Origin of the sequence: Clostridium sp. D33t1_170424_F3 (assembly GCF_015667585.1) — a bacterium.
Classification (GTDB): domain Bacteria; phylum Bacillota; class Clostridia; order Oscillospirales; family Acutalibacteraceae; genus Anaeromassilibacillus.
Genome location: NZ_JADPEG010000004.1, coordinates 112,675 through 204,216, shown reverse-complemented (window position 1 = coordinate 204,216; position 91,542 = coordinate 112,675). Strand labels below are relative to the sequence as shown.

The window sequence follows — 91,542 nt, the reverse complement described above, 5'->3', positions numbered from 1 at the left end:
AGTTGACCGACCGCGACTTTATTCTACCAGAAGGTTTTTTCACTATTTAATCTTTTTTACTCTCCCCGGCTTAGCCGGGGGTTCTCCTTTCGCTAAAGCTGATTAATGGAAGGCCTGTGCAAATTGATTTGCACAGGCCTTTGTTGTCTTACGGGTACGCCCTGATCGGACGGCATAAAAACGTCTCCGGATATAACGGCAATAAATTACGCCTGCATTGCTCAGCCGCATCCTCACCGGCAAACAGGCCGTACACGGCGGAACCGCTGCCCGTCATGCAGGAGCCGGCGGCTCCATCGCGTAGCATTTGCCGCCTGATTGCGTCCACCTCCGGCAAAGGCAAAAGATCAGAAAAGGCATTCCCCAGCGCATTTCCAATTTCAAAAAGCGCTCCCTGCTCTAAACTTTGCAAAACCCTCTTGGTATACAACGCTTTTCCTGTTCCACCCTGCTCGTCCGCTTTTGCATAGGCCTCCGCCGTATTGACGCCCAGCGGCGGTTTGCAGATGACGATCCGGCAATCCGGCAGCGGCGCAACGGGCTGCCATTTTTCCCCGATCCCCTGCACGCGCGCCGCGCCGCCAACCACGCAGAACGGCACATCTGCCCCTACGGTCAGAGCTATTTCGCAGAGCGTTTCCAAAGGCAGATCAGTTTGATACATTCGATTCAATGCGCGCAGCACCGCGGCGGCGTCGGCACTGCCGCCAGCCAGTCCCGCCTGTGACGGAATCTGTTTATCAATGGCAATCCGGATACCGGGCGTCAGTTTCGTATACTGATAAAAAGCCTCTGCCGCCCGGTAAACGGTATTTTCCGGTCCACAGGGGATTTCCTCCCTATCACAGGATACGGTGACGCCCTCCTTTTTTTCTGTCAGCGTCAGCGTATCGCACAGGGATACGCTGTGCATCACCATATCCAGCAGATGGTATCCATCCGCGCGCTTTCCCAGGATATCCAAAGACAAATTAATTTTTGCGTATGCTTTTACAATCATAATCTTCCACCTGCAACAAAGGAATGCCCTTGGGCATTCCTTTTCTTTATATTCCTATTACCATTTAAAAAGCCGAAACCGTTTAATATCGATCACATGCTGCGGGCACATTTCATGACAGCAATAACAGCGGATACAATCCTGATACTGGATTTCCGCTTTGCCGTCCGCCATTTGAATGGTATGCTGCGGGCAGCTCTCCGCACATTTGCCACACCCAACACACTCTGCCCTGCGGATTTTCGGCAAAGGCGTTGTCAGCTTTGCCGCCAAAGGCCGCAAAAACAATGGGATCTTCATCAGAAAATCCACATTTTTTGCATCCGGCTGGACAAAATCGGCCACCGCCAGCGTTTGCGGGTCCACGCCCCATAAGTCAATTTCTTCCAGGCTCTTCGGGCAGACGCCCCGGTCCATGCCCAGCTTTAAAATCAGATTGTGTGCGGGCGTCTGATGGATCAGTGTTGCACAGACGACGTCCGCCGCAAACGGGTTGCGGGAAGCAAGCAGCGCGCCGACAAAACGCGGCGTCCCGCCGCTCGGTCCGTTGCCCTCCATCGCCATGACGCCGTCTACCAGGTTGAGCTGCGGCTTCAGGATACAGCAGAGGTCCACCAGCATTTCCGCAAACGCAGTGCGCTCCGGAAAGCGGCAGTGCAGCTCCGGCTTCATCAGTCCGGGAACCGTGCCGAACATATTCTTGACCGCAGCGCTCAACCCCATCATGCCGTGCGTTTTCAGCTTTGCGATGTTGACCACCAGGTCGGCTTCCAGAATGGGGGCAATGCCTGTAAACAGCCGGGAACGCCGGCCTTCCGGCGCAGAAAACTCCGTATAGGAGCAATCCAGATTCAGCGCAAAACCGTATTGTTGCGCCAGTTCCGTATAGCCGCCCGCCTGATAAATGCCGCGCAGCAATGCTGGGGTATACGGCCCGCCGGGGCTTTCCGCCACAGTGACGCTCCCCGCACCGCGCGCTTTTAACTCCACTGCCGCCGCGGCAACCACTACGGGATGCGTGATCACCGCTTCCTCCGGCTTCGACTTGATGACCAGATTGGGTTTGATCACCACACGGCAGCCCGGGAAGAGCAGCCCATCCACTTTCAGGGCGTCAAACTGGCGGCACAGAATCGAGCGGACCTCTTCAAAGTCATACGTACGGCAGGCCGACAGGCATACCCGTTCTTTTTGTTCTTTGTTTTCTATCTTCATAGATTAAAACTGGCTGATAAAGTGGCCGATGCGGGAAAGCGCTTCCGTAATGTGTTTGATCGAATACGAATAGGAAACGCGGACAAACCCCTCCCCGCTCGGGCCGAACGCCGTCCCCGGCACCACGGCGACGTGCTCGTCATACAACAGCTTTTCGCAGAATTCCTCCGACGTCAGGCCTGTCTTCTTGATACAGGGGAACACATAAAAAGCGCCCTCCGGTTCAAAGCAGGTCAGCCCCATCGCATTAAAGCCGTCCACAATCAGACGGCGGCGCATATCGTACTGTTCCCGCATATAAACGATGTCCTCATCGCCGTTGCGCATTGCCTCAATCGCCGCATACTGGGCCGTGGTCGGCGCGCTCATAATAGCATACTGGTGCAGCTTGGTCATCGCGCCGATGATCTCCTTTGGCCCAACTGCGTAACCCAGCCGCCATCCGGTCATGGCAAACGCCTTGGAAAAACCGTTGCACACAATGGTGCGTTCCCGCATCCCATCGATGGCGCTGAAGGTGACGTGGCTGGTATCGCCGTAGGTCAGCGCGCCGTATATTTCATCGGAAAGGACGGTCAGGTTATATTCCTTCACCACCTCCGCGATTTCAACCAGATGTTTCCGTCGCATGACCGCACCGGTCGGATTGTTCGGAAAGGGCAGGATCAGCAGCTTGCTCTTCGGGGTGATCTTTGCACGCAGCGCCTCGGCGGTCAAACGAAATTTATCCTCCGCCTTGGTTTCTATGGTAACCGGCACGCCGCCCGCCATCTCCGTCAACGGGACATAGCAGACAAAACTGGGTTCCGGGATCAGCACCTCGTCCCCAGGGCGAATCAGAGAGCGCAGGCAAAGGTCCAGCGCTTCCGAGCCGCCCACCGTCACCAGCACTTCCTCCTTGGGGTTGTATTCCACATGATAATGACGCTTGAACCAGCGGGAAATTTCCTCACGCAGCTCTATAAAGCCGCGGTTCGGAGAATACCAGGTTTTCCCGTCCTCCAGAGAGTGGATGCCCTCCTGCCGCACATGCCAGGGAGTCGTGAAATCCGGCTCCCCGATCGACAGGGAAATCACATTGTCCATCTCGTTGGCAATGTCAAAGAAGCGCCGGATTCCGGAGGGTTTGATCGCCTGCACCTTATCATTGAGCACCGCTCTATAATCAATCACAGAGCACACTCCTTCTCTCGTCCTTCTCGTCTTCGGAATTGAGAATGACGCCGCCGTCCTTATAGCGGGTCAGAATAAAATGCGTGGCGGTGGAAAGTACGGAACCAAGAGGCGCCAACCGCCGGGCGACAAACATGGCGATGGCCTGCATGGTATCCCCATGCACCATCACCGCCAGATCGAAACCGCCCGACATCAGGTATACGCTGTCCACCTCGTCAAACTGCATGATGCGATGGGCAATCTCATCAAAACCGCGGTCGCGCTGCGGCGTCACACGCAGCTCAATCAAAGCAAACGCCTTATTGGCGTCGGCCTTTTCCCAGTTGACCAGCGCCTGATAGCCGCGGATGATTCCCGCCTTTTCATACGCTGTAATCTGGTTTTGTATCTCGTCCTCTGTTTTGTTCAGCATAACGGCAAGCTGCTGGTTGGACAGACGGGCATTTTGACTCAGTAACTCCAATAAACGGTCCATAACTTCCATTCCTCCGGTCCTGATTTCAAATTGTTTTGCCGTCAAAGACGGCGCTTTTTGAATAATAAGATATAGTATACATCAAATTCCAGCGTATGGAAAGCCATTACCTGCATAAAAACGCAAAAAAGAGAGCTCCCCCCTGCAAAAAGGGAGGAGCTGAAAAACGCACTATTCAATTGGAAGAAATTTAGGCGTATGATGGGCATACACTGTAAAATGGCTGAAGCCCGCCTTCTTAAGCAGGGCAAGACCCTCTTCCACGCCGCCGCCCACATCGGCCCAGCGGTGCGCGTCGGACCCAACCGTCACCAGCCTTCCTCCCAGCTCGCGATACCGTTCCAGAATCTTCCGGTTCGGCATGGTTTCCCCCAGCTTCTGCCGCAGGCCGCTGGTGTTGATCTCCAGCGCCTTGTCAGAAGCAATCAGCGCTTTTAAAGCCTGGTCTACTCGATCGTCAAATAAACGGTCGTCGATGATCAGGCCGTGCTCTCCCACAATGTAACGCCAGGGATACGTCAGATGCGCCAGGGAGTCAAAGCGGCCCCATTCGATCGTTTCCATGATCTCGTCGAAATACCGCATCAATACGTCGTTGAGCTGTATTTCCTTATAATCCAGCTCGTAAAAGTCGGCCATTCCCTTTACATTATGTACAGACGCCAAAACAAAGTCAAAATCACAGGCGTCCAGCACCTCATTTGCCGCTTCCAGATTCTGTATCGGCTGCCCGATCTCCACGCCCGCGCGCACATGCAGGCGGCCATGGAAAACCGCCGAAGCCTTGCGGGCTTCAAAGTACGACTGGCGGACAGAGCGGTCATACGCTTCTTCCTTATATACATTGCATTCACAGTGATCTGTAATCGTCAGCGTATACAATCCCAGCCGGCAGGCACTCTCGCACATCATGGACGTCGGATCCGCCGCATCGCGGGAACAGTCGGTATGCACATGGCTGTCCGACAAATACCGGTATTTCACTTTCAGTCACATCCTCTATCCTTTAAAACTGCTGTATAAAAATTCATTTTCCTTATAATGGTTTCAGTTTATCATACTTTACAAACGATTGATAGATGAATCCTCCCTATTTCAACTGCATAAATAACGTATAATTTTAAACAACTTTCCGAAGGTTACAAATTGCCAGTCAGATTTACACTGTCCTTTGTTTACTGCGCCCCTTTTTACTCCTTTATAAAACAAAGTACGCTTGACACAGCCATTCTTTCCGTTCATAATGGTTGAATAGAGTCGTATGTCCTCTTAAATTAAACTTTCATGGAGGTATTCGCATATGCGAGCAGTTGTCACAGTGATCGGCAAAGATATGGTCGGAATTCTTGCACAGGTTTCCGCGATCTGCGCCAAAAACGGCGTCAATGTTGTGGAGGTCACACAGTCCATTCTACAGGACCTTTTCGCAATGATTATGATGGTAGACATTTCCAAATGTGAAATTCCGTTCCAGAATCTGGTGGATGAACTTACCCAGGTGGGAGAAAACATGGGGCTGACCATTCATGTCATGCACGAGGATATCTTTAACTCCATGCATCGCATTTAGGGCAATTTCAGCAAATAAGAGCAGAAGATCAGCGGTTTGAGAAGGCCGCGGCATCGTTGTCCACCCTGCCGGGCGCCACGCCCGCGTTTTTCGTCCTGCCGCAGTTTTCCCATGTTTGCTTCCTTTCCTGTCCTTATTTACAAAAATTGTTCCAACATAGAAAGGGCGGATCTTTCTGCAAGTTGTCCGCTTCTCAGCTTCATTCTCCTGTCAGCATAACAAAATAAAGGAGTGGTTCTCAAACATGCTGAATTCCCACGATATTTTGGAAACAATTAATATGATCGACAATGAAAACCTGGATGTGCGCACCATCACCATGGGCATTTCCCTGCTGGACTGCGCGGACAGCGACGTCCAGTCTGCATGCCAGAAAATTTACGATAAAATCTGCCGGTATGCGGGCAACCTTGTCAAGACCGGCGAGGCCATCAGCAAGGAGTACGGCATCCCGATCATTCACAAACGTATTTCCGTGACGCCCATCGCCATGCTGGCGGCGGCCTGCCCGGGCAGCAGCCCGGTACATTTTGCAAAAGCGCTGGACCGCGCCGCCAAGGCGACCGGCGTCAATTTTATCGGCGGTTACTCCGCGCTGGTCCACAAGGGCTTTGGCCCCGGGGATTACGCGCTGATGGCAAGCATCCCGGAGGCTTTGTCCGAAACTGAGTTTGTCTGCTCGTCCGTGAACATCGGCACCACCAAGGCTGGTATCAACATGGACGCTGTGGCAAAAATGGGCGGCATTGTCCGCGATGTGGCGGAACGCACGGCGGACCGCGACTGCATTGGCGCGGCAAAGCTGGTCGTCTTCTGCAATGCGCCGGAGGACAATCCGTTTATGGCAGGCGCTTTCCACGGCCCCGGCGAACCGGACTGCGTAATCAATGTGGGCGTATCCGGCCCCGGCGTGGTGCGCGCCGCGCTGGCCAAAGCGGAGGACTGTGATCTCTCCGGCGTAGCGGACATCGTCAAAAAGACGGCCTTTAAAATTACCCGTATGGGTCAGCTGGTTGCACAGGAGGCGTCCCGCCGCCTGTTCGTTCCCTTCGGCATTGTGGACCTGTCCCTCGCCCCCACCCCCGCGGTCGGCGATTCCGTCGCCCATATTCTGGAGGAAATGGGCCTGGAAAGCTGCGGCGCGCACGGCACAACCGCCGCACTGGCGCTGCTGAACGACGCCGTCAAAAAGGGCGGCATCATGGCTTCCTCCCATGTTGGCGGCCTTTCCGGCGCGTTTATCCCCGTTACGGAAGACGCCGGTATGATCAACGCCGCTCGCTGCGGCGCGCTTTCTCTGACCAAGCTGGAGGCGATGACGGCGGTCTGCTCCGTCGGCCTTGATATGATTGCCGTTCCCGGCGATACACCGGCAGAGGTAATTTCTGCCATCATTGCGGATGAAGCGGCCATCGGTATGGTAAACTCCAAGACTACAGCGGTCCGCCTGATTCCGGCGATCGGAAAAACGGCGGGTGAGGAACTGAACTTTGGCGGCCTGCTGGGCGGCGGCCCTGTGATGGAGGTCAACCGTTACTCCCCCGCAAAGTTTATCCAGCGGGGTGGAAGAATCCCCGCGCCCATGCAAAGCTTAAAAAATTAAAAGCAATTCCGGCAGTTTACCAAAAAAACCTTGTGAATGTTCACCCATATTCTTGCAGAAAAATCGTTACATTTCGCAAATACACGCTTGAAAAAGCGGAAACCGAAGACTATAATGGGTACACAGTCATGCAGGAGATTTTCCTGCAACCTGCAAAAAGAATGAGGTTTCCCCCTTGGCCGCCAACATGGCTCCAAGGACGTGTGCCGCCCTGCTTTTCCCGGAGCTATCCGAGAACCTGTTTTCTCTGAAGTTCTGGAAGCGGGGCTGTCTGTTTGTTAAGGCACGGCCTCCGGACGAAGGCCATCCGATAGATTACGTTTAAGGAGGTACGGTCATGCAAAACCTGATTAAAGAAATTGTGGATATGGACCGTAAAGCCAGAGAGATCACCGACGCGGCGCAGCTGGAAAAGGTGAATTCCGAAAAGGAAGTCACAGAGAAGCGTGAACAGATCCGGGCGGAATACCTGGAACGCGCCAGGAAGCGCATCGCCATGAACGAGCCGCAGGAGCGTGCCATCGCGGAAGAAGGCTGGAAAAAAATCCAGGCGAAGAACGAAGAGCGCGCCGGGTATTTGGACGATCTTTACCGGAAAAAAGGCGACGAATGGGTGAATACCCTTGTTGCTAGAGTGATTGGAGAGTGATACGATGCTTTCCAATTTTTCCTCCAACGCCATTCTTTCCAAAGCGCGCGCCATGTATGGCAAGCGATTAAAAAAAGAGGACTACCGGGAACTCCTGAACTGCAAATCGGTCAGCGAGGTTGCCGGCTACCTGAAGAGCCATACGGCATACGGCAAAATTTTGGCCGGCGTCAATGAGAACGAGGTGCACCGCGGGCAGCTGGAGAGCAAGCTGCGGCAAAAGCTCTTTGAGGATTACGCCTCTCTCTGCCGCTACGAGATTTCCGTGGGCGAACATTTTGCCCAGTACCTGTTGGAGCGCAGCGAAATTGAGCAGATTCTGCACAGCCTGATGTATCTGGGCGCCGGAATGCCGGAAGAATATCTGTTTTCGCTTCCCTCCTATCTCAACCGGCACACACGCATCGACCTTTATGCGCTGAGTCATGTGCAGAGCTACGACGACCTGCTGGACGCCCTGAGCCACACGCCGTATCGCAAGCTGATGGAGCCGTTCCGCCCCGTGGCGGGCGTGCCGCTGAACTACACCGGAATTGAAAACGCGCTCTATACCTACCTTTATGACAGCGCCTTTACGGTCATTCGCAAGTACACTCACGGCGAGACTTCCCGGCAGCTCCGGGAAATTTTTGAGACGTACATCGACCTGATCAATGTGACGCGCATCATCCGGCTGAAAACCGCTTATCACGAAAGCCCGGACTTTGTGCGCAGCACACTGCTTCCCTTTGGAACCATCAAGCCCCGTTTGCTGGAAGAAATGCTGGAGGCGGACGCCGGAGACGTCCTCGACGTCATGGCAAAGTCCTCCATTGGCAAGCGGTGCCAAAAAATAGAGCACACCTACATCGACCAGATTCCAGACCGGGTAAAATACAGTACCTGCCGGCATGATATCCGCTTCTCCACGCATCCCTCCGTGGTCATGATCTCCTACATCTTTCTGACACAGATCGAGCTGCAGGACATCATCAACATTGTGGAGGGAATCCGTTACCAGCTGGCGCCCGATGAGATTAAAAAGCTGCTCACCGTCGCCGATTATCTATGAAAGGAGGCGTGATGATTGGCTGTACTAAAGATCAAGGTAACGAGCATTATCGGCCGTATGGGAGACCTGGACAAAGTCACCGCCGTGTGCGGTAAGTCCGGCGTTTTCCACCCGGACAACTCCCTTTCCTTTTATTCCGATACCTCTGATTTTACCCCGCTGAGTGAAGAGAATCCCTATTCCGCTCCGCTGCAGCGACTGACCGACGCGGTAAACGCGTCCCGCAAAAAGCTGGAGCTGCTGAGTGAAAAAGAAATGGAACATGTGCAATTCACCCGCGAGGAAACGGAATCCTATGTTCGTTCCATAGCCTCCTCCCTGGACAGCCTGCAAAAAGAGCGCGCGCAGGCGCAGCAGCAGGTGGAACAGTACACCAGGGAGATTGAGCAGGTCAGCCACTTCGTCGGTATGGATTTAAACCTCGACGAAATTCACGACTGCAAATATATTAAAGTGCGCTTTGGCTCCCTTCCAAAGGAGAGCTTTGAAAAACTGAATTCCTATAAGCAGAATCCTTATATTATCTTCTTCCCCTGCACGCATGACGATCTCAAATACTGGGGCGTCTATTTTGCGCCGATTGACGCGGTCAGCGAGGTGGACCGCATCTTCTCCAGCCTTTATTTTGAACGGACGCGTCTGGCTGAGCTGCGCGGGACTCCGGAAGGCGGCGTGGAAGAGCTGCGGACACTGCGCGATCAGGAGATTGAAAAGATCCAGCGGGTGGACGCCAAGATCGACGCGCTCTGGAAAAAGGAGCAGACCGCCTGTGCGCAGATTTATTCGTATCTGACGGAACAGTCCGTCTTTTTTGGCATCCGCCGCTATGCCGCGCGCTACAACGACAACTTCATCCTCACCGGCTGGATTCCCGCAAGCAGCGAGAAAGCATTCCAGAAGGAACTGGACCAGCTGGATTCCGTGGAATATACCTTTGAAGGCGCGGAGGAGGAATTGAGTCATTCCCCGCCGGTCGCTTTGAAAAACAAAGCGGTTTTCCGGCCTTTTGAATTCTTTGTGGATATGTACGGCCTGCCCTCCTACGACGAGGTCGACCCCACCCCCTTTGTCGCAATCACCTATATCCTGTTGTTCGGCATCATGTTCGGCGATTTGGGACAGGGCGTCTGCGTTTCCATCGTCGGCTGGTTGATGTGGAAATGGAAGAAAATGAAGCTGGGCAAGATTTTGATCCCCTGCGGCATTTCCGCCGCGGTGTTTGGCGCCCTGTTCGGCTCTGTCTTCGGCTTTGAGCATGCGCTCGACCCGCTTTACAAAAATGTATTCGGGCTGAGCGGCAAGCCCATCGAGGTCATGGAACCGGCAACCACCAACATGATTATCTATTCCGCCGTGGGAATCGGCATTCTGCTTGTCATTGTCGCTATCCTGATCAACATATACTCCTGTATCCGCAGAAAACACTGGGAAAACGCATTGTTTGGGCCGAACGGTCTGGCAGGACTGGTTTTCTACACCGCTTTGGTGGCGGGTTTCGGCGGACAGTTGATCTTTGGATGGCAGATTGTCAATACCGCTTATATCATCGGCCTGATTGTACTGCCCATTCTGGTGATGTTTTTCCGGGAGGTCCTCGGCGGCCTGGTGGAGCGCCGCTCCGACTGGAAGCCGGAGAGCTGGGGCAATTTTATCATGCAGAACTTTTTTGAAGTGTTTGAATTCCTTCTGAGCTATGCGACAAACACCATGTCCTTCCTTCGTGTGGGCGCGTTCGTGCTGGTACACGCGGGTATGATGCTGGTGGTCTTTACACTGGCGGAAATGTCAAGCGGCGTTGCATACGTGCTGATCGCCGTCATCGGCAACGTCTTCGTCATGGCGCTGGAAGGTCTGCTGGTCGGCATCCAGGTACTGAGGCTGGAATTCTATGAGATGTTCAGCCGCTTCTTCGATGGCGACGGCCGTCCGTTCAATCCTGTTGTGGTTCGCAGAGAACAGTAGTCCCGCCTGCCGCTTCGCCGGCGCCGCGCAGACCGAACGCTGTTTCCTGTTATCCAGTGCACCGGGTATCCCCCGATGTCATATTATTATGAACTCAATATTGGAGGTATTTATTATGACTGCTGTATTTCTTTGTGTTCCGATCGTATTCCTGGTCGTCTCCGTTGCGCTTTCCATCCGTGCGGTCAAGCGCGGCAAAAAAACCAGCAGAGCCGTTGCCACACAGCTCATTGCATTCCTCGCCGTCTGCGTTATCAGCTTTGCGGCCCCGATGATTGCGTCCGCAGCGCCGGAGGGCGACGTCCCGGCAGATGCTCCCGTAAGCACCAGCGCGGAAGCTTCCCCAATTGATAACTCCAAGGGCATGGGCCTTTTGGCCGCCGCTCTCGTCACCGGTCTGGCAGGCATCGGCGGCGGTATTGCCGTCGCCGCCTCCGCTCCCGCCGCAATCGGCGCAACCAGCGAGGATCCGAAGGCGTTTGGTAAATCCCTGATCTTCGTCGCACTGGGCGAAGGTATCGCCCTGTACGGCCTGTTGATTTCCATCCTGATCCTGAACAAGGTTTAAGGAACCGAGTACTGAACTAAAGAAGGGGATTTTTATGCGCTTTCATTTGATCAGCGACAATGTGGACACCCAGGTCGGCATGCGCCTCGCCGGGATCGACGGCGTTGTGGTTCACGAGCCGGAGGAGGTCCAAAAGGCCCTGAGCGACGCAATGGCGATGGACGACGTGGCGGTCATCCTGATGACGGAACAGTTGATCCAGCTTTGCCCGGATCTCGTTTACGACCTCAAGCTGAAAGCCAAACGCCCGCTGATTGTAGAGATTCCGGACCGGCATGGCAATGGGCGCACCAAGGATTCCATCACCCGCTATGTCCGTGAGGCCATCGGGATCAAAATTTAGGCCGCTTCTGGCGGAACGGGGGGATCGATATGGCGATCAATCAAAACGACGAAAAAATAGGAAAGTTTTATCAGGCAATCAACCATTACGCCGAAGAGCAGCGCAAAAAAATAGAAGAAGAGGTTTCCGCCTTCAAGCAGAAAGAACTCGATGAGGCGGAGGTAGAGGTCCTCGCGGAAGCGTATCACCTGATCCAGAAGGAAATGATGCAGATGCGCAACAACATTTCCCGTGAGATGGCCCAGCGCGAAATGGAAGGCCGCCGCTCTCTTTTGGAACAGCGCCGCAGGATCATGGAGGACGTGTTCCAACGCGCCGCCGACTGCCTGCGCACCTATACGGAAAAGCCGGATTACGCCGCGCTGCTGGAGAAATACGCGCGCAGTCTCTCCGCCGCTTTTCAAAAGCCGGGCACCGTCATCCGCCTGCGCAAAGAGGATGCAAAATACCAGCCGCAGATTGCGGCGGCCTTTGGCGCGGCCTGCAGCTTTGAAACCGACGATTCCATCCGGATCGGCGGTCTGCGCGCTTACAATACCGAGCTTGGTATCATGGCAGATGAAACGCTGGACTCCATGCTGGATGAACAGCGCGGCTGGTTTGAAGAAAACTCCGGACTGACCATCGCAGGCTGATACCGCCGGGCAATGACAGCCGCAGGCTCGGGAAAGGAATGATCCGAATTGACAATGAACAACGAAAATGTAATATATGGCATCAACGGCCCGGTCGTGACCGTACAAAACGCCCGCAGCTTCTCTATGATGGAGATGGTCTATGTGGGAAACGAGCGCCTGGTCGGTGAGATTATCGGCATCACCAGCGCGTTGACCACCATCCAGGTATATGAAGAAACCACCGGCCTCCGTCCGGGAGAACCTGTGGTAGGTACCGGAAGCCCCATGAACGTCACACTGGGCCCCGGTATTCTGGACAACATATTTGACGGCATCGAACGCCCGCTGAAGGCCATCGAGGAACAAAGCGGCGCGTTTATCTCCCGCGGCAGCGCCGTCTCCTCTCTGGACACGGAACGATTCTGGGATGTGACCGTGACCGTCAAAGAGGGTGATTCACTCAACGGCGGCGATGTTTACGCCGAGTGCCCGGAAACGCCCATCATCCGGCACAAATGCATGGTGCCGCCGCGCTTGTCCGGCACGGTGGTCAAGGTTGCCGAGAACGGCAAATATCGTGTAGAGGACATGGTCGTGACCCTGCGGGATTCCGCCGGCCATCTGCATGAACTTTCTCTCTGTCAGAAATGGCCGATCCGTATGCCGCGTCCTGTTGCTGAACGTCTGCAGACTACCGTGCCGCTCATCACCGGCCAGAGAGTCATCGATACGCTGTTCCCCATTGCAAAAGGCGGTACAGCGGCAATCCCCGGCGGATTCGGCACAGGGAAAACCATGACGCAGCACCAGCTTGCCAAATGGTGCGACGCCGACATCATCATTTATGTTGGCTGCGGCGAACGCGGCAATGAGATGAGCCAGGTTCTGGACGAATTCTCCGAGCTGGTCGACCCAAAGTCCGGCCGGCCGATGACGGACCGGACCGTGCTGATCGCAAATACCAGCAACATGCCGGTCGCGGCGCGCGAGGCGTCTATTTACACCGGCATCACATTGGCGGAATACTACCGCGACATGGGTTACCATGTGGCGATCATGGCGGATTCCACCTCCCGTTGGGCGGAAGCCCTGCGTGAGATCAGCGGACGATTGGAAGAAATGCCCGCTGAGGAGGGCTTCCCCGCCTATCTGCCGAGCCGCCTCTCCGAATTTTACGAGCGCGCGGGTATGGTACAGAATCTCAATCAGACGGACGGTTCCGTCACCATCATCGGGGCCGTTTCTCCGCAGGGCTCCGACTTCTCCGAGCCTGTCACACAGAATACCAAACGCTTTACGCGCTGCTTCTGGGCGCTGGACAAATCGCTGGCCTACGCCCGCCATTATCCCGCCATCAACTGGACGCAAAGCTACAGCGAATACTTCGGCGATCTCGACCCGTGGTACGCGGAACACGTCGACGAAGATTTTATCAAATATCGCCGGAGAATCTCCAATATCCTCCAGGAGGAAAACCAGCTGATGGAGATTGTCAAGCTGATTGGTTCCGACGTACTGCCGGACGATCAGAAGCTCATTATTGAGACCGCGCGCGTCATCCGCGTCGGCTTCCTGCAGCAGAACGCCTTCCACGCAGACGATACCTTTGTCCCGCTGGAAAAGCAGAAGCTGATGATGAAAGTGATCTTGCATCTCTATAAAAAAGCCAAACAGCTTGTCGCCGCCAGCATCCCGATCTCCGGGATTATGGAAAGCGGCCTGTTTGAAAAGCTGATTAAGATCAAATACGATATTCCCAACAATAAATTGGAACTGTTTGACGATTACATCAAAGAGATCGATGAGACGCTCTCCCATATCGTGAACGCGTAACCCGCGTTCTTTCGCAAGCCGCGGTTTTCCGTATGTAACGCAACCCCCGCCGCTTGCCGTATCATTACAAAAGCAGGTGAGAAAAATGATTCTTGACTATATAGGCGTGAAGGAGATCAACGGCTCTTTGATCGTACTGGACGACGTGGAAAATGCCTCTTTTGAGGAAGTCGTCGACATCCGGATGGACGACGGGACCATGCGGCAGGGCAGAATTGTGCAGATGGAAGGCAAACGCGTCGTCGTTCAGGTATTTGAAGGGACCCGCGGCATCTCTCTGAACAACACCCGCACCCGACTGCTGGGACATCCGATGGAAATGCCCCTCTCTCCGGAAATCCTGGGCCGCGTCTTCGACGGCGCGGGACGCCCAATCGACGGCCTGGGCGACATTTTCCCCATCAAACGCGCCAACATTAACGGCACGCCGATCAATCCGGTTTCCCGCGTTTACCCGAAAAACTACATCAACACCGGCATTTCCACCATCGACGTGCTGATGACCCTGATACGCGGGCAAAAGCTTCCCATCTTTTCCGGTTCCGGCATGAAGCACAACGAGCTTGCCGTGCAGATTGCCCGCCAGGCAAAAATTAAAGACGCAACCGAAGATAATTTCGCCATCGTCTTTGCCGCCATGGGCGCAAAGAACGATGTGGCGGAGTATTTCCGCCGCTCCTTTGACGAATCCGGCGTGCTGCAAAAGGTCGTCATGTTCCTGAACCTGTCCAACGATCCCATCATTGAACGCATCCTGACGCCGCGCTGTGCGCTGACCGTTGCAGAATACCTCGCTTTTGAGCTTGGGATGCACATTCTCGTCATCATGACGGATATGACCTCTTACGCGGAGGCGCTGCGCGAATTCAGCTCCAGTAAGGGGGAAATCCCGGGCCGTAAAGGCTTTCCGGGCTATCTGTATTCGGACCTCGCTTCCCTGTATGAGCGCGCCGGCATGGTGCGTGGAAAAGAGGGCTCCGTTACACAGATTCCCATCCTGACTATGCCAAACGACGACGTGACGCACCCTGTCCCCGACCTGACCGGTTACATTACGGAGGGGCAGATTGTCCTGGACCGCGCGCTGGACAACAGCGGCGTCTATCCGCCGGTCTCCGTACTTCCTTCCCTTTCCCGTCTGATGAAGGACGGCATCGGCGCAGGCTATACCCGCGAGGATCACTCCGCCCTTTCCAACCAGCTGTTCGCCTCCTACGCAAAGGTAATGGACGCACGTTCGCTGGCCTCCGTTATCGGCGAAGAAGAGCTTTCTCCCAACGATAAGAAATATCTGGAATTTGGCAAACTATTTGAAAAGCACTATGTCAACCAGGGCTTCAACGAAAACCGCAGCATCGAGCAGAGCCTCGACCTCGGCTGGCGGTTACTGGCCACCCTCCCGCGTGAAGAGCTGGATCGTGTGGACGACGCCAGTCTGGACCAGTATTATGAGAAAGCCAAACAGCAGACAGAAGCGGAAAACGAGCGGAAAGCCAAGCAGGCGGAAGAGGCAAAAAAATAATGCCGCACCGGCAAACGAAAGGGGTGAGCTGCCATGGCCAACCAAGTTGTGCCAACAAAGGGAAATCTGCTGGCCACAAAAAAATCATTGGAGCTTTCCCGCACCGGCTTTGAGCTTCTGGATCGAAAACGCAATATTTTGATCCGGGAAATGATGGCGCTGATCGAACGCGCCAATTCCATACAGGGAAAAATCGACCAAACCTATGAAGACGCGTATGCAGCGTTGCAGCGCGCCAATATCACGTTGGGCGTCTGCGACGAGCTTTCCCAGACGGTCCCATTGGACGACGGCCTGAACGTGGCTTACCGGAGCGTGATGGGCGTGGAAATCCCGATGGTTTCCCTCACGCCGCGCGACATCCCCATCCCGTTCGGCCTGAACGCCACCAACATTATGCTGGACGACGCATACAACAAGTTCAACGAGGTTAAGCGGCTGACCGCCGAGCTGGCAGAGGTAGAAAACAGCGTCTACCGCCTGGCGGACGCCATTAAAAAGACGCAGAAGCGCGCCAACGCCCTGAAAAACATCATGATCCCCCGTTTTGAGGAAACCGTCAAATTTATCACGGATGCTCTGGAGGAAAAGGACCGCGAGGAATTTTCGCGCTTAAAAGTGATCAAAAAGCAGAAGGAAGAGAAATCTGTCACTGCATAAAGAGAACCCGGCGTTTGCACGCCGGGTTCTCTTTATGCAGTTTTATTCCATCAGATATCTTCCAAGTCCACATAGGTTTTATCCTCTGTGGAAGCATAATTCAGCTTCTCCACAATAATCTTTGTATCGCGCGCGATGACCAGCTCCTCATTGGTCGGAATCACATACACCGCTACCTGCGAATCAAATGTGGAAACCTTGCCTTCTTTGCCGCCGACCATCTCTTCATTTGTCTCGGCGTCGATCTTCAGGCCCAGATACCGCAGGCCGCGGCAGATCGCATAGCGGTGGTGCGGCTGGTTCTCTCCCAAGCCGGCGGTAAAGACCAGCGCGTCCAGGCCGTTCATTGCGGCGGCATATGCGCCGATCTGCTTGATGATCTGGTAAGCCAGCATTTCATGCGCCAGAATTGCGCGGGGATTTCCTTCAATCGCCGCCTTCGTAACATCGCGGTCGTCGCTGGAAATACCGGAAACGCCCAGCAAACCGGACTTTTTATTTAAAATGTCGTCCATCTGACCGGGGGTCAGGTTTTCCTTCTCCATAATGAAAGTCACAATGGACGGATCCAGAGAGCCACAGCGCGTGCCCATCATAAAACCGTCCAGCGGGGTCAGGCCCATACTGGTATCAATGACGCGCCCATCCTGAATTGCCGCGATGGAAGAGCCGTTGCCAATATGGCAGGTCACCATCTTAATATCTTCCAGCGGCTGATGCATCAGATGCGCGCAGTGCTTGCTCACATAACGATGGGAGGTTCCGTGGAAACCATAGCGGCGGATGCCGTATTTTTTATAATATTCGTACGGGATGGCATACATATACGCCTTCGGCGGCATCGTGGAATGGAAGGAGGTATCAAATACCACAACTTCCGGCACCTCTTCGCCAAAGACCTTCTGGCAGGCCAGGATGCCTTCCAGCTCCGGGCCGTTATGCAACGGAGCCAGCGGGATCAGGCTTCTGATGCCCTCGACGACTTCCTCGTTGACCAAAACCGATTTGCGGAAAATAGAGCCGCCCTGCGCGACGCGGTGGCCGATCGCGCTGACCTCGTCCAGGTTTTTGATAACGCCCACCTTTTTATCCGTCAGCGCCTGTGTGACATGCATAAACGCATCCGTGTGATCCGCCATAGCGACCTGTACCCGCTTGTCGCGTCCGTCGGACGTTTTGTGAATAAAAACGCTGCCGTCCATGCCGATTCTTTCGCAGTTTCCTTTTGCCAGCATCCGCTCACTGTCCATGTCAATCAGCTGATATTTCAGGGAAGAACTGCCGGCATTGATGACCAAAACTTTCATTATGGAAATCCTCCTACTCAATTTTGTGACGCACCTGCTCACTTTCTATTATGCCCTGCTACAGAATGCATCAGCCCTCTGCCTGTATCTTGTTGGGCAAAACAGAGAAATCGTCCGCCTGTCCAATTTCAATATGCAAATAACAGACAATATGGTAATATATATATAATAGTACAGGAAACGATTGAATTCAAGGAGTTTTTCTACAAAATGCTAATTGCTGGAATAATTTGTGAATATAACCCATTTCATCTGGGACATATGGCGTTGATCGAAGAGACCCGCTGGCAGGGCGCGACGCACATCGCCGCCGTTATGAGCGGCAATTTTGTGCAGCGCGGAGAACCCGCGATTCTGAGCAAAAACGCGCGTACCCGGCAGGCTTTGCTCTGCGGCGCTGATTTGGTGGTGGAGCTTCCGCTTCCCTGGGCCATGGCAGGGGCGGAAAAATTTGCGCTGGGCGGCGTCTCTCTGCTGGACGCTCTGGGCTGTGAGCAAATCAGCTTTGGCAGCGAATGCGGCGATGCGCATCGTATATTCCAGCTTGCCGGGCTTTTACATTCCCCGGCGTTCCCTCCCGTACTGCGGGAAGAACTTGCAACAGGCGCGACGTTCGCACGCGCCAGAGAACGCGCCGTCGCCCGGATTGTCGGGCCGGAAACCGCCGCTTTGCTCTCCGGAGCCAACAATACGCTGGGGATCGAATATGCCAAGGCAATCCGCACGCTTCATTCTTCCATGCAGCTTTTCACCATGAAACGGGTCGGCGCAGCGCACGATTCCCATGAGAACGTTTCGATTTCCAGCGCCAGCCGCATCCGTGCAATGATCCATGACGGTGTAAACTTCTCCAGCCATATGCCGCACGATGCGGCAAAAATATTGCTGGCAGAGATACAGGACGGCAGAGCGCCGGCCTTCCTGCCGCGTATGGAGCGGGCAATCCTGGCTAAACTAAGATCGATGCCGCAGGAGGATTTTGCCGCGTTGCCGGACGTCAGCGAGGGATTGGAAAACCGCATCTATCAGTCGGTTCACCGCGCCGGCTCCCTGGATGAGCTGTATGACCTCATTAAAACCAAACGGTATCCATTGGCCCGTATCCGCCGGATCGTTCTCTCCGCCTTTTTAGGACTGACGGCGGCGCACGCGGAAGGCCTTCCGCCGTACATTCGCGTGCTCGGCATGAACCGGCGCGGCGCGGAAATTTTGCATGTATCAAAAATGACCACAAAACGACCAATTGTTGCCAATACATCGGATATTTTATCTCTTGACAATTTAGCAAAAAATATGATTGAATTAGAGTGCAAATCGACGGATATTTACGCTCTTTTTTTACCCGATCCGCCGCCCTGCGGGTGGGACCGGACCGCCGGAATCATCAAAGTATAGACCGGTTCCGGACCTTTCCACTGCCCTGCGCACAGGAATCCCTGTTTGGGACAACAATATTTTCATAAAAAGGACGTGTCATTTTCTTGGAACTAAAGGAAATTACGTATGAAAACTATGGAAAATGCGTACAGCTCAGCAACGGCGTTGTCGATGTGGTCGTAACCATCGACTGCGGGCCGCGGATTGTGCGTTTCGGGTTTGTCGATGGCGATAACATTCTTTACAACGATTTGGATCGGGTTTATTGTACACAAAACGAAGATATGGATTACTACTATGGCAAAGGCGCCGCTTGCCATCTCTACGGCGGCCACCGCCTCTGGCTGGCGCCGGAGCGGATGCCGCAGTCCTACTTTCCGGACAACGATCCTGTCATTTACGCGCTTCTGTCTGACGGCGTGACCTTTTCCTCTGCCAAGCAGGCGCACAACGAGGTGCAGACGCGTCTGGAAGTCGTCATGGGCCGGGATTCCGCAGATATTATGCTCGTACACAGCGTGATGAACTTCGCCAAAGAACGCCAGACGCTGGCGTTATGGCCAATCACCATGCTGAACGGCGGCGGCCTTGAGGTAATCCCGCAGAACCGCCCGGACGAAAACGAGCTTCTTCCCAACCGGGTACTGACGCTCTGGCCTTATACTGATCCGCAGGACCCGCGCCTGTTTATCGGCAACCGGTTTATTACGCTCCGCCACGATTCCAGTATTCAGAAACCCTTGAAAATCGGGTTGAACAATGTCCTGGGCTGGTCCGCGTATATCACACCGCAAACGACGCTGGTCAAACGCTTTGTCCACTCCTCCGCCGCGTATCCCGACTACGGCAGTTCCTTTGAAACGTATCTGAACGGCGATTATCTGGCAATGGAAACAATGAGCCCTTTGTACACCATGGAACCCGGCGGCGCCATCCGCCATGTGGAAAACCTTTCCCTTTTTCATACCAACAATTGCGTCCATCCGCAGGATGAAGACGGCATTGCCAAATATATGGATCATCTTGGGCAGTAATCCTGCTCCCAACGCACAAAAGGAATCGATGCAACAAAAATCCCTTTCGGATATTGCATAAAAAGTGCCCGTGAAATCTATTTTTGCATGGATTTCACGGGCGTTTTTATATCCTTTTGAATCTGTTTTTATCTTTCATTTGTTTGCCTTTGCACGCAATCAGCCCTCTGCAAGAGCCCTTCTATTTTTCACTTCCCTTTTCCGGTTCCATTTGCCAAAGCGGGAACGGCGGCGCCGCCAGGGGTTTCATCGCGATGGACATCAGCAGAGTCGGATTGTCGTCCGCTGCGATGCGGTTGGAACTGAATGTTCCGCAGGAACGGCAGCGGTGGATGATTGCCCATTCTCCATTTTTCCTCACCCAAACGCCAACCGGGTCCATCACACCCTTGCAGAGCGACGCCCGATCCCCGGGCCGGTTGTCCACATGGACGCTGGACAGGCAGCGCGGGCAGTGGTTGCGGTGCTGGCTTCCCGCGTCCTCCGGGACCACCAACGCGCCGCAAACCTTGCAGGTAAAGCTCTCCGTACACGGCGCATGGCGGTAGTCGGCTTTTTGAAGCTGCTTCTGCAGCTTGGCAATACTTTTACCCCACTGCTGCTTTTTACGCAGATATTCCGTCTTGTCATCGGCATAACACGCTTCCTGGTGAAGGCGCTGATAGCTTTCCCAGCGCTCCATAGAAAGCGCTCCCTGCTGAATGGCGGCTGCAATTGCGCAGCCCGGTTCTCCCTGATGGCGGCAGTCGCTGAACTTACACTGTCCCAGGTATTGCTCCACATCGGTAAAGCTTTGCTCCAGCCCGTCGCTGACATCCCACATTCCCAGTTCTCTCATGCCGGGCGTATCAATAATCATGACGCCGCTGTCCAATAAAAGCAGCTGGCGGCAGGTGGTCGTGTGCCTTCCCCGTCCGTCCTTCTTGCGGATGTTCCCGGTTTCCATTCTTTCCTGTCCCGCGAGTGCGTTCACCATGCTGGATTTACCGACCCCCGAGGATCCCAAAAAGACGATCGTTTTTCCCGGCTTCATGTACGCCGATAGCTGGTCAAGCCCAAATCCCGTTTTGGAGCTGACCGCAAAAACCCCCACGCCCACGGCCAGCCGCTCCGCGGTACGGAGCTGGGGCATATAGTCCTCCACGCAGTCCGCCTTTGTCAGAATTACCGCCGGTACGGCGCCCGACTGCCAGGCAAGCGTCAGATAACGTTCCAGCCTGCGTGGATTAAAGTTCTGATCGAGCGACTGCATGATAAACACATAATCAAAATTGGCGGCAACCGCCTGCTCTTTGTGTCCGGACGCGGACGGATCGCGGCGCGAAAAGTACGTTTTGCGCGGCAGCGTTTTCAAAATTCGGCTGTCGCCGTCTTCCTGCCAATCCAGCAGGACGAAATCTCCCGTGGTCGGAACCTCCTCCTTCCCCGTATGATACGTCCCTGTCTTCAGGCATGCGAATCCGCTTCCGTTATCGCAGACGATTTTAAAACGGTCGCGATGGACCGCGGTAATGCGTGCAGGTATCCCGTTTGTATATTCGATACTTGTCATTGGGCGGAACCCATATTTTTCGATATTCAATGTCTTTTGCCTCCAAATAATTTTTTACATATAATTGATTTGTTTTCACTTTCTTTTCTCCTTTTCAGTGAGGCCCGCTTCCCTCAAAACAACGCAAAAATCCCGCGGAGACAGAGCCTTTCCGTCCTGTCTCCGCGGGATCATCCAGTGCATCCTTTCTGCAAAATGGGCGCAAAAAAGGACACGCCAAACGTGCCCTGCAATGCGTATCAACGCGACAGTATTCACGAAAGGTCGCAGGAACATAACAAACCACACGGAGTTTTCCTCCGCGTTCTGCTCTGTTCCACGGTATTCGGTTTTAGAGGAAAGCCACCTCAAAAACGACCGACATCAACATGCAACTTCCTTTCGTTATCCGAATGATTCGGACTTTATTTGTCCTTATCATAAATGATTTGCCGTAAAAAAGCAATAGGCTATTTAAAAAATCCTGATTAGAAACTCTTTCCACGCCTTTATAAAAACATCGGACGGCCGCCCTGAAAGAGCCGCCGTCCGATCTATTTTAATCACAGGGTGCCAAAAATACGGTCGCCCGCATCGCCCAGACCGGGAACGATGTATCCGATTTCATTCAGGTGGTCGTCCACCGCTGCACAGTAGATATGCACGTCCGGGTGCGCCTCCGCCAACGCCTTTACCCCTTCCGGCGCGGCGATGATGCACATAAACCGGATGCTCTTCGGATTGCTTCGTTTGATGATGGTAATCGCATCGATCGCGGAACCTCCGGTCGCCAGCATCGGGTCCAGCACAATGACGTCGCGCTCGGTGATATCCTGCGGCAGCTTGCTGTAATACTCCACCGGCTTGAGCGTTTTGTGATCGCGATACAAACCGATATGTCCCACCTTAGCCGCTGGAACCATCTGCAAAACACCGTCTACCATGCCCAGGCCGGCGCGCAGGATCGGCACAAAGGCCAGCTTCCGGCCTGCGATCACCTTTGTTGTCGCCTCGCCCATCGGCGTTTCAATGTGCGCCTCCATCAGCGGGAGGTCGCGGGTCGCCTCATAGCACATCAGCATGGCGATCTCCCCCACCAGCTCACGGAACTCCTTGGAGCCTGTGTTCTTATCGCGCAGATACGTAAGCTTGTGCTGAATCAGCGGATGATCCATAACAAATACCTGATTATCCATAATGATATCCCCCATTCTCTTATTCCCTGTTTTTAGAGTTCCCCACATTCAATGGCTGTAATCTCATCCAGACGGCGCTGATGGCGTCCTCCTTCAAATTCTGTTTCCAGGAAGATTTTTGTCAACTCCACGGCCTTTGCCTCATCGATTACCCGGCCTCCCAGGCACAGAACATTGGCGTTGTTATGGCGGCGGGTCATCTCCGTACTGTATGATTCGGAGCAGACCGAAGCGCGGACGCCCTTCACTTTATTGGCGGCAATGCTCATGCCGATTCCCGTACCGCAGCACAGGATGCCCTTTTCAGCTTGTCCATCCGCCACACCGTGCGCTACCTGCGCGGCAATCGGCGCGTAGTCGACGGAGTCCGTATCGTTCGTTCCAAAATCCCGGTACGGAATCTCATTTTCCTCCAGATACCGTTTGATTGCGGCTTTCAACGCAACGCCGCCGTGGTCTGCTCCCAGTAAAATCATGTTTTTCCTTCTTTCTGTATGTTCCATTCATTTTACGATGCAACTTTGACGGAGAACTGCGGCGCAGGCGCGCCGCCGCCGTAAGTCGCATAAACATATGTCTGCTGTCCAGCGGCGTTTGCCGCCGCTGTCACTGCATAAATTGCGTAATTCCCCTGCGTTTTTGCCAGCTTTACCGAGATCGCCCCGTTGCCTGTCGTCACAGAAGGCAGTATTAAAGCGCCCGGATTGGTATAGGTCATTTTAAAATAGTAGGTCTGGCCCGGCTGCAGCGTCAGGCGGCCGGATGTATCGCACTCATAGAGAGCTCCCTGCACAGTCAGCGGGAATTTAACGGTTTTACCGCTCTCTGCAATCACCTCAATATTGGTGGAACCGGCCTTCAGCCCTTCCAAACGGAAGTAATAGGTTCCGCCAGCTTCCGCGGAAACCAGCTCCACCCTCGCTACCGTCCGGTCTGTGGGGCGGGCCACCACAATCTGGCCCGGAGACACCTGCACCTTAAACACATAAGTCGCACCCTTTTTGCAGGTGTAAGACGCCGTATCCACCAGCAATGACGTATTGGAACGGTATTTTGTCTCCATCTGAGAGATAAACTGCTTCCAATCGCGGTTATCCAGTATTGTGCTGTATGCGGGCTCCGGCAGGTTGGTCCAGTCCTTGTGCTGGTTTTCACTGTTGCTCGCCTTTGCATCACTGGTCAACAGCATATCGACTGAATACTGGCCGGGCTGATCCGGCGCGGCGTCGTCCCAGGTGACGTCCACGTGGTACCAGCTCCCGTCCAGCTGCACTGCGTTCCACGCATGGTTCATGGAATCGCTTTCCACAATCGCGCAGGGAATTCCCAGCTGCTGCATCAGGAGTTCAAATGCCAGCGAGTATCCCTGGCACACGGCGACACGCTTCACCAACGCCCCGTACGCTGTATAGGAATCCTTGGGAATCGAATTTGTCTGATAATTATCATAGTCGTAAGCACAGGTGAGCGCAAGATAATTGTGAACTTGGACCACCTTTTCAGTAGCGGTCATATTGGGCTCGATGCAGGAAAGCGCCGCCTGCATCGACTTTTTCAGCTCTTCCGTCATTTTTTGGACGGTCTCCTTGTCATAGGTATTGCGTGGAATCATATCCACGACAATACCGGCTTTACTGGCATGATAGGTACAGCCCTCCACGTAAAAAAGCCACGGGTCCTCACGCAGGACTTCATCGTACAAATCGGAAAACTGCTGCTCTGTCAGGTTGTACTGGCTCAATGAAACGGACGCATCCATATTGGCGAGGGTCTGGTGAATGGCATTCTTTGCGGTCGTTAAATCATTAACAGGAGCTGTTTGTGTGGCCGCTAACGCTATACCGGACAGATTTTCCGCCGCGAGGGACACCGTTGCGCCCCACGACGACAGTGCAATTGCAGCGGATAAAAGGACACTGAAAAACCTTCTTGCTCTCATTTAACTCTCACTTTCCGGCCGCTCAGAGGCAGCCTGCCGTTTTTTCAGTTCCCGCTCCGCCTGCGGAAGACGCAGGTAGACCGGGGCCAAAGCCGCAGCCGTTAAAGTCTCCTTCCGTTGATACAAATCCCTTGCAGCCTCCGCAACCCCCCAAGCGCGTTGGTACAAAAGCGGTTCCGGCGGCAAAATTGCGCCAAGAGCCTTTATTTTTTCCTCATTATAACACAGTTTCGCACCATCACCAACCAGAAAAATCGGTTTTTGACCATACTCCTGCAATTCCTCCGCCAGCGCGGCAATGGCAAGCGCGCGGTCCCCCGTCAAACGGTTCAGTTTTCCGTCTCTTGCCTCAAAAAGCGCATTGTACACCTGGCTGCACCGGGCGTCCATCACCGCGCAGACGATTCCGTCCAAATGCGCCAGATTCCGCGCCATGGCTTCCAGCGTAGAAACCCCCGCGCACATCTTATCCTGCGCCATGGCAAGGCCTTTGATACTGGCCACGCCGATCCGCACGCCGGTAAAAGAGCCCGGCCCGGCGGAAACCGCGAAGAGATCGATGCTCTCCAGCGGCACGCGGGCGCATTCCAACACGCCCTGCACCATCGGCATCAGCGTCTGGCTGTGCGTCAGACGCGTATTGGTATAGAATTCGCCCAGTATTTTTCCATCCTCCACAATCGCGGCAGAAGCCGCGCTGGCAGAGGAGTCAATTGCCAAAATTTTCAATCGATCACCCTTCTGCTGTTACAACGTTAAACCTTCTATTTGAAAGACGCGCGTATCGTCCCCGCCGCCCTTCTCTATTGCAATACGGACAACGCCCTCCGGCAGTGCATTCTCAATGTTTTCGCTCCATTCAATCACCAGCACGCCGCCGCTCTCCAGATAGTCGAAAAAGCCGGTGGAATACAGATCGTCCCAGCCGTCCACGCGGAACATATCAAAATGATAGATGGGAACGCGCCCGCTGTACTCATGTACCAGCGCAAACGTCGGGCTGGAAACGCCGTCCTCCACGCCAAGGCCGCGTGCCAGACCACGTGTCAGGGCGGTTTTTCCCATCCCCATACCGCCGAACAGCGCGATTACCTCCCCGCCGGACAGCTTTTGCGCGATTGCTTCCCCCAGCGCCTCTGTTTCCTGCGGAGAATGGGTCGTATACGTCAAAGCTTCCACCTCTTTTATCCAATCAGAATAATCCGGAGATCTTACCCGCTTCGTCCACATCAATGCGCTCCGCCGCGGGAACTTTGGGCAGGCCGGGCATGGTCATAATGTCGCCCGCATAGGCGACCACAAACCCCGCGCCGTTGGAAAGGCGCAGGTCCCGGACCGTGATGCGGAACCCGGAGGGGCGGCCCAGCAGTGCCGCGTTATCCGAGAGCGAATACTGCGTCTTTGCGATACAAACCGGCAACGCGTCCCCACCCAGAGCGGCGATTTCCTTTGCTGCCCTGACCGCCTGCGGCGCAAAATCCACGCCGTCCGCGCCATAGATTTCCCTGGCAATCGTCTCGATCTTTTCCTGTACGGAGCCGTCCAGCGAATAAATCGGTTGGAAATCAGAGGGCTGTTCCACCGCTGCGCAGACCTTGCGGGCCAGGTCCATACCGCCCTCCCCGCCTTTGGCAAAGACTTCGCTGAGTGCGAAATCCGCGCCGTTTTCCTTGCAGTATTTTTCAATGAACGCGAGCTCCGCATCTGTATCCGTTCCAAAGCGGTTGATCGCCACCACAACCGGGACGCCGTATTTGCGCATGTTTTGGATATGCGCGCCCAGGTTGACAATTCCCGTTTCCAGCGCTTCCAGGTTTTCCTTGCCGGTTTCCGCTTTGGGAACGCCGCCGTTGTATTTTAATGCGCGGGCCGTGGCCACCAGCACAACGGCGCTCGGCTTTAAACCCGCCAAACGGCATTTTATATCGAAGAATTTCTCTGCCCCGAGGTCGGAGCCGAAGCCCGCCTCTGTAATGCAGTAATCCGCCAGCTTCAATGCAAGCCGCGTCGCACGCACGGAATTGCAGCCGTGGGCGATATTGGCAAACGGCCCGCCGTGCATGATGGCAGGCGTTCCCTCCAGCGTCTGGACCAAATTGGGATTGATCGCATCGTGCAGCAGGGCCGCCATCGCCCCCTCCGCTTTCAAGTCCCTTGCATAAACCGGTTCGCCGTCCATTGTATAGGCAACCAGAATCCGGCCCAGCCGCTCCTTTAAGTCGCTGCTGTCCTGCGCCAGGCAAAGAATCGCCATGACCTCACTGGCAACGGTGATAATAAATCCGTCCTCGCGCGGCACGCCGTTGACCTTGCCGCCCAAGCCCACAATGATATTGCGAAGCGCACGGTCGTTCATATCCATGCAGCGTTTGAGCAAAATACGGCGCTGGTCAATGTGCAGGGCGTTTCCCTGCTGCAAATGGTTATCCAGCATCGCGCAAAGCAGGTTGTTCGCAGAGGTAATCGCGTGCATATCCCCTGTAAAGTGCAGATTGATGTCCTCCATCGGAACCACCTGTGCGTATCCGCCGCCCGCGGCGCCGCCCTTTACGCCAAAGACCGGGCCGAGAGAGGGCTCCCGCAGGGCAATGATTGCGTTCTTTCCGATCTTCGCCATTGCCTCGCCCAAGCCTGCGGTCGTGGTGGTTTTGCCCTCCCCGGCGGGCGTCGGATTGATCGCCGTAACCAGGATCAATTTGCCGTCCTTCCGATCTGCCAAACGGCTGTAAAGCGCATCGTTCAGCTTCGCCTTATATCGCCCATACGGCTCCAATTCCTCCTCTGCGATGCCAAGTGCAGAGGCAATCTCCGTAATGGGCTTCATCTTCGTGCTTTGGGCAATCTCAATATCCGTCAGCATTCCCATTCTCCTTTATTCTGCGCAGTGCTCTGTCCGTCTCCCCTGCGCGCATTATTAAAATGATTATATCACATCTCTGGAAAAGAGAAAAGGGTAAAACTGCAACTGGATTCCACGATCTGGTGGGCTTCGTTGACTTCTCCCGTTAGATATGGTATAACGCAACTATACGTGTAAGCGAAAAGAATCATTCTTAAAATTAAAGGGGACTACAACTATGACAATCTGGAATCGGTTGAAACAGGAATACAAAGACACGGCGCTCTTTTTCCGGGAGCGGCTGCTCCGCATCTTTCTGATTTTATCGTTGATCTTCATCGGCGTGGGTACAGCATCCTACTTTTTGTTTCTGTCCAGTCCGGATACCGTCAATCAGATGATGCAGGAGCTGGCTAAAAGCTTTCAGGATAAGGGACTGATCGACGAAGGCGGCATTTCCTTCTGGTTTCTGTTGGGCAATAATCTGTGGGCGTCCGCAATTTGCATTCTGATGGGATTCCTGCCCTTTCTGTTTCTGCCCGTCCTTCCTTTGGCGTCAAATGCCGCCATACTGGGTCTGTCAGCCGCCTACAGCAGCATTTCCGGCATGGGACTGGCTGTATTTGCCGTAGGTATCCTGCCGCATGGAATTCTGGAACTGCCCGCGTTGATTCTCGCAATTTCCCTGGGATTTTATCTCTGTAAAGAAATGGTCAAACAGATTCTCGGCCGGGCCGATTCCTTTTTGAAAACGCTGTGCAATGTCGCACGAACCTTTACTTTGCTGGTTATCCCCATGATGTTTGCCGCGGCGCTGATTGAGACTTACATTACGCCGGTTCTGATCAACGCTTGCGCCGGTGCGTTGGGTTAAACCGTAAGATTTCTGTAAGGAATCAGTCCGGTTTTTCGTAAGGACTCTTTTGTAAGATACAGACACGGACATAAACTTTTGGGTAGAAAGGGGTTGAACCATGAGCGAAGAAAGTATTTTAGTGGTGGACGACGACCGCGAAATTGTGCGTGCTATTTCCCTGCATTTACAGCGGGAAGGATACTCGGTTTTATGCGCATACGACGGTTTACAGGCCTTGGACCTGGTGATGAACCAATCCGTACGCCTGTTGATTATCGACGTCATGATGCCGAAGCTGGACGGTTTATCCGCCATGATGAAGATCCGGGAAAAGAAAAACCTGCCGATTATCGTGCTCTCCGCCAAGAGCGAGGACACCGACAAAATTCTTGGGCTCTCCATGGGCGCGGACGACTATGTGACAAAGCCGTTTAATCCAATGGAACTGGTAGCGCGGGTTCGCTCGCAGCTGCGCCGTTATACCAGCCTGGGAGACATCCACGCCGTGCAGAACAGCAGCGTCATTGTCAACGGGCGTCTGAGCTATCATACCGAGGAGCACGCGCTGCTGGCAGACGGAGAACCGGTCAAGCTGACCGCAACAGAAAGCAAAATTGTAGACTTATTTATGCGGAATCTGGGGCGCATCTTCCCTGCCGAGGAAATTTACCGGCGCGTGTGGAACGAGCCTGCCTTCTCCGCTGAAAACACCGTCATGGTTCATATCCGCCGCATCCGTGAAAAGATCGAACTCAACCCAAAAGAGCCCGAATATTTAAAGGTGGTGTGGGGGATTGGATATAAAATTGAAAAGAAGTAAGGCCGTTCTCAGCCTGGTCTGCTGTTACCTGAGTGTCACCGTATTCCTTGCTACGGGAATCTTTGGCCTTTCTTTTTTGGCAAATTATCAAAGAGGGGTGCAGTATATCGAGGATTTGCGGCAAACCGATTATCAGAATACCCATGCGTTTCGAAAAGAGATCAGCACAACGCTGAACTGGATGCTGCGCGACCTGTCGTGGGAAAACAGCGGTATTTCCAGCGGAACCGCCTACGGCACAACATCGATCGAGGATGGAACGGAATACAGCGACGTAGTCTGGTCAAACAGCCTTCAGTCTTATCGAATCGTTACCGATTCATATTCCTATACCGTCTTCGACCGGTTAAACGAGGATAGTGCACGGAACCTGCTCTATCAGTCGGGTACGCAGGACAACAATCGCAGCCACACCAATTATTTAACCGATACCAACCTTTACGAAGGCGCGCTGCCGGATGGATATAATTTCCGTCTGGTCTTTGACGGCAAAAAAGTCACCATTACCAAGGACGGTCAAACGATCGATCTCTATGGGGATGGTTTCTTTAAAAGCGATTCAGGTATGTGGGATGTTCCTGGCTATGAAAACACAACGGAAGACCCCACGCACGCCAATCTGCGCATCTGCCTGGTTGCACGCGCCATTCCCGCGGAAGCGGTCGACGGCTACAGCTCTTTATACGATATTGCACAGAGCCGGCCGGATACGCTTCTGTTCCTGCGGATATGGACCGTTTTACTGGGTGTCGCGGCAATTTTCCTGTTCATTGCCATTCTGTGGCGCAAAGAGCGCAAAGAGCTAAACAAAACCATTGCCGCCGGAACAAAGAATATCTATTTTGATTTTAAGGCTCTCGTCTTTGCGCTCCTGGTCATTTTTGACCTGACGCTTGTCAGCACGTCCATTGTGCCCAATCTGATTCTGCTTTTGGTTTCCCTGTTCGGCTACTATCTGCTGATCAACGATATCCGCTACAACCATTTAAACTATAAGCACAATTGGATCAACCACATGCTGCACCGCAGGGAAGAAAAGCGAAGGCTGCTGGAATCCAAAATGCCGCTGGAACGCCGCCTGCTGGACCGCTGGTCCGATTTTCTCAAATGTGAAGCGATTACTTTTGCGGTCGGTCTCTTCGTAAGTGTTTTGTCCCTGGGCTTTTTGCTGCCGTTCACCATCCTGTTGATGATCTATTTTGCGCATCGCTATAACAAACAGCAAAAACAGCTGGCCGAAGACCTGGGGCGTTTGACCACACAGATTTCCGCCGTGCATGATGGAAAAGACACGGCGCCGCTGTTGTTCCCACAGGATTCCGACCTGCACGCCGCCGCGCGCCAGCTGAACGAGATCGAGCGGGGCATCAGCAAGGCAGTGGAAGAACAGGTTAAAAGCGAGCGGATGAAGGTAGCGCTGATCACCAACGTATCCCACGACATCAAAACTCCGCTTACCTCCATCATCAGCTACATCGATCTTTTGAAGCAGGAGGAAACTCTGCCGGATTACGTCCAGGATTACATCAAGATTCTGGATGAAAAGTCCCTCCGCCTGAAAAATATGATTCAGGATATCTTTGAGGTGAGCAAAGCGACCAGCGGCAATATTGAGCTGCAGCCGGAACCGCTCGATCTGGGTAAGCTGCTGCGGCAAACGCTGGCGGATATGAACGAAGATATTTCCGCTTCCCCCCTGATCTTTCGGGTCGATATTCCCGAACGCTCTGTCATGATCACCGCAGACGGACGGCGGCTGTACCGGGTTTTCCAGAATTTGATCTCCAACGCATTGCGCTACTCTCTGGAAGGAACACGCGTCTTTATTTCTTTATCTGACCACGGCGGCCAGGCGACCGCCGTCCTGAAAAACATCTCCAAATATGAGCTGGACAGCAACATTGACATTACGGAACGCTTTGTGCGTGGCGACGCGGCACGTTCCACGTCCGGCAGCGGACTGGGACTTTCCATCGCCAAGAGCTTCACGGAAGCCTGCGGCGGTACGTTTACCATCAGCGCAGACGCCGACCTGTTTTCCGCGCAGGTTACCTTTGCTTTAAATCCATAAACAAGCGCATCTGCAAAGCGGTTTCTTTGCAGATGCGCTTTTCTTTTACTCCCGTTGTGTCAATAAACCATGTCTTTTCCACCGGCCGCCGGCAAAGTAAACCAGGCCTGCAAAAAAGGAAAAAATGGGAGAAAGCATTTCTCCCCAATAAATGCCGATAAAACCGTACCCCAATACACTTCCCAAAAGCCAGCTGAGCAGCAGACGCATCACCACAGAATGCAGCAGCGCATTGCACATGGCAAACAGAGAATCGCCCACGCCGGTTGCAAACGAGTCGAACGTATACATTGCCGCATAGAGCAGGGAATTTAAAGAACAGCAGATCCGCAGATATTGTATCCCCTCCCGAATGACCTCCGGATCCGAATTGAACAGTCCAATGATAGGACCGACAAAAGCCTGAACCAACAGCATGGTAATGAAGGAAGCTCCCAGACTGATCCACAACCCGGTTTTTGCGGTCTTTGCCGCGCGCAGGGGTTGGCGCGCACCCATATTCTGCCCCGCCATGGTGGTGACCGCCTGCCCTACCGCCCAACACGGCATCGCGGCAAACGTATTGACCTTCAGTCCGATACCGGACGCCGCGGCTACCGCTACGCCGTACTCGTTGAGCATCCCCGTCACCAACAGATAGGAAAGATTGAGTACCGCGGTCTGTACTGCGGACGGAAGGCCTATTTTTAAAAGCATGCGGCAGACCGGCCCCCTGATCCACAGATCCTGTACGGTAAAATCAGATAAAACGGCACGCCGTTTCAGATAAAAGAGCGATATGACAAAGGACGCGCCCTGCGAAACGATGGTAGCCAATGCCGCTCCTCTCGTTCCCATCTTCAGAGGACCAACCAGCAGCAAATCCAGTGCAATATTGATCACTGTGGCGATTGCCACAAAGAGTAAGGGGCTTTGGGAGTCTCCCAGTCCGCGCATGATCGAACAGACCGCATTATAGCCAAATACAAAAAGAGTTCCCCAGCAGATCACCTGCATGTAATCCTCCGCCAGCTGTATTGCTCCTGCCGGAACACGCATCAATTGAAACACCGCGCGGTAGGTAAGCAGGCTTGCCAGAGTAACCAGCGCCGCGGCAACCGCCGATACGCTGAACAAGGTGCCAATTGCGTGCCTCTGTCCCTGCGCATCGTGCGCGCCTTTATACTGCGCGATCAGTACCGTTCCGCCCATTGTAACGCCGGTACACACCGACTGGATGATAAAACCGATCATTGCGGCGTTGCTGACCGCCGCCAGTCCGGCTTTGCCGACAAACCGCCCTACCACCACCATATCCACAATGCTGTAGCAGGACTGTAACAGATTCGCAATGAATATCGGAAACGCAAATTTTAGGAGCTGCTTGGGTACGCTTCCATTTGTTAAATCGTATTGTTTCATTAAAAACACACTCCAGACTTCAAAAATACAAAACAGGAGGCCCGCTCTCGTGCGGCCTCCTGTTTTGTTTGTAACAGAAAATAAAACAGCCGCGGACAAAGCGCCTGTCCGCGGCAACACTTTTCAAACCTTTCAACGGGCAACAGCAAAGCTGAGGATTCAAAAACCCCCTTCTCATTTGCTATTTGCCGATGAAATTCATATGCTCCGGACAACGCTTCATCGTTTTCATTTGTGCGGAGCAGCCTCTGATACAAAGTCTGGAATTGGCTTTCATAATCCCCATCTTTTCATTGGATTTGTTTCTATTATAGTGATACGTTCACGATTTGTCAATTTTATTGGTTTAGAATAGAATTCACTGTTTTGCGGCCTCATCAAACGCATTTTTCTGTAACGTTTTGTTTATTGTGGATGCGTTTTCCCTATGCTATAATAAATCTACACGAAAAATGCCACACTTTGCCTGCTTTATCCCCCCGATTCCGCAAAGTCTGACGGATTAAAATACGCAGAGGTACTGATATGGAAAGAATGGGAAAATCCTTTATTGACTACTTTAAACGGGCTGACAAGCTCCTGTGGCTGATCATGCTGGCAATCTCCGCATACAGCCTGCTGCTTTTAAGAACCGTTCCCTCCCCCGCGGGAAAGCGTTCCTGGTTTGCCACGCATCTGCTGGCAATGCTCATCGGATACATCGGCGCATGGTTCATCACCCTGATCGATTATCGCGACATCAGCAATCTATGGTATTTGATCGCCGGGTTCTGTATTTTCTTAATTATCTACACGCACTTTTTTGGAATTGCAGTTGAAAACTCCGGAGGCATCAGTGCCAAGGCCTGGATCAAAATACCGGCTTTGGGCACGTTTCAACCCTCCGAACTGATCAAGATCGGATTTATCATCACGTTTTCCAAGCATCTATCGGTTTTAAAGGAACGCGGCCTTTTAGAACGACTGCCGCATGTTGTCCTTTTGGCGCTGCACGCGCTGATCCCTGTTGCAGTTGTCTTTCAGCTGCAGGGCGACGCCGGTTCCGCCGCTATTTTCTTTTGCATGTTCCTTGCTATGAGCTTTGGCGCGGGCGTTCAGCTTCGGTACTTCGTTGCATTATTTGCCGCGATGGTCGCCGCTTTTCCACTGGTTTGGGAGCATGTGCTGGACGATTACCAACGCGACCGGTTTACCATCTTCCTGCATCCGGAAACCGACCCGACCGGCAAAGGCCTGCAGCAGCTGCAGGGGAAAATTTCCATTGGTAGCGGACAGCTTTGGGGGCGCGGTTTATTTTCTCCCGATTCCCGCGTGCAAAAGGGAAGCGTTCCCGTGCAGCAGAGCGACTACATTTTTTCTGTTGCGGGCGAGCAACTGGGTTTTATCGGCTGTGCGCTGATTATCGTCCTGCTGTTCCTGCTCCTCCTGCGGACCATCCACGTCGCACGGCACGCGACCGAACCGCTCGGCAGCTGCATCTGTTTTGGGTTCTTCGGCATGATCGCCTCCCAGATGGCTTTTAATCTGGGAATGTGCCTGAACCTGTTCCCTGTCATGGGCGTTACACTTCCGTTTTTCAGCGCGGGCGGTTCTTCCGCCGCGTGTCTGTACTTTGGATTCGGTCTGGTGCAATGTGTTGCGATGCACAAAATCAATATGGACATCGTTAAAATTCATTCATAGGCAGAAACCGCAGGCAACCTGTATCACAAATTTACGGGCGATACAAAAAGCAGGCTCATCCCTCCGCCTTTGACGGAGAGATGAGCCTTAAATTTTGTGCGGAGCATGTACTTACATACATGCTTTCTTTTATGCTTTTACGCGCTTAGCCAATCGTAATGACACAGTGCTTTTGCGGCGCTTCATTTACCATCGTGGTATACACGCCGGTGCTCTGGCCCGGTGCGCCGACCGCCCAGACTCTGTAATAGCAGTCGTTGCCGATCTTTGCCACAAACTGGGTCTTCAGCACATTGCCGTTGCCTACGGTAAAGCTGGGCGCCGCGGTGCTGCCGTTCAGCACTGTCATCTTGAAGCAATATGCGCTGCCCTTCTTCAAGACAAACGGAAGCGTGGTGTCAGAACGTACGGAAGGCTGTGCAATCACATTTTGCGCCGCCGTTACTACCGGAACCGCGCCCACAACTGCCGTTCCTTCTCCTCCGGTCTGGCCGCCGGAAGGACGGTTGCCGCCGGATGATCCGCCGCCAGAGGGCTTGTCATGCAGTTTTGTCATAATGGTATAGGTGGTTTCCACGCCGTCGCATGCCGCTGCAATCTGCTTGGGCGTTGCATATGGATCGCTGTAAACCTCATCCGCCACCTGCATTGCCGCCTGGAACGCCGCGTAAAGCGACGCATTGTAACCGTCCGGTTTCATATCCGCATACTTGTCAAGCAGCGCTTTCAGCGCGTTTTTATCCGGGACTTTGCGCAGGTCTGCCATCGCCTCAAACAGAGCCGCAGCCGCATCGTCTACCTGCTTCTGTGTTGCATTCTCATCTGCCAAAACCACAGCGGCCGCCGCATAAGCCTTTTTAAAAGCGTCCTTTTCAGCGCCGTCGAGGTACCCTTCCAGATCCATGTCGGCCGCCTGATCTATCAGCGTTTGCAGAGACGCTGTATCCGCCTTAAACTTCAGGTTAACAATCGCCTCGTACAGGGTATCGTACGCCTTTTTCACATCTTCTTCCAAGGCTTCCTCCGAATCACAAAGCTCCTGCGCGGCGGCGAGCGCCTCCGCAAAGCCTTCCTGACTCTTCGGTGTGAATTTCTCCAGATCGATCAGCTCTGCAATTTGGACAAGCGACTCCAGTACAGCCTTGTCGCCTTCTTTAAAGCTCAGGAGATGCAGCGCATCAATCAAATCCTTCCAGGCTTTGTCGATCTGCTCTTCCGTGGCTGCCGGGTCCTTGTAAACCTTCTGTGCCTGCTCGCGCGCATCGATGAACTGTTCACGGACCGAGGCAATCAATTCGTCCAGTTCCTCATCCGTCACTTCATTTGCCACTTCCAGCACAGCCTCCAGAATGGATTTGTCAACCCTGCTGAAGGTGAAGCGCAGAATGGCTGATTCGTCAGGCATCACATACTCATAGGTAAAGCCGTCCGGAGCAAAGTCAATCGCTTCGCCGTTCAGTTCCGCGCTGGAGAACCGGCCGTTAACTGGATCAAACGTAAAGCGAAGCGTTTCGCCCGCCATAACTTTTGCGCCATAGAGGCCGTCGCGTTCAATAATAACCTTTGTATCGCCTTCCACTGTCAATTTCGCATTGACGCCGTATTGCAGGTTCAGGACATGCGCTGTTTGCTCACCTTTCGGACGAACGGTAATGGAGGCTTCCGCCTTCACATTCTCCGGATTTGTAATCGCTTCGTCTGCAAATTGCAGATCGCCGGCAATGCGTTGCGTTCCGACCGTCTCCGGATCATACACGCTGCTGTCCCATGTAACAGCCGCCGTTGCGCTGCTTTCGTCGCTGAGTGCAACCTCTACCGTCGCCGGGAGACGAAGCACCTCAAAAGCAGTGCCATAATCCACCGTCTGTGCTTCCGGATTGACAACCGAAACGACGGTAAGCGGCTCCTCCACCTGCACCCTGGTGAGGGTAAAGGAATCGATATTCGCGGTGGATTTCAGGTCGTTGAAGAATTTAATGCGGTCAACACCCTTCTTCAAGGCCACGCGAATGGTCTTTGTGCCAAAGTTTGGCTGCGTCAGCTCGCAGGCAATGCTGCTGCTGATGGATTGATCCAGGTTCTCATAATACAAGTCGTCGTTTGCGCCGGAGAAATACCGGAAGGAAATATCATATTCCGCATCCTGCGGCACATCCAGCCACAGGTTCAGCCACGCGTTGCCGTGCGCGCCGCAGTTGCCAAGCCAGCCGACCAGCTTGCCGCCGCTGGCGCCAGCTTTTTCTTCCACCAAAGCGCCGTCGCCAAACTCAAGCGCCTCCGCCTCTACATTGACAGGCGTCGTATCGCTGTTTAAAACGACCGGATTGTTTTCGCCATAATAGTTCATGGCGCGGAAGGTTGCTTCAATCGTATGATTTGCATCGACCGCCTCGAATGTATAGGTCTTAACCGCACCGGCGGAGACGCCGTCCACCAATACATCAGCCACTTCGTACCCACGATCCGGCGTGATGGCAAACGTCTGGTTTTCTCCCTCTTCCACTTCCACTGCACCGGAGGGCGCAATAGCGCCGTTTTCACCGGCAGCCGCCGTGATGGTGTAACGGTTGGAGACCAATTCCTTTGCGGTGATTTCAAATTTATCCAGGTTTGGGGCAGCGTTGGAATCCGCCGTGATGACCAGTTCTCCCGGTCCCGGCTGGGTAATTTCCAGCTCAAACGTAACGTTTTTGTACGGCGCGCTGGCAGCGCCAAACACGCGGACCGAACCGCTCGTAATATGATCACCGCTCCAGTTGATCGTGTTTGCCGTGTTTTCGTTCAATCTGCCGCTCTGATACCGGCAGTCGACGCTATACGTTCCTGCTTTGGGTGCGTTGTAAGCCAGCTTAATTACATTGCCCGGCTCCATCCAGCCGACTTTTTTGCCGTTGCTGGCGCTCGCGTCCGACTCAATTCGCACATATTTGTCGCCGGAAATAGGAACCAATGTAAAGAATTCCGCCTCTGCCAGCTTGGTACCGTCGTTTTCCTTCGGGAATACAAACGGGTCGTCCGCCGTATAGCTGGTGCGGGTTATAAGCGCTTCCTGTGCGGATTGCAGATTGGTGAGCGCCGTCCGGAGCTGTTCTTCCGTTGCTTCCGCATTGTCCAAAGCTTCCTGCGCCGCCTGTTTCGCCGCAGCGAAGCCCGCCCAGCTCGCCGCTGTATAGAGGCCTTCGTTCTTTCCGCTTGCCGCTTCCAGCGTCTCTCTCAGTTCCTTTATGATGTCTGAATCATTATCTTTAATTGTGATTTCCGCTCTGGTATTGAAACCGAGAATCGCGCCATCCGCCGGATTGACGATATCGCCGAAGAAGCGGAGGTCTCCTGTAATCTCGTTGTTCTCAATCGCTTCCACGGTTACGGCAGCAGTCTCCTGCCCGTCCGCAAAGGTCACGGTTTTGGAAATATCATTGTAGTGCCTGCCGTGAACCGCCGTATCCGGTGAAGTCTCAAAATCAACCGAAACGCTTCCGTTCGTACCGCCTACGCGTTTAATGGTGATTTCCGTTGTCGCACCCTCGTTGACCGTATAGGTCTTCGGATCGATCTCAAACATGCCCGCGCCGTTGTTGGCCAATACCAGCGCGGCGTCCAAACCGGTTGCCTTATTGACGCACACCATGCGGATGGTATGCTCTCCATAGGGCAGGATATCGGTTTCATACAAAACCTGCTTGAGCTGACGGTTCGCCTGATAGGCGTTCGGCGACGCCACCTTTGTACCGTCGATGTACACATCCATCACACCGTGGTTTGGATCCTTTGTGCCGACAATCCATGCTTTTGTACCGGTAAAGGTAAAGCTGGCTTCTGCACCGGGGTCCGCCCAAATGCCCGTATCGTTCAGGCCGTCAATGGTTTCCTCGTGCCAGTTTCCGCTTCTGGAGAAGTCGCGGTCGTCTATCAGATCCAGCCCCTCCGGGAACGGATTTTCCTGTTCAAACGCGCCTTCTGCTTTAAACACGCCGACGTTTTCAATCAGCGGAACCGCATAGGAACCTGTGATATTAATACGGATTTGGTCTGCACGCACGGGATTTCCCCGCACCAGACGTTTTGCGCCAATGGTATATCCGCTGCCAAAGTCCTTCCAGCCCGTGGAGGTATGCGCTTCTACGGTAAAGCTGGAGATACGCTGTCCCAACTTGATGTATTCCTCGATGGAGACAATGTCAAATAACTGCGTACCGCCAAGATCAATGGTAATGCTGCCGGTTGTCTGGCCGTCGTCCATGGTCCAATAGGTATCCGGATCATCGTCCAGCACGTTGGCGGCTGCAAATTTGGCGTTATCGCCTCTGACCGCGGTTGCAGACGCTGAAACGCCGTCCTTTTTGGTCAGGTCATTGCGGAACGTAGAGCGGATCGTCTCGCCGAATTCGGAGATGCGGTCCACAAAGTTCTGAGGCAGAACACCTGTTGTATCCGGCGGCACATTCAGCAGCAGCGGCTGGCCGCGGCCTACCGATTTAAAATAGATATCGGTCAATTCTTCCATACTCTTCGGCTGCTTGCCGGCTTTCCAGAACCAGCCGGAGGTAAGGGAAACGTCGCATTCACCGATGCTCCAGATGTCGCCATTGGGATCGCCGACATTCAGATAGGCAGCCTCATCGCCGCCGTGCGCGTCGTACCAGTTTCTCTGGCGCATCTGATCCAGCTTGGACCAGCAGGGATCGCCCGCCTTGCCGGACTCGTTGCCAATCCAGCGGACGGTGGAACCGTAGGGGCTGAATACCACCGCGCCGGGCTGCAATTCCTCAATCAGGTCGAACCATTCCTGGAATTTGTAATTCTGTGCGGCGGCGCCGCTTCCTTTGGCGCCATCCATCCACACTTCTACAAATTTTCCGTTGTTTCCATACTTCGGGTTGCCGAGTACCTCTCTCAGCTGATTCATGTAATATTCGTTGTAGTCGCCGTTGGTATCGGTCGCGTCGTCCGATCCCCCGCCATACCCATAGCTGGGATTGTTGGCATCCCACGGAGACAGGTACAGACCCATATCCATGTCGTACTTTGTGCAGGACTTGGAAAGCTCCAGGAATACGTCTCCGGACTGCCCTCTTGCGGCCTGTGTCTGCTGGAAATTCGTGCTGCTGCCCACATCGTGCGTAGTGGCGTCGCTTTCCCACAGGCAGAAACCGTCGTGATGGCGGCCGATCATGATAATGCGCTCAAAACCCGCGTCCTTCAAAGCCTTGACCCATTGGTCGGTATCCAGCCCTGTAGGATTGAACACATTGGGATCTTCTCTTCCGTCGCCCCATTCGCGGCCCGTATAGGTATTCGGGCCGTAGTGGATAAATGCGGAAAGCTCCTCCTCATGATACTGCAGCTGCGTTGCCGTTGGAACCGGACCGTACACTTCAGGTGCGTCGGCATCCGCCGCCGCTCCATACGCCTGCATGGCCAGAGGCTGCAGAAGCATCATAGCGGCAATCAGCGCAGCGAGGCATTTTTTCAATGTCTTCACTTTTTTCATCCTTCCTTCTTCATACTATATACGGACTGGTTCCTTCTCCCATTCCAGTCCCTATGGTTATGATTGTAGCATTTTGCACATTATTTATCAAATTACTTTTCGTTTCATGGGTATATGATTGTATATGTTTTTTGTACATTTGCGGAATTTTCTGGATAACCAATTTCCATGTCTGAATTTATTAGATTTTCAACTAAAGTTTCGTCAATTTAAGACGATTTGCTTGTATACTTTTTTGATTCTAATGAACCATTTCAGCAAACAAAAGGCGTTCTTGGAACCAATGTGGTTCCAAGAACGCCAGCTGTTTATTTGTTTCTATTCGTCCAGCGCACTTGCATCCGGAATGTGTTTCTCGCATCTGCGGAGAATGACGCAGACGATGCGTGGGTATTTAATCAATCGTTACCGTACAGTGTTTAACCGGCGTCTGCCCATTCAGCGCCGTATACACGCCGGTGCTCTGGCCCGGTGCGCCAACGGCGTAGACTCTGTAATAGCAGTCGTTGCCGATCTTCGCCACAAACTGGGTCTTGAGCACGCCGCCGTCGCCCACGGTGAAGCTCGGAACCTGTCCGTTGCCGTTGACAACCGTCATCTTGAAGCAGTACGCACCGCCTCTCCTGAGCGTGAAGTCCAGAGTGGTATCGGAACGAACGAACGCCTGCTGTACCACGCCCTGAGCCGCGTTTACCACCGCGATACCCTGCGCGCCGTAGAGGTTGCCGTAGGATGGCGTGCGGCTGCCGGAGCCCCTGGAGGGTTTGTTTTCCGGTTTCAGCTGCAGGCCGTTGTACGCGTTGGTGACGAGGTCGATCGCCTGCGCGATTTCTTCGCCGGTCGCGTCCGGATCGTCCAGCACGCCGTTTGCCAGATTGACGGACGCCTTGAGGGCCGCAACGCTGGTATCCGTGTACTTGCTGAGATCCAGTGTGTTGTACATATTGAGCACGTCTTTCAGCGCGTCCTTGGTCGGAATCTTGCGGAGCGCCTGCATCGCGTTGTTCAGCGCGGACAATGCCGCATTGACTTCCGCCGCAGTTGCGTCCTGGTCTTCCAGCACAGCCTGCGCGTGGGTGAGCGCCTCGGAGAAGGCTTCCTTGCCCTCGTCCAGATACTCGTTCAGATCGATCGCCAGCGCCGTGTTGACCACCTCTTGCAGAAGGTTCTTATCCGCCGCGCGGACCAGGGCGTTCCACGCCTTTTTCAGCGCGTCGTATGCTTTTTCCACGTCCGCCTGGAGCGGTTCGCCGTCCGCGATCAGCTCTTTCGCGGTATCGACGGCGGTCTGGAGCGCCGCCCAGCTGTCGGAGGTGTAATCCGCCGGGTCAAGCATCTCGATCACAGCCAGCAGATGTTCCAATTCGGTGGTGTCGCCCTCGGCAAAGCTCAGGAAATGGATGGCTTTCAGCATCTTCGACCATGCGTTGTCGATGGCTTCCTGATTGGCCTTCCGGTCGGCTTCCACGGACTGCGCGTTTTCCAGCGCCTTGTCAAATGCCTTCCGCACGGTCGGAATTGCCGCGCCGTACTCGTCGCCGCTGCGGAGGTCTTCCGCGATAGAGATGACCGTGCGCAAAACCTGCTTGTTCACAGTGGTGAACGCAAAGTTCAGTTCCTTGTCCGCCTTTGCCATTTCGCCCTCGTAAGTGAACGCGGACTCGTTAGTTTCCTCATTGAATCCAATCGCGTCGGAAACATCCTTGCCGTTGAGCTGGGCGGAGAGGAACTCTCTGCCTTCCACTCTGGGGGTGAAGACCAGTGTGAACGCTTCGCCCGCTTTCAGCGCCGCCTTGTAGACGCCGGTCAGGTTGGCAAGATCGGTGTTTTCCCCATCTACCGCAATCCGTGCATTGGTATCAAAACGAGTTGTCAGAGCATATTCACGGCCCGGCTCTTCAGACGGCGTCACGGTAACGACGCATTCCGCCTTGGTTCCAAAACCTTCCACAAACCCGAATACAGAGAAGCTTCCCTCTTCCTGATACGCTTCCTGCGGAACCGTGTTCCAGACAATCTCACAATTCGTTGTGGATCCATCGAAATAGGTAACTTCTGCTGTTCTCGGCAGAACCGGCGCGGTACCCGCAGGCGTATTCGCAGCAGAAGCAGCGATCTTTTCAATCAAATTGATTTCACTGTATACATAAAGCTCGCAGACTGCTTTGACGTCGCTTCCCGCTACCGTTCCTTCAACGATGTGGAACCCCAAAGAGGCTGCCGCGTCGTCCGTACGGTCCCAGGCAACCGCTTTCTTCTGCTCTGAACCATCCGCCATGATGACGGAAATCTGCTCAGGAAGCTGCGCGGTTCCATGCAGCGGTACAGACGCTGTGATTGTTTCCACAGCAGATACTGTGTTGGTCTTACTGACTGTTACGGTGCAGGTTGGCTTCATTCCAGTGCCTTCCACTGTGCCCTCCACTGTGAAGGCACCTTCTTTTGCATACTGGTCGGCACTGATGTCCGCCCACTTGATACCGATTTTCCCGGTTGTCCCATCGGAATACTTTAGTCCGATCTCTTCCGGCAGCGCCGGCGCCTTTCCGGTCAAGGTAGCGCGGGTAATATGCTCGACATCAACAATGGTCGGTTCTTCTTCATAGACGCTTACCGGAACGGAGATGTAGCGGGTTTCATACCCTTCCTTGGAAATACGGACCAGGACTTCCGCTTTTCCGGCATTCGCCGCCGTGACTCGATTTTCCTGGATGGAGAGGACGCCCGCCGCAGGCGCAACCGCAAAACTGCAAACCGCGTCTATTGGATCGGTTTCCAGCGAAAGCGTTGTAAAATCGCCTTTCTTCAGACGGATCTGTTCCGGAATGCCCTGCACGGCAATCTGTTCCCGGTCGCTGTCGCTTCTCGGCAGGAACCGGGCGTTCGCCCAGTCGCTGTGGTCGTGCGCGTTTGTACCCAGCGGATCAACCACCAGCCTCAGTTCTTTTGCACCGATGATATTCAGACGGACGTATTCTGCCTCCGTCTCCTGTGTCATCCGGGGAGATTCGTATGCCAGCTCGCCATCCACCCAGATTTCAAATTTCGCTTCACCAAGTGCGGGCGAACCGTCGCTGGCGGTTCCGCCCAGCCAGTCGAGGCCGAGATAGGTTTCAAAAATGTCATAACCGAGGCCCTCAATATCATAGACAATTTCAGACGCCGCGTGGACGCCCAAACCGCTGTTAAATTGTTTTCTCTCCCCATTGACGGTCAGTTCCATCGGACCGCCGTTCAGGTTGGTACCCTTTGCGATCTCTTTCCAGCCGGTGGAGGCGGACTTCCATACCACATCTTCCAAAGGCACCTCATCCATTTTGACGAAATGAATGGTGTAAACCTGCGGGTTGCCCTCAATATCGTCGATGCGGATGACAGCCGTTTCGTCAAAGGACGCCGCCTGTTCTACCTCCGCCTGGATGGACGAATGCGCAGTGGCCGCTTCTACATGCGGAACCTCTGTCCGGCTGCTCAGATATGGGATGGTATACTCGTGCTGATCCAGCGCAAAGTCGGGCAGCAGCCGGCCGTCCACTTTAATCCCGGTCAGCGTCTGGGAGATGATGGCCTTCTGGGCTTCGTTCATCATCTGCTCCACGGAATTGTTCTGGCCTGTAACCGGGCGCATCCGGTAGGTAAACGTGTATTTCCTGTTGGACTGCACCTTGTATTTTTCCAACATGGTGGGCCCGCAGCTCCCGTTGCCCAGCCCGGTCTGCATGTAGTCGAGCGTCAGGTAAACCTGGTCGGATTTCTTCAGTTCGTACGGATGCGCTTTGCTGTTCAGCTCCGAGGCGGAATAGTGCTGTGCGCCGAATTCCATCTGCGTATCCGTGGAAACCAGCAATCCGTCGCCCGCTTCGTCGGTCAGGGAAACCCAACGGACGTCGGTGCGGTTTCCGTTTTCCTGCGGCTTCATGTACGGTACAAACATATCGTCCACAGTGGTCTCATAAACGCCGACCAGAGAGCCGGTTTTGCGATCCACATAGTTTTCGTCCGGACCCCTGCCATAGTAGGTGACGTTTTCGTATCCCTGCGGCAACTCCATCTTCATACCGACGCGGCCCAGCATTTCGGACGCCTTGGAGTCAAAATTGCTGGTTACCACAATGTCTCCCGTCGGATAAATAACGTATTCTACTACGTTGGTGGAATTATTCAAAGAGGAATAGGACAGCGGCACGCGGATCACAATTTTGGAATCCGTCTGTTCCACCGCGACCTGTCCCACGGATGCGGCCGGATCGCGGTATTTTGCGTTAATGGTTCCATTGTCAATCCTGGCGCGCCAGTAATTGGGCTTCGGCGCACTCTGAATCATTTCCTTGCCGTTGTTTTGATAGGAAGTGAGCTCTCCTTTTGCCGTGTTGAACCGTACCTCGAACCCATCTCCCTTTGCGGTAAGAATGTCTCCGTCCTGCTTTACCTCTGTAAATTTTTTGGAGGTATCCAATGTCAGACCGGGCTGATTCGCGGTAAAGTCCGTCTTGAACTGCTCAAACGCAACGACCTGGCCTTTTTTCGCCCAGAGGGTATCTTCCTTCAATTTAAATTCAATATTGAGCAGGAACTCGCTGCCCTCGCGGACCGTATCCGGCGTTTGGTATCCAACGGTGATGATCTTGGAACTGTTGCCGGGAAGGTCGATCTGCTCATCTGTCAAAACACCGGCCTGTACTTCCACATTGTTGTTGTACAGTGTCCAGACGCAGTCATATTCATTCAGGTTGGTAAACTCCAGCAGGTTATCCACTTTTATTTCGCCTTTGGAGAGGTCGGATGCTGTGAGCCTCACGCCCTGATAGGCTTTTTTTACTTCCGCGTAAGCCGGATGCAGAGTCCGATCCGGGAAAATGACGCCGTTGCTGCAAAAGTTACTGTCATTGGTCTTATCGCCCCAGTCCCCGCCGTAACCGAAGTAGGATTGCTCATTGACACCGGTGTCGACTTCCTCCACTGAATCAAAATCCATCCAGAGCGCCACGCCATTGTCGGACGGCTTGCGGTTATCCGCACGGATTTCCTCCGGAGACAACGCGCGGTTGTAGACGCGGACATTGTCGATCTTGCCGCTGAACTCCCTGCCGCTGCGTTCCGTGTCTGTGCCGACCGCCACCTGGTATTCATTGCTGGAGAAGGTCTTGACGCTGACCTTTTTGCTCGCAGAGAGCTGACCGTCAATGTAGATATTGATGGTTCCCGCTTCCGCGTCAAAAGTGGAAACCACCTGATGCCAGTTCTCAAACCAGTCGTCCGGAACTGACGCCTCCAGGCTGACCCATTTGGCGCTGGAGGAACCGGTCGCATTTGCGTCATAGATAAAGAACTCCACAACGCTCTTATTCTGCGCGGTGTTTCCAATATACTTCATGGCATACTGACTGTTGCCCTTTGTAATCAGCGCACCGTTGGTACTCCCGGTTACCCGGTTGGGATAAACCAGCGCTTCCAGCGTCAGGCTGCCTGTGATATTCAGCGCCTCGCTCGCGGGCAGTGTCGCCGTGCCCTCCAACGCGGTGCCGTAGCCCAGATCGTCCCTTGCTTCCAATGTCCCGGTATATGTCGCGTTCAGTCCTTTGGGGCCCCGGTCTACAAGAAGGTTTGCAGAATCCAACGCGTTGAAATCGCACCAGAATAAAACGGAGTCGTCCTGCGGCGCTATACTGGCGTCTGCCACCTCCTGTGCGGTCAGCGCACGGTTATAGACGCGGACATCGTCAATTTTACCGGTAAACGTCCGGCCCGCGCGCTCCAGATTCTCGCCGACTGTGACCGCATAGGTATTGGTGTTGCGCACATTCTTACCGCCGGTGGAAATCGACTTAACCTCTTTGCCATCCAGATAAATCTTCAATGTGCTGTCTTCTGCGCTGAACACACCTGTTACCTTGTGCCAGTTGTTCATCCAGTCGGACGGGACGGGTGTTGTAGCGGACACCCAGGCATTGCCGCTCTTAAAGCAGAACTCCAGATTGTTGTTGGTGCACTGCAACGTGAACTGCTCATTGCCCTTTGCAATAATTGTATCGTATCCGCTGCTGTTTTTTCCGGTCTGCTTTACCAGCGCTTCCACTGTAAAACTGCCTGTTGTATCGAACACCGGGTCCGCCGGCAGTTTTGCTGTGCCGGCCAGCGCGTTATCCGCATTTTTGCCGGTGACCAAAGAGCCTGTAAAATCGGCGTGCAGCTTGTTGGGGCCGCTGTCTGGCAAAACGTTCTTTTTCTCGCCGCCCAGATTCACGCGGATGGACTGATCCACCCAGTCCCAGATACATCCACCGATCAGCTTGTCGTATTTTTCAAACACATCGACATATTCCTGCAGGTTGCCGGTACTGTTACCCATGGAGTGCGCGTATTCATGCGCAAAGTAGGGCTTGGGATTGTTGTCTGTCGCCACGCCGGGCAGGCTGATTCTGCCGGAGAAGGAGCCGTCCGCAGAGGGATAGGTAGAGGAGCGGGTATCGGAATAATCTGCGCTTCCATCTCCTCTGGAATTAAAATAATGCACCGGACGGGTCGTATCCCGCGCCTTTGTCCAGTCGTAAATCTGCTGGAATACGGAGCCTGCGCCGGATTCGTTTCCCATCGACCACATAATGACGCTGGGATGGTTCTTATCACGTTCCACCATACTGGTCATACGGTCCAGATGCACGGCGAACCATTTATTGGAATTGTTGCCCGGGACATTGTGCATCGCGCCGTGTGCTTCGATATTTGCCTCGTCGACCACATACATCCCATATTCATCGCAGAGCTCATACCAATAGCTGTCATTGGGGTAGTGCGAAGTCCGGACGGTATTGACGTTCGCCTGTTTCATCAAAATAATATCCTGCTCCATCAGCTCGCGGCTCACGGTGCGTCCGGTATCCGGCGAAGTCTCATGCCGGTTAAAGCCCTTCATAATCACGTTTTGACCGTTGACAAACAGGCCTTCATTGTCCCGCAGCTCCACTTCCCGGAATCCGATGCGGGAGCTGGCAAATTCCACGCTTTTTCCCGACGGGTCGCACAGCTCCAGAACCAGCGTATAGAGGTTCGGTTTTTCCGCGCTCCACAGCTTGGGCGACGCGATTTCCTGCTCCACTCTCATGGTGGCAATATCATAGCCCATCGCGTCTGTTTCGCCGGTAAACTCCGGCTCAAAATCCTTTTCAAAAACGGGGTTCTGCGTGTCGTCCAGCAGCTTGGCATGGACGGTATAGCCGGGAGACGCATTCTCCGCCAAACGCCGCGCCTGAACGGAGAGTTTGAACGTTGCGTTTTGATAATCGCCGTCCAAATCCGTGACGGTCTCATAGTCAAAAATCTCCACTTGATCTTTAGAGTACAGGAAAACGTCGCGGAAAATACCACTCAGCCGGATAAAATCCTGATCCTCCATGTAACTGCCGTCGGACCAACGGTACACCTGTACCGAAACGGAGTTTTCTCCTTCTTTCAAGTAAGGGGTAATATTAAAGTCCGCGGGGGTATAACTGTCTTCACTGTAGCCGACCTGTTCCCCGTTGATCCAAAGGTAAAACGCCGACTCCACGCCCTGGAAGGACATAAAAATCTGCCGCCCGCCATCCAGCATCCCGGGATTGACCGTAAAGCTGCGGCGGTAAGAACCGACCGGGTTATAGCCGGTTGGCGCTGTCGCATTGTTGTAATCATTTTTTCCGCCGCCGTTCAATGTCCACGGATATGTTGAATTGGTGTAAATCGGCTTATCGTATCCCTGTGTCTGCCAGTTTCCGGGCACCTGAATGGTATCCCAGGAACTGACGTCGTAATTTTCTTTGTAAAATTCGGTATTGCGATCCGCGGGTTTCTCCGCGTACTGGAAGCTCCATTCCCCGTTCAGCAGCTGATAATATTGGGAATCTTCCTCTGTTCTGGCAACGGCCTTTTCCTCCGTGTCATACGGCACAAACGCCGTGTGGGCAGGCTGCCGGTTTACTTGAAACTGTTGGGGATTCCCCGTCCATTCATTGCCGGTCCATTGAATCCCTGGATCATTCTGCGCTGCAAAAGTCAGCGTGCTGCCGAGTCCGGTCCCATTGAACAGCATGGCAACCGCCAAAATCCAGGCAATTTTTCTGTTTTTCACTTTTCTTCTCCTTTTCCATCTCTCATATGACGAACAACTCCTCCAAGATAAATCAAACTTCACCACCCCTCCTTAATCAAAAGCACTAATATTTTTAACAATATCATAAACATTCTATTTTTTTGTTTCAAATAATAACTTTAGAAAAATCTATTCAAATCCTGAAATTGCACAGGAAGCGCTTGATTTCCGGTTCCCTCAAAATAGCGGTATTTGACAGATCCACCACATCCATATATGATAAATACATACACCATTTTTACCGCAGCTTTTCCAGACAACGATGTATGGAGCAGAGAGGAACCATCATGAAACCCTATACGATAAAGGAAATTTCCAATTTATTTCAGCTTCCCACCTCCACCCTGCGCTATTATGAAGAAGTCGGTATTTTGACGGACATCGCCCGGACGGATTCCGGACAGCGCATCTATGAAGAAAAGCATGTGAACCGGTTAAAGACGATCTGTTGTTTTAAACAGACCGGCATGACGATCTCGCAGCTGCAGGCCTTCTTTTCTTATGAAGAAAAGGAGCAGGAGCGCATCGACGACATCCTGTCTCTCCTTGAACAGCAAAGAGAAAACGTGGAAAACCAACTTGCGCAGCTGCAAAACGCGTATGAGCATGTAAAACGAAAGCTAAATTATTACGGCGACATCAAACAGGCGATCACAGCCGGATTTCCAATACCCAATTGGGACGCCTATCGGGAAAAAACCTACAATTCTCATGACGGATAAAAAATGCCTGCGGTGAAAACCGCAGGCATTTTTTATCCGTCATGTATTCTTTTACTCTTCTTTACTGTACCTTTTACGAGCCACAAAAAAGCCAAATCCGTATGCGATCACGCCAACGCCGAGACCCGTCTGCACACAGAATAGAAGGCTCTCAATTTCCCCTGGAAGCTCCCCGCCAATCGCCTGTTCCAGTACCGGTGTGAACCACGGCTCATAGGCTTCTCCGCGAATCTGTTCCACCATCTGGCTTCCCGCGTCATCACTCCCGCCGAATGCCGCACCTTTCAAAACAAACAACGGCACAACAGCAAGCAACACCACCAAAATGAGGGATAGCACTACGATTTTCGTCTTTTTACTCATAGTCAAGCTTCCTCCTCCAGAAAACCGATCTCACGCAGTTCCGGCTTTGCATAACTTTCCAATCCAAGAATAATGAGCATTGTCAGAATTCCCTCAATCACCGCAAGCGGAAGCTGTGTGGGCGCAAATACGCCCAGGAACTTCACGATACTTGCGGCAATCCCGCCCTCTGCACTCGGATTTGCCAGAGCCAGTTGCAGGCTGGTCACACAATAGGTAAACAAGTCGCCCAAAGTCGCCGCGATAAAAATATTGGCCAGACGGGGAATCCTGCATTTTTTGCCCAGTTTATACAGGCCCCAGCTGAGCAGAGGGCCGGCGATTGCCATGCTGAACGTATTGGCCCCCAGGGAAGTCAACCCACCGTGCGCCAAAAGAACGGCCTGAAAAACCAGCACAATAATCCCCAAAACGCTTGCGGCAACCGGGCCAAAAAGGATGGCCGCCAAGCCGGTGCCGGTCATATGGCTGCAGCTGCCCGTAACAGAGGGGATTTTAAGCGAAGAGATTACAAAGATAAACGCTCCGGCCATCGCAAGCAGCAGCAACGCCTTCCTCTGCCGCTGGATCGTATGCCGGATGGAAATTACTCCCCCCGCCAGAAACGGGATACAAACGGCGCCCCAAAAAACACAATACAGCGGGGGCAAATATCCTTCCATAATGTGCATGGCAAATGCATTCTGGGGTACACAGAGCACAGCGCCCAACACAATGGAAAGGACAAATACTTTCTTTTCATTTCGAGTCATGTTTTTCCTCCTTACAAATTATGCCGCAAAAAATGCCTTTCTCTGAAAAGAGAAAGGCATAGGATAACAAACAGTTACCGATGCGGCAAGCTGAATGCAGCCTGCGCAAACGTTTTGTCCGTCCGCCGCGCAGTTCCCGCCTCTTGAGGTCTCTCCCAGGCAGAATATCAACTACAAGGCAGGTCTTCCGGCTCAGGCGTTTGCGCCCCGGCTCTGCCTTCCCATGTGTACCCACAGTGGCATAAAAAAGCCGGAACTTGCCCTTTACGGCGGCGGTCCCGCACGGGATTTACACCCGTTTCCCTATTCTCCCGACCGGCTGAAAGCCTCGGGCACCTTGTAATGTCTGTAAAAATAATATACCATAGATTTCCTGATCTGTACAGGAATTTTTAATTGTCTTTGCCTGGCCGTGCACTCGGATAAATTGTATATCCGTTTTTTCCACGTTTTTTGGTCTGATAAAGAGCTGTATCCGCACATTTGTACAACAACTCAAATGTCGTTCCATTCTCAGGCGATATTGCCACACCGATACTGGCGGATATGCTCCAGCTCATCTGTCCAACCACATGCTGCATATGCAGCGCAGCGGAAAGCTTTCTACCTATTTCATCCGCCTGCTGCCTGTCGGCAATCAGAGTAAAAGCGACAAATTCATCGCCGCCGATCCTGCCAATGACCGCTTCCTCATGAAAATACCTCTTAATAGTATCTACAAATGTAACAATCACAGAGTCGCCAAAGGCATGTCCATGGGAATCGTTCGCCTGTTTAAAATTATCGATATCAAAAATGAAAAAAGCGTACCGGCCGGTTGAACTCTGCTCCAGCAGCCGATTGATCCGACGTGCCGTGGCCATTTTGGTATAAAGCCCCGTCATTTCATCCTTCTGGGCCAGTTCGGTCATCTCAAACGCCTGCTTCTTCTCTTTATCAATATTTTTGCGGTATGTAAACATGTGGATGCAGCCATCCTCCGGCCAAAAATATGTATGGGCGTCAATCCGCAGCCAGAAATAGTCCTCGCCGTCCAAACGGATCATGAAATCATACCGCAGATGCGTATTCCCCTTTTCATATTCCCTTAGTACGTTTTCCGGCGCAAAGGTGGAAATGTAGCCTTCTCGAAACTCTTCTTTAATTTGCTTTTTTGCAATTCCCAGAAGCGCCTGGTCGTAGGGGATATCTCCCGGCATCCCCAGGCTCTCAAAATACCGCTTTGTACTTTTGCCTGCCGCCTGGTTCTGCGTTATATTCAGCTCATAGATGTTATCATACATCTGCTCCGTTGTCTGCCGGAAAATTTCCTTTTGCTTTTCATTCATCTCCATGATTTTTTTATTAAAACCCCGGATTACATATGTGATTACCACAAGGATAATTCCGATGATCGCAATAATAATCAGGACAGTCTGAAAAAGCTGCCGGTAAAGCTCTTCCATCAAGGGACCGATATTTCTTTCCACCACCAGATGCCAGGACAGCTCCGGCAGATAGCGCGCAACCATATAACTGGACAAACCGGCCGTATCGCCTTCGGAGGTCCAAAAGCTGCACGCGGATTCCCCCACCGTCCAATCCAGGATTCTATGTTTTACGTCGCTGCTGAAAGCATTCAGCTCGAATAGATTTTCCTGTTCATAGCCTGAATACTGCGTGGAAATTTCAATTTTTCCTGTATCGTCTATCAAATAGGTTTGAACGCCAAACTCTCTTTCGTACTCATGCAGCAAGCTTTGCAAATAGTCGATGCGCAGTCCTACTCCTACAATTCCCAGCGTAGTCCCCGCGTCCGATTTGATTTTACAGTTCACAAAGACTGTAATTTCATTATTTGCCGCTTCGTCATTGTCCACATTCATCGCATAATCCGCGTCGCTGTCCAGCAGCTCGTAATACCAGACATTTTCCGGATTATCACGTGTTAAAACCCGGTCCAGTCCACGGAAGTTGTAGTATCTGCCGGTTGCCGTGGAAACCAGAAAAACCGAATCATAACTGTATTTCTCCTGATAGTTTCCTAAATATTTCCGGAGTCTTCCGATATAGTCTTCATCCTCCAGATATGTTGCCTCACTGCTGAGCAGATCCCGCAACAGGCTGTCGTTTGCCATTGTAAGCGAGATATTTACCGGTTTTGTAAAGGTGGTTGTCAGTTGATAATAAATCCCCTCTGAGGTCAGAGAGGAAACCTGCTCAACGCTTTGCAAAGACGTGTCAAAATTTGCCTGATAGCTGAGGACAGCCGTCAGGCAAAAACCGATTACGATAATGACACAAACCATCAGATTGGTCCGCAGCAATATATTCTTTTTCATGCCCTATCCCTCTTTAAATGTAAGAAACGCCTGATGCGTCTCTTGCGTGCTTTGCGTCGCAAAGTCTATATATGATTTTACATTATAGCATTTAATGTACCCTATATAGTTTCAATCCATAAATTTAAGTCATATTTATTTCTTCTATTTGTATATTCCATAATATTCCTTTTAATTTAACAAACTCGCATTCTCTCTTTTATATCTACTTTTCAAAGACAAAAGACAGAACTGCTTCCCGCTGATGCAGAAAGCAGTTCTGTCCTTTAAAAAATCGTTTCATTCTATTCAGGAATCCTTTTGATTATATGATACAAATAAACACCTGCAGGTCCGATTTACACATCGGATCTGCAGGTTTATTTACGCAAATGTATTTTATACGACAGGATCTCATGGTTTGCATAAGGCCTATCGTCATTTTCATCCCACGCTTTCCCGGAAACCAGACACAGATGCGGCCGGCTTCGTTCCATCACCGACTGTAATGCGGTAAAGGTGCGATAAATTTTTCCACGTAAGCCGCGTGATATCCCCGCTGGGCTCGACACCGGCACGCGCCTGCAGCCACCGAACGGCCGCGACAGAGGCCGTATCATGGATATTATTACAGGAAACAAGGGGCAGGGAATCATAATGGGCATGGAGAGCGATCAGCATACCATGAATCATGTACAGGTGCTCGTTGACCTCATTGGCGTGAATGACCTGGCCTCTTTGAAAAATCGGATTTACCGACGCCGCCGGGCTGATTTCCACTAAAGCGCGTCGGTACTCGTCGGCTACTGTGTACCAGGTGTCCATATCTGTCACGCCGGTGATGGGCAGCCCGTGCCGCCTTTGGAACGAAGAAACAGAGGCAATGGTATCGTTGGCATAAATTCCGTCTGGCACGACGGGAAGAACCTCGTTATCATATTGCGCGATGGCCCGCAGCATTGTCTGCAGGCTCCGGACCGGCTGGCCAATCGGTTCGTTTGTAACCGCCATTTTATCACCTCCTAATGAGAATCGGCCATGCCATAGCGCAGGCTGTAGCCTGGATACTGCGCGAAACGGGGCGTTCTGGCAAAACGAAGTTCCCCAATATCGTCAGCCAGGGCTTTAATGGTAGCAGAATCAATCTGTCCATTTGTCGGAAGTTTGCAAAGCTTTTGGAATTGCAGGATCGCCCGCTGGGTCATTGCGTCGGGCTGCCCGGTAATTGGCGGGCGGGGCATGCCGGGTGTCGCGTTGGCCACCGTGTTAAGCTGCGTCTGCAAAGCCTGAACCGTAGTGGCTGGAGCTGGGTTCCCCTGATAGGGAAAGAGTTCGCCCCGGCTGAGGACCGTCTCAGCAGTACCCGCATAAGCGTCGTATATGGCATCCCATGTGGGTGCGCCGACCTCCCCGGTTTCCGGCATCCCGGCACGCCTCTGAAACGCCAGCACAGCGCTCTTTGTTTCTGCATCGAAGACGCCTGTGACCTGCACCGGTGGGATCTGCGGGGTAAATTCAGAGAGAACCGCCAGCATATACTGTAAATGAGACACCTTTTGGCCGCTGTCCCCCTCTATAATGGCGTCCGGATATGCCCAAGATATTCCCGTAAAGGTCTGTCCCAGTGAATTCAGCTCCGCCAAACGTTTGACGCCCACATACAGCTTGACAAGCTGATACCATGTACCTTTGCCCACAACGCCGTCTACAGCAAGGCCAAAAATGCTTTGAAATTTGCGCACCGCCGCCGCCGTCATCGGACCGAAGATACCGTCCACCGGATAAATTTTAGGTATTGCCGGATAATTCTGGGAGATACGGTTCAGGGACGTTTGGATAACGGTCACATTAGGGCCTGTGTCCCCTTCGCGCAGTGCTGTGCCCGGATAAGAATTTGTTATGTTCTGAATGGGTGCGTCTATTACAAGCTCGATATCGTCGCCATAATAGTTTTGGAGAATCCGCATAGAATCGTACCCCTGCTGCGCCAGTTCCTCGGACCCCCACTGGCTCAGGCCCTCACAGGTTGAGGTTGTGCCATTGCAGAAGGAGGCAAACAAAGGCTCTACAAAGCCCTGGCGGCGTATGTAGTCGTTAAACAATTCATCGACAAGACGGTTAATATCCTCAAAGATATTGCGTCCCTTAACAAACGCCTGATCATAAGCGGTTGTGTTGGTAATGTCAAAGTTGTAACCCCGGCTGCGATAGAATTCCGTGTAGACGCGGTTTAATGCGTAGGAAACCTGAGCCAGAATGTTTGCCCGCATGGCGCTTTCACTCCATGTGGGATAAATTTCGCTGGAGGCAACATTCTTGATATAGTCTGAAAAGGATACCGTTACATTGGAAGCGTTGCTGGACGGCGCCCCCAAATGCACGGTAATGTTTTCCGGTATGTATGGAATAACGGTTGGCAAAACGTACCTCCTTACAAGTTCTGCGGCGGAACGCTGAAGGTTTCTGTCTGGTTCCAGACCTCCGGCGCCTCATCCAGGGGAATGAACTGTAAATTTTGTTCCGATACGGTATCTGGAAAGATTTGCACATCCTCCACGATAATTCGTTCATATTGCGGGTGCTCCGCCGTCACATCAACCAGGGAAAACGGGCGTTCCTCAGACGGCGCCTGACTTGCCGCCAGATCGGGTGTTGGAATGCTGATCGATCTGGTTGCGCCGCTTTCATCGGTCAACCAGACGGCAAGAAGCTCTGTCAGTCCGTCCGGCGACTTCTGCGTAACCGTAACCGTCGCGTCCTCCACGGGAATCATTGCGTCTGAAGTGAAAACACGGGCCATAAGGTATCCCTGCGAGGGCATACTGATCCCTCCTTTCTCTGTTCTTATACCCTAAATATATGTGTCGGAAGGAAAATTCAGACGAAAATTTACGCTCTTTTGCAACCATCGGAACATAGAAAAGGACCTGTCTCCTGTAAAAGCAGAAAACAGGTCCCTATTCATACATGTGAAAAACCACAGACGCACGCGTCTGTTCAAAAAAGTGCATCTTACAGGGCGTAAACAGTTAGCCAATAAATAACTGCGTCCAATAATTTACGCCGGATGCATTGCGGTGATACCCCACGCCGATCGACGTAAATTTCGCATTCATAATATTCTTCCTGTGGCCTTCGCTGTTCATCCAGCCCTGCATCACCTGTTCCGGAGTCTTCTGTCCCCATGCGATATTTTCGCCGGAGCTCCTATAGCTCACATTTTGTTCGGTCAGTGCGGTAGAAAAGCTTCTTCCATCCGGCCGGGTATGCGAAAAGGATTGTGTAATCTCTTTGGCCCTTACCTGCGCGGCTGAGGCAACCGGCTGGCTGAGCGTAAGCGGAGCAAGCCCCGCCTTGGCCCTCTCCTGATTGACCAGTTTTACCACCTGCTCGGCATAAGACAGCATATCCGTGTCTGTGTCAGGCGTCTCCGGCTCCGAAGAAGGCGGCACGGGAGACTCTGGTTCCGAAGGCGTGTCGGGCTTTGAAGGTGTATCGGGCTGCGAAGGCGTGTCAGGCAGCGAAGGCACATCAGGCTGTGAAGGCGCTTCGGGGCACCAAGGCAGTATCGGACGCAAAGGTATCTCCGGGCACCAGGGAATACTGGGGCGCGAAGGCGTCTCAGGCCGTGAGGACGTTTCAGGCGGGGAAGATGTTCCCGGGTTTGAAGACGTTTCGGAATCCTCAGACGCATCAGGATGCAACGATTCTTCGGGCTGCGAAACTTCCGTCTGGGGTTCGTCTTCAGACGGCTCAGGACGTGAATCTGTATCCGGGACAGAAATCACACCGGAACCCATGGAACCGTCGTCCTCTATGTAGGGCGCTTCCACATCCGGTTCTGCCATCTCCGGTTTTTCCGGTTCCCCGGGGACCGTATTTTCCTCATTCACCTCTAAATCCACACTGTCCCCCACCGGCTGATACACGCCGTTTGGGTGCGAATTTCCCGGATCAACCGGTAACTGAACGGATGCCGTCAGCAGTGCCAGAACGATCATCAGCAGTCTTAATTGCTTCATAATTTTTACCTCCTATCGATTCAACGTATTGGTTACAAGTTTGTAACAATTTAATCTTAATATAAATCCATTGAAAATGATAGCGGTAAATTCTAGCAGACGGTTTGGAACCGCCATGGGTTCTTCCCTTATCCTTTCAGAAACTTCCCCATTGCTTGCATTGTTTGGACCGCACAATTATAATGTAGCTGGCGGAAGCACAAAAGCTCTGGCAGGTAAAACACAGAAAGCGGGTGACGTTTATGGATCATAAAATTCTGCTGGTAGATGATGAAAGAGACATCGTGGACTTGATGGAAGAAATTTTGCGCCAGGAAGGATTTCAAAATATTCAAAAAGCAACTACCGGGGCGGCGGCAATCAAAGCCTGCCGGGAATGTTCCCCCGACGTTGTAGTGCTGGATATCATGCTTCCCGACCTTGACGGGCTTGAGGTTTGTAAAAAAATACGCGAATTTTCCTTCTGCTCGATCCTGTTTCTATCCTCGAAAAACGATGATATCGATAAAATCCTCGGACTTTCCTGCGGCGGAGACGACTACATTACTAAGCCGTTCAGCCCGCGTGAAGTCGTGTTCCGTGTGAAGGCCCAGCTTCGCCGTCAGCAATATCAGGCGACTTCATCCTTAGATGAGAATCCCCGCCTGACCGTCGGCCCGCTTTCGATTGACAAAGAAAGCTGCCGTGCCTACAAATCGGGAAAAGAAATCAGCCTCACCGGTCGCGAATTTTTCCTGCTCACCTATCTGATGGAAAACGCAGAAAAAATCATCAGCAAAGAGCGGCTCTATGAGCAGGTGTGGGGTGAGTACAGCAGCATCTGTGACAACACCATCATGGTGCATATCCGGCATTTACGGGAAAAGATAGAAGAGTTCCCCTCCCATCCGCAGCAGCTGATTACGGTGAAAGGCCTTGGCTATAAGCTCAAGAGAAGGACTGACTAAATGAAAAAATCCGGTTACCGTACAGTATTACATATTTATCTGCTTTTCTTTTTGTCTCTGTTCGGCACAATTCTGGCAGTGGCCTGTCTCAGCTTCCTGTTGATTACCGTTCAGCAGCCGGACGGCTCCATGAAAAGAAGCGACTGGCCGAAGACCTTTACAGAGGATTTCAGGGAACAAATACTTTTTATTGACAACGCACCACAGATTAAGCAGGCAGGTATTGCGCTGCTGCATGACAATCATATAGGACTGCAGATACTGGATTCGTCTGGCAAGGACGTATATCATTACCAAAAGCCTCAGCAGGCGATGGATGCCTATTCCACCGCAGATCTGCTGCACCTTTATCAAACGGGGCAGGCAAAAGACAGACCGGTTACCGCCTTCGTTGGAACAGTCTCCAACGAAGAAAAGGACTATGCGTATATCCTGTACTTCCCTGTAAAAATTTTGAAAGTCACCATGTACTTGAATGGAGAAAGATTTACAGGCGGAAAAACCATTGTGCTTTTTGTTTTAGGCGTCCTTTTTCTGGTTGCTATGATTTCCGGCGTTTTATATGGACTTTGGACCACAAAAGCCATGAAACAGCTGACAACGTCCATTCGGGACCTCTCTTCCAGAAGCTATCTTCCTGTCCATGACCACAGCGCCTTCCGCGACCTGTACGACAGTTTGAACGCGTTGGACGCGGAAATCAGGGCCAGCGACCAGCTGCAAACGCAGACAGAAAAAATGCGGGAGGAATGGATCGCCAACATTACCCACGACTTAAAAACACCGCTTTCCCCCATCAAGGGCTACGCGGAACTGTTGCTGGAAGACATCAGTAACAATGAAACGCAATGCAAACGCTATGCCGGTATCCTGCTGAAAAATGCGGCATACATGGAAACGCTGATTGACGATTTAAAATTAACCTATCAATTGGAAAACGGCATGCTTCCCATGAAGGAAAAAGAGCAAAATATCGTCCGCTTCTTAAGAGAACTGGTCATTGACCTTTTGAACACCCCGGATTATGAAAATCGGATCATTCATTTTGAGAGCAACGCAGAACGCATTGACCTTACATTTGACCAAACGCTTTTCACGCGGGCCTTCCGCAATCTGGTCATCAACTCTTTTGTACATGGCAGGGCGGACACGGAGGTCACCCTGCGGGTTTCAGGTTCTGGCGAAACGGTCCGAATCGATCTGGCAGACAACGGGAACGGCATGACGGCGGAAGAAACGGCACATCTCTTTGACCGATATTATCGCGGTACCAGCACCGAAAAAAAGCCGGAAGGGTCCGGTCTGGGGCTGGCGATCGCCAAAAGCATTATTGAACGCCACGGCGGTACCATTTCGGGTTCCAGTATTCCCGGCGTCGGCACCTCCTTCCAAATTTTATTTCCTGGCGTTAAGGTTAATTAAGGTTCTCTGAAGATGACATTAAGGTTGGTAAACTATCCTGATTACAGTGATTGTTTACCAACCTTTTTATTTGCAAAGGGGGTGGATTCGTGAAAGGGAAATGGAAACAGATGCGGTTGTATCTGCTAACCGCGACCGTCGCCTTGTGCGCGGGGTTCGCTATTACGGCGCTCCTGCTGCGCCCGCAGAGATTGGAAATCGGTGCGATCGATCTCTCTGCGATTCAGGACGGGGATTATATCGGCGTCTGTCAAAACAAGGTTCTTTTTGCCGTTGTCAAGGTGCGGGTACAAGACCATAAAATGGCCGATATTGAGATTGTGGAGCACAAAGCCTCTTATATGGAGCAGGCGGAACGGACCGCAAGGGCTGTGTGCTCCGAACAGTCATTGGAGGTTGACGCCATAACCGGGGCAACGCTCACCAGCGACACCGTTTTAAAAGCAATTGAAAACGCATTGGTTCACGCAGAAACGCCGTCTACGTCTAAATAGAAAGCAGGTAGCATTATGAAAATTATCCTGAAGTACATTTTAACAAATGTAAAAGAACGCAAAACACGCACAGCCGTTATGCTGCTGTCCATTTTGCTTTCCACCACACTGCTATTCGTATCTTTTTCCATCAGCGCGTCTTATGAAAGCGCCCAGCGGAAAATGGCCCGCGGTATGGCTGGAAGCGCAACGCTTTCTGTAACGGCGGCAAAAGGCGGCATCCATATGGATATACTCCCTAACCTGTCTTCCATCAAAACAAGCGTTGGTATTTTGGAGGGGACCGCTCTTTACCACGAAAACGGTTACTACGAGAGCCTTGACCTGATTGCGGCAGATTTCGCACAGCTCCAACAGATCAATCCACCCAGGCTGATTGACGGCGGAATGCTGGACAATTTTTCCGGAGATCAAGTCATTTTACCGGACCGATTCACTGCAAAATACGATATAAACGCAGGCGACACCATTACCCTGCAAATCGGTGGAAATCCCATCCGTCTGCAGGTAGCGGCGATTGCCGCCTATGATACGGTTTTCTTACGGCATACAAGAGGCGCAAACGCCCTGCTGCCCCCTTCCACGCTGGCCGGGCTGCTCCGTCAGACGGACGGATACAGTAAAATCCTGATTGAACCTGCCGATGGCATTACTACAAGTGAATTAAAAGAAGAATTATCGGCTGCATTGCCTGATGGAATTTACAGGGTATCTGAAGTGGTAAACGAAGCGCAGATTGCAGCGGATGCAAGGCAAAAATCCATGCCCTTCTTTCTGATCAGCTTCTTCGCCCTGACTATGAGTATCTTCATCATTTACAGCAGCTACAAAGTAATCACCTTAGACCGTCTTCCGATAATCGGTACATTTCGCAGTGTAGGCGCGACGCAAACAGCCGTAACCCGCATTCTCCTTCTTGAAAGCGCCCTGTACGGCTGCATGGGCGGGCTGATTGGAATCCCTGCGGGCATTTTGGCCTTAAAACTAATCTTACAGGGGATGGGACAATCCCTGACACAGGGAATTGAAATTCCAGTTGTGATTTCTCCATACAGCATTCTTTTTTCTTTTGCCGTCGCGGTTACCGTATCGCTGTTTTCCGCGTGGTTCCCGGTACACCGGGCAAGTTGTCTGCCAATCAAGGACGTGGTATTCGGAACGGTAGAAGAAACGCATGATTCCCGGTGGTTCATCGTGGTTTTGGGCACAGCGTTGTTTGCTGCCTCCGTTGTGCTTCCCAAATTGGTTACCGGGAATATGCTGTACCTGGCAGGAGGGTTCTCTCTGCTGGGATTGATCGCTGCAACCATTTTGATAATTCCCCTGTTGACCAATCTGCTTTCCATGGGGCTGGAACGCCTTTACGGGATATTTTGGGGAAACGAGGGACGGCTTGCCGCCCGGAATATGCGGGACAACAAAAACGTGCAGCAGAATATCACCCTGCTTTTTATCAGCATCTCTGCCGTCATTGCAATTACCACTGTGGGCAGCTTTGTGACAACCTATGTGAGCGACGTATTCAAAGGCGCAGAGCTGCAGGGATTTGCAGATGGAAAAATGGAACCGAACTTTGTAGAACAGGTAAAAAATATGGAGGGCGTCGAAAAGGTGCTGCCTCTCCATGTATTTAAAAACCGGATACAGGCAAACGGCACGACATTGAGCCGTTTGGAGGGAACCGATCATCTGGACTGGTACCGTTCCATGTTTGCGCTGCATGAAACGGAAAAAGGAATGATCGAACAAGCGGTTCCTGCCTTTGCCACAGAGAGGACTGTCCTGTTAAGTGAAGACTGTATGAAACGGATTGGCTCTTCCGTTGGAGATACCCTGTCCCTTTCCAACGGCGTTACGCAAAACGACTATCTGATAGTCGGCTGCTTTAAGTCACGCGCCACAGACGTTGAGGCTGTCATTTCTTCCTCTTTTACAGCGTCTGACTTTGGCGCTTCCGCCTATGAGTTCCTTGCTTATACCGCGGCGGACCCGGACGCCGTCATGGTGCAGATCCGCGATCTTTTTGGTGAAACACCGAACTGGAGCCGGACTGTAGAGGAGTTTAACAACGACGCACTTGTTACCGTGGGCGCCTTTTTGCAGCCGATGCACAGCCTGACCTATCTGATCCTTCTATTGGCAGCCGTGGGCGTAATCAACAACCTGCTGATTAACTGCATACAAAAAAGACGCAGCACTGCCATGTATAAATCTGTGGGACTCAGCAACCGCCAAAACACAAAAATGACGCTGGTTGAGGGCTTTTCCTCCGGACTCATCGGCGCCATTACGGCAATCTTTGTCTCTTACATGGAGATTCAAACGATTTTTCTTGTAGCAGGCCCCAAGATTTCAATGGTCCCGGAATTAGACGCCATGGCCTTCCTGACCGCCGGCGGTATGGGCATCGCAGTAACCCTGCTCGGTTCCATTGTCCCAGTTGTCAAAGGCCGGAACATGAAGCTGGTAGAGGAGATCAAATTTGAGTAAACAACAGGATTGGAGATTTCAAATGAAACAGAGCGTTGGCAAAATAGCCGTTGAGGGAAAACATATTGTGAAGAACTTTCGGATTGGCGACACTACGACAAAGGTATTGAAAGACCTGTCGCTGCAAGTGGCGCAGGGCGAATTTGTATCTATCATGGGACCGTCCGGCTCCGGGAAAAGCACGCTGCTTTACATCCTTGGAGGATTGGACATACCAACCAGCGGGCAAGTCCTGCTGAACGGTACAGATATTTCCCGTTTGGGGGATGAAAAAATGAGCCGGCTCAGGAGGCAGAAAATCGGGTTTGTATTTCAGTTTTATAACCTGATTCCCAACCTGAATGTGGAAGAAAATGTGATGCTTCCGCTGCTTCTGGACGGTAAAAACATGGGAAGCTGCAAAAAACAGCTTCATCACATTTTGGAAATAGTTGGTTTGTCCAACCGGCGAACCCATACGCCCCGCGAATTATCGGGCGGGCAGCAGCAACGCGTGGCCATCGCCCGTGCTTTAATCGGAAACCCTGAAATTTTATTTGCAGACGAACCGACCGGCAACCTGGACAGCAAAACCGGGGCGGAAATTATGAGCCTGCTGCAGGAGATCAACCAGAACAGCGGACAGACCATTATCATGGTGACGCACTCCCCGGAAGCTGCTGCATGCAGCAGCCGAACGATCACCGTACAAGACGGCTGCATCATTTAAGAAGCAATGCTTCGTCATGTTTTACCGGTGCCGTCTGCCTTTGTCAGGTGACAGCAGACATTGTTTTATAAAAAAGCGGCGGCGAGATAAAACCCAAAAGGTCTTACCTCACCGCCGCAAACTCGTATCAGCGTTTCCTATATTATTTATGTTGCAGTTATTATGGAAGGTTCCATAGGCTTTTATCTGCTGAGATTGCTCATTCAGTCAACCTCTCTGGACCTTTTATACACTTCTCAGGCCGATGCTTTTGCCTCATTCAATAACAGGGCTTTTATAAAAGGTTTGCTTTCTTTGCTGACTAAAAACATAAATGCACCATTGCGGCACTTTTGCATACGCTCGCCCTTTAAGATGAAATCATAGCCCATAGAGCACCTCTGGTTGCAGGTGGACGGGTCAATCAACCGCTTGCAGACGGGCGCTTCTCGAATGGCCCGCACCATCTCTTCGGGCAGCGTATCTAACACCTCCATATACTGTACAATATGGTTTGCATAGATACGGGCGATCAGTCCCTTCTTGCGGAACACATAGTTGGCAATGGTCTTTTTATTCAAGCTATAGGATACGACATAGCCGCTCTTGGCGAGCTTTACCTCTATTTTACAGCCGAGTTCCGTCAATTCATCATGCAGAGCACGCACAAACTCCTGATTTTCAACATCGACGGCATCTAAAAAATCATGAAACGTATATTTCTCACTCATTGATACTCCTCCTGATATTTTCAATTTATCGTTTTTCCTTGTGGGCCGTAATAACGGTATAACTGTACGCATTGATTGTTATGATACATCCATCCGCATATACATACCAGTTTTTCCCTCTTCTTTCCACAACGGCACCGGCAGAACCGGTTTTCGCTTTGCACCATCCGATCACGTCCTCTGTATCCAAAGAGAGATTCCGTTTGATTCGCACGGCGCCTAATTCTGTCGTGTGTAATCGATCCACATTTTTCAGCAATTCATCATGTTTACTCATTTTATAAGAACACCTGCTGTCTGCATAGTATCCGTCAAAAACGACTGGAAATTACTGCTTTTCATTTATCTCAAACGTTTCCGAATGAAAGTTTGCATAATAGCGTCCGCTGTGTGCAACAAATTTCAGCACACAATAATCCGGGTCGGTTACTCCTTCTGGATAGTACAGGGTGTCGCCTTCCTGCCAAATCATTTCCTTGCTGGCAGGATCCTCTAATACCTCCATATGTCCGATCAGCATAACGCCTCTGAAGAAACGTTTATCGCAAAAGTAAATACTTGCATTGGGATTTTTGCGATATTGCACCACCCGCATGGACGATGTATTGGTCGTAAAATAAAATTCCCTGATGCCAACTCGCTTACGGGGCGGAAGCATTGCTTTCATATTGGGAAAGCCATCCTCTGAAATGGAAGCGATAAAGGAAACGCCTTGTTTGTCAATCAAATTGCCTATGGTTTTATCCGCGTCACGCATCATTTACCTGTTCCTCCTTTTAATTTTTAATCTGTCCGCCAAAGGCTCCGATCCTGCATGTAAATCTCTTCCGCCATCCTGAACGCTCAGTCATTCCAGCTGGTTGCATCCTTTGGCATCGCCGCTTCATAACAGCCAAGCTTATGGAAGCGATACCATTCTGTTATTTTATTTTCCGGCGCCGCCTGCAAAGTCAGCAGCACTTCTCTTGCAAATTCCAGAGAAGCTGTTCCGTTTGCCGTAACAATGTAACGGTCGCTCACGGCCTGTTTCATCACATAGTTCGCTTCACCGGTATATGCTGCGCCCGCCCACCGCTTTAAGTCGTTCAAATCGTTACTCGTATGACGCACATTGTTCAGGACGCCTATTGTACCCAGAAACGCCGCGGCATCGCAAATACCGCCTAAAACTTTCCCGGCTTCCAGGCATTTTTCCACGATTGGTTTGACTTTCCGGGCGGCCTCATTTCTCCACGACATGCCGCCGATCAAAATCAACGCTTCATAATCGGCGGGAACCGAATCGATTGCAAAATCAGGCAACAGATGAAAACCGCCGATCGAACAGATTTGCTCTTTCGTCAAAGACAGGGTTTTTACCGCATAGTTTCCCTGTCCCAGCATATAAAGGGCAGAGGATAAGTAAGCCGCTTCCCAATCCGCATATTGGTCCAATACCACGAACAGAATCTCTTTCTTCATATCGATTCCTCCCATTTGATTCAATCTGCCCCATGGGTGCAGGAGGCCCGCAGACTTTCCGCCGTGAGCGTATTTGCGCTGCGCACCATCTCCATCGGCGTCCCGATAAACACCACTTCACCGCCATTTTTCCCTCCGTCGGGGCCAATATCAATGATCCAGTCCGCCTGCTTCATCACGTCAAGATTGTGTTCAATCACCACCAGGGTGTTCCCGCGGGATACAATCATGTCAAACAAATTTAACAGATTCTGTATATCGGACATGTGCAAGCCTGTGGTCGGCTCGTCCATTACAATGATACTGCCCTTTTTCCCCAGATTCTTTGCCAGCTTGATTCTCTGGCGCTCACCGCCGGACAGTGTGCTGAGCGGCTGGCCTAACGTCAGATAGGACAGTCCCACCTGCTGCATCACTTTCAGGTGTTTCCTGATTTTTGCGTCCTCAAATACTTCCATTGCCTGAGAGGCGGTCAGCCCCAGCAACTCGACAATATTTTTCTCTTTATAGGTGCAGACAAGCGCCTCCTGATTGTACCGCATGCCGCCGCAGGCTTCACACTCCGTCACAATCGGGTCCATAAACGCAAGCTCTGTTACAATCACGCCCTTCCCGCCGCACACCGGACAGGCGCCTGCCGAGTTGAAGCTGAACAGACCGTCCGGCTTGCCGCTTTCCCGCGCCAGAAGCTTGCGTATCTCATCAAAAAAGCCGAGATAGGATGCCGGGGTGGAGCGATTCGTTGCCGTGATCGGCCCTTGATCGATCATCACAATGTCGTTCTCGTATTGTTTGGCAAACACCTGAGAAATCAGGGTGCTCTTTCCTGAACCGGCAACGCCGGTCACAACCGTCATGATGCCTAACGGAATATCCACGTCCACGTGCTTCAAGTTGTGGAGACAGGCGTCCCGAACCGGCAAATATCCCACCGGCCGGCGGGGCGTCTGTTTCACCGGCAAGGACTGGAGCATTGCCTTTCCTGTTAAGGTATCGGCCTGGAGCAGTTCCGGGTAGCTGCCCGCAAAAACAATCCTTCCGCCGTTTTGCCCCGCCTGCGGCCCCACGTCAATGACATAGTCCGCAATTGAAATGACATCCTTGTCGTGCTCTACCACAAGTACCGTATTTCCCTTGTCGCAAAGCTGCCGGAGCAGGTTATTCATGCGGTAGACGTCGCGGGGGTGCATCCCGGTGCTGGGCTCGTCAAAAATATAGGTCAGCCCGGTCAGGCTGCTGCCCATATACCGGACCAGCTTCAGCCGCTGCGCCTCTCCACCGGACAAGGATGGCGTATCCCGGTTTAAATGCAGATAGGGCAGACCGATCTCGATCATTCTGTCCAGTCCCTCTATTAAAGTATACAGCAAAACCTCTACCGTTGGATTGTATATTTGCGACAAAACTTCACGGAGCTGCGTCAGTTCCATCCCGCACATGTCTGCGATGGAATAGCCGCCAATTTTGCAGCTCAGAGCCGCCTCATTCAGCCGTTTTCCGTGACAGTCTGCGCATTCCATCTCGGTAATCAAATTTTGGGACTTCTCTTGTGTATGCTTGCTTTTCTGGCTGACATCCCGGTTCAAAAGCGTTTTTGTGTACTTGTGAAACAAACCGGTCACTTTCGAATTTTCCGGTTCCCCTTTGCCGTCCCGGGACCCGTACAGAAGCAGATTGTATTCTTCACTGGAATACTCTTTAACCGGCTTATCCAGATCAAACAGGCCGGACTGCGCATATTGCTTCCAATACCAGGAACCGGGACGATACAAAGAGTCCATGACGCAGCCCTCATTCCAGGACTTGTTGAGGTCCAGTATGGCCTCCACATCAACCTTTGTGACTTTCCCAAGGCCGGAACAGGTTTTGCACATGCCGTTGGGATCATTAAAGGAGAAATAGGACGCTGTCCCCACATAAGGTTGTCCGATCCTTGAAAACAGCAGCCGCAGACTCGCGTACAGCCCGCTGATGGTTCCCACTGTCGAGCGGGCATTCCCTCCCAACGGAGATTGATCCACCACGACAGATGCTGTCAAATTGTCAATTCGCTCTACGGCCGGCTTTGGATATTTGGGAAGCCTGGACCGCACAAACGCCGGGTAGGTGGCGTTCATCTGCCGCTGTGACTCTGCCGCGATGGTATCAAAAACAATACTGGATTTTCCGGAACCGGATACCCCGGTAAACACAGTGATTTTCTCCTTTGGAATTTGGAACGTCACATGTTTTAAATTATTTTGAGTCAGCCCCTGCACAAGAATATCAGACATTTTCTATACCTCTTTTCCTATCATCCCATAAGTAACGCTGTGATAACCACCGCAGCATCACTATTCCCTATAAAATGTTTTGCCCCGCTCTTACTCATGGCAATATGTCCTTCGCCCTTAAAAATGTTCATCTTAGTCAACAATACTACTTCATCTGACCTTTGCGGTTATTCTTTTTATTTTACAGCATCCTATAACCATATACATGACATTTTTTGCTGACTTCCGTACATTCTTATATTATGGCTATCAAATAATATAGAAGCCACACCAATCAGAGAATACAAAAAATACAGGCGCAAGGTATGATTGATTTAAAACAGACCTTTCTATCAAACAAAAATCACAATGCCAGCAGCACTACCGGCCACTGACATTGTGATTTTTTTCACTTCGTTTCCCGCCGAAAACCTGTTGATCATTATCAAAACAAGCAATCGGCTATAGCTAAAACAAATCCGTCTTTTAAAATTTTGCAGTCTATTTTTAAATCGTTTAAAAATAAGATCATTGTTAGATATCAGGCAAAACAGAATAAACTGTGCAACAAGAATACATAAATAAAAACCCTGAAAGCCAGCATATAAGCCAGTTTTCAGGGTTTTCCTCTGGTCGAGGTGAGAGGATTCGAACCTCCGGCCTCTACGTCCCGAACGTAGCGCTCTACCAAGCTGAGCCACACCTCGATGGCTGCGGAAGAAGGATTTGAACCCTCACAAACAGAGTCAGAGTCTGCCGTGCTACCATTACACAATTCCGCAACATTCAATTAAATCAGCGCTTTACAGGGACTTTTCCAAGCCCTCATCGGAGCGCCTTAGTTATTATATGATAAGTCTTCACAAATTGCAAGCCTTTTTTTAAAAAAGTTGGGATTTTTATGAAGTTTCTTTTATATTGCTTTAGAACAAAGATAAAGGATGCAAAGTCTTGCAACAGACCCGGTTAAAACGAATCATCCTATCCCTTTGCATCCTTTTAAAGATTACCCCTCGCTGATAAAGCGCTTAATTTCCTTTGCAACCGCATCGCAGGTTGATTTTCCATCCCAGTGTATATTGTGGGAAGCACCGTCAATTTGGTAAAACTCCACTTTTGCATTGCTCAAAGACTGCTTTAAAAGTTCTTCATCCTCCTGCATAAAGAAGACGTCCTCCGTGCCCCAGATGATATCTACCGGGCAGGTAACCGCCGCCAGCCGCTGCGTGTTGTCCAAGCCGTTGCAGCCGTTAAAGATATAATACCAATCCATGTAAGGCAATGTTTTCGCGTGCGCATACAATGCATTTTTAAAATTGGCGTCTTCATTGGTAGTTTCTGTCCAGGATTTAATGAAATCATCCGGAATTTCCTGCGCTTCGTCATATCCGCGCACCCCCAGGAAATCTGTTCCGTCCCCCTGTAAAATCCAATCCAATGTGGGATTGTTTACAATTTTTGCACTGGAAGAAATCAACACACCTTTCGGAAACTTTTCCGGTTCCGTCAATAAAAGTTCCTGAGTAATAAGAGAACCCAGAGAGTGTCCAACCGGCACCACTTCATCCAGACCAATTTGATCGAGCAGACTCAGGATGTCGCTGCAATGCTGATCAACTGTATACCCTTTTTCGCCCGTCTCTGGCTTGTCCGACTTACCATGGCCTCTCAATTCCGGAATATAGCAGCGATATCCATCCTTTGCCAGTTCCGGTGCAACCTGCGACCAGGAAATGCGGCTGTCCGTAGCGCCGTGGATTAGGAGCACCGGAACGCCGTCCTCCGGTCCGCACACCAGATAAGTCATATTGATGCCGGTGTCCAATTTTACGCTGTTTTCTTTCCAATCAACCTGCATGATTGTGGACCAATCTTCGCCCTGCGGCGCTTTGCCATCCACTGCTTCAGAATTAGAGGGTGAAGACACACCCGGCTGCACACTTGTGCCGCAGGCTGCCAGGGAAGCACAAAGTATGGCACAAGCCACTATCCATGCAATGCGCTTTAATTTCATAAACCCATCTCCTTATCATATAACACGTTGTAACTTACACTACCATTTATGAATAAAAATGTCAAGAAACTTTCCTTTTTCTGACTTTGATGCAAATTTTCCGTTTTTTACTTTGCATCATGTTAATACGCAGATTGAAAATCGCCAGCCAAAATTTATTTTAAAAGCTGTTTTTCAGGCGGCAGGCAATTTGTTTTCCGGTCGGTGTAGCGGCAAGTCCCCCCAGTCCTGTTTCTTTTAACGAAAGAGGCATACTGTCTCCCACCGCACGCATGGCATCCACCACTTCGTCTGGCGGGATGCGGCTTTCTACGCCCGCCAGGGCCATATCGGCACATGCCAGGGCGTTTACCGCGCCGATTACATTGCGCTTGACGCAGGGAACCTCCACCAATCCAGCAACTGGATCACATACCAATCCCAAAAGATTCTTTAAAGCCATAGAAAACGCGTGAGCAGCCATTTCCGGCGTTCCCTTTCGGAGAACCACAAGTGCCGCGCCCGCCATTGCGGAAGCGGAACCAACCTCTGCCTGGCATCCTCCCTGCGCGCCCGCAATGCTGGCGCGGGAGGCGATTACCTGTCCAAAGCCTGCGGAAACATACAGCGCATGGATCATCGCTTCTTCCGTTGCGCCAAAGTGTTCCTGATAGGTAATCAGCACCGCTGGAATTACACCACAGGACCCGGCCGTCGGCGCGGCCACGATTCGTTTCATGCAGGCGTTACATTCCCCCATTTTCAGCGCGCGGGCGACTACGCTGCCCATAAACGCGCCGCAGATCGTTTGGTTTTGCCGTACCGCACTCTGCATCTTTCCGCCGTCACCACCTACTAATCCGCTGGAAGAACGCTCCGAAGCACAGTAGCCTTCATCGGCCTTGCACATGGCACGCCACATCTTCTGCATCTGCAGCAGCGAATCTTTTTCCTGTATATTGCCCTCCAGCAGATCGTCTTCCAGTACAATTCTCCATATTGGTTTGTTCTGTTCTTCCGCACGGTTTAATAACTCCATTACGGACTGAAACGCCATTATAACGCCTCCCCTGTTCCAATGTTAATGCAGGTAACTTTTAAAATGCCATCTAATTTGCGCAGAGCCGCTAAAAGCGATTGGGATATCGGTTGGTCCGTCTCCAAAACCATCACCGCATACCCTACGCGGACATCGCGGGACAGATGCATGGAAGATATATTCACGCCTTCAGTCGCCAGCAGCCCGGTCACCTCTGCAACGTGTCCCGGCTGGTCCAGGTTGTGGACCACCAACGTCGGACGCTCTCCGCTAAAGTTGGTCTCCAAGCCGTCAATCCGGCAAACCTGGATTCGCCCTCCTCCCAGAGAAGACGCAATGACCTCCAACCCTTTTCCTGCCAAATCAGCCACACGCAGCATAACGGTATTGGGGTGCACGTCTCTTAATTGGACTGTTCCTTGTTTGACAATAATTCCTTTTTCCTTTGCCAGCCGCAGACTCTCCGGAATCCGCATGTCGTCCGGCTGCATTCCCAACAGTCCCGCAACCAGTGCACGATCTGTACCATGCCCCTGTCCTGTTTCCGCAAAGGAACCATGAAGCAGCATCTCTATTTTGATTGGTTCCTCTCCCAGCAATTCCCTCGTAATATAACCGATGCGGACCGCACCCGCTGTATGCGAACTGGACGGTCCAACCATAACAGGGCCTAATATGTCAAAAATACGCAATGCCTTCACCAACCTTTTCCCGATGACCCGATTTATTAATACTATTATTCTATTCTTTTTCTATTGTAATCACAAGCAACTCTTTTATCGTAATAAAAAGCCGTATGCAGCGCTGTTTGCACTGCATACGGCTACATTGTCATGATGCGCGATGTTCTTTGTTTTCCAGATACTTTTTACGGGTAATTTGAAATTTTTCAATCCAGCCTTTTTTGTACTTCAATGAAATATACCCGATAATACTTGCCACCATCGCTCCCACTGCATCGACCACCAGATCCTTCATGGTATCCATCAATGCAGCCCGGCCCGCAAGCAGAGTTCCATCTTCCAACGCAAACTTCTGCATATTTAATCCCAAAAGTCCATCGAACGTAAACTCATAGAACTCCCAGAACACTCCCAGTGTCACTGCAAAACAGAAGGCGAACGCCGCCACAAAGAACGGACTTAAATTGACAGGAATTTTCTCCGCATTGTTAAACAGCGCCACAAACGAAAAGCCAAGGGCGCCGATCATCGCGCCGCTGAACCAGTGCAGAACCGTGTCCCAGGATCGGATATTATAATAAAAGCTTTTGACTTCTCCCAAATAAATCGCACAGTACAAAAAGATTACAAACAAAATCATCATACCGGACGGTATTTCAATTTTCAGTTTTTTAGAAATGACGCCCGGAAGAACCATCACAACCATGCCAAGGATACACTGTGCAAACATCAGGACATAGTCGCTTTTCAGGCGTTCAAAACTGCCTTCTTCCGGATGTGCCGGCGCAATTACCAAACGAATTGCGACAAAAACAGCAGAAACCAGCAGTGTTAAAAATACAAAAACGGTGATAAGCCGGCTCCAGTTCCATTTCTTTGGGTTCATAAAACTCCTCCTATCCATTTCTACCATTTTAAACAAGCTTAACCGGAAATATTCTTATTTTATCACATTTTCCCACAACTTACCTGCATTATGAGAAGCATGACATAAAAGCAAAAAGGCCCATAGATGGATTTCCCATCTATGGGCCTTTATCCGCCAAAGATTATTTTTTCGCTTTGGGAGTTCTTTTTCTCGCCGCTCTTTTTGCAGCCGGTTTCTCCGCCGGTGTTTCATCGGCTGCCACGACCGCCGCTTCCACTTTTTTTTCTGCAGCCGCTTTTGTCCTGGTTGCTCTGGTCGTTTTTTTCGGCTCCGTCTTCACGACTTCCTTGGGCTCTTCCACGACGACCGCTGTTTCTTCCGGCTCTGTCGCTACAGGCGTTTCTGCTGCCAGCTCAACCAGCTTCCACTGCTGGTTATCGCCGTTAAGGTCTTCCCAAATCTGCACATTTGCGCCGTCCTCCTGGGACATGCCTACAACGTCTACGCATTTGCCGGAAACCTTGGATTTAATTTTATAACAATCCTCCACGGCTGCTTCCACAAACCACAGCTGGCTGTCTGAACCCACTACATCCCACTGATGCAGCCATGTGCCATTTTCAGAGCCGCCCAGCATAATGTCCAGTGCTTTGCCGGAGCCTTTGTTCATCAGCTTATAATACTGATCGCCCCCGTCAATAAACTGCCACTGCTGGTTCTCCGCACCGGTCTGCTGATTCATCTGTACCTTGCGGCTTTCACCGTCAAGTTCCGCTTCCAACACTTTCCCGCTCTGCTTCGAAACAATGGTATAAATTTTATTGGAGAAAGCTTCCTTTTTTTGTCCGCTCATGTTCAACGCTCCCTTGCCACAGAAATTTATTTTTCTATGTTATTTATTATAACACGTACCAAACGAAAGTCAACGATGCCAAATTCCATCGATTCAATCTTTGGAAAAGAAGACAAAAGTCAATTGTTACCAAAATGAAAACCAGACACATTCACTACGAAATTTAACGAAAAATCCGCATTTTTCCTGGACTTGACGCCTCTACGGTTTCTGCACAGCAACGCTGATACCGTCAGGCAAACCTGTATATTGCGTCTTTTTTCCTCCATAATAAAACGAGAAAGGAGGCGTGCAAATGAACGTCTATGATTTCCACGTGCGTCAGATGAACGGAAAAGAGCTTGCTCTTTCTGACTATAAGGGTAAAATTCTACTCATTGTCAATACTGCCAGCAAATGTGGTTTTACACCGCAGTTTGAAGACCTGGAAAAATTGTTTCAAAAGTGTCGGGATCACGGCCTGGTCATTATGGGGTTTCCCTGCAACCAATTTCATGAGCAGGACCCGGAAAGCAATGAAAAGATATTGGAATACTGCCGATCCAATTACGGCGTAACGTTCCCCATGCTCGCAAAGACAAACGTCAAAGGACCGCAAACCGAACCGCTTTTCCGATATTTGACCAATGAAAAGGCCTTCCAGGGCTTCCATCCGGAGCATTCGCTCACCAACGTGTTGGAAGACCTCCTGCGTAAGGAAGACCCAAACTATGCACAAAATCCGGATATCAAATGGAACTTCACAAAATTCCTTGTGGACCGCAGCGGTAATGTAGTTGCCAGATTTGAACCGACTGCCGGCCTCAAGGAAGTGGAAGACTCCATTCGCAAGCTGTTATAAACGATTAAAAATGCTCCGCCGGTGGCTTTCATCGGCGGAGCTGCTTTATTTATACCATAAAGAGGCACAGCCTCCGTCACAACGGTTCAATATTCTCTCAGCCGTCGGAAGCTCTGCTTCCAGTCACGGTGTGAGGTTATTATACCATAAAGAGGCGCAGCCTCCATCACAACGGTACAATGTTCTCTCAGCCGTCGGAAGCTCTGCTTCCGGTCACGGCGTGAGGTTATTATACTTTAAATGGGAAAGCGTCTCTTCCTGCATAACAGGCAGCCTCTCCCAGTTCTTCCTCAATACGGAGCAGGCGGTTATACTTTGCCACACGGTCCGTACGGCATGGGGCGCCTGTTTTAATCTGCCCTGCATTTGCCGCGACCGCCAAGTCCGCAATGGTGGTATCCTCTGTCTCCCCCGAACGGTGCGATACCACGGCGGTATAACCCGCGGCACGGGCTGTTTCCATCGCGTCCAGCGTTTCTGTCAGCGTACCAATCTGGTTGACCTTGACCAAAATCGAGTTTCCGGCCTTTTTATTAATACCTTCGCGCAAACGTTCCGCATTGGTTACAAACAGGTCGTCCCCCACCAGCTGAATCGGCAAAGACTTTGTCAGCATGGTCCAGCCTTCCCAGTCCTGTTCCCCAAGGCCGTCTTCAATGGAAATAATGGGATACCGGTCAATTAACGCGTTCCAATATGCCGCCAGCTCTTCTTTTGTCAATGTCTTTCCCCGTTTGGGCAGGGTGTACACTCCGTCCTGATACCATTCGCTGCTTGCAGCATCGAGCGCAATTTTAATGTCCTCGGTGGTATAGCCCGCTTCCTGCACCGCCCGAATAATCCATTCGATCGCTTCTTCATCCGAGGAAAGATTCGGCGCAAAACCGCCCTCGTCTCCCACTGCGGTCGCAAGGCCATGCTCTTTGAGAAGACGACCCAGCGTATGATAAATCTCGCTGCCCCATTGCAACGCTTCCCGGAAGCTTTCCGCGCCGACGGGCATAATCATAAACTCCTGTATATCGATATTATTGGTCGCATGCGCACCGCCGTTCAAAATATTCATCATCGGAACGGGCAGCATATGCGCCTTCATGCCGCCGATATAGCTGTAAAGCGGCAGGCAAGCCGCTTCCGCCGCCGCATGCGCTGCCGCAAGCGAAACGGCTAAAATGGCGTTTGCTCCTAATTTTGACTTGTTTTTTGTGCCGTCCAATTCCAACAGTTTACGATCCAAGAGCGTTTGACGCAACGCGTCCATTCTTGCCAATGCCGGCGCAATGATTTCATTGATGTTGCGCACCGCTTTCAGAACACCTTTGCCGCCATAGCGCCTTTTTTCACCGTCGCGCAGCTCATGCGCCTCATAGATCCCGGTTGAAGCGCCGGAAGGAACGCTTGCTCTGCCGCATGCGCCGCAAGCTAACACAACCTCCGCTTCCACTGTAGGATTCCCACGGGAATCCAGAATTTCTCTGCCTCTGATTTTTGCAATCCTACAATCCAACATGACTCCACCTCCAAATAGAATTCATGTTTTATTGTTGCACATATGCCGCCATTTTAAACCCGCTGACCAATCATTTGACCGTAAAGCTCCAGGAGTTCGTCTGTCCCACAGAAATCTGAGATGATATCCATCAAATGCAAATACGATACCTGATAAGCATTTAACACAGCAACCGCTTTCTCCACTTTTTCTCTGCAGATAGAAACGTCGCTCAATTTTATCATTTGATCTGAAAATTCTCCCAAGATTCCATAAGAGTCATAACAGCCTAATTCAGGATGCTCAAAATGCTCTAATATCGTTTTGTAGCCGCTCACTCAAATACCTCCCTGGATTCATATGATATATCGTCATGATAAACAATAAAGCTTGCACAGTCAACCATCATTTACCATTTTTTCAATTTTTTGTTTCACTATACAAACAAGATTGAAAATATGACTCTATTTAAAGGAATATGTACAGCGTATTCTATCAAATAAAAGAAAGAAGCTCCTGTGAATTTCTGCAAATTGCACAAAGAACTTCTTTATTTTTCTACAACGATTTTATTCTTTCAATCTGATCGGCTGTCACACGTGCATAAATCAGCGGCTTTTGCGGTGGTAATTCTTCCTTTATCGATACAGATTTCTGAAATAATTCTTCCGCGACATGGAATTTTTCCAGTCCCGAGGTATAAAAATCCGCAATCGGTTCCCCCTCCTGAACTGGCTCTCCAATCTGTTTGCGCAACACAATTCCCGCGCTGAAATCAACGGCGTCTTCTTTCTTCTCTCTGCCTGCGCCAAGCTCCACCGCGGCTATCCCGCACCGCTCCGTATCGATCGCATACAGATAGCCGGTCTTCTGTGCAACAACGGCCCGGCAAACAGACGCTTTGGGAAATTTTTTAAAATCTTCTAACACAGAGACATCCCCGCCCTGCGCCGCAACCATTTCCTTTAACTTGGCAAACGCCGCGCCGTTCTCAATTTGACGCTGCGCCAAAACCCGGCAGGTATCCACATCGCCTTTTCCGGCCAACATCAGCATATTGGAGGCGAGCTCCATGCAAACCTCCGTCAGGTCCGCCGGTCCCCGGCCCTGCAGAGTTTCACAAACCTCCTGAATTTCCAGCGCATTGCCAATGGCACAACCGAGCGGACGGTCCATATCTGTAACCAGGGCAATGGTGGTTTTGCCCACCTGCTCCCCGATGGAGACCATTTCCTGCGCCAGCGCGATGGCGTCTTCCACGGTCTTCATAAACGCCCCGCTGCCCGTCTTAACGTCCAACAGGATGCGGTCCGATCCCGCCGCGATCTTTTTGCTCATAATGCTGGATGCAATCAACGGCAGACTGTTGACGGTCGCCGTCACATCCCGCAGGGCATACAGCTTTTTATCTGCGGGAACCAGGTTGCCGGTCTGCCCAACGACGCTCACGCCGATCCTGCGCACAACATCGAAAAAGGTCTGCTCATCCAACGCGGTCCGCAACCCCGGAATCGATTCCATCTTATCGATTGTCCCGCCCGTATGCCCCAGCCCGCGCCCGCTCATCTTTGCCACTCGTACGCCCAATGAAGCAACGACTGGCGCAATCACCAAAGTGGTCTTATCCCCCACGCCGCCGGTGCTGTGTTTATCGACCTTGATCCCGTCGATTGAGGAAAGGTCCACCATGTCTCCGGAGCGTGCCATACACAGGGTGAGAGCCGCCGTCTCCTGCGGCGTCATACCCTGAAAATAAATGGCCATCAGCAGCGCGCTCGCCTGATAATCCGGAATATCGCCTGCTACATAGCCGTTCACAAAAAATTGAATTTCCTCATCTGAAAGCGCTTCTCCGTCCCGCTTTTTTGCAATAACGTCATACATTCTCATGAGATTCTTCCTCCTTTCCTCCTGAAATATTCGCAGGCCCGAATCCCAAAGGAAGCAGTTCCCGAAGGGTATGTACCTGCCAGTGATCCGGGCTGTCCGCCAATATAATTTGGAATATATCCGGATCGCAAAATTCCATCATGACCTGGCGGCACACGCCGCAGGGCGGACACAGCGATTCAACGGGCTTTCCCTCCGGCCCTCCCACGATTGCAATGGCGGTAAAGGCCCGCTCTCCCTCGCTGACCGCCCGGAAAAATGCCGTGCGCTCTGCACAGTTGGTGGGCGAATACGACGCGCATTCTACATTACAGCCCGGATAAATCTTTCCCGATTTTCCCAAAAGAGCTGCTCCAACCTGAAACTTTGCGTACGGCGTGTACGCTTTTTCACGCGCCGCAAGCGCCGCTGTCACCAGTTTTTTGTGTTCCATTCCATTACTCCTTATCAAAGAAATGAACGCATCCTTTTCAGAATCAATAGCCGTGTGCTTCTTCCTTCTTGATCAGTTTGACGATCCGGCTTGTTCCCAACCGCGACGCACCCAACGCGGCAAAGCGCTCCGCATCTTCCAGGGAAGAGATGCCGCCTGCCGCCTTGATCTTTATGCGAGGGCCCACATGCTTCTGAAACAGCGCCACATCGTCAAAGGTCGCGCCCGCTGTGGAAAAGCCTGTGGAGGTCTTGATATAATCCGCGCCGGATTCTGCCACCACCTGACACATGCGTATTTTTTCCTGTTCCGTCAGCAAACATGTCTCGATGATTACCTTGAGAATCCGACCCCCGCAGGCTGCTTTGATCTGCCTGATTTCTTCCAGCTGCTGCTCGTACAGGCCGTCCCTGATCCATCCGAGGTTTGCCACCATATCGATCTCATCCGCACCGTTTGCAATCGCATCCTCTGTTTCAAATACCTTTGCCGCTGTTGTCGCATAGCCGTTTGGAAAACCGATTACGGTACAAACCGCCATGCGTTCCCCCACGTACTCCTTCACGCGCTTGACATAGCTCGCGGGGATACAGACGGACGCCGTGTGATACTGAATCGCATCGTCGCAGACCTGTCGTATCTCCGCCCATGTAGCCGTTTGCGTCAGAAGTGTATGATCTACCATTTTCAGCAATTTTTCCTGTTCCATTTTTCTCTTCCTTCCCTGTATCATTTTGAAGTACATTTAACGCACGCCCTTTTCATACGGTTCTCCATCCGCCTTTGGGCCGCGGACCGTCCCACAAACAAGACCAGCACCAAAATGGTCAGCAGATACGGCAGCATGGCAAGAATTTCAGACGGGACGGGCGCTTTGCCGCCGCCTAAAAACACTGTCAGCGCCTGTGCAAAGCCAAACAAAAGACAGGCCCCGTACGCGCCGTGCGGCGTCCATTTGCCAAAAATCACAGCCGCAAGCGCAATGAATCCCTGGCCGCTGATCGCCACCGGTGTAAACTGCGGGATCACCGCCAGCGTCATGGAAGCGCCGCCAAATCCAGCCAGTATACCGGAGAGAATTACGCAGATATACCTTGTTCCACGCACATAGATTCCCATTGTATCCGCCGCTGTCGGATGCTCTCCAACCGCCCAGATGCGCAGGCCCCATTTGGTCCTGTAAAGGATAAACCAGAGAATCAGCATAGCAGCTAAAGCAAGCGGAACCGTTACGTCTACATTTAGATTCTGTGTTACTCCATTAAGCTGATTATCTCCTAATACTTTTGGCAACTTATGCGCAACCGGCTGCGTCATTGTCGCACCGTCAAAATACAGCCGGCAAATAAACAATGCCAGGCCGGGGCCGATTAAATTCAACGCAATGCCGGAAATGGTCTGGTCCGCATGGAACGTAACGGAAGCAACCGCATGTAAAAGCGCCATACAGCCTCCCGCCGCGCCGGCGGCCAGAAGACCCAGCCATGGATTTTGAGAATAAAATCCCACCGCCGCACCGGCAAACGCGCCAATGGTCATCATTCCCTCAATTCCCAGGTTGATTACCCCGGCGCGCTCGGATATCACGCCGCCCAGGGCGCCAAAAATCAAGGGAGCAGAATACATCAGCGTTATGCCAATCAGCAGGGAAAGATCATTCAGCACGACGACTCCCCCTTCTTTCCAGCCTGTCCGCCAGAGCCGGCACGATTCTGGTCAGCGCCACAAAAAAGACAATTGTGCCGATCATGATGTTGATGACCTCCGTCGGCGCTCCAACCTCCGCCTGAATCGACTGCCCGCCATAGAGAAGGCCGCCAAACAGAAGGCCGGCGAAGATACAGCCGATGGGGGAACTTCCCGCAATAAAGGCGACCGACAGCCCATTAAAACCGTTGTTTTCAAATGCGGCCAGCGTGGATATGCGATGCGGATTGGTCCCGGTGATGATCATAGCGGCCGCCAATCCGGAAAGCGCACCCGCTATCAACATGGCCTGAACCATGTTGCGCTTCACCGGGATGCCGGAAAGCTCCGCCGCCGCATGATTGGAACCGACCGCGCGGAATTCAAAGCCCTTTACGGAACGGTACAGCAAAAACCAGATCAGGAGCGCTGCGGCAACCGCCGTCAGGAATCCAAAATTGACGTCCGTTTTCAATAAAATTTCTGAAAGCCATTTGTGCTGCCGCAAAAACGCAAGCCCCTCATCCGATGTCTTCCAGTTGGGCAGCAGCATCGTGTAGCTGCTCCGCTGGACCGGATAGGTCGCCGTGCTGTTTGGCTGGTGAAAAAGTTTGCTTTGCACCACAAAATTGGAAAGATACAGTGCAATCCAGTTCAGCATAATACTGGTCAGCACCTCGTGGATGCCAAATCGGGCTTTGAGCAGCCCTATAAGGCCTCCATAAAGCGCCCCTGCCGCCATACCGGACAGGATCACCAGCGGGACCTGCAGAACGGCGGGCAGATGCAGCAGATACCCCACCAGCGTGGAAGCGATCGCCCCCACAATATACTGACCCTCAGCCCCAATGTTAAAGAGGCCCGCTCGATAGGCAAACGCCACACTGATCGCCGTGAGTGTGATTGGCGCAGCCTTGATGATTACATTTGAAATATATTTGGGCTTTGAAAAGATGCCGTGGAACAGCGCGCCAAACGCTTCTGCCGGGTTGTATCCGGCAGCCAGCAGAACCACCGAAGCCACGAGAAAACCGAACAGAACGGCAATGAGAGTGGAAGTGATGGGCTTTCTCAACAGCTTAACCGTTTTCTGCATACCGCTTTCCTCCCGCCATCAACAGGCCAATCGTTTTTTCGTCGGCTTCCTCCTGCTGAAATTCCCCGACAATCTGTCCGTTATAAAGGACGGCAATCCGGTCGGAGACGTGCATCACCTCATCCAGCTCCAAAGAGATCAGCAGGATTGCCCGGCCCCTGTCACGCTCCCGCACCAGAGTGCGGTGCACATACTCGATCGCCCCCACGTCCAGCCCGCGCGTTGGCTGTACGGCAATCAATACGTCCGGCTCATTGGAAACCTCCCGCGCGATAATCACCTTCTGCTGGTTGCCGCCGGAAAGCCCCCGCACCGGCTGCTGTGCGCAGTCCTCCGGACGGACGTCGTATTCCCGTATCAATTCGTCTGCAAACGAAAGGATTTTGCCGCGGTCCAGCACGCCACGCTTTTGAAACGGTTTTTCCCGGTATTTCTCCAATACCGCATTTTCCGCTACGGTAAAATTCAGTACCAGTCCACGTCTCTGGCGGTCTTCATGGATCGTGGAAATTTTGTGGTCGACCACGTTCCGCGGCGTCGTATTCTGCACTTCCACACCGTTTATCCGGATCGTCCCGCTTTTGCATCCGGTCAGGCAGGTAATTGCCTCCACCAGTTCCTTTTGTCCATTTCCGTCCACGCCGGCTATTCCAACAATTTCTCCCCTGCGCACTTGCAGAGAAAGCTCCCTTACCGCATCCACGCCGCGGCTCCCGGCAACGGTGAGACGGTCCAGCTCAAGTACGGTGTGCCCCGGCTGAGCCGGCGTTTTTTCCACCACAAGCCGGACGGCGCGTCCCACCATTTTGCTCGCGAGCTCTTCTTCGTTCACATCCTGCACGGAAACGGTATCGACCCCTTTTCCCCTGCGGATCACCGTACAGAAATCCGAGCTCGCCTTAATCTCCTTCAGCTTATGCGTAATGATAATAATCGTTTTTCCGTCCGCTACCAGGTTATGCATGATTTGAATCAGCTCATCGATTTCCTGCGGCGTCAGAACAGCGGTCGGCTCATCCAGGATCAGCAGGTCCGCCCCGCGGTACAATGCCTTTAAAATCTCCACGCGCTGCTGCATGCCGACGGAAATATCCTCTATTTTAGCGTCCGGGTCGACTTGCAGGCCGTATTTTTCCACAATCTGCCGGACCTGCTCGCGGGCTTTTTTCATATCAAGGATTCCGCACGCATGAACGGGTTCTTTCCCCAGAATGATATTCTGCGTCACCGTAAAATTGTCCACCAGCATAAAGTGCTGATGCACCATGCCGATCCCATGCGATATGGCAACATTAGGGTTTTTGATTGCGACCATTTCCCCGTTTAAGTATATTTCGCCCTCGTCGGCTTGATACAAACCGTACAGAATATTCATCAGCGTGCTTTTTCCCGCACCGTTTTCTCCCAGAAGGGAATGAATCGTCCCTTTTTCAACGTCCAGATTCACTCCATCCAGTGCATAAAAGCTGCCGAACCGCTTGGTGATACCGTGCATCTGCACCGCATATTCTTTTCTGATCTCCATTCTCCGCCCTCCCACGCAATGCACTGTTACAGGAAGCGGGGCGTTTTCTGATAAAACGCCCCGCCTGCCGCCAGAACTCTTTATCCGGTCCACAGGCCCGGCTTATCCAATGAACTGCGTATATTCCTCCGCATTGGCGGGCGGAATGACTTTGCCGCTTTTAATCAATTCTTCTACCTTGAGCGCGTCCTGGTACGTCTTTTCTCCCATCAACGTGAAGTCCTCCGGGATACCGACCGCACCTTCTGTGAGCCCGTACGTGTAGGTTCTGCCGCTGGTCTTCTCTCCGTTTATTATCTCTTTGGAAACCGACTCTACCGCGACGTTCACCAGCTTGACAGCAGACGTCAATACGTTCTTGGGGGCAAGGTACGCCTGGTCGCGGTCAACGCCAATGGCCAGCTTGTTGGCGTCTTTTGCCGCTTCAATCACGCCGACTCCAACGCCGCCCGCCGCATGGAATACAATATCGCAGCCGTCGGAAAACATTTTGGACGCAATGGCTTTGCCCTTGGACGCGTCGGTAAAGCTCTCCGCGTACTGCACATCGACGGTGACGGTCTTGTTCAGCTCCATTGCCGCATAGGCGACGCCCGCCTGATAACCGTATTGGAATTGGTCGACAATGTCGCTGGTCACGCCGCCCACAAAACCGACCCGATTGGTCTTTGTGGTCTTTGCCGCAATGTAGCCGACGATAAAAGAAGGCTCCTGTGCGCGGAACATAACGCCCGTGATATTCTCGGGCATTGTTGCCTCGTCATAGGCATTATCCACAATGGCATAGTGAATGTCCGGATTTGCTATCGCCGCAACAGTGACGGCGTCCGCCATGGCAAAGCCCACACCCCAGATCAGGTCCGCATTGTCGTCGGCCGCTTTATCCAGGTTGGTCGCGTAGTCCGCTTCCTGCTTGGATTCAATATAGCTTACCTTTGCTCCCAGCCCCTTTTCCAGCTTTTGCAGGCCCTCCCACGCAGACTGGTTAAACGACTGGTCGTTTACGCCGCCGGCGTCGGTCACCATACAAATTCTAAAACCGTTTGCCGGGCGGCTTTCCGGTTTGGATTCTCCCGCCGAACCAGAGGAGGTTTGGGAAGCCCCTTCGCTGGAGGATTCCCCAGCGCCGCAGGCTGTCATGGCAAACGCCATTGTACCTGCAAGTAAAAAAGCAATGATCTTTTTCATGGAAACGATCTCCTAAACGTTATGATTTTGTTCATTCTCTGCAAACAAGCAGAAAAAGGCGTATATCACATTCGTTCCCATGACGCGGCCTGATTATTCAGAGATAGACAGCGCGATTTCCATCATATCGCGGAAACTGGTCTGCCGTTCTTCGGCGGAAAGCGATTCTCCCGTAAACGGGCAGTCAGAAATTGTCAACAGGCAGAGCGCCTTTTTGCCCGCGCGCGCCGCATTCATGTAGAGCGCGGCGGATTCCATTTCCACCGCCAGCACACCCATCTTTTTCCAAGCTGCCAAAGCGTTGACGTCGTCGTCATAGAATGTGTCTGAGGACAGCACATTGCCGACGACTGTGTTAATCCCGTGCGCTCTGGCATACTGCACGGCCTTCTGCGCAAGGTCAAAGTCGGCAATCGGCGCAAACGGACCCGGCAGATGGTACTGCGCGGCATAATTGGAATTGGTACAGGCGCCAATTCCCACGACGATATCGCGGACTTTTACGCCGTCCGCTATCCCCCCTGCGGAGCCGATGCGGATGATATTTTCCACATCGTAAAAATGATACAGCTCATAGGAATAGATGCCGATGGACGGCATGCCCATACCGCTCCCCATGACGGAGACACGTTTGCCCTGGTATTCGCCCGTATAACCAAGCATATTGCGCACGGTATTGAAGCAGACCGGATGTTCCAAATAGGTTTCCGCAATAAATTTTGCACGGAGCGGATCGCCGGGCATCAGGACGGTTTTTGCAAGGTCACCAGGTTTTGCCGCATTGTGCGGCGTCGGTGTTGTAGCCATATGCAAGCTCCTGTTCTTTCCACAGTTTGGCACTGCTTTATTTTTTGAGGATATCTTTCAGCCGGGAAATCCCGGTAATCTCCTGCTTTACGTCAAAATAGTCCAGAATCGTCGCACCTATATCCGCAAACGACGGCAGCGTGCCCAGGTTGACCCCTTTTTTGACACGGGGACCTGCAATCAGCCAGGGGGTATATTCGCGGGAATGGTCTGTTGACGGTGTGCTGGGATCGCAGCCATGGTCTGCCGTAAACATCAGCAGGTCATCCTCCCGCAGGTTTTCCAACAAATCGGGGACGGCCCGGTCCACCTCTGTCAACCCTTTTGCATAGCCCTCCACATCATTGCGGTGTCCGTACAACATATCAAAGTCCACCAGATTAACAAAGCAAATGCCTTGAAAGTCCTTTTTTACCCATTCCAGCGTACGGGCAAGCCCCTTGCTGTTTCCGCTGGTGCGCGTAAACCGTGTGATCCCCTGCCCTGCAAAAATATCGTTGATTTTCCCTACCGCGATCACGTCCAGTCCGGCGGCTGAAAGCTGGTCCAGCATTGTGACGCCGGGCGGCAGCAGGGAAAAGTCGTGCCGGTTGGAAGTGCGGGTAAAATCCGGATATTCGCCTGTAAAGGGCCGCGCAATCACTCTGCCAACGCTGTGCTCCCCGGTGAGCAGTTCCCGCGCGATCCCGCAGTATTGATACAGCTCCTCCACGGGAACGACGCTTTCATGCGCGGCAATCTGAAATACGCTGTCCGCCGAAGTATAAACAATCAGTGCGCCTGTCTCCACATGTTCTTTCCCGTAATCCTTAATGACCTCCGTGCCGGAATACGGTTTGTTGCAGATTACACGTCTGCCCGTACGGCGGCTGAATTCCTCCAGCAACGAGGCCGGAAAGCCTTCCGGGTAGGTTGGCAGAGGCCTGGGCGAATAAATGCCCGCAATTTCCCAGTGACCGATTGTGGTATCCTTTCCCTTGGAGCGCTCAATCATGCGGGCAAACGCCCCTTTCGGATGCTCCACTCCAGGGCGGCAGGCCACGCCGTCTATGTTAAACAGACCCAGCGCCTGCATATTCGGCGTGGAAAAATATTGGCTTGATGCAGCGGCAGCCAGCGTATTGCTGCCTTGATCGCCATACTGTGCGGCATCCGGCATTTCTCCGATTCCAACGCTGTCCAATACCATTAAAAAAACGCGTTTCAATGGATCCCTCCTGTCTGAACGGACATGATGCATTTTATAACCGTTCCTGTTTTTATTTATTATAGTACATCCACGGTGCTTTTTCCATCATAGGAAATAGGGAAAAATCATAAGATTTCCAGCGCACTCGCTTTAGCACTCATCAATTTCAAGTGCCAAATTTAATAATTTATTCTTATTTTTATAACGTTTTTGTCACACTCCTTTTATATACTTAGAATTATAAAAGGCAAGAAAGACAACATAGGAAAGAAGGTGGTTGCGCTTGAAAAGCCTTTCTTGCAATATACCACAAGCTTGTTCAATTATACCAACAGACATTTAAATGGGAGGTAGTATGATGTTTGATCTGATTCCTTTTGAGCACAGAAACAACAACTTATTTAATTATTTTGACCAGATGTCCCGTAATTTCTTTGGCGAGACGGAAAAAGAATTTGCCCCCTGCAATACCGATATTATCGACCAGGGCAGCCAATATCTGCTGAAAGCAGATTTGCCGGGCTTCAGCAAAGAGGATGTTCATATTGATATTGACGGAGACCGCCTTACCATTTCCGCGGAGCATACGGAGGAAACCAAAAACGAGGATAAAAACTTTATCCGCAGAGAGCGCCGGTACGGCTCTATGAGCCGCAGCTTTGATATTTCCTCCATTGACGCAGGCGGCATCCAGGCAGAATACAAAAACGGCGTCCTGGAACTTGTTCTTCCCAAAAAAGAGGAGGCCGTCCCTGCAAGCCGCCGTATTGAAATCAAATAGTTTGTCCTGTTTTCTGATCCTTTCAAACCGAGCCGGGCCCCATGTTTTAGGTCCGGCTTTTTTATGCCGCATCATCTTTTTCTTCCCTGTAGAAATCTATAGTAAAATAGTATATAATAAGACATATCACAATATAATGGAGGTTTGCTATGCTGAACATCGGGTGCCATCTTTCCTCTGCCAAGGGATACCTGAACATGGGAAAAACCGCCCTTTCCATCGGGGCCAACACCTTTCAATATTTTACGAGAAATCCGCGCGGCAGCCGCGCCAAAGCGGTAAATCCAGCAGACATTGCGGCGCTTGTCTCTTTTGCCCAGGAGCATCAATTCGCCACGCTGCTGGCGCATGCGCCGTATACGCTCAATGCGTGCGCAGCCGACGAAGGCTTGCGGGAATTTGCCAGAAACGCTATGCAGGAAGACCTCGCCACCATGGACCTGCTCCCCGGCAATCTATATAACTTTCATCCCGGCAACCACGTAAAGCAAGGGCCCGAAATCGGCATAGAACGCATTGCAGAGACGTTAAACCAGATTTTGCGCCCGGATCAGAAGACGACGGTCCTGCTGGAAACGATGTCCGGCAAGGGCACTGAAGTGGGGCGCTCCTTTGAAGAACTGCGCGCCATTCTGGACCGCGTGACACTTTCCGACAAAATGGGGGTCTGCATTGACACCTGCCATATCTTTGACGCCGGGTACGATATTGTCAATGATCTGGACGGCGTGCTGAAACAATTTGATCAGGTGATCGGACTGGACCGGTTAAAGGTGATTCACTTGAACGACAGCCAGAATCCCATCGGAAGCCATAAGGACCGCCACGCGCGCATTGGCGAAGGGCAGATCGGACTGGACGCTCTTGTGCGCATCATCAACCATCCGCTGCTCCGCCACCTGCCGTTTATTTTGGAAACGCCGAATGAGACGGAGGGCCACGCAAAGGAAATCGAGCTGCTTCGCGGCTTGTACCAAGAGTAAAAGGGAAAAACCGCATATTCAGGAACGCAAAGTCTGTGAAATGCCAAAGAACACCAGACCATTATGAAACGATAAAACCCGCCGCATACCGCAGTTTGATAGAAGGGGGAAATCTGTTATGATTTTCGACTTTGCCTGTGCAGCTTTCCCATGGGTAGCGCTTGGTAGCGGACTTGCCTGCGTCCTGGCCTATTTTACTCACCGAAAAAAGGACTAATGTCCTCCGCTTCGTTTCACTATGAAAAATCCCCGGCTACAGTTTAAAAGCCTGTAGCCGGGGATTCTCTGTTCAACGAAAGTTTACTGCCCGCCCCTGTGGGAACATTGACCTATCCGCCGCATTTTCCGCGCCAATTACCAACCTGGCGGGCATAACGCTTGTCAACACGACCGATGACCTCAATTTTTCCCTGATTTTTTATTCGCCAATGATCTTAACCAACGCATGTTTGTCGCGTTTTCCATCGAACTCAAAATAAAAAATCTGTTCCCAGGTGCCAAAATCCAGCCTGCCTTCGGTAACCGCCACCACCACTTCACGGCCCATGACTGTACGCTTCAGATGCGCGTCCGCATTGTCCTCAAAGCCGTTGTGGCAGTACTGGCTGTAGGGCTTTTCCGGCGCCAGTTTTTCCAGCCAGACCTCATAGTCGTGATGCAGTCCGGACTCGTCGTCGTTGATAAAAACGCTCGCCGTGATGTTCATCGCATTGACCAGGATCAGCCCCTCTTTGATCCCGCTTTCCCGCAAGGCCGCTTCTACCTGCGGTGTGATATTGACTAATCCTCTGCGGGAGGGAATATGGAACCACAGTTCTTTTCGGTAAGATTTCATTTGCAACGTCCCTTTCCTGAACCATTTTCTCCATCTTACCACGGTCAAAGACCTGATGCAAGCTCCATCATTATGCGTTTTTCCAACGGCTCAACGCGGGGAAATACAGCATCATTTCTTTTTTTGCCGCTTCCCTGTCCGTATACATACCAGACTCCATGCCTATATTCAGGCAAAAGTTGATCATCTGCTCCATGGTGCAATCCGCCGTGAAAGCGCCGTCTTTATAACAATAGCAGCAATATTCTTCATTTTTGCTTCCGTCCGCATTGGTACCATAGTGCTCCGCTTCCGTCATCGGCATACCGCAGCTCTGGCAGAAATCTGCCAGCGCCACATAAATATAAATTTCCGCGTTGCGGCAGTCCGCACAGGGCGGATACTCTTCAAAATCACAGGTGAAGCTGCGCGCAAGCGGCGTATTCCAGACTTCCTTCCAAAAAGCGCCCGTATCCTTTTCCGCGTCGCCGTGGAAGGTAAACTTTGCATATTTTCCCGCCGGAACCACCACACTCTTAAACGCGCCGGAAACCTCCTGTAAACCGTCCGTTTCACAGCAGACGACTGCGTCATAGACGTTCGTATTATCTTTCTGATAGTTGGTATACAGGCCGTAGATTGTTTCTCCTTTCCTGTTGGGGATCTTCTCCAGGTCTCCTCCAAAGAAACGCTGCCACAAACCGCCGATCTTCTCCATCATTTCCGGTTCTTCATTATCCGTGCGTACCCAAATGCCCGTCAATGTTTTCTCCTGCAGTGTTACGACTTCATAATTCATCATTATTTCCTCACTTTTCCCGGGAAACCTATTGGCGTTCCCGTTTTCTGTCTGTAGTATAGACCACATAACTGGACAACAGGATGTCATATAGAAAAAGAGTTAAAACTTTTGTTCTGTTTGGTATTGGTCGATGATGCGTTTGGCTTGCTCCTGCAAAAGCCCTTGCAGGTAGGACGGCGAAATCACCTTTACATGCTCCCCAAAGGACAGCAGGTAACTGCACAGCCAGTCGTCCCCCGGATATTGAGCGGTCACAAAAAAACTTCCGTCTTCCCTCTTCTGTATCTGATCCGGCGCAAATTCGTCAAATAATCGAAACGCCACCTTGGGAGAAAACACCAGCTCCACCTGGACCAGGCAGTCGCACGCCGTTTCCTGCATTTCCAAATCTGGAACGGGCATGCTCCTCGGTTCAATGGATTGATCTAACACCCGCACATCCTGCATACGGCTGATTTTAAACGTGCGAAACGCCCGCTTGGACAGGCAATAGGCCTGCAAATACCAGCTATTGTTTTTAAATCGCAGCTTGACCGGCTCTGCTCTCCGTTCGCTTTTCTCTCCGGCCCCGTTATAATAGACAAACTCGACTGCGCGGCTTTCTAAAATCGCGGTTTTCAAAGAGACAAATTTCTGCCTCTCCCATTCTCCGCCGCCCCAACGGGAAAAGTCCACATCAATCCAGTCCACACTGCTCCGGCGGAACAGGCCGCTGAGCCGGGTGAGCGTCTGCTGGCTCTGTACGGCGTTCGTAGCCTGCAGGCTCTGCAGCGCAAACAGGATTTCGTCCTGCTCCGATTCGGACAGCAGCGACTTATTCAGCACAAAATTGGGCAGAAGCTGGATCCCTCCGCCGCGCCCCTTGCTTGCGTAGATCGGAATGCCCGCGCCGGACAATGTATCAATATCCCGATAGATGGTCCGTGTGGAAACCTCAAAATGTTCCGCAAGCTTTGCCGCCGTGACGGAGCCGCGCTCCATCAGCAAATAGACGATTTCAAACAGGCGATGTATCTGCATAAAAATATTTCCCTTCTCTCTTTCTCCTGCTATTAAGTATAACAGAAAAACCGGACAACTTCTGTCATATTAAAAAAACGCTTGACTCTGACGTTACGTCATCGATTATGCTGAGTGCAGCAAAGGAGTGAATCACATGAAACAAACCGTCAAGGAAATTTCCCGGCTCTGCGGCGTCAGTGTGCGCACACTGCATTATTACGATGAAATCGGGCTTTTACATCCGGCGGAGACCACCGAGGCCGGGTATCGTCTATATGGGCCGGAGGAAATCGCCCGCCTGCAACAGATTCTGTTTTTCCGGGAGCTGGACTTTCCCCTGCAGGAAATCCAATCCATTTTGGATTGTCCCTCCTTTGACGCAAACCAGGCGCTGACCCGCCATCGTTCCCTGCTCCACATGAAAAAGGAACGTCTGGAGGGGCTGATCGACCTGATCGACAGCATTTTGAAAGGAGAAAAAGAGATGAGCTTAAAAGAATTTGACAACAACGCGATTGAAGCGGCACAAAGGGAATATGCACAGGAGGTAAAGGAACGCTGGGGAAATACGGAAGCCTATCAGGAAAGCCAGCGCAAAACCGCAGGTTATACCAAAGAGGACTGGGATTGTGTGCAAAAGGAAATGGAATCGCTATTTCAGTCCTTTGCCGCGAACATGGACCAGGCTCCCGACAGCTCCGCCGTGCAGAAAACCGTCGCGGCTTATCAATCGTACCTTTCCCGCAATTTTTACGCATGCAGCGACGAGATGTTGATGGGATTGGGAGAAATGTATCTTGCGGACGCGCGGTTTCAGCAGAACATCGACCTATACGGTGACAGCCTGACCCGCTTTATCGTGGAGGCCATCCGCGCTTACTGCTCCCGCTGAAAAGAGTTCCATACAACAAGGTCTATATTACAACGCATGTTTTGTACAAAAATTCGGCAGTATAAGAACGATCCCCCCGCCTTTGGCGGGGGGATCGTCAATTTATTCGCTTTTATCCCCTGATCTGCAGGAGCTTCTGTTTCAGCTCGCCTTCCAGTCGTCCGATTTCCGCCTCCGCCTCACGGCGCTTCTGGCGGCCTTCCTCCTGGATGCGAACCACTTCGTCCAGTGTGGAAATCAGGCTTTCATTGGTAGCGCGCAGCGTTTCAATATCGACGATGCCGCGCTCCGATTCCTTTGCCGTCTCTACCGTCGCCATTTTCAGCGTAGATGCGTTTTTGCGCAACAGCTCGTTCGTCATATCGGTAACCTGGCGCTGCGCCTGCGCCGCCTGCTGAGAATGCGCAATCCCCAACGCCAGCGCCATCTGGCTCTTCCAGAGCGGAATGGTGTTGACCAGTGTGGACTGAATTTTATCCGACATCTGCGTATCGTTGTTCTGCACCAAACGGATTTCCGGCGCCATCTGGATGGAAATCATCCGCGTCAGCTCCAGGTCGTGCAGCTTTTTGTCAAATCGGTTGCAGAGGGAAGCAAGGTCGTTCGCCGCCTGCGCATCCTCCGGCAGCCCGGACTGCTGCGCCTTCGCCACCAGCGCGGGGAGCTCTTCGCCCTGTACCTGCGCCAACTTTTTTTTGCCCGCCAGAATGTACATGGACAGTTCTTTAAAGTAGACCTTGTTCATTTCATACATTTTATCCAGCATGGCGACGTCCTTGAGCAACTGAACCTGATGGCCCTCCAGAACATGGCAGATTTTTTCCACGTTCACCTCTGCGCGGTCGTACTTCGCCTTCATCGCATTGATCTTATTGGCGCTGCGCTTAAAAAAGCCAAAGACGCCCTTTTCTTCCTCTTCCACGTCAAAGCTCTTCAGCTCGGAGACAACGCTGGAGAGCATCTCGCCCACCTCGCCCAAATCCTTGGTTCGAACCTTGTTCAAAGCGGTTTCAGAGAAGTCCGCCATCTTTTTCTGCGCGCCCGCGCCAAACTGCAAAATCATACTGGTGTTATGCAGGTCGATCTGCGACGCGAAGCTGTCCACCATTTGGCGCTCTTCCGGGGTCAGCATACTGTCGTCAAACGCGGGCACAGGCTCCTTCTCCGGAGCCTTTTGCAGCACGGACGGGGTTTCCTCCTTGAAGGGCTCAAAGGTCAATGTAGGGCTTTCCTGCAGCATATCATCCATGGTGTTATCCTCCGATCATTTTGGTTCATTGATGGAACTGATCTTCCGTCAGCCCCTCCTGCGCCAGCATTGTTTTCAGCGCGGAAATATCCGTTGAAATATCCAATGCCTCGTTCTGGAACAAACTGTCCAGCAGGTTTTCAAACGCCTTATTAATTGTATGCAGCGCGCGGCAGATTTCCAGCTTGGTATTGGAGATGTTTTCCCCTTGAACCGGCTGTTCGTTGAACTCTCGGTACGCTTTTACCAGTTTCAAAGTTGTGGGCAGGTAGTATTGCATAAATCTGCGGATTTCCGGCAGCTTTTCCGGATGACTCTCCACATGGCTGAAAATTTTGGAGGATATCTCCCCCAGACGGTCCAGCTCTTCAGAGATTTCCGGCTCTGGAATAGCCCGGTTCGCTTCTCTGATCTGCCAGATATAATCACGCCCCTCGGCGATCGCGGCCTCCAGATCGCCGTCCTGCGCCGCAGAGTCCTGTTTTTGCTCCTCACCCTGTAAACGGCGTTTGGCGCTTTCCTGCGCCTGTAAATACTGTTGGTAAGTCTCGTTTGTCACCATCAGGCAGGTCTGCTGCTCATCGATATGCCCCTCGGGAAACATGCCCCTTTGGATCATCTTACGCAAGTCCTTTACGACAAATTCCCTGGACTCCCCGACTGAAGCGGCCAGCTGTTGAATGGAACAATAAGAATCGCCGCCCAACTGCGCCTGATACCGCATAAAACGCTGCGCGCGGCGGCGCCTGCTCTTGCCGCAGGCAGTCAGCACAATACTTCCCAAACACACCGGAGCCGTACAGGACGCGGCAATGGCATAGGGAACAGCGCCCATGGGACCAGCAAAAAAAAGCGCCGTCAGAACCAGCAGCGCAATGCCT

Annotated in this window: 75 protein-coding genes, 2 tRNA genes, 1 pseudogene and 1 riboswitch (1 of these 79 only partly in view); of the genes and pseudogenes, 27 read left to right on the top strand and 51 right to left on the bottom strand. The window is 52.0% G+C overall.

Annotation, left to right across the window (positions count from 1 at the left end; all coding sequences use genetic code 11):
- Nucleotides 1–148 precede the first annotated feature (148 nt).
- The 5 genes from ispE to I4V53_RS04335 all read right to left on the bottom strand — a co-directional run bounded on the left by ispE (nt 149) and on the right by I4V53_RS04335 (nt 4,850).
- Nucleotides 149–1,000, bottom strand: coding sequence for a 4-(cytidine 5'-diphospho)-2-C-methyl-D-erythritol kinase (ispE, locus tag I4V53_RS04355; protein WP_195984166.1), 852 nt, complete (start codon nt 998–1,000; stop codon nt 149–151).
- Between the two features lie 57 nt (nt 1,001–1,057).
- Nucleotides 1,058–2,215 carry a DUF362 domain-containing protein gene (locus tag I4V53_RS04350; protein ID WP_195984165.1) on the bottom strand — a complete coding sequence of 386 codons (1,158 nt, stop codon included), beginning with the start codon at nt 2,213–2,215 and terminating at the stop codon, nt 1,058–1,060.
- A 3-nt stretch (nt 2,216–2,218) separates the two neighbouring features.
- Complete coding sequence (locus I4V53_RS04345) at nt 2,219–3,388, bottom strand: aminotransferase class I/II-fold pyridoxal phosphate-dependent enzyme (RefSeq protein WP_353616467.1); 1,170 nt, start codon at nt 3,386–3,388, stop codon at nt 2,219–2,221.
- Entirely contained in the window at nt 3,381–3,866 is a 486-nt protein-coding gene (locus I4V53_RS04340; RefSeq protein ID WP_050698504.1) for an Lrp/AsnC family transcriptional regulator, read from the bottom strand. Before I4V53_RS04340 ends, I4V53_RS04345 begins: the two co-directional genes overlap by 8 nt.
- A gap of 171 nt (nt 3,867–4,037) precedes the next feature.
- Nucleotides 4,038–4,850 (bottom strand): histidinol-phosphatase HisJ family protein, encoded by an 813-nt coding sequence (locus I4V53_RS04335; protein WP_195984164.1) that lies wholly within the window; start codon nt 4,848–4,850, stop codon nt 4,038–4,040.
- 316 nt (nt 4,851–5,166) lie between these two features.
- Here I4V53_RS04335 and I4V53_RS04330 point away from each other — a divergent pair, with 316 nt between their 5' ends.
- The 11 genes from I4V53_RS04330 (at nt 5,167) to I4V53_RS04280 (ending at nt 16,244) form a co-directional block, all read left to right on the top strand.
- On the top strand, nt 5,167–5,436 hold the full coding sequence (locus tag I4V53_RS04330) for an ACT domain-containing protein (protein WP_195984163.1): 270 nt from the start codon (nt 5,167–5,169) through the stop codon (nt 5,434–5,436).
- 244 nt (nt 5,437–5,680) lie between these two features.
- On the top strand, nt 5,681–7,039 hold the full coding sequence (locus tag I4V53_RS04325; RefSeq protein WP_195984162.1) for a PFL family protein: 1,359 nt from the start codon (nt 5,681–5,683) through the stop codon (nt 7,037–7,039).
- Nucleotides 7,040–7,376: 337 nt separating this feature from the next.
- Nucleotides 7,377–7,688: a hypothetical protein gene (locus tag I4V53_RS04320; RefSeq protein WP_195984161.1), complete on the top strand. Its 312-nt coding sequence runs from the start codon at nt 7,377–7,379 to the stop codon at nt 7,686–7,688.
- 4 nt (nt 7,689–7,692) lie between these two features.
- On the top strand, nt 7,693–8,739 hold the full coding sequence (locus I4V53_RS04315) for a V0D/AC39 family V-type ATPase subunit (RefSeq protein ID WP_195984160.1): 1,047 nt from the start codon (nt 7,693–7,695) through the stop codon (nt 8,737–8,739).
- Between the two features lie 15 nt (nt 8,740–8,754).
- Entirely contained in the window at nt 8,755–10,701 is a 1,947-nt protein-coding gene (locus I4V53_RS04310; RefSeq protein WP_195984159.1) for a V-type ATP synthase subunit I, read from the top strand.
- A gap of 115 nt (nt 10,702–10,816) precedes the next feature.
- Complete coding sequence (locus I4V53_RS04305) at nt 10,817–11,269, top strand: ATP synthase subunit C (RefSeq protein ID WP_195984158.1); 453 nt, start codon at nt 10,817–10,819, stop codon at nt 11,267–11,269.
- Nucleotides 11,270–11,303: 34 nt separating this feature from the next.
- Nucleotides 11,304–11,612, top strand: a complete 309-nt coding sequence (locus I4V53_RS04300) for a V-type ATP synthase subunit F (RefSeq protein WP_050698408.1) — start codon at nt 11,304–11,306, stop codon at nt 11,610–11,612.
- A gap of 29 nt (nt 11,613–11,641) precedes the next feature.
- The gene (locus I4V53_RS04295) at nt 11,642–12,247 is read left to right on the top strand and encodes a V-type ATP synthase subunit E (protein WP_207747832.1); all 606 of its coding nucleotides are present in this window, start codon (nt 11,642–11,644) and stop codon (nt 12,245–12,247) included.
- Between the two features lie 54 nt (nt 12,248–12,301).
- Entirely contained in the window at nt 12,302–14,062 is a 1,761-nt protein-coding gene (locus tag I4V53_RS04290; protein WP_195984157.1) for a V-type ATP synthase subunit A, read from the top strand.
- 85 nt (nt 14,063–14,147) lie between these two features.
- A complete protein-coding gene (locus I4V53_RS04285; protein WP_195984156.1) occupies nt 14,148–15,584 on the top strand; it encodes a V-type ATP synthase subunit B in 1,437 nt (478 codons plus the stop codon).
- A gap of 33 nt (nt 15,585–15,617) precedes the next feature.
- Nucleotides 15,618–16,244, top strand: coding sequence for a V-type ATP synthase subunit D (locus I4V53_RS04280; protein ID WP_195984155.1), 627 nt, complete (start codon nt 15,618–15,620; stop codon nt 16,242–16,244).
- A gap of 50 nt (nt 16,245–16,294) precedes the next feature.
- Here the strand turns inward: I4V53_RS04280 and I4V53_RS04275 are convergent, their stop codons facing one another.
- Nucleotides 16,295–17,551 carry an acetate/propionate family kinase gene (locus I4V53_RS04275; RefSeq protein WP_195984154.1) on the bottom strand — a complete coding sequence of 419 codons (1,257 nt, stop codon included), beginning with the start codon at nt 17,549–17,551 and terminating at the stop codon, nt 16,295–16,297.
- Between the two features lie 210 nt (nt 17,552–17,761).
- Between I4V53_RS04275 and I4V53_RS04270 the strand changes: the two genes are divergently transcribed.
- Nucleotides 17,762–18,946 (top strand): tRNA(Met) cytidine acetate ligase, encoded by a 1,185-nt coding sequence (locus tag I4V53_RS04270; protein WP_195984153.1) that lies wholly within the window; start codon nt 17,762–17,764, stop codon nt 18,944–18,946.
- An 86-nt stretch (nt 18,947–19,032) separates the two neighbouring features.
- The gene (locus I4V53_RS04265) at nt 19,033–19,962 is read left to right on the top strand and encodes a hypothetical protein (RefSeq protein ID WP_195984152.1); all 930 of its coding nucleotides are present in this window, start codon (nt 19,033–19,035) and stop codon (nt 19,960–19,962) included.
- Nucleotides 19,963–20,143: 181 nt separating this feature from the next.
- On the opposite strand, the gene rsgA is transcribed toward I4V53_RS04265, so the two are convergent.
- The 7 genes from rsgA to I4V53_RS04230 form a co-directional block, all read right to left on the bottom strand.
- On the bottom strand, nt 20,144–21,544 hold the full coding sequence (gene rsgA / locus I4V53_RS04260; RefSeq protein ID WP_286167016.1) for a ribosome small subunit-dependent GTPase A: 1,401 nt from the start codon (nt 21,542–21,544) through the stop codon (nt 20,144–20,146).
- 512 nt (nt 21,545–22,056) lie between these two features.
- On the bottom strand, nt 22,057–22,689 hold the full coding sequence (upp, locus tag I4V53_RS04255) for a uracil phosphoribosyltransferase (RefSeq protein WP_195984151.1): 633 nt from the start codon (nt 22,687–22,689) through the stop codon (nt 22,057–22,059).
- Nucleotides 22,690–22,721: 32 nt separating this feature from the next.
- A complete protein-coding gene (gene rpiB / locus I4V53_RS04250; protein ID WP_195984150.1) occupies nt 22,722–23,165 on the bottom strand; it encodes a ribose 5-phosphate isomerase B in 444 nt (147 codons plus the stop codon).
- Between the two features lie 32 nt (nt 23,166–23,197).
- Nucleotides 23,198–24,628: a transglutaminase domain-containing protein gene (locus I4V53_RS04245; RefSeq protein ID WP_195984149.1), complete on the bottom strand. Its 1,431-nt coding sequence runs from the start codon at nt 24,626–24,628 to the stop codon at nt 23,198–23,200.
- On the bottom strand, nt 24,629–25,357 hold the full coding sequence (gene tsaB / locus I4V53_RS04240; RefSeq protein ID WP_195984148.1) for a tRNA (adenosine(37)-N6)-threonylcarbamoyltransferase complex dimerization subunit type 1 TsaB: 729 nt from the start codon (nt 25,355–25,357) through the stop codon (nt 24,629–24,631).
- An 18-nt stretch (nt 25,358–25,375) separates the two neighbouring features.
- Nucleotides 25,376–25,798 carry a tRNA (adenosine(37)-N6)-threonylcarbamoyltransferase complex ATPase subunit type 1 TsaE gene (tsaE, locus tag I4V53_RS04235; RefSeq protein WP_286167015.1) on the bottom strand — a complete coding sequence of 141 codons (423 nt, stop codon included), beginning with the start codon at nt 25,796–25,798 and terminating at the stop codon, nt 25,376–25,378.
- Between the two features lie 22 nt (nt 25,799–25,820).
- Nucleotides 25,821–27,488, bottom strand: coding sequence for a formate--tetrahydrofolate ligase (locus I4V53_RS04230; protein ID WP_195984146.1), 1,668 nt, complete (start codon nt 27,486–27,488; stop codon nt 25,821–25,823).
- Nucleotides 27,489–27,705: 217 nt separating this feature from the next.
- On the opposite strand from I4V53_RS04230, the gene I4V53_RS04225 reads away from it, so the two are divergent.
- The 3 genes from I4V53_RS04225 to I4V53_RS04215 all read left to right on the top strand — a co-directional run bounded on the left by I4V53_RS04225 (nt 27,706) and on the right by I4V53_RS04215 (nt 31,214).
- Complete coding sequence (locus I4V53_RS04225; protein WP_195984145.1) at nt 27,706–28,341, top strand: stage II sporulation protein M; 636 nt, start codon at nt 27,706–27,708, stop codon at nt 28,339–28,341.
- A gap of 100 nt (nt 28,342–28,441) precedes the next feature.
- Complete coding sequence (locus I4V53_RS04220) at nt 28,442–29,143, top strand: response regulator transcription factor (protein WP_195984144.1); 702 nt, start codon at nt 28,442–28,444, stop codon at nt 29,141–29,143.
- Complete coding sequence (locus I4V53_RS04215) at nt 29,130–31,214, top strand: sensor histidine kinase (protein ID WP_195984143.1); 2,085 nt, start codon at nt 29,130–29,132, stop codon at nt 31,212–31,214. Before I4V53_RS04220 ends, I4V53_RS04215 begins: the two co-directional genes overlap by 14 nt.
- Before the next feature lie 45 nt (nt 31,215–31,259).
- On the opposite strand, the gene I4V53_RS04210 is transcribed toward I4V53_RS04215, so the two are convergent.
- Nucleotides 31,260–32,615, bottom strand: coding sequence for an MATE family efflux transporter (locus I4V53_RS04210; protein WP_195984142.1), 1,356 nt, complete (start codon nt 32,613–32,615; stop codon nt 31,260–31,262).
- A 525-nt stretch (nt 32,616–33,140) separates the two neighbouring features.
- Here I4V53_RS04210 and I4V53_RS04205 point away from each other — a divergent pair.
- Nucleotides 33,141–34,298, top strand: a complete 1,158-nt coding sequence (locus tag I4V53_RS04205; RefSeq protein ID WP_195984141.1) for an FtsW/RodA/SpoVE family cell cycle protein — start codon at nt 33,141–33,143, stop codon at nt 34,296–34,298.
- 145 nt (nt 34,299–34,443) lie between these two features.
- Here I4V53_RS04205 and I4V53_RS04200 read toward each other — a convergent pair whose 3' ends face one another.
- On the bottom strand, nt 34,444–39,780 hold the full coding sequence (locus I4V53_RS04200) for an alpha-L-fucosidase (protein WP_195984140.1): 5,337 nt from the start codon (nt 39,778–39,780) through the stop codon (nt 34,444–34,446).
- A 403-nt stretch (nt 39,781–40,183) separates the two neighbouring features.
- Entirely contained in the window at nt 40,184–47,893 is a 7,710-nt protein-coding gene (locus tag I4V53_RS04195) for a glycoside hydrolase family 2 TIM barrel-domain containing protein (RefSeq protein ID WP_195984139.1), read from the bottom strand.
- A 308-nt stretch (nt 47,894–48,201) separates the two neighbouring features.
- Here I4V53_RS04195 and I4V53_RS04190 point away from each other — a divergent pair, with 308 nt between their 5' ends.
- The gene (locus I4V53_RS04190; protein WP_195984138.1) at nt 48,202–48,636 is read left to right on the top strand and encodes a MerR family transcriptional regulator; all 435 of its coding nucleotides are present in this window, start codon (nt 48,202–48,204) and stop codon (nt 48,634–48,636) included.
- Nucleotides 48,637–48,687: 51 nt separating this feature from the next.
- Here the strand turns inward: I4V53_RS04190 and I4V53_RS04185 are convergent, their stop codons facing one another.
- From I4V53_RS04185 to I4V53_RS04155, 7 genes are all read right to left on the bottom strand, one after another.
- The gene (locus I4V53_RS04185) at nt 48,688–48,999 is read right to left on the bottom strand and encodes an energy-coupling factor ABC transporter substrate-binding protein (RefSeq protein ID WP_195984137.1); all 312 of its coding nucleotides are present in this window, start codon (nt 48,997–48,999) and stop codon (nt 48,688–48,690) included.
- A 2-nt stretch (nt 49,000–49,001) separates the two neighbouring features.
- Nucleotides 49,002–49,751 carry an energy-coupling factor ABC transporter permease gene (locus I4V53_RS04180; protein ID WP_195984136.1) on the bottom strand — a complete coding sequence of 250 codons (750 nt, stop codon included), beginning with the start codon at nt 49,749–49,751 and terminating at the stop codon, nt 49,002–49,004.
- Between the two features lie 160 nt (nt 49,752–49,911).
- Nucleotides 49,912–50,106, bottom strand: a riboswitch (cobalamin riboswitch).
- A gap of 37 nt (nt 50,107–50,143) precedes the next feature.
- Nucleotides 50,144–52,072, bottom strand: coding sequence for a sensor domain-containing diguanylate cyclase (locus I4V53_RS04175; RefSeq protein WP_195984135.1), 1,929 nt, complete (start codon nt 52,070–52,072; stop codon nt 50,144–50,146).
- 423 nt (nt 52,073–52,495) lie between these two features.
- Entirely contained in the window at nt 52,496–53,062 is a 567-nt protein-coding gene (locus tag I4V53_RS04170) for a peptidoglycan-binding domain-containing protein (protein WP_195984134.1), read from the bottom strand.
- An 11-nt stretch (nt 53,063–53,073) separates the two neighbouring features.
- A complete protein-coding gene (locus I4V53_RS04165; RefSeq protein WP_195984133.1) occupies nt 53,074–54,471 on the bottom strand; it encodes a peptidoglycan-binding domain-containing protein in 1,398 nt (465 codons plus the stop codon).
- Between the two features lie 11 nt (nt 54,472–54,482).
- Entirely contained in the window at nt 54,483–54,872 is a 390-nt protein-coding gene (locus I4V53_RS04160; protein ID WP_195984132.1) for a spore cortex-lytic protein, read from the bottom strand.
- Nucleotides 54,873–55,080: 208 nt separating this feature from the next.
- Nucleotides 55,081–56,073, bottom strand: coding sequence for a CAP domain-containing protein (locus I4V53_RS04155; RefSeq protein ID WP_286167014.1), 993 nt, complete (start codon nt 56,071–56,073; stop codon nt 55,081–55,083).
- A gap of 242 nt (nt 56,074–56,315) precedes the next feature.
- Between I4V53_RS04155 and I4V53_RS04150 the strand changes: the two genes are divergently transcribed.
- From I4V53_RS04150 to I4V53_RS04130, 5 genes are all read left to right on the top strand, one after another.
- Nucleotides 56,316–57,020, top strand: a complete 705-nt coding sequence (locus tag I4V53_RS04150; protein ID WP_195984131.1) for a response regulator transcription factor — start codon at nt 56,316–56,318, stop codon at nt 57,018–57,020.
- Nucleotides 57,021–58,442, top strand: a complete 1,422-nt coding sequence (locus I4V53_RS04145) for a sensor histidine kinase (RefSeq protein ID WP_195984130.1) — start codon at nt 57,021–57,023, stop codon at nt 58,440–58,442.
- 89 nt (nt 58,443–58,531) lie between these two features.
- Nucleotides 58,532–58,936 (top strand): FMN-binding protein, encoded by a 405-nt coding sequence (locus I4V53_RS04140; protein ID WP_195984129.1) that lies wholly within the window; start codon nt 58,532–58,534, stop codon nt 58,934–58,936.
- A 15-nt stretch (nt 58,937–58,951) separates the two neighbouring features.
- Entirely contained in the window at nt 58,952–61,426 is a 2,475-nt protein-coding gene (locus tag I4V53_RS04135; protein WP_195984128.1) for an ABC transporter permease, read from the top strand.
- Between the two features lie 22 nt (nt 61,427–61,448).
- The gene (locus I4V53_RS04130) at nt 61,449–62,135 is read left to right on the top strand and encodes an ABC transporter ATP-binding protein (RefSeq protein WP_195984127.1); all 687 of its coding nucleotides are present in this window, start codon (nt 61,449–61,451) and stop codon (nt 62,133–62,135) included.
- Between the two features lie 236 nt (nt 62,136–62,371).
- Here I4V53_RS04130 and I4V53_RS04125 read toward each other — a convergent pair whose 3' ends face one another.
- From I4V53_RS04125 to I4V53_RS04070, 12 genes are all read right to left on the bottom strand, one after another.
- Nucleotides 62,372–62,845 (bottom strand): hypothetical protein, encoded by a 474-nt coding sequence (locus tag I4V53_RS04125; protein ID WP_195984126.1) that lies wholly within the window; start codon nt 62,843–62,845, stop codon nt 62,372–62,374.
- 25 nt (nt 62,846–62,870) lie between these two features.
- Complete coding sequence (locus I4V53_RS04120) at nt 62,871–63,122, bottom strand: DUF3781 domain-containing protein (RefSeq protein ID WP_195984125.1); 252 nt, start codon at nt 63,120–63,122, stop codon at nt 62,871–62,873.
- A gap of 51 nt (nt 63,123–63,173) precedes the next feature.
- The gene (locus tag I4V53_RS04115) at nt 63,174–63,605 is read right to left on the bottom strand and encodes a pyridoxamine 5'-phosphate oxidase family protein (protein ID WP_207747831.1); all 432 of its coding nucleotides are present in this window, start codon (nt 63,603–63,605) and stop codon (nt 63,174–63,176) included.
- Between the two features lie 83 nt (nt 63,606–63,688).
- Nucleotides 63,689–64,306 carry a DJ-1/PfpI family protein gene (locus I4V53_RS04110; RefSeq protein WP_195984124.1) on the bottom strand — a complete coding sequence of 206 codons (618 nt, stop codon included), beginning with the start codon at nt 64,304–64,306 and terminating at the stop codon, nt 63,689–63,691.
- A 20-nt stretch (nt 64,307–64,326) separates the two neighbouring features.
- Nucleotides 64,327–66,579: an ATP-binding cassette domain-containing protein gene (locus tag I4V53_RS04105; protein WP_195984123.1), complete on the bottom strand. Its 2,253-nt coding sequence runs from the start codon at nt 66,577–66,579 to the stop codon at nt 64,327–64,329.
- A gap of 609 nt (nt 66,580–67,188) precedes the next feature.
- Nucleotides 67,189–67,265 (bottom strand) — tRNA-Pro (locus tag I4V53_RS04100).
- Between the two features lies 1 nt (nt 67,266).
- A tRNA-Gln gene (locus tag I4V53_RS04095) sits at nt 67,267–67,340 on the bottom strand.
- A 224-nt stretch (nt 67,341–67,564) separates the two neighbouring features.
- Nucleotides 67,565–68,572 (bottom strand): alpha/beta fold hydrolase, encoded by a 1,008-nt coding sequence (locus I4V53_RS04090; protein ID WP_195984122.1) that lies wholly within the window; start codon nt 68,570–68,572, stop codon nt 67,565–67,567.
- 160 nt (nt 68,573–68,732) lie between these two features.
- Complete coding sequence (gene sdaAA, locus I4V53_RS04085) at nt 68,733–69,608, bottom strand: L-serine ammonia-lyase, iron-sulfur-dependent, subunit alpha (RefSeq protein WP_195984121.1); 876 nt, start codon at nt 69,606–69,608, stop codon at nt 68,733–68,735.
- Nucleotides 69,608–70,291: an L-serine ammonia-lyase, iron-sulfur-dependent subunit beta gene (sdaAB, locus tag I4V53_RS04080; protein ID WP_502709353.1), complete on the bottom strand. Its 684-nt coding sequence runs from the start codon at nt 70,289–70,291 to the stop codon at nt 69,608–69,610. Before sdaAB ends, sdaAA begins: the two co-directional genes overlap by 1 nt.
- A gap of 130 nt (nt 70,292–70,421) precedes the next feature.
- Nucleotides 70,422–71,159 (bottom strand): DUF2238 domain-containing protein, encoded by a 738-nt coding sequence (locus I4V53_RS04075; protein ID WP_195984119.1) that lies wholly within the window; start codon nt 71,157–71,159, stop codon nt 70,422–70,424.
- A gap of 163 nt (nt 71,160–71,322) precedes the next feature.
- Nucleotides 71,323–71,994 (bottom strand): RICIN domain-containing protein, encoded by a 672-nt coding sequence (locus tag I4V53_RS04070; RefSeq protein ID WP_195984118.1) that lies wholly within the window; start codon nt 71,992–71,994, stop codon nt 71,323–71,325.
- A gap of 295 nt (nt 71,995–72,289) precedes the next feature.
- On the opposite strand from I4V53_RS04070, the gene I4V53_RS04065 reads away from it, so the two are divergent.
- The gene (locus I4V53_RS04065; protein WP_195984117.1) at nt 72,290–72,835 is read left to right on the top strand and encodes a glutathione peroxidase; all 546 of its coding nucleotides are present in this window, start codon (nt 72,290–72,292) and stop codon (nt 72,833–72,835) included.
- A gap of 229 nt (nt 72,836–73,064) precedes the next feature.
- On the opposite strand, the gene eno is transcribed toward I4V53_RS04065, so the two are convergent.
- The 11 genes and pseudogenes from eno to I4V53_RS04010 form a co-directional block, all read right to left on the bottom strand.
- Complete coding sequence (gene eno, locus I4V53_RS04060) at nt 73,065–74,345, bottom strand: phosphopyruvate hydratase (RefSeq protein WP_195984116.1); 1,281 nt, start codon at nt 74,343–74,345, stop codon at nt 73,065–73,067.
- A gap of 53 nt (nt 74,346–74,398) precedes the next feature.
- A complete protein-coding gene (locus I4V53_RS04055) occupies nt 74,399–74,662 on the bottom strand; it encodes a DUF6514 family protein (RefSeq protein WP_195984115.1) in 264 nt (87 codons plus the stop codon).
- 220 nt (nt 74,663–74,882) lie between these two features.
- Nucleotides 74,883–76,214 (bottom strand): pyrimidine-nucleoside phosphorylase, encoded by a 1,332-nt coding sequence (locus I4V53_RS04050; RefSeq protein ID WP_195984114.1) that lies wholly within the window; start codon nt 76,212–76,214, stop codon nt 74,883–74,885.
- Nucleotides 76,201–76,647: a cytidine deaminase gene (locus I4V53_RS04045; protein WP_195984113.1), complete on the bottom strand. Its 447-nt coding sequence runs from the start codon at nt 76,645–76,647 to the stop codon at nt 76,201–76,203. Before I4V53_RS04045 ends, I4V53_RS04050 begins: the two co-directional genes overlap by 14 nt.
- Nucleotides 76,648–76,690: 43 nt before the next feature.
- A complete protein-coding gene (deoC, locus tag I4V53_RS04040; RefSeq protein ID WP_195984112.1) occupies nt 76,691–77,356 on the bottom strand; it encodes a deoxyribose-phosphate aldolase in 666 nt (221 codons plus the stop codon).
- Nucleotides 77,357–77,392: 36 nt separating this feature from the next.
- A pseudogene (locus I4V53_RS04035) lies at nt 77,393–78,312 on the bottom strand (ABC transporter permease).
- Entirely contained in the window at nt 78,302–79,429 is a 1,128-nt protein-coding gene (locus I4V53_RS04030; RefSeq protein ID WP_195984111.1) for an ABC transporter permease, read from the bottom strand. Before I4V53_RS04030 ends, I4V53_RS04035 begins: the two are co-directional and overlap by 11 nt.
- Complete coding sequence (locus I4V53_RS04025) at nt 79,413–80,954, bottom strand: ABC transporter ATP-binding protein (RefSeq protein ID WP_195984110.1); 1,542 nt, start codon at nt 80,952–80,954, stop codon at nt 79,413–79,415. The genes I4V53_RS04030 and I4V53_RS04025 overlap by 17 nt, the downstream gene beginning before the upstream one ends.
- A gap of 102 nt (nt 80,955–81,056) precedes the next feature.
- Entirely contained in the window at nt 81,057–82,142 is a 1,086-nt protein-coding gene (locus I4V53_RS04020) for a BMP family ABC transporter substrate-binding protein (protein WP_195984109.1), read from the bottom strand.
- Between the two features lie 93 nt (nt 82,143–82,235).
- Nucleotides 82,236–82,949: a purine-nucleoside phosphorylase gene (gene deoD / locus I4V53_RS04015; RefSeq protein ID WP_195984108.1), complete on the bottom strand. Its 714-nt coding sequence runs from the start codon at nt 82,947–82,949 to the stop codon at nt 82,236–82,238.
- 37 nt (nt 82,950–82,986) lie between these two features.
- Nucleotides 82,987–84,189, bottom strand: a complete 1,203-nt coding sequence (locus tag I4V53_RS04010) for a phosphopentomutase (RefSeq protein WP_502709352.1) — start codon at nt 84,187–84,189, stop codon at nt 82,987–82,989.
- A gap of 307 nt (nt 84,190–84,496) precedes the next feature.
- Here I4V53_RS04010 and I4V53_RS04005 point away from each other — a divergent pair, with 307 nt between their 5' ends.
- Nucleotides 84,497–84,919 (top strand): Hsp20/alpha crystallin family protein, encoded by a 423-nt coding sequence (locus I4V53_RS04005; protein ID WP_195984106.1) that lies wholly within the window; start codon nt 84,497–84,499, stop codon nt 84,917–84,919.
- A 149-nt stretch (nt 84,920–85,068) separates the two neighbouring features.
- On the top strand, nt 85,069–85,902 hold the full coding sequence (locus I4V53_RS04000; protein ID WP_195984105.1) for a deoxyribonuclease IV: 834 nt from the start codon (nt 85,069–85,071) through the stop codon (nt 85,900–85,902).
- A 418-nt stretch (nt 85,903–86,320) separates the two neighbouring features.
- On the opposite strand, the gene I4V53_RS03995 is transcribed toward I4V53_RS04000, so the two are convergent.
- From I4V53_RS03995 to I4V53_RS03985, 3 genes are all read right to left on the bottom strand, one after another.
- Nucleotides 86,321–86,737: a secondary thiamine-phosphate synthase enzyme YjbQ gene (locus tag I4V53_RS03995; RefSeq protein ID WP_195984104.1), complete on the bottom strand. Its 417-nt coding sequence runs from the start codon at nt 86,735–86,737 to the stop codon at nt 86,321–86,323.
- Nucleotides 86,738–86,807: 70 nt separating this feature from the next.
- Nucleotides 86,808–87,518, bottom strand: coding sequence for a zinc ribbon domain-containing protein (locus I4V53_RS14140; RefSeq protein WP_195984103.1), 711 nt, complete (start codon nt 87,516–87,518; stop codon nt 86,808–86,810).
- A gap of 99 nt (nt 87,519–87,617) precedes the next feature.
- Nucleotides 87,618–88,538: a helix-turn-helix transcriptional regulator gene (locus tag I4V53_RS03985; RefSeq protein WP_195984102.1), complete on the bottom strand. Its 921-nt coding sequence runs from the start codon at nt 88,536–88,538 to the stop codon at nt 87,618–87,620.
- 136 nt (nt 88,539–88,674) lie between these two features.
- Here I4V53_RS03985 and I4V53_RS03980 point away from each other — a divergent pair, with 136 nt between their 5' ends.
- Nucleotides 88,675–89,412, top strand: a complete 738-nt coding sequence (locus I4V53_RS03980) for a MerR family transcriptional regulator (protein ID WP_195984101.1) — start codon at nt 88,675–88,677, stop codon at nt 89,410–89,412.
- 112 nt (nt 89,413–89,524) lie between these two features.
- Here the strand turns inward: I4V53_RS03980 and I4V53_RS03975 are convergent, their stop codons facing one another.
- Nucleotides 89,525–90,661 (bottom strand): toxic anion resistance protein, encoded by a 1,137-nt coding sequence (locus I4V53_RS03975; protein WP_195984100.1) that lies wholly within the window; start codon nt 90,659–90,661, stop codon nt 89,525–89,527.
- 25 nt (nt 90,662–90,686) lie between these two features.
- Nucleotides 90,687–91,542 carry the 3' portion of a 5-bromo-4-chloroindolyl phosphate hydrolysis family protein gene (locus I4V53_RS03970; protein ID WP_195984099.1) on the bottom strand. It continues 323 nt past the right edge of the window, so only the last 856 of its 1,179 coding nucleotides appear in the window; its start codon lies beyond the right edge, outside the window; the stop codon is at nt 90,687–90,689.

Bases quoted from the DNA above. Each gene is read 5' to 3' on its own strand.
- ispE (WP_195984166.1), bottom strand. From the start codon at position 1,000: ATGATTGTAAAAGCATACGCAAAAATTAATTTGTCTTTGGATATCCTG.
- I4V53_RS04350 (WP_195984165.1), bottom strand. From the start codon at position 2,215: ATGAAGATAGAAAACAAAGAACAAAAAGAACGGGTATGCCTGTCGGCC.
- I4V53_RS04340 (WP_050698504.1), bottom strand. From the start codon at position 3,866: ATGGACCGTTTATTGGAGTTACTGAGTCAAAATGCCCGTCTGTCCAAC.
- I4V53_RS04330 (WP_195984163.1), top strand. From the start codon at position 5,167: ATGCGAGCAGTTGTCACAGTGATCGGCAAAGATATGGTCGGAATTCTT.
- I4V53_RS04325 (WP_195984162.1), top strand. From the start codon at position 5,681: ATGCTGAATTCCCACGATATTTTGGAAACAATTAATATGATCGACAAT.
- I4V53_RS04320 (WP_195984161.1), top strand. From the start codon at position 7,377: ATGCAAAACCTGATTAAAGAAATTGTGGATATGGACCGTAAAGCCAGA.
- I4V53_RS04315 (WP_195984160.1), top strand. From the start codon at position 7,693: ATGCTTTCCAATTTTTCCTCCAACGCCATTCTTTCCAAAGCGCGCGCC.
- I4V53_RS04305 (WP_195984158.1), top strand. From the start codon at position 10,817: ATGACTGCTGTATTTCTTTGTGTTCCGATCGTATTCCTGGTCGTCTCC.
- I4V53_RS04300 (WP_050698408.1), top strand. From the start codon at position 11,304: ATGCGCTTTCATTTGATCAGCGACAATGTGGACACCCAGGTCGGCATG.
- I4V53_RS04295 (WP_207747832.1), top strand. From the start codon at position 11,642: ATGGCGATCAATCAAAACGACGAAAAAATAGGAAAGTTTTATCAGGCA.
- I4V53_RS04290 (WP_195984157.1), top strand. From the start codon at position 12,302: ATGAACAACGAAAATGTAATATATGGCATCAACGGCCCGGTCGTGACC.
- I4V53_RS04285 (WP_195984156.1), top strand. From the start codon at position 14,148: ATGATTCTTGACTATATAGGCGTGAAGGAGATCAACGGCTCTTTGATC.
- I4V53_RS04280 (WP_195984155.1), top strand. From the start codon at position 15,618: ATGGCCAACCAAGTTGTGCCAACAAAGGGAAATCTGCTGGCCACAAAA.
- I4V53_RS04275 (WP_195984154.1), bottom strand. From the start codon at position 17,551: ATGAAAGTTTTGGTCATCAATGCCGGCAGTTCTTCCCTGAAATATCAG.
- I4V53_RS04270 (WP_195984153.1), top strand. From the start codon at position 17,762: ATGCTAATTGCTGGAATAATTTGTGAATATAACCCATTTCATCTGGGA.
- upp (WP_195984151.1), bottom strand. From the start codon at position 22,689: ATGGATAATCAGGTATTTGTTATGGATCATCCGCTGATTCAGCACAAG.
- rpiB (WP_195984150.1), bottom strand. From the start codon at position 23,165: ATGATTTTACTGGGAGCAGACCACGGCGGCGTTGCGTTGAAAGCCGCA.
- I4V53_RS04245 (WP_195984149.1), bottom strand. From the start codon at position 24,628: ATGAGAGCAAGAAGGTTTTTCAGTGTCCTTTTATCCGCTGCAATTGCA.
- I4V53_RS04230 (WP_195984146.1), bottom strand. From the start codon at position 27,488: ATGCTGACGGATATTGAGATTGCCCAAAGCACGAAGATGAAGCCCATT.
- I4V53_RS04225 (WP_195984145.1), top strand. From the start codon at position 27,706: ATGACAATCTGGAATCGGTTGAAACAGGAATACAAAGACACGGCGCTC.
- I4V53_RS04220 (WP_195984144.1), top strand. From the start codon at position 28,442: ATGAGCGAAGAAAGTATTTTAGTGGTGGACGACGACCGCGAAATTGTG.
- I4V53_RS04210 (WP_195984142.1), bottom strand. From the start codon at position 32,615: ATGAAACAATACGATTTAACAAATGGAAGCGTACCCAAGCAGCTCCTA.
- I4V53_RS04205 (WP_195984141.1), top strand. From the start codon at position 33,141: ATGGAAAGAATGGGAAAATCCTTTATTGACTACTTTAAACGGGCTGAC.
- I4V53_RS04190 (WP_195984138.1), top strand. From the start codon at position 48,202: ATGAAACCCTATACGATAAAGGAAATTTCCAATTTATTTCAGCTTCCC.
- I4V53_RS04185 (WP_195984137.1), bottom strand. From the start codon at position 48,999: ATGAGTAAAAAGACGAAAATCGTAGTGCTATCCCTCATTTTGGTGGTG.
- I4V53_RS04180 (WP_195984136.1), bottom strand. From the start codon at position 49,751: ATGACTCGAAATGAAAAGAAAGTATTTGTCCTTTCCATTGTGTTGGGC.
- I4V53_RS04175 (WP_195984135.1), bottom strand. From the start codon at position 52,072: ATGAAAAAGAATATATTGCTGCGGACCAATCTGATGGTTTGTGTCATT.
- I4V53_RS04170 (WP_195984134.1), bottom strand. From the start codon at position 53,062: ATGGCGGTTACAAACGAACCGATTGGCCAGCCGGTCCGGAGCCTGCAG.
- I4V53_RS04160 (WP_195984132.1), bottom strand. From the start codon at position 54,872: ATGCCCTCGCAGGGATACCTTATGGCCCGTGTTTTCACTTCAGACGCA.
- I4V53_RS04155 (WP_286167014.1), bottom strand. From the start codon at position 56,073: ATGAAGCAATTAAGACTGCTGATGATCGTTCTGGCACTGCTGACGGCA.
- I4V53_RS04150 (WP_195984131.1), top strand. From the start codon at position 56,316: ATGGATCATAAAATTCTGCTGGTAGATGATGAAAGAGACATCGTGGAC.
- I4V53_RS04145 (WP_195984130.1), top strand. From the start codon at position 57,021: ATGAAAAAATCCGGTTACCGTACAGTATTACATATTTATCTGCTTTTC.
- I4V53_RS04135 (WP_195984128.1), top strand. From the start codon at position 58,952: ATGAAAATTATCCTGAAGTACATTTTAACAAATGTAAAAGAACGCAAA.
- I4V53_RS04130 (WP_195984127.1), top strand. From the start codon at position 61,449: ATGAAACAGAGCGTTGGCAAAATAGCCGTTGAGGGAAAACATATTGTG.
- I4V53_RS04125 (WP_195984126.1), bottom strand. From the start codon at position 62,845: ATGAGTGAGAAATATACGTTTCATGATTTTTTAGATGCCGTCGATGTT.
- I4V53_RS04120 (WP_195984125.1), bottom strand. From the start codon at position 63,122: ATGAGTAAACATGATGAATTGCTGAAAAATGTGGATCGATTACACACG.
- I4V53_RS04115 (WP_207747831.1), bottom strand. From the start codon at position 63,605: ATGATGCGTGACGCGGATAAAACCATAGGCAATTTGATTGACAAACAA.
- I4V53_RS04110 (WP_195984124.1), bottom strand. From the start codon at position 64,306: ATGAAGAAAGAGATTCTGTTCGTGGTATTGGACCAATATGCGGATTGG.
- I4V53_RS04105 (WP_195984123.1), bottom strand. From the start codon at position 66,579: ATGTCTGATATTCTTGTGCAGGGGCTGACTCAAAATAATTTAAAACAT.
- I4V53_RS04090 (WP_195984122.1), bottom strand. From the start codon at position 68,572: ATGAAATTAAAGCGCATTGCATGGATAGTGGCTTGTGCCATACTTTGT.
- sdaAA (WP_195984121.1), bottom strand. From the start codon at position 69,608: ATGGCGTTTCAGTCCGTAATGGAGTTATTAAACCGTGCGGAAGAACAG.
- I4V53_RS04075 (WP_195984119.1), bottom strand. From the start codon at position 71,159: ATGAACCCAAAGAAATGGAACTGGAGCCGGCTTATCACCGTTTTTGTA.
- I4V53_RS04070 (WP_195984118.1), bottom strand. From the start codon at position 71,994: ATGAGCGGACAAAAAAAGGAAGCTTTCTCCAATAAAATTTATACCATT.
- I4V53_RS04065 (WP_195984117.1), top strand. From the start codon at position 72,290: ATGAACGTCTATGATTTCCACGTGCGTCAGATGAACGGAAAAGAGCTT.
- eno (WP_195984116.1), bottom strand. From the start codon at position 74,345: ATGTTGGATTGTAGGATTGCAAAAATCAGAGGCAGAGAAATTCTGGAT.
- I4V53_RS04050 (WP_195984114.1), bottom strand. From the start codon at position 76,214: ATGAGAATGTATGACGTTATTGCAAAAAAGCGGGACGGAGAAGCGCTT.
- I4V53_RS04045 (WP_195984113.1), bottom strand. From the start codon at position 76,647: ATGGAACACAAAAAACTGGTGACAGCGGCGCTTGCGGCGCGTGAAAAA.
- deoC (WP_195984112.1), bottom strand. From the start codon at position 77,356: ATGGAACAGGAAAAATTGCTGAAAATGGTAGATCATACACTTCTGACG.
- I4V53_RS04030 (WP_195984111.1), bottom strand. From the start codon at position 79,429: ATGCAGAAAACGGTTAAGCTGTTGAGAAAGCCCATCACTTCCACTCTC.
- I4V53_RS04025 (WP_195984110.1), bottom strand. From the start codon at position 80,954: ATGGAGATCAGAAAAGAATATGCGGTGCAGATGCACGGTATCACCAAG.
- I4V53_RS04020 (WP_195984109.1), bottom strand. From the start codon at position 82,142: ATGAAAAAGATCATTGCTTTTTTACTTGCAGGTACAATGGCGTTTGCC.
- deoD (WP_195984108.1), bottom strand. From the start codon at position 82,949: ATGGCTACAACACCGACGCCGCACAATGCGGCAAAACCTGGTGACCTT.
- I4V53_RS04010 (WP_502709352.1), bottom strand. From the start codon at position 84,189: ATGCATCATGTCCGTTCAGACAGGAGGGATCCATTGAAACGCGTTTTT.
- I4V53_RS04005 (WP_195984106.1), top strand. From the start codon at position 84,497: ATGTTTGATCTGATTCCTTTTGAGCACAGAAACAACAACTTATTTAAT.
- I4V53_RS04000 (WP_195984105.1), top strand. From the start codon at position 85,069: ATGCTGAACATCGGGTGCCATCTTTCCTCTGCCAAGGGATACCTGAAC.
- I4V53_RS03995 (WP_195984104.1), bottom strand. From the start codon at position 86,737: ATGAAATCTTACCGAAAAGAACTGTGGTTCCATATTCCCTCCCGCAGA.
- I4V53_RS14140 (WP_195984103.1), bottom strand. From the start codon at position 87,518: ATGATGAATTATGAAGTCGTAACACTGCAGGAGAAAACATTGACGGGC.
- I4V53_RS03985 (WP_195984102.1), bottom strand. From the start codon at position 88,538: ATGCAGATACATCGCCTGTTTGAAATCGTCTATTTGCTGATGGAGCGC.
- I4V53_RS03980 (WP_195984101.1), top strand. From the start codon at position 88,675: ATGAAACAAACCGTCAAGGAAATTTCCCGGCTCTGCGGCGTCAGTGTG.
- I4V53_RS03975 (WP_195984100.1), bottom strand. From the start codon at position 90,661: ATGGATGATATGCTGCAGGAAAGCCCTACATTGACCTTTGAGCCCTTC.